At 59.9% G+C, this 110,653-nt stretch carries 118 protein-coding genes, 1 tRNA gene and 1 pseudogene (2 of these 120 cut by a window edge); 70 read left to right on the top strand and 50 right to left on the bottom strand.

Going from position 1 to position 110,653, the window contains the following annotated elements; all coding sequences use genetic code 11:
* The 5 genes in view from rsxG to rsxA are tightly spaced (at most 34 nt apart) and all read right to left on the bottom strand, a layout consistent with a single transcriptional unit that may run on beyond the window.
* Positions 1-135, bottom strand: partial view of an electron transport complex subunit RsxG gene (rsxG, locus tag ACPW75_RS10965; RefSeq protein ID WP_016351104.1) — the beginning only. It extends 498 nt beyond the left edge of the window; only the first 135 of its 633 coding nucleotides appear in the window; the start codon lies at positions 133-135; its stop codon lies beyond the left edge, outside the window.
* Positions 136-169: 34 nt separating this feature from the next.
* The gene (rsxD, locus tag ACPW75_RS10960; RefSeq protein WP_077096138.1) at positions 170-1,222 is read right to left on the bottom strand and encodes an electron transport complex subunit RsxD; all 1,053 of its coding nucleotides are present in this window, start codon (positions 1,220-1,222) and stop codon (positions 170-172) included.
* A 3-nt stretch (positions 1,223-1,225) separates the two neighbouring features.
* A complete protein-coding gene (gene rsxC / locus ACPW75_RS10955) occupies positions 1,226-3,781 on the bottom strand; it encodes an electron transport complex subunit RsxC (protein WP_323948267.1) in 2,556 nt (851 codons plus the stop codon).
* Positions 3,782-3,787: 6 nt separating this feature from the next.
* Positions 3,788-4,351, bottom strand: a complete 564-nt coding sequence (gene rsxB, locus ACPW75_RS10950) for an electron transport complex subunit RsxB (RefSeq protein ID WP_077096139.1) — start codon at positions 4,349-4,351, stop codon at positions 3,788-3,790.
* A 4-nt stretch (positions 4,352-4,355) separates the two neighbouring features.
* Complete coding sequence (gene rsxA / locus ACPW75_RS10945; RefSeq protein ID WP_005302262.1) at positions 4,356-4,937, bottom strand: electron transport complex subunit RsxA; 582 nt, start codon at positions 4,935-4,937, stop codon at positions 4,356-4,358.
* A gap of 112 nt (positions 4,938-5,049) precedes the next feature.
* On the opposite strand from rsxA, the gene ACPW75_RS10940 reads away from it, so the two are divergent.
* Positions 5,050-5,946: a DMT family transporter gene (locus tag ACPW75_RS10940; protein ID WP_179101400.1), complete on the top strand. Its 897-nt coding sequence runs from the start codon at positions 5,050-5,052 to the stop codon at positions 5,944-5,946.
* A 50-nt stretch (positions 5,947-5,996) separates the two neighbouring features.
* Positions 5,997-6,194, top strand: a complete 198-nt coding sequence (locus ACPW75_RS10935) for a hypothetical protein (RefSeq protein ID WP_029300284.1) — start codon at positions 5,997-5,999, stop codon at positions 6,192-6,194.
* Positions 6,195-6,254: 60 nt separating this feature from the next.
* Here ACPW75_RS10935 and ACPW75_RS10930 read toward each other — a convergent pair whose 3' ends face one another.
* Entirely contained in the window at positions 6,255-6,686 is a 432-nt protein-coding gene (locus tag ACPW75_RS10930; RefSeq protein ID WP_258955074.1) for a methyl-accepting chemotaxis protein, read from the bottom strand.
* Positions 6,687-6,794: 108 nt separating this feature from the next.
* Positions 6,795-7,553 (bottom strand): annotated as a pseudogene (locus tag ACPW75_RS10925) (PAS domain-containing protein); the annotation flags it as partial.
* 325 nt (positions 7,554-7,878) lie between these two features.
* On the opposite strand from ACPW75_RS10925, the gene fabV reads away from it, so the two are divergent.
* Positions 7,879-9,072, top strand: a complete 1,194-nt coding sequence (gene fabV / locus ACPW75_RS10920; RefSeq protein ID WP_029300362.1) for an enoyl-ACP reductase FabV — start codon at positions 7,879-7,881, stop codon at positions 9,070-9,072.
* Between the two features lie 163 nt (positions 9,073-9,235).
* Positions 9,236-10,711, top strand: coding sequence for a YfcC family protein (locus ACPW75_RS10915; protein ID WP_077096142.1), 1,476 nt, complete (start codon positions 9,236-9,238; stop codon positions 10,709-10,711).
* Positions 10,712-10,776: 65 nt separating this feature from the next.
* Here the strand turns inward: ACPW75_RS10915 and ACPW75_RS10910 are convergent, their stop codons facing one another.
* The gene (locus ACPW75_RS10910) at positions 10,777-11,991 is read right to left on the bottom strand and encodes a pyridoxal phosphate-dependent aminotransferase (RefSeq protein WP_011706443.1); all 1,215 of its coding nucleotides are present in this window, start codon (positions 11,989-11,991) and stop codon (positions 10,777-10,779) included.
* Positions 11,992-12,369: 378 nt separating this feature from the next.
* Here ACPW75_RS10910 and ACPW75_RS10905 point away from each other — a divergent pair, with 378 nt between their 5' ends.
* The gene (locus tag ACPW75_RS10905) at positions 12,370-12,582 is read left to right on the top strand and encodes a DUF1653 domain-containing protein (RefSeq protein ID WP_029302765.1); all 213 of its coding nucleotides are present in this window, start codon (positions 12,370-12,372) and stop codon (positions 12,580-12,582) included.
* Positions 12,583-12,638: 56 nt separating this feature from the next.
* On the opposite strand, the gene ACPW75_RS10900 is transcribed toward ACPW75_RS10905, so the two are convergent.
* The 11 genes from ACPW75_RS10900 to ACPW75_RS10850 all read right to left on the bottom strand — a co-directional run bounded on the left by ACPW75_RS10900 (position 12,639) and on the right by ACPW75_RS10850 (position 27,441).
* Entirely contained in the window at positions 12,639-12,902 is a 264-nt protein-coding gene (locus tag ACPW75_RS10900; protein ID WP_010633640.1) for a GrxA family glutaredoxin, read from the bottom strand.
* 143 nt (positions 12,903-13,045) lie between these two features.
* The gene (gene dacB / locus ACPW75_RS10895; RefSeq protein ID WP_077096143.1) at positions 13,046-14,482 is read right to left on the bottom strand and encodes a D-alanyl-D-alanine carboxypeptidase/D-alanyl-D-alanine endopeptidase; all 1,437 of its coding nucleotides are present in this window, start codon (positions 14,480-14,482) and stop codon (positions 13,046-13,048) included.
* Positions 14,483-14,613: 131 nt separating this feature from the next.
* Entirely contained in the window at positions 14,614-16,374 is a 1,761-nt protein-coding gene (locus tag ACPW75_RS10890) for a DEAD/DEAH box helicase (protein ID WP_077096144.1), read from the bottom strand.
* A 113-nt stretch (positions 16,375-16,487) separates the two neighbouring features.
* Complete coding sequence (locus ACPW75_RS10885) at positions 16,488-17,525, bottom strand: HlyD family secretion protein (RefSeq protein ID WP_017408082.1); 1,038 nt, start codon at positions 17,523-17,525, stop codon at positions 16,488-16,490.
* Positions 17,526-17,528: 3 nt separating this feature from the next.
* Complete coding sequence (locus ACPW75_RS10880; RefSeq protein WP_017408083.1) at positions 17,529-17,867, bottom strand: DUF3302 domain-containing protein; 339 nt, start codon at positions 17,865-17,867, stop codon at positions 17,529-17,531.
* A 289-nt stretch (positions 17,868-18,156) separates the two neighbouring features.
* Positions 18,157-19,578: a carbon starvation CstA family protein gene (locus tag ACPW75_RS10875; RefSeq protein ID WP_039214540.1), complete on the bottom strand. Its 1,422-nt coding sequence runs from the start codon at positions 19,576-19,578 to the stop codon at positions 18,157-18,159.
* Between the two features lie 140 nt (positions 19,579-19,718).
* Entirely contained in the window at positions 19,719-20,423 is a 705-nt protein-coding gene (gene btsR / locus ACPW75_RS10870; protein WP_077096145.1) for a two-component system response regulator BtsR, read from the bottom strand.
* Positions 20,424-20,480: 57 nt separating this feature from the next.
* Positions 20,481-22,151: a sensor histidine kinase gene (locus tag ACPW75_RS10865; RefSeq protein ID WP_077096146.1), complete on the bottom strand. Its 1,671-nt coding sequence runs from the start codon at positions 22,149-22,151 to the stop codon at positions 20,481-20,483.
* Between the two features lie 353 nt (positions 22,152-22,504).
* Positions 22,505-23,740 carry an HD-GYP domain-containing protein gene (locus ACPW75_RS10860; RefSeq protein WP_077096147.1) on the bottom strand — a complete coding sequence of 412 codons (1,236 nt, stop codon included), beginning with the start codon at positions 23,738-23,740 and terminating at the stop codon, positions 22,505-22,507.
* Positions 23,741-23,849: 109 nt separating this feature from the next.
* Positions 23,850-26,513, bottom strand: a complete 2,664-nt coding sequence (adhE, locus tag ACPW75_RS10855) for a bifunctional acetaldehyde-CoA/alcohol dehydrogenase (RefSeq protein WP_016351087.1) — start codon at positions 26,511-26,513, stop codon at positions 23,850-23,852.
* A gap of 295 nt (positions 26,514-26,808) precedes the next feature.
* The gene (locus tag ACPW75_RS10850) at positions 26,809-27,441 is read right to left on the bottom strand and encodes a 2OG-Fe dioxygenase family protein (RefSeq protein WP_179101401.1); all 633 of its coding nucleotides are present in this window, start codon (positions 27,439-27,441) and stop codon (positions 26,809-26,811) included.
* A 269-nt stretch (positions 27,442-27,710) separates the two neighbouring features.
* Here ACPW75_RS10850 and ACPW75_RS10845 point away from each other — a divergent pair, with 269 nt between their 5' ends.
* The 8 genes from ACPW75_RS10845 (at position 27,711) to ACPW75_RS10810 (ending at position 35,661) form a co-directional block, all read left to right on the top strand.
* Positions 27,711-28,346, top strand: a complete 636-nt coding sequence (locus tag ACPW75_RS10845; RefSeq protein ID WP_016351085.1) for a YchE family NAAT transporter — start codon at positions 27,711-27,713, stop codon at positions 28,344-28,346.
* Positions 28,347-28,625: 279 nt separating this feature from the next.
* Positions 28,626-30,245: an ABC transporter substrate-binding protein gene (locus ACPW75_RS10840; RefSeq protein WP_011706430.1), complete on the top strand. Its 1,620-nt coding sequence runs from the start codon at positions 28,626-28,628 to the stop codon at positions 30,243-30,245.
* A 97-nt stretch (positions 30,246-30,342) separates the two neighbouring features.
* Positions 30,343-31,263, top strand: coding sequence for an oligopeptide ABC transporter permease OppB (gene oppB, locus ACPW75_RS10835; RefSeq protein WP_011706429.1), 921 nt, complete (start codon positions 30,343-30,345; stop codon positions 31,261-31,263).
* A 14-nt stretch (positions 31,264-31,277) separates the two neighbouring features.
* Positions 31,278-32,189: an oligopeptide ABC transporter permease OppC gene (oppC, locus tag ACPW75_RS10830; protein WP_011706428.1), complete on the top strand. Its 912-nt coding sequence runs from the start codon at positions 31,278-31,280 to the stop codon at positions 32,187-32,189.
* 140 nt (positions 32,190-32,329) lie between these two features.
* Positions 32,330-33,316: an ABC transporter ATP-binding protein gene (locus ACPW75_RS10825; RefSeq protein ID WP_016351083.1), complete on the top strand. Its 987-nt coding sequence runs from the start codon at positions 32,330-32,332 to the stop codon at positions 33,314-33,316.
* Positions 33,313-33,426 (top strand): hypothetical protein, encoded by a 114-nt coding sequence (locus tag ACPW75_RS10820; protein ID WP_016351082.1) that lies wholly within the window; start codon positions 33,313-33,315, stop codon positions 33,424-33,426. Before ACPW75_RS10825 ends, ACPW75_RS10820 begins: the two co-directional genes overlap by 4 nt.
* Positions 33,427-34,422 (top strand): murein tripeptide/oligopeptide ABC transporter ATP binding protein OppF, encoded by a 996-nt coding sequence (oppF, locus tag ACPW75_RS10815; RefSeq protein WP_011706426.1) that lies wholly within the window; start codon positions 33,427-33,429, stop codon positions 34,420-34,422.
* 294 nt (positions 34,423-34,716) lie between these two features.
* Positions 34,717-35,661, top strand: coding sequence for a TerC family protein (locus ACPW75_RS10810; RefSeq protein ID WP_011706425.1), 945 nt, complete (start codon positions 34,717-34,719; stop codon positions 35,659-35,661).
* A 56-nt stretch (positions 35,662-35,717) separates the two neighbouring features.
* Here ACPW75_RS10810 and alr read toward each other — a convergent pair whose 3' ends face one another.
* The gene (gene alr / locus ACPW75_RS10805) at positions 35,718-36,944 is read right to left on the bottom strand and encodes an alanine racemase (protein WP_011706424.1); all 1,227 of its coding nucleotides are present in this window, start codon (positions 36,942-36,944) and stop codon (positions 35,718-35,720) included.
* 189 nt (positions 36,945-37,133) lie between these two features.
* Between alr and ACPW75_RS10800 the strand changes: the two genes are divergently transcribed.
* Complete coding sequence (locus ACPW75_RS10800; protein WP_073350678.1) at positions 37,134-37,589, top strand: methyltransferase family protein; 456 nt, start codon at positions 37,134-37,136, stop codon at positions 37,587-37,589.
* Positions 37,590-37,664: 75 nt separating this feature from the next.
* Here the strand turns inward: ACPW75_RS10800 and ACPW75_RS10795 are convergent, their stop codons facing one another.
* The 23 genes from ACPW75_RS10795 to ACPW75_RS10685 all read right to left on the bottom strand — a co-directional run bounded on the left by ACPW75_RS10795 (position 37,665) and on the right by ACPW75_RS10685 (position 54,430).
* Positions 37,665-38,924 (bottom strand): dicarboxylate/amino acid:cation symporter, encoded by a 1,260-nt coding sequence (locus ACPW75_RS10795; protein ID WP_024944897.1) that lies wholly within the window; start codon positions 38,922-38,924, stop codon positions 37,665-37,667.
* Positions 38,925-39,129: 205 nt separating this feature from the next.
* Positions 39,130-39,606, bottom strand: coding sequence for a CC0125/CC1285 family lipoprotein (locus tag ACPW75_RS10790; RefSeq protein WP_143238982.1), 477 nt, complete (start codon positions 39,604-39,606; stop codon positions 39,130-39,132).
* A 133-nt stretch (positions 39,607-39,739) separates the two neighbouring features.
* Positions 39,740-39,816 (bottom strand) — tRNA-Pro (locus ACPW75_RS10785).
* Positions 39,817-40,048: 232 nt separating this feature from the next.
* Positions 40,049-41,392 carry a dihydroorotase gene (locus ACPW75_RS10780; RefSeq protein ID WP_011706420.1) on the bottom strand — a complete coding sequence of 448 codons (1,344 nt, stop codon included), beginning with the start codon at positions 41,390-41,392 and terminating at the stop codon, positions 40,049-40,051.
* 64 nt (positions 41,393-41,456) lie between these two features.
* The gene (locus ACPW75_RS10775) at positions 41,457-42,737 is read right to left on the bottom strand and encodes a site-specific integrase (RefSeq protein ID WP_081398593.1); all 1,281 of its coding nucleotides are present in this window, start codon (positions 42,735-42,737) and stop codon (positions 41,457-41,459) included.
* A 142-nt stretch (positions 42,738-42,879) separates the two neighbouring features.
* Entirely contained in the window at positions 42,880-43,284 is a 405-nt protein-coding gene (locus ACPW75_RS10770) for a hypothetical protein (RefSeq protein ID WP_077096152.1), read from the bottom strand.
* Between the two features lie 56 nt (positions 43,285-43,340).
* Positions 43,341-43,865, bottom strand: a complete 525-nt coding sequence (locus tag ACPW75_RS10765) for a class I SAM-dependent methyltransferase (protein ID WP_077096153.1) — start codon at positions 43,863-43,865, stop codon at positions 43,341-43,343.
* The gene (locus ACPW75_RS10760; RefSeq protein WP_077096154.1) at positions 43,862-44,155 is read right to left on the bottom strand and encodes a DUF4406 domain-containing protein; all 294 of its coding nucleotides are present in this window, start codon (positions 44,153-44,155) and stop codon (positions 43,862-43,864) included. Before ACPW75_RS10760 ends, ACPW75_RS10765 begins: the two co-directional genes overlap by 4 nt.
* A 75-nt stretch (positions 44,156-44,230) precedes the next feature.
* Positions 44,231-44,458, bottom strand: coding sequence for a hypothetical protein (locus ACPW75_RS10755; RefSeq protein ID WP_047234837.1), 228 nt, complete (start codon positions 44,456-44,458; stop codon positions 44,231-44,233).
* 294 nt (positions 44,459-44,752) lie between these two features.
* On the bottom strand, positions 44,753-45,655 hold the full coding sequence (gene rdgC, locus ACPW75_RS10750; protein WP_077096156.1) for a recombination-associated protein RdgC: 903 nt from the start codon (positions 45,653-45,655) through the stop codon (positions 44,753-44,755).
* Positions 45,656-45,675: 20 nt separating this feature from the next.
* Complete coding sequence (locus ACPW75_RS10745) at positions 45,676-45,855, bottom strand: hypothetical protein (RefSeq protein ID WP_077096157.1); 180 nt, start codon at positions 45,853-45,855, stop codon at positions 45,676-45,678.
* Positions 45,856-45,913: 58 nt separating this feature from the next.
* Complete coding sequence (locus ACPW75_RS10740) at positions 45,914-46,492, bottom strand: phage N-6-adenine-methyltransferase (protein ID WP_077096158.1); 579 nt, start codon at positions 46,490-46,492, stop codon at positions 45,914-45,916.
* On the bottom strand, positions 46,485-47,192 hold the full coding sequence (locus ACPW75_RS10735) for a hypothetical protein (RefSeq protein WP_077096159.1): 708 nt from the start codon (positions 47,190-47,192) through the stop codon (positions 46,485-46,487). The genes ACPW75_RS10740 and ACPW75_RS10735 overlap by 8 nt, the downstream gene beginning before the upstream one ends.
* Positions 47,189-48,406 (bottom strand): hypothetical protein, encoded by a 1,218-nt coding sequence (locus tag ACPW75_RS10730; protein WP_077096160.1) that lies wholly within the window; start codon positions 48,404-48,406, stop codon positions 47,189-47,191. The genes ACPW75_RS10735 and ACPW75_RS10730 overlap by 4 nt, the downstream gene beginning before the upstream one ends.
* Before the next feature lie 49 nt (positions 48,407-48,455).
* A complete protein-coding gene (locus ACPW75_RS10725) occupies positions 48,456-49,508 on the bottom strand; it encodes a hypothetical protein (RefSeq protein WP_077096191.1) in 1,053 nt (350 codons plus the stop codon).
* A gap of 72 nt (positions 49,509-49,580) precedes the next feature.
* The gene (locus ACPW75_RS10720; RefSeq protein ID WP_370539140.1) at positions 49,581-50,549 is read right to left on the bottom strand and encodes a RecT family recombinase; all 969 of its coding nucleotides are present in this window, start codon (positions 50,547-50,549) and stop codon (positions 49,581-49,583) included.
* Positions 50,546-51,388, bottom strand: a complete 843-nt coding sequence (locus tag ACPW75_RS10715; protein ID WP_077096161.1) for a PD-(D/E)XK nuclease-like domain-containing protein — start codon at positions 51,386-51,388, stop codon at positions 50,546-50,548. The genes ACPW75_RS10720 and ACPW75_RS10715 overlap by 4 nt, the downstream gene beginning before the upstream one ends.
* Positions 51,385-51,576 carry a hypothetical protein gene (locus ACPW75_RS10710; protein WP_143238983.1) on the bottom strand — a complete coding sequence of 64 codons (192 nt, stop codon included), beginning with the start codon at positions 51,574-51,576 and terminating at the stop codon, positions 51,385-51,387. The genes ACPW75_RS10715 and ACPW75_RS10710 overlap by 4 nt, the downstream gene beginning before the upstream one ends.
* Complete coding sequence (locus tag ACPW75_RS10705) at positions 51,573-51,938, bottom strand: hypothetical protein (protein ID WP_077096162.1); 366 nt, start codon at positions 51,936-51,938, stop codon at positions 51,573-51,575. The genes ACPW75_RS10710 and ACPW75_RS10705 overlap by 4 nt, the downstream gene beginning before the upstream one ends.
* Before the next feature lie 2 nt (positions 51,939-51,940).
* A complete protein-coding gene (locus ACPW75_RS10700) occupies positions 51,941-52,132 on the bottom strand; it encodes a hypothetical protein (protein WP_077096163.1) in 192 nt (63 codons plus the stop codon).
* A 287-nt stretch (positions 52,133-52,419) separates the two neighbouring features.
* The gene (locus ACPW75_RS10695) at positions 52,420-52,665 is read right to left on the bottom strand and encodes a hypothetical protein (RefSeq protein ID WP_077096164.1); all 246 of its coding nucleotides are present in this window, start codon (positions 52,663-52,665) and stop codon (positions 52,420-52,422) included.
* Between the two features lie 231 nt (positions 52,666-52,896).
* Positions 52,897-53,361: an HNH endonuclease gene (locus ACPW75_RS10690; protein ID WP_077096165.1), complete on the bottom strand. Its 465-nt coding sequence runs from the start codon at positions 53,359-53,361 to the stop codon at positions 52,897-52,899.
* Positions 53,362-53,815: 454 nt separating this feature from the next.
* Positions 53,816-54,430, bottom strand: coding sequence for a helix-turn-helix domain-containing protein (locus ACPW75_RS10685; protein WP_077096166.1), 615 nt, complete (start codon positions 54,428-54,430; stop codon positions 53,816-53,818).
* A gap of 136 nt (positions 54,431-54,566) precedes the next feature.
* On the opposite strand from ACPW75_RS10685, the gene ACPW75_RS10680 reads away from it, so the two are divergent.
* From ACPW75_RS10680 to ACPW75_RS10610, 15 genes are all read left to right on the top strand, one after another.
* Positions 54,567-54,773: a Cro/CI family transcriptional regulator gene (locus ACPW75_RS10680; RefSeq protein ID WP_047234854.1), complete on the top strand. Its 207-nt coding sequence runs from the start codon at positions 54,567-54,569 to the stop codon at positions 54,771-54,773.
* A 38-nt stretch (positions 54,774-54,811) separates the two neighbouring features.
* Positions 54,812-55,201 (top strand): hypothetical protein, encoded by a 390-nt coding sequence (locus tag ACPW75_RS10675; protein WP_047234855.1) that lies wholly within the window; start codon positions 54,812-54,814, stop codon positions 55,199-55,201.
* Positions 55,202-55,204: 3 nt separating this feature from the next.
* On the top strand, positions 55,205-55,423 hold the full coding sequence (locus tag ACPW75_RS10670) for a hypothetical protein (protein WP_047234856.1): 219 nt from the start codon (positions 55,205-55,207) through the stop codon (positions 55,421-55,423).
* Between the two features lie 50 nt (positions 55,424-55,473).
* Positions 55,474-55,629: a hypothetical protein gene (locus tag ACPW75_RS10665; RefSeq protein ID WP_179101402.1), complete on the top strand. Its 156-nt coding sequence runs from the start codon at positions 55,474-55,476 to the stop codon at positions 55,627-55,629.
* Positions 55,622-57,349 (top strand): DNA cytosine methyltransferase, encoded by a 1,728-nt coding sequence (locus ACPW75_RS10660; RefSeq protein ID WP_077096167.1) that lies wholly within the window; start codon positions 55,622-55,624, stop codon positions 57,347-57,349. The genes ACPW75_RS10665 and ACPW75_RS10660 overlap by 8 nt, the downstream gene beginning before the upstream one ends.
* Entirely contained in the window at positions 57,346-58,329 is a 984-nt protein-coding gene (locus ACPW75_RS10655; protein WP_077096168.1) for a replication protein, read from the top strand. Before ACPW75_RS10660 ends, ACPW75_RS10655 begins: the two co-directional genes overlap by 4 nt.
* 5 nt (positions 58,330-58,334) lie before the next feature.
* Complete coding sequence (locus ACPW75_RS10650) at positions 58,335-59,000, top strand: replication protein P (RefSeq protein ID WP_179101403.1); 666 nt, start codon at positions 58,335-58,337, stop codon at positions 58,998-59,000.
* On the top strand, positions 58,987-59,289 hold the full coding sequence (locus ACPW75_RS10645; protein WP_077096170.1) for a hypothetical protein: 303 nt from the start codon (positions 58,987-58,989) through the stop codon (positions 59,287-59,289). Before ACPW75_RS10650 ends, ACPW75_RS10645 begins: the two co-directional genes overlap by 14 nt.
* Before the next feature lie 76 nt (positions 59,290-59,365).
* Complete coding sequence (locus ACPW75_RS10640) at positions 59,366-59,659, top strand: hypothetical protein (protein WP_077096171.1); 294 nt, start codon at positions 59,366-59,368, stop codon at positions 59,657-59,659.
* Positions 59,656-59,883, top strand: a complete 228-nt coding sequence (locus tag ACPW75_RS10635; RefSeq protein ID WP_077096172.1) for a hypothetical protein — start codon at positions 59,656-59,658, stop codon at positions 59,881-59,883. Before ACPW75_RS10640 ends, ACPW75_RS10635 begins: the two co-directional genes overlap by 4 nt.
* A gap of 2 nt (positions 59,884-59,885) precedes the next feature.
* Complete coding sequence (locus tag ACPW75_RS10630; protein WP_077096193.1) at positions 59,886-60,329, top strand: recombination protein NinB; 444 nt, start codon at positions 59,886-59,888, stop codon at positions 60,327-60,329.
* Positions 60,326-60,985: an adenylosuccinate synthase gene (locus ACPW75_RS10625; protein ID WP_077096173.1), complete on the top strand. Its 660-nt coding sequence runs from the start codon at positions 60,326-60,328 to the stop codon at positions 60,983-60,985. The genes ACPW75_RS10630 and ACPW75_RS10625 overlap by 4 nt, the downstream gene beginning before the upstream one ends.
* Complete coding sequence (locus tag ACPW75_RS10620; protein WP_077096174.1) at positions 60,982-61,299, top strand: Ref family recombination enhancement nuclease; 318 nt, start codon at positions 60,982-60,984, stop codon at positions 61,297-61,299. The genes ACPW75_RS10625 and ACPW75_RS10620 overlap by 4 nt, the downstream gene beginning before the upstream one ends.
* A complete protein-coding gene (locus ACPW75_RS10615) occupies positions 61,296-61,718 on the top strand; it encodes a hypothetical protein (RefSeq protein ID WP_077096175.1) in 423 nt (140 codons plus the stop codon). The genes ACPW75_RS10620 and ACPW75_RS10615 overlap by 4 nt, the downstream gene beginning before the upstream one ends.
* Positions 61,715-62,416, top strand: coding sequence for a TIGR02642 family protein (locus tag ACPW75_RS10610; protein ID WP_077096176.1), 702 nt, complete (start codon positions 61,715-61,717; stop codon positions 62,414-62,416). Before ACPW75_RS10615 ends, ACPW75_RS10610 begins: the two co-directional genes overlap by 4 nt.
* A gap of 377 nt (positions 62,417-62,793) precedes the next feature.
* Here ACPW75_RS10610 and umuC read toward each other — a convergent pair whose 3' ends face one another.
* Positions 62,794-64,074, bottom strand: coding sequence for a translesion error-prone DNA polymerase V subunit UmuC (gene umuC, locus ACPW75_RS10605; protein WP_077096178.1), 1,281 nt, complete (start codon positions 64,072-64,074; stop codon positions 62,794-62,796).
* On the bottom strand, positions 64,071-64,493 hold the full coding sequence (umuD, locus tag ACPW75_RS10600) for a translesion error-prone DNA polymerase V autoproteolytic subunit (protein ID WP_041215973.1): 423 nt from the start codon (positions 64,491-64,493) through the stop codon (positions 64,071-64,073). Before umuD ends, umuC begins: the two co-directional genes overlap by 4 nt.
* A gap of 123 nt (positions 64,494-64,616) precedes the next feature.
* Between umuD and ACPW75_RS10595 the strand changes: the two genes are divergently transcribed.
* From ACPW75_RS10595 to ACPW75_RS10510, 18 genes are all read left to right on the top strand, one after another.
* Positions 64,617-64,811, top strand: coding sequence for a DUF3283 family protein (locus ACPW75_RS10595; RefSeq protein WP_047234867.1), 195 nt, complete (start codon positions 64,617-64,619; stop codon positions 64,809-64,811).
* Between the two features lie 7 nt (positions 64,812-64,818).
* Positions 64,819-65,268 carry a hypothetical protein gene (locus ACPW75_RS10590; protein WP_143238985.1) on the top strand — a complete coding sequence of 150 codons (450 nt, stop codon included), beginning with the start codon at positions 64,819-64,821 and terminating at the stop codon, positions 65,266-65,268.
* A 137-nt stretch (positions 65,269-65,405) separates the two neighbouring features.
* Positions 65,406-65,720 carry a phage holin family protein gene (locus ACPW75_RS10585; RefSeq protein ID WP_042880552.1) on the top strand — a complete coding sequence of 105 codons (315 nt, stop codon included), beginning with the start codon at positions 65,406-65,408 and terminating at the stop codon, positions 65,718-65,720.
* A complete protein-coding gene (locus ACPW75_RS10580) occupies positions 65,720-66,202 on the top strand; it encodes a TIGR02594 family protein (RefSeq protein WP_077096180.1) in 483 nt (160 codons plus the stop codon). Before ACPW75_RS10585 ends, ACPW75_RS10580 begins: the two co-directional genes overlap by 1 nt.
* A 55-nt stretch (positions 66,203-66,257) precedes the next feature.
* Positions 66,258-66,482: a hypothetical protein gene (locus ACPW75_RS10575; RefSeq protein WP_042880547.1), complete on the top strand. Its 225-nt coding sequence runs from the start codon at positions 66,258-66,260 to the stop codon at positions 66,480-66,482.
* A 1-nt stretch (position 66,483) separates the two neighbouring features.
* Positions 66,484-66,714, top strand: a complete 231-nt coding sequence (locus tag ACPW75_RS10570; protein WP_077096181.1) for a hypothetical protein — start codon at positions 66,484-66,486, stop codon at positions 66,712-66,714.
* A gap of 71 nt (positions 66,715-66,785) precedes the next feature.
* Complete coding sequence (locus tag ACPW75_RS10565; RefSeq protein WP_240687609.1) at positions 66,786-66,947, top strand: hypothetical protein; 162 nt, start codon at positions 66,786-66,788, stop codon at positions 66,945-66,947.
* The gene (locus ACPW75_RS10560) at positions 66,948-67,826 is read left to right on the top strand and encodes a terminase (RefSeq protein ID WP_077096183.1); all 879 of its coding nucleotides are present in this window, start codon (positions 66,948-66,950) and stop codon (positions 67,824-67,826) included.
* Between the two features lie 40 nt (positions 67,827-67,866).
* A complete protein-coding gene (locus ACPW75_RS10555) occupies positions 67,867-68,364 on the top strand; it encodes a hypothetical protein (RefSeq protein ID WP_077096194.1) in 498 nt (165 codons plus the stop codon).
* A 79-nt stretch (positions 68,365-68,443) separates the two neighbouring features.
* Positions 68,444-70,141, top strand: coding sequence for a terminase (locus tag ACPW75_RS10550; RefSeq protein WP_143238986.1), 1,698 nt, complete (start codon positions 68,444-68,446; stop codon positions 70,139-70,141).
* Positions 70,141-72,267 (top strand): portal protein, encoded by a 2,127-nt coding sequence (locus ACPW75_RS10545; protein WP_077096184.1) that lies wholly within the window; start codon positions 70,141-70,143, stop codon positions 72,265-72,267. Before ACPW75_RS10550 ends, ACPW75_RS10545 begins: the two co-directional genes overlap by 1 nt.
* Positions 72,268-72,562: 295 nt before the next feature.
* The gene (locus ACPW75_RS10540; RefSeq protein ID WP_077096185.1) at positions 72,563-73,501 is read left to right on the top strand and encodes a hypothetical protein; all 939 of its coding nucleotides are present in this window, start codon (positions 72,563-72,565) and stop codon (positions 73,499-73,501) included.
* 71 nt (positions 73,502-73,572) lie between these two features.
* Complete coding sequence (locus ACPW75_RS10535) at positions 73,573-74,790, top strand: DUF4043 family protein (RefSeq protein ID WP_425904451.1); 1,218 nt, start codon at positions 73,573-73,575, stop codon at positions 74,788-74,790.
* Positions 74,791-74,853: 63 nt separating this feature from the next.
* A complete protein-coding gene (locus ACPW75_RS10530; RefSeq protein WP_077096186.1) occupies positions 74,854-75,243 on the top strand; it encodes a hypothetical protein in 390 nt (129 codons plus the stop codon).
* A gap of 61 nt (positions 75,244-75,304) precedes the next feature.
* Positions 75,305-75,745, top strand: a complete 441-nt coding sequence (locus tag ACPW75_RS10525; RefSeq protein ID WP_077096187.1) for a hypothetical protein — start codon at positions 75,305-75,307, stop codon at positions 75,743-75,745.
* A gap of 2 nt (positions 75,746-75,747) precedes the next feature.
* Complete coding sequence (locus tag ACPW75_RS10520; RefSeq protein WP_077096188.1) at positions 75,748-76,329, top strand: hypothetical protein; 582 nt, start codon at positions 75,748-75,750, stop codon at positions 76,327-76,329.
* A 9-nt stretch (positions 76,330-76,338) separates the two neighbouring features.
* Positions 76,339-77,016 (top strand): DUF6682 family protein, encoded by a 678-nt coding sequence (locus ACPW75_RS10515; RefSeq protein ID WP_077096189.1) that lies wholly within the window; start codon positions 76,339-76,341, stop codon positions 77,014-77,016.
* A gap of 12 nt (positions 77,017-77,028) precedes the next feature.
* Positions 77,029-78,636, top strand: a complete 1,608-nt coding sequence (locus tag ACPW75_RS10510) for a phage head spike fiber domain-containing protein (protein WP_143238987.1) — start codon at positions 77,029-77,031, stop codon at positions 78,634-78,636.
* A gap of 140 nt (positions 78,637-78,776) precedes the next feature.
* On the opposite strand, the gene ACPW75_RS10505 is transcribed toward ACPW75_RS10510, so the two are convergent.
* On the bottom strand, positions 78,777-79,694 hold the full coding sequence (locus ACPW75_RS10505) for an IS5 family transposase (protein WP_024946304.1): 918 nt from the start codon (positions 79,692-79,694) through the stop codon (positions 78,777-78,779).
* Positions 79,695-80,057: 363 nt separating this feature from the next.
* Between ACPW75_RS10505 and ACPW75_RS10500 the strand changes: the two genes are divergently transcribed.
* The 9 genes from ACPW75_RS10500 (at position 80,058) to ACPW75_RS10460 (ending at position 92,688) form a co-directional block, all read left to right on the top strand.
* Positions 80,058-81,716 (top strand): hypothetical protein, encoded by a 1,659-nt coding sequence (locus tag ACPW75_RS10500; protein WP_081398633.1) that lies wholly within the window; start codon positions 80,058-80,060, stop codon positions 81,714-81,716.
* A complete protein-coding gene (locus ACPW75_RS10495; protein ID WP_077098338.1) occupies positions 81,716-85,138 on the top strand; it encodes a phage tail tip fiber protein in 3,423 nt (1,140 codons plus the stop codon). Before ACPW75_RS10500 ends, ACPW75_RS10495 begins: the two co-directional genes overlap by 1 nt.
* A gap of 44 nt (positions 85,139-85,182) precedes the next feature.
* Positions 85,183-86,387 (top strand): IS3 family transposase gene (locus tag ACPW75_RS10490; protein WP_102948393.1). Its coding sequence is split into 2 segments (ribosomal slippage): positions 85,183-85,501 and positions 85,501-86,387, totalling 1,206 coding nucleotides; the frame shifts between segments, so codons are not numbered across the junction.
* 511 nt (positions 86,388-86,898) lie between these two features.
* Positions 86,899-87,261 carry a hypothetical protein gene (locus ACPW75_RS10485; RefSeq protein WP_077096457.1) on the top strand — a complete coding sequence of 121 codons (363 nt, stop codon included), beginning with the start codon at positions 86,899-86,901 and terminating at the stop codon, positions 87,259-87,261.
* 9 nt (positions 87,262-87,270) lie between these two features.
* Entirely contained in the window at positions 87,271-87,903 is a 633-nt protein-coding gene (locus tag ACPW75_RS10480; protein WP_077096456.1) for a hypothetical protein, read from the top strand.
* A gap of 10 nt (positions 87,904-87,913) precedes the next feature.
* Positions 87,914-88,294, top strand: a complete 381-nt coding sequence (locus ACPW75_RS10475; protein ID WP_077096455.1) for a hypothetical protein — start codon at positions 87,914-87,916, stop codon at positions 88,292-88,294.
* Complete coding sequence (locus ACPW75_RS10470; protein ID WP_041215994.1) at positions 88,294-88,554, top strand: bacteriocin; 261 nt, start codon at positions 88,294-88,296, stop codon at positions 88,552-88,554. Before ACPW75_RS10475 ends, ACPW75_RS10470 begins: the two co-directional genes overlap by 1 nt.
* A gap of 6 nt (positions 88,555-88,560) precedes the next feature.
* A complete protein-coding gene (locus tag ACPW75_RS10465) occupies positions 88,561-90,066 on the top strand; it encodes a hypothetical protein (RefSeq protein ID WP_425904450.1) in 1,506 nt (501 codons plus the stop codon).
* Positions 90,067-92,688 (top strand): hypothetical protein, encoded by a 2,622-nt coding sequence (locus ACPW75_RS10460; protein ID WP_425904449.1) that lies wholly within the window; start codon positions 90,067-90,069, stop codon positions 92,686-92,688.
* Here ACPW75_RS10460 and ACPW75_RS10455 read toward each other — a convergent pair.
* Positions 92,681-94,018 (bottom strand): IS4-like element ISAeme15 family transposase, encoded by a 1,338-nt coding sequence (locus ACPW75_RS10455; protein ID WP_024945976.1) that lies wholly within the window; start codon positions 94,016-94,018, stop codon positions 92,681-92,683. The genes ACPW75_RS10460 and ACPW75_RS10455 overlap by 8 nt on opposite strands.
* 178 nt (positions 94,019-94,196) lie before the next feature.
* On the opposite strand from ACPW75_RS10455, the gene ACPW75_RS10450 reads away from it, so the two are divergent.
* Both ACPW75_RS10450 and ACPW75_RS10445 read left to right on the top strand, forming a co-directional pair.
* A complete protein-coding gene (locus ACPW75_RS10450) occupies positions 94,197-98,954 on the top strand; it encodes an LPD38 domain-containing protein (protein ID WP_425904448.1) in 4,758 nt (1,585 codons plus the stop codon).
* Positions 98,955-99,028: 74 nt separating this feature from the next.
* Positions 99,029-99,232 carry a hypothetical protein gene (locus ACPW75_RS10445; protein ID WP_077096452.1) on the top strand — a complete coding sequence of 68 codons (204 nt, stop codon included), beginning with the start codon at positions 99,029-99,031 and terminating at the stop codon, positions 99,230-99,232.
* 8 nt (positions 99,233-99,240) lie between these two features.
* Here the strand turns inward: ACPW75_RS10445 and ACPW75_RS10440 are convergent, their stop codons facing one another.
* Complete coding sequence (locus tag ACPW75_RS10440; RefSeq protein ID WP_143238994.1) at positions 99,241-99,750, bottom strand: hypothetical protein; 510 nt, start codon at positions 99,748-99,750, stop codon at positions 99,241-99,243.
* 177 nt (positions 99,751-99,927) lie between these two features.
* On the bottom strand, positions 99,928-100,293 hold the full coding sequence (locus ACPW75_RS10435; protein WP_081398606.1) for an Arc family DNA-binding protein: 366 nt from the start codon (positions 100,291-100,293) through the stop codon (positions 99,928-99,930).
* 349 nt (positions 100,294-100,642) lie between these two features.
* On the opposite strand from ACPW75_RS10435, the gene ACPW75_RS10430 reads away from it, so the two are divergent.
* From ACPW75_RS10430 to ACPW75_RS10410, 5 genes are all read left to right on the top strand, one after another.
* Positions 100,643-101,503 (top strand): BRO-N domain-containing protein, encoded by an 861-nt coding sequence (locus tag ACPW75_RS10430; RefSeq protein WP_218668667.1) that lies wholly within the window; start codon positions 100,643-100,645, stop codon positions 101,501-101,503.
* Complete coding sequence (locus tag ACPW75_RS10425; RefSeq protein ID WP_077096449.1) at positions 101,500-101,775, top strand: hypothetical protein; 276 nt, start codon at positions 101,500-101,502, stop codon at positions 101,773-101,775. Before ACPW75_RS10430 ends, ACPW75_RS10425 begins: the two co-directional genes overlap by 4 nt.
* Positions 101,772-101,903, top strand: coding sequence for a hypothetical protein (locus ACPW75_RS10420; RefSeq protein WP_256821985.1), 132 nt, complete (start codon positions 101,772-101,774; stop codon positions 101,901-101,903). The genes ACPW75_RS10425 and ACPW75_RS10420 overlap by 4 nt, the downstream gene beginning before the upstream one ends.
* 127 nt (positions 101,904-102,030) lie before the next feature.
* Positions 102,031-102,153, top strand: coding sequence for a hypothetical protein (locus ACPW75_RS10415; RefSeq protein ID WP_256821984.1), 123 nt, complete (start codon positions 102,031-102,033; stop codon positions 102,151-102,153).
* A 281-nt stretch (positions 102,154-102,434) separates the two neighbouring features.
* Positions 102,435-103,319, top strand: coding sequence for a 6-carboxytetrahydropterin synthase (locus tag ACPW75_RS10410; protein WP_179101437.1), 885 nt, complete (start codon positions 102,435-102,437; stop codon positions 103,317-103,319).
* A gap of 76 nt (positions 103,320-103,395) precedes the next feature.
* Here ACPW75_RS10410 and ACPW75_RS10405 read toward each other — a convergent pair whose 3' ends face one another.
* On the bottom strand, positions 103,396-105,396 hold the full coding sequence (locus tag ACPW75_RS10405) for a methyl-accepting chemotaxis protein (RefSeq protein WP_256821982.1): 2,001 nt from the start codon (positions 105,394-105,396) through the stop codon (positions 103,396-103,398).
* 262 nt (positions 105,397-105,658) lie between these two features.
* Between ACPW75_RS10405 and hinT the strand changes: the two genes are divergently transcribed.
* From hinT to ACPW75_RS10370, 7 genes are all read left to right on the top strand, one after another.
* A complete protein-coding gene (gene hinT, locus ACPW75_RS10400; RefSeq protein ID WP_077096447.1) occupies positions 105,659-106,009 on the top strand; it encodes a purine nucleoside phosphoramidase in 351 nt (116 codons plus the stop codon).
* Positions 106,009-107,430, top strand: a complete 1,422-nt coding sequence (locus ACPW75_RS10395; protein WP_179101435.1) for a COG3014 family protein — start codon at positions 106,009-106,011, stop codon at positions 107,428-107,430. Before hinT ends, ACPW75_RS10395 begins: the two co-directional genes overlap by 1 nt.
* Before the next feature lie 68 nt (positions 107,431-107,498).
* A complete protein-coding gene (locus ACPW75_RS10390) occupies positions 107,499-107,897 on the top strand; it encodes a YcfL family protein (RefSeq protein ID WP_077096446.1) in 399 nt (132 codons plus the stop codon).
* Entirely contained in the window at positions 107,897-108,493 is a 597-nt protein-coding gene (gene lpoB / locus ACPW75_RS10385) for a penicillin-binding protein activator LpoB (protein WP_005302153.1), read from the top strand. The genes ACPW75_RS10390 and lpoB overlap by 1 nt, the downstream gene beginning before the upstream one ends.
* Positions 108,483-109,337 (top strand): choline kinase family protein, encoded by an 855-nt coding sequence (locus ACPW75_RS10380; protein WP_143238993.1) that lies wholly within the window; start codon positions 108,483-108,485, stop codon positions 109,335-109,337. Before lpoB ends, ACPW75_RS10380 begins: the two co-directional genes overlap by 11 nt.
* 61 nt (positions 109,338-109,398) lie before the next feature.
* Complete coding sequence (locus tag ACPW75_RS10375; RefSeq protein ID WP_045528542.1) at positions 109,399-110,256, top strand: DUF6279 family lipoprotein; 858 nt, start codon at positions 109,399-109,401, stop codon at positions 110,254-110,256.
* A gap of 66 nt (positions 110,257-110,322) precedes the next feature.
* A protein-coding gene (locus ACPW75_RS10370; RefSeq protein WP_077096445.1) for a hypothetical protein crosses the window boundary here: on the top strand, positions 110,323-110,653 show its 5' portion. 176 nt of this gene lie beyond the right edge of the window; the window shows 331 of its 507 coding nt (coding positions 1-331); the start codon lies at positions 110,323-110,325; the stop codon falls past the right edge of the window.

Below are 110,653 nucleotides of genomic sequence, written 5' to 3'. Positions count from 1 at the left end.
GGTGCGCAGCTTCTCCAGCTGCTGCTGATGGGCGATCCGCCCCTGGGTCAGCTCGTTGGTCAGCACCACCACGGCGGTGCAGGCGAGGGCAAACAGGGCGAGAGTGACGCCGTTTTTGCGCATGCTCTTTAACATGGGAAGCTTCCTGAAGATGAGGTGTGCGTCAGGTTCATTTGCGACGAGCCCCATAGACCTTGGGACGCGTCAGGCTGTCGATCAGCGGTACGCACAGGTTGGCCAGCAGCACGGCAAAGGCGAAGGCATCCGGGTAGCCACCAAAGCGGCGGATGACATAGACCAGCACGCCGATGAGCATGCCATAGACCAGGCGGCCGCGCGGGGTGGTGCTGGCACTCACCGGATCGGTGGCGATGAAGAAGGCCCCCAGCATGGTGGCGCCGCTGAACAGGTGGAACATGGGGGTGGCGGTGGCATCCGGGGTCATCAGATAACCCAGGGTGGCCGCCAGCAGCAAGGAGCCGAGGATGGCCCCCGGAATGCGCCAGTTGATCACCTTCTGCTGCAGCAGGAACAGGCCGCCCAGCAGGTAGCCGAGGTTGACCCAGCTCCAGCCGATGCCGCCCCAGCCTTCGAATACGGTGTGGGTCATCACCTCGCCGGCGGTAAGGCCCTGAGTCAGCCCGGTTTTCAGGGTGTCGAGCGGCGTGGCCATGGTCAGCCCATCCACCCCCTGTTTCAGCTGCGCCATGCTGTAACCGTCGAGGCTGAAGCCGGTGAAGATCACCGAGGCCGCATCGCCAAAGCCGATGTCATAGGCGGCGATGCTGGAGGGCGGCAGCCAGCTGGTCATCTGCACCGGGAAGGAGACCAGCAGTAGCACATAGGCCACCATGGCGGGGTTGAACAGGTTTTGACCGAGCCCGCCATAGAGGTGTTTGGCGATGATGATGGCAAACGCCGTGCCCAGCACCAGCATCCACCAGGGCAGCAACGGCGGCAGGGAGAGGCCGATCAGCACGGCGGTCAGGGCCGCGCTGCCATCCAGCAGGGCCGGTTTGACGGGGCGTCGGCGCAAGCGCAGCACCAGCGCCTCCGAGGCCAGCGCCGTGACCAGCGCCAGCAGGATCTGGATCAGGGTGCCCCAACCAAAGAACCAGCTCTGCGCCAGAAAACCGGGCAGGCAGGCCAGGATCACCAGCAACATCAGGGTTTGGGTCTGTTTGCGGTTGTGGGCAAACGGCGCACTCGCGATATTGAACATGGATCAGTGGCTCTTGTCGGTCGATGGAGAAGGAGAGGCCTGGGCTGCTGCCTCGGCCGCCAGTTTCCTGGCCTTGGCACGGGCCACGGCGGCGGCAATGGCCGCTTTCTTGGGATCCGCATCGGTGGCTGGCTGTGCTGCGTCGGTAACAGCCGGTGCCGCCACGGTGGTCACCTCGGGTTTGGTAGTGGCCTCCTCGTCTTGCGCCTCTGCGGGCTTGGCAGTGGCCTCCTCACCTTGCGCCTGAGCGGCCTTCTTGGCCTTGGCACGGGCGATGGCGGCAGCAATGGCGGCCTTCTTGGGATCTGCGTCGGCGGTGTCAGGCTGCGGCGCTGCGGCAGGGGCTGCCACGGCGGTCTCTTCACCTTCGGTCACGGCTGCATCCCCTTGCGCCTGAGCTGCCTTCTTGGCCTTGGCACGGGCGATGGCGGCAGCAATGGCTGCCTTCTTGGGATCTGCGTCGGCGGTATCAGGCTGCGGCGCTGTTGCAGGGACTGCCACGGCGGCCTCTTCACTTTCGGTCACGGCTATGTTCCCTTGCGCCTGAGCGGCCTTCTTGGCCTTGGCGCGGGCGATGGCCGCAGCGATGGCCGCCTTCTTGGGATCCGCGTCGGCAACGGGGTCAGACTGGGGCGCAGCAGCAGGGCTATCCGCAGCCGCTTCATCGCCTTGCGTGCTGGCGGCTTTTTTGGCTTTGGCGCGGGCAATGGCTGCCGCGATGGCCGCCTTCTTGGGATCTGCATCGGCAATGGGGTCAGACTGAGGCGTAGCAGCAGGGCTATCCATAGCCGTTGCTTTGCCTGGCTCCTGAGCCACTTTTTTGGCCTTGGCACGGGCCAGCGCCGCCGCAATGGCCGCTTTCTTGGCATCCTGCCCATCCGCTGCCGGTGCATTGGGTTGGGCCGAGCCGGGCTCGCCGGCAGCCGCCTTGGCGGCGCGGCGGGCGATGGCTTCCTGCTTGCGCGCCTCGCGGGCGGCAATCATGGCGCTGTTGTCCGGTGCGAGTTCGCTGGCTCCGACCGGCGCAGCGTCCTGTTTGGCCTTGATGCGGGCCAGTGCCGCGGCCACCGGATCTTCTCCGCCGGCCGCCGTCATGGCCTGGCGACGCTGGGCGGCAGCCTCGGCATGACGGGCTTCGCGGGCGGCTTTTTCCCGCTCGAAGCGGGCCTGTTTGGCCTCGAAGCGCTGCTTGGCTCGCTCGGCCTTCTCGGCCTCGGCGCGCGCCTCGCGGATGTCATCCTTGGCAATCTTGTAGTACTGCACCAGCGGGATCTCGCTCGGGCAGACCCAGGCACAGGCGCCGCACTCGATGCAGTCGAACAGGTTGAGCCCCTCGGCCTTGTCGTACTCCTTGGCCCGGCTGTACCAATAGAGCTCTTGCGGCAGCAGGTTGGCCGGGCAGGCGTCGGCACAGGCGCTGCAGCGAATGCAGGCCTGCTCCGGACCGGGCGGTGGCAGTTCGGCCCGGGTGGGGGAGAGCAGGCAGTTGGTGGCCTTGACCACCGGCACCATGGCATGGGGCAGGGTGAAGCCCATCATGGGGCCGCCCATGATCACCCGCTGATCCGCCTCGGGCTGCAGCTCGAAACGCTGCAGCAGCCAGCGCACCGGGGTGCCCAGCAGCACCCAGGCGTTGCCCGGTTTCTTGAAGGCGTCGCCGGTGAGGGTGACGATGCGGGAGATGAGCGGCTCGCCGTCGATGATGGCGCGCTTGATGGCAAACACCGTGGCCACGTTGAGCACCATGATGCCCATGTCCACGGCCCGGCCCCCCTTGGGAACCTGGCGGCCGGTGAGCAGCTCGATGGTCTGCTTGGCGCCGCCAGAGGGATACTTGGTGGGCACCGTCTTGACCAGTACGTCTTCGTCTGTGGCATGACGGGTCAGCTCACCGATGGCGGCCGGCTTGTTGTCTTCCACCCCGATCAGGGTCAGCTTGGGCTTGAGCAGGTGCTTGAGCACCCGGATGCCGTCCATGATCTCGTCGGCATACTCCTGCATCAGCCGGTCATCGGTGGTGATGTAGGGTTCGCACTCCAGCCCGTTGACGATCAGGATCTCGGTCAGCTGACCGCGGCCATCAAGCTTGCTGTGGGTCGGGAACACGGCGCCGCCGAGGCCCGCGATGCCGGCCTGCTGGATGCGCTCGAGCAGCTCGCCCCGCTCCAGATTCCAGTAGTCGCTGCGGCCCTGACGCTCGCCCCAGGCATCTTCGCCATCCGGGGTGAGGGTGATGCAGAGATCGTCGAGACCGGAGGGGTGGGCCACCGTGTGGTGACCGATGGCGGTGATGGTGCCAGAGGTGGAGGCGTGCACCGGCACGAAACGCCCCTTGTCATGGCGAGTGAGCGGCTGGCCTTTCTTGACCTGGTCGCCGACCCGCACCAGCAGGTCGCCGGCCGGGCCCGCGTGCTGGCGCACCGGGATGATGAGCTGGGGTGGCAGACCCGCGTCCACCACCGGGGTGAGACTGGATTGGTCTTTGTTCTCGGGAGGGTGAATGCCGCCGTGAAAATCCCACAGAGTGCCGGCTTTGATGCGTTCGAGTAAGGACTGCATGGTTACTTATTCCACTATCTTGACCGGAATGGCGACGTTGGCCAGATCCCACTTCCAGTTGTCGACCGTGGTCGGTACCGGGATCATTTCGATACAGTCGGTCGGGCAGGGATCGACACAGAGATCGCAGCCGGTGCACTCGTCGGCAATGACGGTGTGCATCGCCTTGGTGGCGCCGACGATGGCATCGACCGGACAGGCCTGGATGCACTTGGTGCAGCCGATGCATTGATCTTCATGAATGAAGGCGACTTTCTTGATGGGGGTGGCGGCTTCGGCGCCGCCCAGCGGCTGGGGTTCGACCCCCATCAGGTCGGCAATCTTGCGCATGGTGGCATCGCCACCTGGCACGCACTTGTTGATCTGGTCGCCATTGGCCAGCGCCTCGGCGTAGGGCTTGCAGCCCGGGTAGCCGCACTGGCCGCACTGGGTTTGCGGCAGCAGAGCGTCGAGCTGATCGACGATGGGATCGGCTTCCACATGAAATTTGACGGCGGCAAAGCCCAGGATGATGCCGAAGGCCAGAGCCAGCAGCGCCAACACCAGAACGGCAAAGAGTATGTGAGTCATAGCGCTATATCTTGATGAGGCCGGTAAAGCCCATAAAGGCCAGCGACATCAGGCCGGCGGTGATCATGGCGATGGAGACGCCGCGAAACGGAGTGGGCACGTCGGCGGCCACCAGACGCTCGCGCATGGCGGCAAACAGGATCAGCACCAACGAGAAACCGGTGGCGGCGCCGAAGCCGTAGATGATGCTCTGGATGAAGTTGTGGTGCTCGTTGATGCTGAGCAGGGCTACCCCCAGCACGGCGCAGTTGGTAGTGATGAGTGGCAGGAAGATGCCCAGCAGACGATAAAGGGTGGGGCTGCTTTTGCGGATAACCATCTCGGTAAACTGAACCACGACGGCGATCACAAGAATGAAGGCGAGCGTGCGCAGGTAGGCGATGTTCAGCGGGATCAGGATATAGTGTTCCATCAGATAGGAACAGGCGCTGGCCAGGGTCATCACGAAGGTGGTCGCCAGCCCCATGCCGATGGCGGTTTCCAGCTTGCCGGAGACGCCCATGAAGGGGCACAGGCCGAGGAATTTCACCAGCACGAAGTTGTTAATCAGCACAGTGCCGACCAATAAAAGCAGGTACTCAGTCATTGCAGGTTGGTTATCCGGTGTGAAGGCGGCGGTATTATCTGATTTTAGGTGCCTTTTAACAACCGCAAGGCCGCATGGTTATTATTCAAATGGCCAATTTCATGGAGGAAACGTGCGCCCTTTACCCATTTTTACCCTGACCCTGGCGATGCTGCTCTGGTCCAGCTCCTTCATCGCGCTCAAGCACGTGCTGGGGGTCTGGGGTTTCGGTCAGGTGCTGTTCATGCGCATGAGCGTGGCGGCGCTCTGCTGGCTGTGCTGCTACCGCTATCTCGGCAATTTCCGCTATCAGCAAGGGGACTGGCGCTGGCTGGCGTTGATGGGAGCGCTGGAGCCCTGTCTCTATTTCCTGCTGGAGGTCAACGCCCTGCGCTACACCAGTGCCGGTCAGGCCGGCATGGTCTGTGCCCTGTTGCCGCTCATCGTGGCGCTGGTGGCCTTCGTGCTGATCCGCGAGCGGGTGAGTCGTCGCCAGTTGCTCGGCTTTGCCATCGCCATCTTCGGTATCGCGCTGCTCGGCTTTGGCAGCGGGACGGATGAATTTGCCCCCAATGCCCTGCTTGGCAACAGCCTGGAGATGGCGGCCATGTTCTGCGCCGCCACCTACTCGGTGGTGTTCAAGAAGCTCTGCAGTCGCTACAGCGTGTTGACCCTGACTGCGTTGCAGGCGTTTGTCGGCACCCTCTTCTTCGCCCCCTTTGCCTTTGGCGAACCCTGGCCGACGGCCTGGGTCTGGCAGGACATGGCGGTCATCGTCTTTCTCGGCGCCTGCGTGACCCTGGGGGCCTACCTGCTCTACAACTGGTCGGTGACTCAGGTGAAGGTGACGCTGGCGGCGGCCTACGTCAATCTCATCCCGGTGTTCACCCTGCTGCTGGCCTATCTGCTGCTGGGAGAGACCCTCAACGCCTTGCAATGGGTGGCCTGTGGCGCCGTGCTGCTGGGGATCGCGGTGGGACAGCTGCCGGCCAGGCGCGTGCGAATGCCGGCGGCCACCACAGGCCTGTGATGGCCGCAAATTGACTACAGTCAGAGCAGGTAGCAGCGAGGAGCGGGATCATGAGTGACATGAGGTTACTGGCGCAGGCGCGACTGCTGCTTGGCCACCATCCCTTCACCCTGGCCGATGCACGGGCACTGGAGGCGCTGGAAGAGGAAGCGGTGGGCGAGGAGGGGCTCTGCATCGCCGAGCTGTGGGAGTGCGCCCTGCAGCAGGCCGACGAGGAGGCCAGGCACTATCTGTCGGGGCTGGATTGACCTTTGATCGGAAGATAAAACACACGGGGCCTGGCCCCGTGTGTTGTGATGGATAGGCCCCTAGATGGAGAGGCCCTTGACGGTATCCGACACCGAGTTGGCGTCCTCGATGATCTCCTGAATGACACCGGCGATGATGTCGGCCTGAGCCTGGCCCGCCATCGCCTTGTCCGATACTACCGAGACGGTCTGGGTGATCCTCGAGGTGATGTCGGAGTTGAGCCGGATGACGGAGACTATCTCGCCGGTGGAGGTAGAGGTTCTCGCCGCCAGCTGGCGCACTTCATCGGCCACCACCGCAAACCCGCGGCCCTGCTCGCCGGCGCGGGCCGCCTCGATGGCGGCGTTGAGCGCCAGCAGGTTGGTTTGATCCGCGATGCTGCTGATGGTGGAGATGATGGACTCTATGCTTCTGGATTGCTGGTTGAGGTTCTCTATCTGCCGGCTGACTTCACTGACTGAGCTGTTGATGTGGGCCGAGGTTTCCAGCACCTTGTCGATCACCTCCCGGCCCCTGGCGGCGCTCAGCACTGTCTCTCCGGCGATGGCGCAGGCCTTCTGGGCCGCTTCGCGCACCGAGATGGATTTCTCCACCCGCTCGCTGATGTTGCTCGCCAGCTTGATGATTTTGATCACCTTGCCCTCATGGTTGAAGATGGGGTTGTAGGTGGCCTCCAGCCAGATCTTCTCGCTGTGGCGGCCAAGGCGCATGAAGAGCCCGGACTGGATGGAGCCCGTTCCCAGATCCCGCCAAAAGTTGGGATTCTGCTGATAGAAGGCCTCGTCGCAGAACATGCGGTGAGACTGGCCCACCACCTCGTCCAGCCGGTAGCCGAAGCAGTGCAGGAAATTCTGGTTGGCGGTGATGACGGTGCCATCGGGCTGGAAGTCGATGACGGCCAGGGATTTGTCCAGTGCCGCCAGCAGGGCCTGGGTGCGCTCCAGGGTGGATTGCTGTTCGGTGACGTTGGAGGCCACCTTGGCCACCTTGATCACCTTGCCATCGAGGAGGATCGGGAAGTAGCTGGCTTCGAGCCAGACCGCCTTGCCCGATTTGGCCTGCCGGATGAAACGGCCGTTACGTGACTCCCCCCTGCGCAGATCCTGCCACAGCTGCTCATATTCACGGGTTTTCACGTCCTCGGGAAAGCAGAGGGCGCTGTGGTGCTTGCCAATCACCTCCTCCCGGGCGTAACCCACGATGGCGAGAAAGCGATCGTTGACGAAGGTGACCACCCCCTCCGGGGTGAACTCGATATAGGGAACCCGTGACTGGATGGCCTGCTCAAAGGCGCCAAGTTTTGCGATCTGTGCCGCTTGTTCACTCTGTTCACTTTTACCCGTGCGATTCCAAAACATGGCGGAGCTCCTTGTTAAGACCCTGGTGAGGCCTTTCATGACAATACCCGACCGGCTGAATACTAGTACAGGTTGTTTGGTCGTCGCCTCAGCCATCAGGGTTAGTTGTTTGTTTTGTCATTATCGATCTTGCCATGTGGGCAAGCCGTGCAGAGGGGCAAGGAGGCCGGTCCCGCTCCGGCAGGCTGACGGCAGCCTCCTGGGTGGCATTTGTCCCACGCTTTGCTCATTTTCCCTGCGATTCAACACATCAGAGCACCTTATCGCGGCAAGATGAGGTATCTTATGCCCCGATTTCATCCATTAAACGGATCCGAGACCCCATATGATCATCAAACCCAAGGTTCGCGGCTTTATCTGCACCACCACTCACCCGGTCGGTTGTGAAGCCAATGTTCGTCGCCAGATCGCTTATACAAAGGCCAAGGGCACCATCGAGAATGGTCCCAAGAAGGTGCTGGTGATCGGCGCTTCCACCGGTTATGGCCTGGCTTCCCGCATTGCCGCCGCCTTCGGCTCCGGCGCTGCCACCCTCGGCGTCTTCTTCGAAAAAGCCGGCAGCGAGACCAAGACTGCCACCGCCGGCTGGTACAACTCCGCTGCCTTCGACAAGGCCGCCAAAGAGGCGGGCCTCTACGCCAAGAGCATCAACGGCGATGCCTTCTCCAACGAGTGCCGCGCCAAGGTGATCGAGCTCATCAAGCAGGATCTGGGTCAGATTGATCTGGTGGTCTACTCCCTGGCCTCGCCGGTGCGCAAGCTGCCGGATACCGGCGAAGTGGTGCGCTCTGCCCTCAAACCCATCGGCGAGGTCTACACCACCACCGCCATCGATACCAACAAGGATCAGATCATCACCGCCACCGTCGAGCCGGCGAACGAGGAAGAGATCCAGAACACCATCACTGTGATGGGCGGTCAGGATTGGGAGCTGTGGATGGCAGCCCTGCGCGATGCAGGCGTGCTGGCCGACGGCGCCAAGTCCGTGGCTTACTCCTACATCGGCACCGACCTGACCTGGCCAATCTACTGGCACGGTACTCTGGGCCGTGCCAAGGAAGATCTGGATCGCGCCGCCGCCGCCATCCGTGGCGATCTGGCTGCCAAGGGCGGCACCGCCCACGTGGCCGTGCTGAAATCCGTGGTGACCCAGGCCTCCTCCGCCATTCCGGTGATGCCGCTCTACATCTCCATGGCGTTCAAGATCATGAAGGAGAAGGGCATTCACGAGGGCTGCATGGAGCAGGTGGACCGCATGATGCGTACCCGTCTCTACGCTGCCGACATGGCGCTGGACGATCAGGCCCGCATCCGCATGGATGACTGGGAACTGCGCGAAGACGTGCAGCAGACCTGCCGTGACCTGTGGCCGTCCATCACCAGCGAGAACCTCTCCGAACTGACCGACTACACCGGTTACAAGCAGGAGTTCCTGCGCCTGTTCGGTTTCGGGCTGGACGAGGTGGATTACGATGCGGATGTGAATCCGGACGTGAAATTCGATGTGGTCGAGCTCTGAGTCTGACCCAAGTGAAAACAGGGCCCCGCGGGGCCCTGTTTTTTTGGCAAAAATCCCGCTAAGTTGCGGAATTTTATTATCCGCGATCACCTTTTTCCCATATCAAACCCGCTAGTCTGGCGGTGATCGGATCACATGACGGCATTGCCGAGGTACGGAAGCTATGACCACTCCACATGAAGCGCCCAAAAAGCGCCAACTCCCCACTGTCTATACCCTGCTTTTCATCATCATAGCCCTGATGGCGGCCCTCACCTGGGTGCTGCCGGCGGGCAAATACAACTACGTGACGGCCAAGAGCCAGCAGCCGATTACGGCGGCGGCCGTGGCCGACTACAGCGGCGACGAGCGACTGTTGCCGGTGCCCGGCAGCTACACCGAGCTCCCCTCCCAACCGCAGGGGGTATTCGATGTGCTCAAGGCGCCCATTCAGGGCTTTCACAAGGCAGCCGACGTGGCGCTGTTCGTGCTTATCATCGGCGGTTTTCTGGCGGTGACCATGCAGAGCGGAGCACTGGATGCCGGTGTAGGCGCCATCGTGCGCGGCTTTGCCGGGCGCGAGCGGCTGCTTATTCCCGTGCTGATCGCCCTGTTTGCCTTGGGCGGCTCAACCTTCGGCATGGCGGAGGAGACGGTGGCCTTCTGGGCACTGATCGTGCCGGTGATGATGGCGGCGGGCTTCGATCGCATGGTGGCGGCGGGGATCATCCTGCTCGGCTCCGGAGTCGGGGTGCTCGCCTCCACCGTCAACCCGTTTGCTACCGGCATCGCCTCCGGTTTTGCCGGTATCCCCATCGGGGAGGGGATTGGCCTTAGGGTTGTGCAGTGGCTGCTGCTGGTGATCTTCGCCTCCTGGTTCGTGATGCGCTACGCCAAGCAGGTGCAGCAGGACAAGTCCCGCTCCGTGCTGGCCGACATCGCCTATGACGACGAGTTCTCCCAGATGAAGAGCGGCAACCTCGCCTTCAGCGGCAAGCAGAAGCTCACCATGCTGGTCTTCTTCGGCACTTTCCTGCTGATGATCTATGCGGTGGTGCCCTGGTCGGATCTGGGCATCGACCTGCTGCCCACCCTGGGCTGGTGGTTCGACGAGCTCTCCACCCTGTTCTTCAGCGCCTCCATCCTGATCGCGCTGATCAACCGGATGCCGGAGTCCAACTACGTGGCGACTTTCCTCAACGGGGCGCGGGACCTCATCGGGGTGGCGCTGGTGGTGGCGGTGGCACGCGGCATCTATGTGGTGATGGAGCATGGGGTCATCATCGACACCATACTGCACTGGGCCGAGGGACTGGTGAGCGGGCTGTCGTCGTCGGTGTTCATCCTGATGGCCTATCTGGTGCACATCATCCTTAGCTTCTTCATCCCCTCCACCTCGGGGCTGGCGACCGTCTCCATGCCGCTGATGGGGCCGCTGGCGGACTTCTCCGGCATCTCGCGGGATCTGGTGATCACTGCCTATCAGTCCGCCTCCGGCTGGATCAACCTGTTCGCCCCCACAGCCGCTCATCTGGTGGCGGGGCTGGCGCTGGCCAAGATCCCCTACGATCGCTTCGTGCGCTGGGTGCTGCCCTTCATCATCGGGGTGGCTCTCATCACCATGACGGTACTGGTGGCCGGTGCCCTGCTGCACGGCTGATGGCGCGGCTAGCAAACGACAGACAACAAAAAGGCTCCCGCGGGAGCCTTTTTCATGAGCCTTGCTTACTGCTTGTAGCCCTTGAGGAAGCGGGCGAGACGGCCGATGGCCTCTTCCAGCTCCTCTTCCCGGGGCAGGAACACCAGCCGGAAGTGATCCGGTGCCGGCCAGTTGAAGCCGGTGCCCTGCACCAGCAGCAATTTTTCCTGCTGCAGCAGATCGAACACCATCTTCTGGTCGTCGCGGATGTCGTACACCTTGGGATCGAGGCGCGGGAACATGTAGAGCGCCCCCTTGGGCTTGACGCAGGAGACCCCAGGGATGTCGTTGAGCAGCTCCCACGCCTTGTCGCGCTGGCGGCGCAGGCGGCCGCCCGGCAGGATCAGCTCGTTGATGCTCTGGTAGCCGCCGAGCGCAGTCTGGATGGCGTGCTGCATCGGCACGTTGGCACAGAGCCGCATGGAGGCCAGCATCTCCAGCCCCTCGATGTAGCCCTTGGCACGACCCTTGGGACCGGTGATGACCATCCAGCCCTGACGGAAGCCACAGGCGCGGTAGGCCTTGGAGAGGCCGTTGAAGGTCACCACCATCACATCGTCGCACAGGGTGCAGACGCTGGTGTGGGAGATGTCATCGTAGAGGATCTTGTCGTAGATCTCGTCGGCGAAGATGATGAGGTTGTGCTGACGGGCGATCTCGATCACTTCCAGCAGGAACTCGCTGCCGTAGACGGCGCCGGTCGGGTTGTTGGGGTTGATCAGCACCAGGCCGCGGGTGCGCGGGGTGATGCGGGCGCGGATGTCGTCGAGATCCGGATACCAGTCGGCCCCTTCGTCGCAGCGATAGTGCACCGCATGGCCGCCGGAGAGGGTCACTGCCGCCGTCCACAGCGGGTAGTCGGGGGAGGGCACCAGCATCTCGTCGCCGTTGTTGAGCAGCGCCTGCATCGCCATCACGATGAGCTCGCTGGCACCGTTGCCGATGTAGATGTCGTCGATGTCGACCTTACGCATCCCTTTCTGCTGGTAGTACTGCATCACCGCCTTGCGGGCCGAGAACAGCCCCTTGGAGTCGCAGTAGCCCTGGCTGAGCGGCATGTTGAGGATCACATCCTTGATGATCTCTTCCGGCGCATCGAAACCGAACGGGGCCGGGTTGCCGATGTTGAGCTTGATGATGCGGTGGCCTTCGTCTTCGAGACGGCGAGCTTCTTTATGCACCGGGCCGCGGATGTCATAGCAGACATCGTCGAGCTTGTGCGACTTGTCGATAGTGAACATGGTGACTGTGATTCCTTCCCCTGGGGGCGCGTTGGCGAAAAAGGCGTTTTTTAGTATCAAATTTCTTTTCCCCTATTCTTCACAGAATTGAATGCTAGAACAATCCTCTTTTTAGTAGAATTCCCTGATTTTTAGCCCTGAAACAGGGTTGCCAAAACGTTAAATTCAGCACGATCGTTTGTGGTAACCGAGTTTCACCAGTGAAAGATGAGGGGCTGATTAACAAAGCTACCCGACTGTGTTGAAATATTCACTCTCGCTGGCACGATTGGCTTGCGTGAAAAATGTCATTATTTTTGTCGGTGCCGGCCCAAAAGCAGAGCATGTGGTCTGCGCGCCATGCTGGCGCCGCCCGGCGTCGATATCGAAGGAGTTCCCATGCAAGCCCCCGCAGTTGGTCGCTACCGCCATTTCAAGGGTGGGTATTATCAGGTGTTGACCCTGGCCCTGCACACCGAAACCGGGGAGCAGCTGGTGATCTACCAGAGCGAGCAGGATGGCGCCGTCTATGCCCGCCCGGTGGCCATGTTCATGGAGTGGATCGAGCATCAGGGAGAAGTGGTGAGCCGTTTCACCCCGGTTGCCGGCTGAGGCTGACCATTGACCATGAAAAAGGCGCCTGATGGCGCCTTTTTCACAACGTGAGCTTACTGGTAGAGACCCAGGTTCTCTTTGGCATAGGCTTCGAAATCGGTGCAGCCACCGATGTGCTGCTCGTCCAGGAAGATTTGCGGCACGGTATTGACCGGCTTGCCGGCGCTCTTGGCCAGATCTTCCTTGGTGATGCCTTCGGCGTGGATGTCCACGTAGCGGAATTTGAAATCGTCACGCTGTTCAACCAGCTGTTCGGCGATCTGCTTGGCACGGACACAATAGGGGCAACCGGGACGACCAAAAATCACTGCAAACATGTTCTCTCTCCATTCATATGAGGCTGGGGACAGGATAGCCCCGCCTCGTGACTAGTCAAAGTGGAAATTGTCGATACGGCCGTTCGCCATCTTCGATAAGGCGGCGCTTCGCCGGCCGTCATCGTCAATCCCCTTGCGGCAGCTTAACCCTGATCGGCGATCTGGATCGGCTGCTGCTGGTAGATGCTCTCCAGCACCCCTTTCTCGAACAGGGTCCAGGGCCAGGCGGCCTTGCTGGCGCGGTAGCGCTCATGGGTCGCCGGATCCTGCGACAGGCCGCGCTGGAACATGACGAAGGCCTTGCGCTGGCCGCCGGCGGTGTCGATGAAGCCCACCAGGTTGGAGGTGCCGGTGATGGTGCCGGTCTTGGCATGTACCTTGTTCTTCATCATGGGGGCGGTGACGCTGCGCCGCCAGGCCAGGGTGCCGTCCACCTGGGAGCTTGGCAGCAGCTTGATGAGGCCAAGCTCCGCATCATTTTTCTGGATGAAGTTCAGCACCGACAGCATCTGGCGGGCGCTGATGAGGTTGTGGGCAGAGAGGCCCGAGCCGTCGGCCAGGGTGGCGTTGCCCAGATCGATGCCGTTCTTGGTCAGGATGGCGCGCACCGCCATGGTGCCGCTGCGATAGCTGCCCGGCTTGTTGTAGTAGTGGCGGCCCACGGTCTTGAGGAAGGTATCGGCATAGAGGTTGTCCGATTTCTTCAGCATCTTGGCCAGCATCACCGGCAATGAGACCGAGTAGTGGGTGCCCAGCGTCTCGGCATTGTCCGGCGACTTGTGAGTCACCCGCAGCAGGCCGTCATGCTTGATGCCGGCCCTGTCCATGGCCCAGCGAATGTTGTCCCAGCCCCAGGCTTCCACGTCGTGAATGGCAAAACGCAGACCCTGCGGCTCCTTGTTCGGGGTGATGCAGCCCTTGAGCTCGTAGAAGTTGCCTTTGGCCATGTCCACTTCCAGCGCGCAGAACTGGCGAGCCATGTCGCCATAGCTCATCACTTCCACGTTGTCGGCGCCGATGCCGATGGGGACGCCGGTGGCCACGTTGCCGGTGGCAGGTTTGCCAATCTGGGTGGCCGTGATGGTGCCGTAGGCGCAGTTCTTGTCGATGATGACGGAGGAGACGGGCGCGGCGAAGCAGAGAGTCTGATCCCCCCACGACCAGCCGTTGCCACGCTCATAGCCGTTGTAGGCACCGGTGTTGACGTAGACGTTGCCCTTGATCTGGTTGACGCCAAGCTGTTTGAACAGAGCCAGCAGATCCATCCGTGACAGAGTGGGGTCGCCGACGAAGTTGATCCAGATATCGCCATTGATGACGTTGCCCTGCTTGGCGCCGGGCTGGGCCTGGATGTCGGTGGCAAAGCGGAAGTCGGCACCCAGCTCAAGGCGGGCTGCCAGCGCGGTGAGCACCTTCATGGTGGAGGCGGGGGCGATCATCTGATCCGCATGGCGGGCAAATTCAACCCCGTTGTTGCCCTGCACTATGATGGCGTACTGGCCACCCTCAGGGGGCGTCAGCGGGGCGGCGTGGGCCGCCAGGGAAAAGAGAGCACAAAAACCAATCAACAGCCGCTGCATAACATCCTCTAAACGTGACGAAGGGCTCGGCAGTGGTGCCGGCCCTGACAATTCAACCTGGTTTCACCCGCCGATGCGGGATCGACCGTGGCAAAGCCATTCATACGATTCATGCCGGTCGCCACTGGCCATCACGCCATCGAGTTGGCGGTGCGATAGCGACCCTCATAATCAAAAATCTTCTCTTTTATCTGCCAGAACCGCCCCGCTTTGCGGGCGATGACGAAATCGGGGTGGCGAAACTGGCTTTGCGCCGCCAGCACGCTCGCCAGGGTGGCAAATTCGGGTTCCAGACCCGGAGCGGGCCAATGATGACGCACAAAGACCTGTTGAAACAAGCGCCGTGCGCCCTGGGAGTGAAATCCGAAGTACTCATTGAGGGTGAGACCATCCTCATCGTGATAAACCACCTCCAGCCGCTCCCCCTGTTTGCCACGCCCGGCACTCAGCGTCAGCCCGGCGCAGCGAATGACCATGCAATCCTTGAGATTGAGCGCCTCTTTGAGCTTGTCGTCAGGATCCACCAGCAGCTGATCGCAGCTCTGGCAGCGGCGGGCGGCGATGTCGTTTTCGCTGCCGCAAGCGGGGCAGATCTTGGCGCGAAAGCGGTAGTCGCACTCCTCGCGATGGCCCTCGTCATCTTCAAACAGCCCCTGACAGCGGCGACCGTAGTGCTCGATCACCTTGCCATCCTCGTCGGTCTTGCCCCAAAAAGTGTTGGCAAAGCCGCAGGCGGGGCAGGGCACCTGCACCGGCTCGGTGCCAGCGTGGGGGCGAGGCTCCCCCACCTCGGGGGCGAACAGGTTGAAGTTGTTGCCGGCGTAGTCGAGCACCAGACAGTCCGTCTTGCCGGGCGAGAGGCGCAGGCCGCGACCCACGATCTGCTGGTAGAGCGACACCGATTCGGTGGGTCTGAGCATCACGATGAGATCCACGTGGGGGGCGTCGAAGCCGGTGGTGAGCACCGCCACGTTGACCAGAAACTTGAGCTCGCGCGCCTTGAAGGCGTTGATGAGGGCATCGCGCTCCGGCCCCGGCGTCTCGCCGGTGATGAGGGCGGCCTGCTGACCTCTGGCACCCAGCAGGCCGTGAATTTCGCGGGCATGCTCGACGGTGGCGGCGAAGATCATCACCCCCTGCCGATCGGCCGCATACTCCAGCACCTGGCTCAGGATATGGGGGGTAACCCGCTGCTGACGCTTGAGTTCGCCGTTGAGATCCGCCTCGCTGAACAGGCCGTTCTCCCGCGCCACCAGCTTGCTGAAGTCGTAGTGGACGATGGGGGCATCCACCAGCCTGGGCGGGGTCAGATAGCCGTTTTTGACCATGAAGCGCAGTGGCAGCTCGAACACGCAGTCGCCGAACAGCCGTTCGCCGTGGCTTTTGACCATGCCGTGGTAGTGGCGCCGATAGATCCAGCCCAGCCCCAGCCGATAGGGGGTGGCGGTGAGGCCGAGGATCTTGAGGGCTGGATTGGCGGCCTTGAGATGCTCGATCACCTGATGGTACTGGCTGTCGTCATCGAGCGAGACCCGGTGGCACTCGTCGATGATGAGCAGCGAAAACGCCCCGTCGAAGGCAGCCAGATTACGCGCCACTGACTGCACCGAACCGAACACCACCTGGGCGCTCGCCTCCTTGCGATCCAGCCCTGCGGCGAAGATGTCGGCCTTGAGCCCCCATGCTTCGTACTTGGCGTGGTTCTGCTCCACCAGCTCCTTGACGTGGGCCAGCACCAGCACCCGGCCGCGCGCCTTGCGGGCCAGTTCGGCGATCACCAGACTCTTGCCGGCCCCGGTGGGCAGCACCACCACGGCGGGATCCGGGTGCTGACGAAAGTGGCTGATCACGGCGTTGACGGCGTCGGTCTGATAGGGTCTGAGAACGAACATGCAGGCTTGGGGGATCGATGTGGGGTGATGCAGGATGGCGCCATTATAGGGATCCTGGCGCCAAAAAACAGCGGGCCGGCATGGTGCCGGCCCGCTGGCGATAATGTCTTCGCTTAGTGGAAGGGGAAGACGTAGTTCATCCAGCTGGCCATGCGCAGCAGCACCTTGCGCATCACCGAGACATGGTGGAAGTGCTTGGTGTAGATGGCGGCCTGGCCGCTGGCCCCGGCGATCACCTGATACTTGGCCCACTCGGGGTCTGTGATGGAGATGAGCACCGGCAGGCGGCCCGGCCGCACGGCACTGGTCTGATCCAGCAGGCCGGCGTTGGCCTGCACGTTGCCTGCGGCGATGGCCGGGATCACGGCGGTCACCTTGCCCTGGAAGATCTTGCCGGGGATGCCGTCGATCACCACCTCGGCCTCATCGCCTACCGCCAGGCGCTGCATGCTGTTCTGCCAGAACCAGCCTACATAGGCGTTCTCATCCTCGTGAATGAAGGTCATCACCGGGCGATACATGTAGGGGGTGGCTATCATGCCGGGGCGCAAGGCCAGCTGCACCACGTGACCGTTGCTCGGGGCATAGACCACGGTCTGCGCGACCTGATATTTGGCCTCGTCAAGCTGGGCCTGCAGATCTTCCAGCGTTGCCTGTTGCTGCTCGAGCTGGGCCACGATGTCGTCCACGTTGGCCTGGGTGACGTCGAGGTCGCGCTGCTTGCCGACGCCGCGACGCATCAGATCGCTGGCGCGATCCCGGTCGAGCTTGGCGGAGCGCAACCTGGCCTCGATGGACTTGAGGTGGTTGCGGTTGGATTCAACCCGCGCCGTCAGGCTGTCTGCTTTGAGCTGGAAGGGGGCGGCATCCAGACGAAACAGCACGTCGCCCTTCTTCACCGGCTGGTTGGCCTGTACCGGCACCTCGATGACCCGGCCCTTGACCAGCGGCACGATCGGGGTGGAGACGTAGTAGTTGCGCGCCATCTCCGAGTAGGGATGGTTGTAGTTCATCAGCATGATCAGGGTGCCGATGATCAGCACGCCGCCCAGTACGGCGGTGGGCACGGTCCACTTGTTGAGCGGGATACGGAAGATTTTGAAGATGGCCACGCAGATGGCCGTGTAGGTCAGGATCAGTAGCAGGTCCATGATTTATCCCTGTTGCTCGGTCTGTTCGATGGTGTTGAGACGGGTTTTGAGGTCGGCCAGCTCCTGTTTGAGCTGCTGGATATCCTCTTCATCCTGCTGCAGCCGCTGATTGAAGCCCCAGCCCCGCTCGGGACGATAGAGGGTGGCCCAGATCCAGAGGAAGGGCCACAGCACGTGCAAGGTAAACAGACTGACCCAGCCGGCCACGTGAATGGCGTCCTGATGGGGGTGCTGACGATGCTTGGCTATTTCATAGGGAATGTCGTGAATGACGATGACCCCATAAAAAATGACCAAACCCACAAAAAAAAGCAGACCAAGAGCAAAATAATCGAGTGCCATTTATGCCTCCGCTGGCTTGACGCACCGCATTGTCATTGGGAACAGGGCTCTGCAAGGCAGTCAGCCACCTGATTTCCCTCCTGTCGGGCCCGAAATCTTAAGTTGTTTTGTTGTACTGAAGCTTAAGTAGTTTCCAAGTCGTCAAAACAGACGCTGATATTGTTGGGGGCAAGTCCGTAAAGTCGTATCCATGACAAGAACTTACGGGACGAGTATGGCATTAGTGCGATGAGATGAGCAGCAAAAAAAGGAGCCTTTATGGCTCCTTTTTTGACATGGTTGGCGTGGATCAACTTTCGCTGGGCTTGTTGATCAGCGCGGGCCTGAATTTCACCAGGAAGGCCACCGTGACGATCAGGGTGCTGGCTAGCCCAATCATGGTGGAGACGCCCATCTCCAGCCCGAACCCGATGGGGGCGTTGGCCAGGTAGGTGAATACCACGGCGGTCATGAACATGGCGGGAATGGTGCAGACCCAGTGCAGCTTGCCCTCTTTGGCGAGGTAGGCCGCCGCCGCCCACAGCATCATCACCGCGGTGGTCTGGTTGGCCCAGCCGAAGTAGCGCCAGATCACCCCGAATTCGGCCTTGGAGATGATGAAGCCGAGGATGAACATGGGGATGGCGATGAGCAGTCGCTTGGCCATGGGCTTCTGGGTCAGTTTCAGGAAGTCCGCGACGATGAGGCGGGCACTGCGAAACGCGGTATCGCCGGAGGTGATGGGCAGGATCACCACGCCGAGGATGGCGAGGATGCCACCGACGGTGCCGAGCAGGCTGGTGGAGACCTCGTGCACCACGGCAGAGGGGCCGCCGCTGGCCAGGGTGGCGTTGAGCGCCTCGGTGCTGTCGTAGAAGGAGAGACCCAGGGTGCACCAGATGAGGGCGATGATCCCTTCACCAATCATGGCGCCGTAGAAGATGAAGCGGCCGGAGCTCTCGTTTTGCATGCAGCGCGCCATCAGCGGTGACTGGGTGGCGTGGAAGCCCGACACGGCGCCGCAGGCGATGGTGATGAAGAGCAGCGGCCAGAGCGGCAGCTCGGTCGGGTGCAGGTTGGAGAAATCCATCCCGGTGTTGTAGAAGCCTTTGCCGGAGACGATGAGGCCGATGATGAGGCCGACCGACATGAACACCAGCAGGGCGCCGAAGATGGGGTAGAAACGGCCGATGATCTTGTCGATGGGGACTATGGTCGCCAGGATGTAGTAGGCGAAGATGGCCGCAATCCAGTAGACCAGATCGGTGGAGGTGAGGTTGGCCAGAAGGCCTGCCGGGCTCAGCACGAACACCACGCCCACCAGCATCAACAGCACCACGGCGAATAGGTTCATGAAGTGCTTGGCGGTGGTGCCGAGGTGTTCGCCGACCACGGTCGGCACCGAGGCGCCCTTGGCGCGCACCGACAGCATGCCGGAGAAGTAGTCGTGCACCGCACCGGCGAAGATGCAGCCGAACACGATCCAGAGCATGGCGACCGGACCGTAGAGGGCGCCCAGGATGGGGCCGAAGATGGGGCCGACGCCGGCGATGTTGAGCAGCTGAACCAGATAGACCTTCTTGTCCGACATGGGGACATAGTCCACCCCGTCTGCCATGGTGATGGCGGGGGTTTTCAGCTCCGGCTTGGGGCCAAATATCCGTTCGATGAATTTGCCGTATACGAAATAGCCGGCTATCAGCAAGCCGACACAGAGGAAGAACCAGATCATTGCTACGCTCCTGCTTTGTTATTGTTGGGTGTGCGCGGCCAGTGTAGGGACTTGCTCTGTTAACGGCAGGTAAAACGGCATGAGCGGTCAAATGGCGGGCCGAGCGGTCGGCGCTCGTGATCCGGCTCACACAGTGGGGCTTACTCCAGCCCCAGCATCTCCCTCAACTCCTTCAGGTAACGGCGGCTGACCGGCACCCGGGCGCCGCTCGGCGTCACTATCTCCGCCAGCTGGTTCTCCAGCAGCCGGATCTCGAAGATGGCGGCCGGGGCCACCAGGTACTGGCGGTGGCAGCGTAGCAGCGGGGTCTTCTCCTCCAGCGATTTGAGGGTGAGCTGGGTATGGAACCGCTCGCCCTGGCTCGCCACGTGCACCCCGCCGAGATCGGAGAAGGCGTACTCCACCTGTTCGATGGGCAGCAGCCGTACCCGGTTGTGCAGGTAGCTAGGGATGTGGCGAATGGCGGGGGCGAGCGCCGTCAGGGGCTGGGGGGTTAGATCTTGCCTCAGCCGCGCCAGCGTCTTGGCCAGACGCACCGGCTCCACCGGTTTGAGCAGGTAGTCGAAGGCGTTCTCCTCGAACGCCTGGATGGCGTACTCGTCAAAGGCGGTGACGAAGACGATGCGGGGCAGGGGATCGAGCATGGCCACCAGCTCCATGCCGCTGAGCTTGGGCATCTGGATGTCGAGAAACACCACGTCGGGTTTGAGCCGCTGAATAAGCACCAGCGCTTCGATGGCGTTGGCGGCCGCCCCCAGCAATTCGATATCGGGCTCGGCGGCCAGGTGCTGCATCAGCTCCTCGCGGGCGTAAAGCTCGTCATCGACGATGAGGGTGCGGATCATGGGGTTCTCCTGCGTGGCTGGGGTGGTGGGTGAAGATGAAGTGGGACGGCGGCTGGATCATGGCAGCTCCCTTGGCAGGGTGACGGAGACCCGGGTCCAGCAGTCGGGCTCGCAACTGACGCTCAGGCCATAGCGGTTGCCGAAGGCGCTCTTGAGGCGCCGGTCCACCAGGGTCATGCCGAGCCCGTCGCCGGCCGGTTTCTCCTGCCAGGTGCCGGCATTGTCCTCCACGTGGATGGTGACCCGCTCTGCCGTCTGCTCGGTGTAGAGGCGAATGTGCCCCTGCTCCAGCAGGGTGGAGATGCCGTGCTTGATGGCGTTCTCGATGAGGGGCTGCAGGGTGAAACTCGGCAGCTTGAGGTCGGTGAGGGCCGGCGGGATCTCGTTTTGCACCGTCAGCCGGTCGCCAAAGCGGGCCAGCTCGATCTCCAGATAGGATTGGCAGTGCTCCTGCTCCTCTTGCAGGGTGGCCAAGCCGCTCTGGCGCTTGAGGTTTTTGCGAAAGAACAGGGAGAGGTGCAGCAGCAGCTGGCGCGCCCGCTCCGGTTCGCGCCGGGTGATGGCGCTGATGGTGTTGAGGGTGTTGAACAGAAAGTGGGGATTGATCTGGGCTTGCACCAGCTTGAGCTCGGATTGCACCAGCAGCCGTTGCTGCTGCTCCAGTCGGCCGGTCAGCAACTGCTGGGAGAGCAGGTTGGCAATCCCTTCCCCCAGGGTGTGGTTGATCTTGAGAAACAGCCGCTTCTTGGGCTCATAGAGCTTGATGGTGCCGATCACCCCCTCGTCGCCGTGCAGCGGGATTACCAGCACCGAGCCGAGCTGGCACTGGGGCGAGATGCTGCAGCGGTAGGGCTGGCTGTTGCCGTCGGCAAACAGCACCTTGTTGCGGGCGATGGCCTGCATGGTGATGGCCGAGGTGATGGGGGTACCTGGCTGGTGGTGATCCTCGCCGATGCCGATGAAGGCGAGGATCTTGTCGGTATCCGTGATGGCGACGGCGCCCACCCCGGTCTCCTCCTGGATGATGCGGGCAATCTTGTGGCTGGCCTCTGGGGTGAAGCCCTGGCTCATGATGCCGACGGTGCGGTTGGCGATATTGAGCGCCTTGGCGGAGAAGACCCGGGAGAACTTCTCGTACATCTGCTGCTGATCGCGGATCATGCTGATGAAGAGCGCGGCGCCACAGGAGTTGGCCAGGATCATGGGGGTGGCGATGGTACGCACCAGCAGTAGGGATTTATCGAATGGCGTGGCCACCAGCAGGATGATCACCATCTGCATGATCTCGGCGTAGAGGGTGGTGAAGAAGGCGATGCGCGGCTCGAACAGGGCGTCCATCTTGCCCGCCCTCATCAGCCGCCAGTGCACCAGCCCGCCCAGCAGTCCCTCGCAGGTGGTGGAGATGGCACAGGCCAGATCGGTGAAGCCGCCCAGGGTATAGCGGTGCAGGCCGCCGGTCAGCCCCACCAGAAAGCCCACCAACGGGCCCCCTAGCAGCCCGCCCAGCACGGCGCCGACGGCGCGGGTATTGGCGATGGCGTCGTCGATATCCAGCCCCACGTAGGTGCCGAGAATGCAGAAGCAGGAGAAGGTAATGTAGATGAGCACCTTGTGAGGCAGCCTGACCGAGTAGTTGGCCAGCGGACGCAGCAGCGGACTCTTGGAAAAGAGGTAGGCGATGACCAGGCTGACGCTCATCTGTTGAAGCAGGGAGAGGACCAACTGCATAAAAAACGTTCCTCAGAGTCCGTGCCGAAAAAAGCGGCAACCTTGAATAAATGTGATCAGGATCTTGTTCTGCGGGGCGCCAGGGCGGGATTGCGGCCGCAGTGTGCCAGAAACGTGAAATAAAACCATATTAAATCAGTATGTTAAATTGATATTTGTGTAATCGCCCAAGGGTTGATATTGCTGGATGGAGCATGAATGTATCCGCTGGATACGCCACACGGAGGTGGCATGCTCCGCCCGGCCCCTTGGCTGGGCGTTTTTTATCCATGGTGGATGGCGAACAATTTTGCGGGCAATCGAGTGATTATTCAGGTTTGTCCAATGAGTTATCCCCAGCTTCTGGGGATAACTCAGAAGGCAAAATAGTAACAGAAGCGTCGGGTCAGGTTGAAAAACAGCCGTTGCCCCTCATCCAGCTCTTCCTGCTTGATAAATGATTTGATGGTGCGCTCATCTTCCCGCAGGTCGATCATCACTACCCCTTCCGGCCGCTGTGCCTTGATGTAGGGCAGCACCTTGGGCTTGAGCGGCATGGTGGGCTCGGTGGAGAGCACCAGCGCCACCGAGTCGTCGGAGAGCATCACCAGCGAGCCGGGTGGATAGACCCCCAGCACCTTGATCAGCAGCTTGACCAGATCCTGGTCGAATTTCTTCTGCGACAGCTTGTAGAGCTGGCTGATGGCCTGGCTCGGCGCCGCCGGTGTGGCGCTGTTGCGTGGGTGCAGCAGCTCGTCATAGTAATCCACCAGCCCGATGATCCGCGCCAGCGGCGGGATCTCGCCCCCCTTGATGCCAAGGGGAAAGCCGCTGCCGTCGAGGCGCTCGTGATGCAGATGGGCCACCTGGCGGATCTTGGGCTCGAAGGCCTGCAACTGGGTCAGCATCTCCAGCCCGTACTGGGGGTGCATGTTGAGGAAGTTTTGCTCCGACTTGTTGAGCTCCCCCCGTTTCTGGGTGATCTGGGTCGGGATCTTCAGCTCGCCGATGTCGTGCACCAGGCCGGCCAGCCCGGTCTCTTCGATTTCAATGGGGTTCATGCCGAGCTCACGGGCCATCAACATGGCGATGAAGGCCACGTTCAGGCTGTGCTGCAGCAGGATGTCGGTGTGCGGGCTGCGAATGAGGTGCAGGCCGAGCGGCCCTTCGTGGGCACTGATGCGGGCGGCGGCGTTGCGCACTATCTGCGCCGTGTTGGCGAGCCCTTCGTCAGGCTTGAGGTTGAGTGCCCCCAGCGCATCGCGCAGCTCGGACATGGATTGGCCGAAGGCCTTGTCGGCGGCGCGCAGGGAGCGGCGAAAGGCTTTCTCATCAAACGGGGCAGGGCCACTCTCCACCAGCTCTTCGATGATCGACAGGTCAGGCCCGGCGGAAGGGATGTCACCGCGCAAGATGGGTTCGATAGGCAGGTCGCTCTTGTCGGGATCCACCATCAGCAGGCTGAGATCGAGATGGCGAATGATGTCGAGTTGCTGCTGATCCTTGATCTTGAATGCATTGAACATAAAAGGGTGGTTGGTCCATCCCGTGGGGAGATGGATGTAGTGACCTACCCGCAACTGCTCGATGGAGGCTTGTATCAGCGCCATACGCTAGCTCGCATTTCATGAATGCCTATGAACAAGCTAGCAAAATTAAGCAGATAGACAAACAAAAAAGCCCGCGCATGTGCGCGGGCTCTCGAGTCGGTTCAGCTTATCAGGCTTTGGACTTCTTCTTGCCTTCAACCTTGGCTTCAACCTTGGCCGCTACCTGAGCGTCTTCGGTGAAGGGACGGCCGTAGTAGGTGTCCAGCAGGATGGCTTTCAGCTCGCTGATCAGCGGGTAGCGCGGGTTGGCGCCGGTGCACTGGTCATCGAAGGCTTCCACGGCCAGTTGGTCAACCTTGGCCAGGAAGTCAGCTTCAGACACGCCGGCTTCACGGATGGAGGCCGGGATACCCAGAGTGGCTTTCAGCTCGTCCAGCCATACCAGCAGCTTCTCGATCTTGGCGGCGGTACGGTCACCGGCGGCAGTCAGACCCAGGTGGTCGGCCACTTCGGCGTAGCGACGGCGAGCCTGCGGACGGTCGTACTGGGAGAACGCAGTCTGCTTGGTCGGGTTGTCGTTGGCGTTGTAGCGGATCACGTTGCTGATCAGCAGGGCGTTGGCCAGGCCGTGCGGAATGTGGAACTCAGCACCCAGTTTGTGAGCCATGGAGTGGCACACACCCAGGAAGGCGTTGGCGAACGCGATACCGGCGATGGTGGCAGCGTTGTGTACTTTCTCGCGAGCAACCGGGTCGTTGGCGCCGTTCTGGTAGCTGGACGGCAGGTACTCTTTGAGCAGTTTCAGGGCTTGCAGCGCCTGACCGTCGGAGTACTCGTTGGCCAGTACGGAAACGTAGGCTTCCATGGCGTGAGTCACGGCATCGATACCGCCGAAGGCACACAGGGATTTGGGCATGCCCATGACCAGGTTGGCGTCAACGATGGCCATGTTCGGGGTCAGCTCGTAGTCGGCCAGCGGGTATTTCATGCCGGTGGCGTCGTCGGTCACGACCGCGAACGGGGTCACTTCAGAACCGGTACCGGAAGTGGTGGTGATACAGACCAGTTCGGCCTTCACGCCCATTTTCGGGAACTTGTAGATACGCTTGCGGATGTCCATGAAGCGCATGGCCAGATCTTCGAACGCGGTTTCCGGGTGCTCGTACATCACCCACATGATCTTGGCCGCATCCATCGGTGAACCACCGCCCAGCGCGACGATCACGTCCGGCTTGAAGGAGTGGGCCATCTCGGCGCCTTTGCGTACCACAGACAGGGTCGGGTCGGCTTCTACTTCGTAGAACACTTCCACTTCCATCTTCAGGCCCTTGAGCAGACGAACCACTTCGTCGGCGTAGCCGTTGTTGAACAGGAAGCGGTCGGTCACGACCAGTGCGCGCTTTTTACCTTCCAGGTCGCCCAGGGCGATCGGCAGGGAACCACGACGGAAGTAGATGGATTTCGGAAGTTTGTGCCACAGCATATTTTCTGCCCGTTTTGCGACTGTCTTCTTGTTGATCAGGTGCTTGGGACCCACGTTTTCGGAGATGGAGTTACCACCCCAGGAACCGCAACCCAGCGTCAAGGACGGTGCGATGGCAAAGTTGTACAGGTCACCGATACCACCCTGGGTGGTCGGGGTGTTGATCAGGATACGGGCGGTCTTCATCTTGTCGCCGAAGTACTTGATGCGGTCGGCGTTGCGATCCTGGTCGGTGTACAGACCGGAGGTGTGGCCGATACCACCGAGGTTGACCATGGTGCAGGCCATTTCGACGGCTTCTTCGAAGTTCTTGGCACGGAACATACCCAGGGTCGGGGAGAGCTTCTCGTGAGCGAACTCTTCCTCTTCACACACTTCCAGACCTTCACCGATGAGGATCTTGGTGGTGGGGGGCACGGTCACGCCGGACATTTCGGCGATCTTGGTGGCGGGCTGGCCCACGATGTTGGCGTTCATGGCACCGTTGATCAGGATGACCTTGCGGACCTTGTCAGCTTCTTCTTTGGTCAGCACATAACCGTTGTGAGTCGCGAAACGCTCTTTCACCTGGTCATAGATGGAGTCAACCACGATGACGGCTTGCTCGGAGGCACAGACCACGCCGTTGTCGAAGGTTTTGGACATCAGGATGGAGGCGACAGCGCGCTTCACATCGGCAGTTTCGTCGATGACAACGGGTACGTTACCGGCACCCACACCGATGGCAGGTTTGCCAGAGGAGTAAGCGGCTTTCACCATGCCCGGGCCACCGGTGGCCAGGATCAGGTTGATGTCGTTGTGCTTCATCAGGGCGTTGGAGAGTTCAACGGTCGGTTGATCGATCCAGCCGATGATGTCTTTCGGTGCACCGGCGGCAATGGCTGCATCCAGTACCAGCTTGGCAGCGGTATTGGTGGAGTTCTTGGCACGGGGGTGCGGGGAGAAGATGATGGCGTTGCGGGTCTTCAGGGAGATCAGTGATTTGAAGATCGCAGTGGAGGTCGGGTTGGTGGTCGGTACGATACCGCAGATGATACCTACCGGCTCGGCGATGGTGATGGTACCCATCTCGTCATCTTCACTGAGGATGCCGCAGGTCTTCTCTTCTTTGTACTTGTTGTAGATGTATTCGGAGGCGAAGTGGTTCTTGATAACCTTGTCTTCGATGATACCCATACCGGATTCTTCCACGGCCATCTGGGCCAGGGGGATACGGGCATTGCTGGCGGCCAGGGCGGCGGCACGGAAGATCTTGTCTACCTGCTCTTGCGAGAAGCTGGCGAATTCACGCTGTGCTTCTTTGACGCGGGCGACCAGTGCATCCAGTTCAGCCATATTGGTTACTGCCATGTTTATCTCCTGATGATTTGAAAACTGTTTAGTAAGACGTTGGCAATGCCCGGCAATTATAGATGCCCTGTCAAGAACAGAATCACCACAACGGGGTATTTACATGCCTTACTAAATCGCTTTCTGAGTCGATTATAGAGCGGGGCTGACTCAGAAAAACTTGATCTGGATCATGTGTAGCAAAAGAACAAAAGAAATTTTGTTTCACAATACATGTTTGCCAGATGTTGCGCAGTTGTTGAGTGGGCCAGGAGCGGGATGAATGGGGCGTGAACAGGGGCTCACGCACCATTTTTCAAGCAGTTAGCACGATTACGTCCCAGTGTCCCCGGTGCGGACCCTGGGGCAGTATGGGGGCTGCATTGTGATAGAAACGGCGATCATCCAGGATCAGATACTCGCCAGCGTTTAATTGTTGTTGAAAAAATGGTTGTTCTTTTAATCCATGATAGAGCTGCAAGGCGCCGCCACTGACCCCGTCACTGCCACAAAAGAACACCCCGATGAAATCAAAGCCATCCTGATGCACGCCTTCCGGGGCGGGCGGCACGCTTTCACCTTCGCCGGTGACGATGCGCATCTGGTGAATGCCGATGGCCTGGCCATCCGCCAGCCGGGTATGGCGGGCAAAGCGGGCCAACATCAGCTGAAAGGTGGGGTGGGCGACGAAGGCGGGATCCAGCTCGGCATAGGTTCTGGGCACGTCCCCCAAAAACTTGTTGATGGCGGCCGCCTGGAAGAATACGCCGTTGTCGAGGGGATAAAAGCGGCTGCCCTCTTTTTCAACCCGGCCGTAACGGCGTTCGCGAAAGCGGCCCTGGATGTAGGGATCAACCGGCAGCCGGTCGAAGAAGCCCTGCAGGGGATCGACACTGCCAGTGGGCAGTGAATCCAGATGCCATTGCAACTTGATGTCCGTATCAATCATTACAAAATCCTTTTTTACGAAGATGAAATGTTGCGCCAAAACTCCGTGGCCGCATAAAACTCGAATTGATTTTATCAGAGTGTTAAATGGCGACAATCTTTATTAACAACTCGATATGTTGAATTTCGTCGTGACATTAGAGGAACTAACTGAAAAGCCACGGAAAGGGTGAGATTATTTGATTGGTGAAGGTTTCGGCCATGGTGTAAATTTACGCACGGTTTATCGGGGTGGCCCGCAGGGCCTCGTTCTACTTCTGGATGGCGCCTATGGCAGCAATTGACGTCTCTTTATATCTGAAGTTTTTCATCGGTTTGTTCGCGATCATCAACCCGCTCGGCCTGTTGCCGGTGTTTGTCAGCCTGACCAGCCACCAAACGCCGGAAGAGCGGATGAAGACCAACACCACCGCCAACATTGCGGTGATGATCATCCTGCTGGTCTCCATGTACATGGGGCAGCTGATCCTCGATGGTTTCGGCATCTCGCTGGCGTCGTTTCGCATTGCCGGCGGCTCGCTCATCACCCTGATCGCCTGGTCCATGCTGCAGGGCAAGCTGGGGGAGGTGAAGCACAACAAGCAGGAGAAAGGGGAGCTCGCCGCGCGGGAATCTGTCGCTGTGGTGCCGCTGGCGCTGCCGCTGATGGCCGGCCCCGGCGCCATCTCCTCCTCTATTGTCTATGCCAGCCAGAGCACCTGGTCCCAGATGCTGGGGATGTCGGTGGTGGTGATGGTGTTTGCCTTCTGCTCCTGGCTCATCTTCCGCGCCGCCCCTCTGCTATTCAAGGTGATGGGCAACACCGGCATCAACGTGGTGACCCGGATCATGGGTCTCATCATGATGTCGCTCGGCATCGAGATCATGGTGGCGGGGATCAAGGGGGTCTTCCCCGGATTGATGTGATTCAGGTCTGTTTTGTTGGAGCCGGTCCTCGTGACCGGCTTTTTATTGTTTCTTTTTTGTTGGTCATTTCCTAGAATCGAGCGGGTTTGTATAAAAAACGTCCATCACGCGATATTTAAATTCTGAATAATTGGTTAAAAGCTGCTTTTTTGACCATGAAGCCCAGTCCTGCCTGACAATATCTATTGCATTATCAGAAATGTCAGGGAATTATGCTGGCAGCGGGGTACTTATCCCGTTGATGGAAAATTGCATGGAATGTTCTTGTGGAGTATGGAAATGACTCATAAAAAAACAATGATTAATACCCTCTTGGTGGCAGCACTGTTCGGCGGTGTCAACGCGGCACAAGCCGCCGATGTTCCCGCAGGTACCAAACTGGCTGACGTTCAGCAGCTGGTAAAAGGCAATGGCTCCGAGCCTGCCACTCTCGACCCGCACAAAACCGAAGGAACGGTTGAATCCAATATTCTGCGTGACCTGTTCGAAGGTCTCGTTGCCTCCGGCCCCAAAGGGGAAGTGCTTCCCGCCATGGCCGAGTCCTGGGAAACCAAGGACAACAAACACTTCGTGTTCCACCTGCGCAAAGATGCCAAGTGGTCCAACGGGGATCCCGTGACAGCCCACGATTTCGAGTTCGCCTTCAAGCGGGCCGTGGATCCCAAGACGGCGTCTCCCTACTCCTGGTATCTGGAGATCCCGACCATCGTCAATGCCAGCGAGATCATCGCCGGCAAGAAAGCGGCCGACACCCTGGGCGTGAAGGCAGTGGACGACTACACCTTCGAGGTACAGCTGGAGAAGGCGGTGCCTTACTTCGTCAGCATGCTCTCCCACACCACCACCTACCCGGTGCCGAAGAAGGTGATCGAGAAGTTTGGTGACAAGTGGACCCAGCCCGGCAACATGGTATCCAACGGTGCCTATGTGCTGAAGGATTGGGTGGTCAACGAGCGCGTCGACGTCGAGCGCAACCCGAACTACTGGAACAACGCCAAGACCGTCATCAACAAGGTGACCTATCTGCCGATCCAGTCCACCAACGCCGAGCTGAACCGCTATCTGGCTGGCGAAGTGGATCTCACCTACAACATGCCCATCGAGCGCTTCAAGCAGATGAAGAAAGAGCTGCCGAACGAGGTCAAGGTGAGCGGCTATGTCGGTACCTACTACTACCAGTACAACTTCAAGCACAAGCCGTTTGACGACGTGCGGGTACGTACCGCCCTCTCTTATGCCATCGACCGCAATGTGATCGCCGACAAGGTGATGGGCAAGGGCGAGACTCCGGGCTACACCCTGGTGCCTGATTTCGTGGACGGCTTCAAGCCGGTGGCGCCGGCCTGGTCCAAGCTGACCCAGGCAGAGCGTGATGCCAAGGCGAAAGAGCTGCTGACCGAAGCCGGTTTCGGCCCAGGCAAACCGCTCAAGTTCGAGCTGCTCTACAACACCGACGACAACCACAAGAAAGTGGCGGTTGCCGTGGCTTCCATGTGGAAGAAGCTGGGCGTGCAGGTGAGCCTGGTCAACCAGGAATGGAAAACCTACCTGGAAACCAAGAAGCAGGGTCAGTTTGATGTGGGTCGTGCCGGCTGGATCGCCGACTACAACGAAGCCTCTTCCATGCTGGATCTGATGCAGACCACCCACGGCAACAACGACGGCAAATACTCCAACCCGGCGTTTGACAAGCTGATGAACGAGTCGCGCAATCAGGTGGACGCCGATGCCCGCAACAAGCTCTATGTGCAGGCTGAAGAGATCCTGGCCAAGGACATGCCGATCGCTCCCATCTATCAGTACGTGACCTCCCGCATGGTCAAGTCCTACGTGGGCGGCTACCCGGCCAACCCGCTGGACAACCTCTACAGCAAAGACATGTACATCATTGCTCACTGAGTAAAGTAACACGTCGCATAACAAAGCAGGCCCGCCGGATGGCGGGCCTTTATTACAACCGCGACCCTTTGGAAGCAGTACAGGACAGGAATTGTCTATGTTGAAATTCATTTTTAAACGTCTACTGGAAGCGATCCCGACTCTGCTGGTCTTGATCACCGTCTCCTTCTTCATGATGCGTTTCGCGCCGGGCAACCCCTTCACCAGCGAACGCTCCCTGCCGCCGGAAGTACTGGCCAACATCGAAGCCAAATATGGCCTCGACAAGCCCATCGGCGTGCAATACCTCACCTATCTGGGCAACCTTGTGCAGGGCGACCTCGGTCCTTCCTTCAAATACAAGGACTTCACCGTCAACGATCTGGTGAGCCAGGCGCTGCCGGTATCGGCCAAGATTGGCTCCTTCGCCTTTCTGTTCGCGGTGACACTGGGGGTCACCTTCGGCACCATTGCCGCCTTGAAACAGAATACCGTCATCGACTACCTGTTGATGTCGTCGGCCATGGCCGGGGTGGTGATCCCGGGCTTTGTGCTGGCTCCCTTGCTGGTGTTGCTGTTCAGTATTCATCTCGGCTGGTTCCCGGCCGGTGGCTGGCAGGGCGGCGGGGTGCAATTCATGGTGCTGCCGGTGTTCGGCATGATGATGTACTACATCTCCGCCATCTCGCGGATCATGCGGGGCAGCATGATCGAGACCATGAACTCCAACTTCATCCGTACCGCCCGCGCCAAGGGCTTGCCGCTGCGCCACATCATCCTCAAACACGCGCTGCGTCCGGCCATGCTGCCGGTGGTCTCCTATCTGGGGCCGGCGTTCGTGGGCATCATCACGGGTTCCGTGGTGATCGAGACCATCTTCGGCCTGCCGGGGATTGGCCAGCTGTTCGTCAACGGTGCCCTCAACCGTGATTACTCCATGGTGCTCGGTCTGACCATTCTGGTCGGCGCCCTCACCATCACCTTTAACGCCGTGGTCGATATTCTCTATGCCTTTATCGATCCCAAGATCCGTTACTAAGTCGGGAGTTCATCATGGTTGTCACAACTGAAAAACGCGAAGCCGTCGAGGCGTTCGCCCAGCAAGTGGAAGTGGTGGAAGGACGCTCCCTGTGGAAGGATGCCCGTCGTCGTTTCCTGCGCAACAAGGCCGCGCTCACCAGCCTCATCATCCTGACCATCATCGGTCTGGCGGTGATCGTGGGGCCGCATTTGTCCCAATACACCTTCGACGATCCTGACTGGGGCGCCATGCAGGCAGCTCCGGACATGGAAACCGGCCACTGGTTCGGCACCGACAGCCTGGGGCGCGATCTGTTCGTGCGCACCCTGCTGGGCGGGCGCATCTCGCTGATGGTCGGCATCATGGGGGCCATGGTGGCCGTCATCATCGGCACTCTCTACGGCGCGGCCTCCGGCTTCATCGGCGGTCGGGTCGACAGCCTGATGATGCGGGTACTGGAGATCCTCAACGCCTTCCCCTTCATGTTCTTCGTGATCATGCTGGTGACCTTCTTCGGCCGCAACCTGGCGCTCATCTTCATCGCCATCGGTGCGGTGAGCTGGCTCGACATGGCGCGGATCGTGCGAGGCCAGACCTTGAGCCTCAAGAGCAAGGAGTTCATCGAGGCGGCTCACGTCTGCGGCGTCTCCAAGTGGAAGATCATCACCCGTCACATCGTGCCGAACGTGCTGGGTATCGTGGCGGTCTACGCCACCCTGCTGGTGCCGGGCATGATCATGTTCGAATCCTTCCTGAGCTTCCTGGGGCTGGGCGTACAAGAGCCCATGACCAGCTGGGGCGCTCTGCTGGATGAAGGCTCCAAGTCGATGGAAGTGGCCATCTGGCAACTCCTGTTCCCCGCCGGTTTCATGGTGGTGACCCTGTTTTGCTTCAACTTCCTCGGGGATGGTCTGCGTGACGCCCTCGATCCGAAGGATCGCTGAGAAAGCGGCGAAAGATCGCTGACAGAACGGCGAAGAAGCGCTGAAACAACGCGCCGAGGGGCCGCAGAGTGCGGCTCAATCGGGCGGATAGCGCATCGGATCGACAGGAAAACGTCACGAAAGATCGATAAGGAGTTTTTATGAAATTACTGGATGTAAAAGATCTGCGGGTCGAGTTCAAGACCCCGGACGGCAATGTGGTGGCGGTCAACGACCTCAACTTCTCCCTAGCTGCGGGCGAGACCCTGGGGATCGTTGGTGAGTCCGGTTCGGGCAAATCCCAGACCGCGTTCGCCATCATGGGGCTGCTGGCCAAGAACGGCGTCATCACCGGTTCGGCCAAATTTCAGGGCGACGAGATCCTGAACCTGCCCGAGCACAAGCTCAACAAGATCCGTTCCGAGAAGATCGCCATGATCTTCCAGGACCCCATGACCTCGCTCAACCCCTACATGAAGGTGAAGGATCAGCTGATGGAAGTGCTGATGCTGCACAAGGGCGTCAGCAAGGCCGAAGCGTTCGAAGAGTCGGTGCGCATGCTGGATGCGGTCAAGATCCCGGAAGCGCGCAAGCGGATGGGGATGTATCCTCACGAATTTTCCGGTGGCATGCGCCAGCGGGTGATGATCGCCATGGCGCTGTTGTGCCGACCGCAGCTGCTCATTGCAGACGAGCCGACCACCGCGCTGGACGTGACCGTGCAGGCCCAGATCATGACCCTGATGAACGAGCTCAAGCGCGAGTTCAATACCGCCATCATCATGATCACCCACGACTTGGGCGTGGTGGCGGGCATCTGCGACAAGGTGCTGGTGATGTATGCCGGCCGTACCATGGAGTACGGCAAGGTCAACGATATCTTCTATCGCCCGAGCCACCCCTATACCGAGGGCTTGTTGCGTGCCATTCCCCGCCTCGACACCGAAGGGGAAGAGCTGCCCACCATCCCGGGCAATCCGCCCAACCTGCTGCGTCTGCCCACCGGCTGCCCCTTCCAGGAGCGCTGCCACCGAGTGAGCGAGATTTGCGGCAAGCAGTCGCCAATTCTGACGCCGTTCAACGACGGTCGGGAGCGGGCCTGCCATTGGGTGTCTGATGCCATCAATGCCAAGGAGGTGAGCGTATGAATGCTGTTATATGCGGCCAGCAATCCTCCAAGCTCCTGACGCCGTTCAACGACGGTCGGGAGCGGGCCTGCCACTGGGTATCGGATGCCATGATCAAGGGAGTGAACTAAATGGGGACTGACAAGAAACTGCTGCTGGAAGTGTCCGACCTCAAGGTCCACTTCAGCATCAAGAGTGACAAGGCCTGGCCCTGGGCCAAACCCTCCGCCCTGAAGGCGGTGGACGGGGTGACCCTGCGCCTGTACGAAGGGGAGACCCTCGGCGTGGTGGGGGAGTCGGGTTGCGGCAAATCCACCTTTGCCCGGGCACTGATCGGCCTGGTGCCGGCCACCGACGGCAAGGTGGTGTGGCTTGGCAACGATCTGACTAAGCTCGACCAGAAGGCGCTGCGCGAGAAGCGCAAAGAGATCCAGATGATCTTCCAGGATCCGCTGGCCTCCCTCAACCCGCGCATGACCATCGGCGACATCATCGCCGAGCCGCTCATCACCTTCTATCCCGACCTTTCCCGAGATCAGGTGAAGGAGAAGGTGCGGGCCATGATGAGCAAGGTGGGGCTCTTGCCCAACCTGGTCAACCGCTATCCCCATGAGTTCTCCGGCGGTCAGTGCCAGCGGATTGGCATCGCCCGGGCGCTGATCCTCGAGCCCAAGATGATCATCTGTGACGAGCCGGTGTCGGCTCTGGACGTCTCCATCCAGGCTCAGGTGGTCAACCTGCTGAAGGCTATCCAGAAGGAGATGGGGCTGTCGCTCATCTTCATCGCCCACGACCTGTCGGTGGTCAAGCACATTTCGGATCGGGTACTGGTGATGTATCTGGGCAATGCGGTGGAGCTGGGGACCCGCAAGGAGATCTTTGCCAACCCCTTGCACCCCTATACCAAGGCGCTGATGTCGGCCGTGCCCATTCCGGATCCGGATCTGGAGCGCAGCAAGACCATCCAAATCCTGGAGGGGGATTTGCCATCGCCGATGAACCCGCCGTCAGGCTGCGTGTTCCGTACTCGCTGCCCGGTGGCTGGTCCTGAGTGTGCCAAGACCCGGCCCCAGCTCGAGGGCAACTTCGACCATGCGGTCTCCTGCCTCAAGGCAGATCCACTCTGAGGATGAGCAGGCAAAACAGGGCGCCCGGGTGGCGCCCTGTTTTTTTGCAGCCGGCATGAAGATGCCTCTTGGCGTTATCTTTTTCCGCTGTTACTATCCGCGCAACAAGGGGAGTAACTTCTCGCCGGTTTGTCGTCATTACGGTGCACCCATATCCTGCAGTGCACCCGGCAGCCGGGCAGTTGACGCAAGTCGGCTGTAAGTGAGACCTTGCCGAGAGGCAAGGTGTATCTGCTCCAAACGCAAACCCACGCCTCTCGGTCGTGGGTTTTGTCGTTTTTGGGAGAAGTGAACATGGGTGAATGGTGGATGTGGGCCGGTTTCTTCAGCATAGTGCTGGTCCTGTTATGGATTGATATCCGCTTTGTCGGCGGCGGCAAGGCGCACAAGGTGTCGCTCAAAGAGGCAGGGATCTGGTCCCTCATCTGGATCAGCGTGGCGCTCTTGTTCAACCTGGCCATCTGGTTCTGGCTGGATCACAGCGCAGGCCGTGAAATTGCCAACCAGAAGGGGCTGGAATTCCTCACCGGCTACCTCATCGAGAAGGCGCTGGCGGTGGACAACGTCTTCGTCTGGCTGATGCTTTTCGGCTACTTTGCCATTCCGGCCGAGCTGCAGCGCCGGGTCCTGCTGTACGGGGTACTGGGTGCCATCGTGATGCGGGCCGGCATGGTGTTCGCGGGCAGCTGGCTCATCGAGCAGTTCCACTGGATCCTCTACCTGTTCGGTGCCTTCCTGCTGCTGACCGGGGTCAAGATGCTGTGGGCGGCCGACAAGGAGCCGGATCTCGCCAACAACCCGCTGCTGGGCTGGATGCGCCGCCGCTTCAAGGTGACGGAGACGCTGGAGGGGGAGAACTTCTTCGTCTGGCGTGACGGTGTGCGCTATGCCACCCCGTTGCTGCTGATCCTGGTGCTGGTGGAGGTGAGCGATCTCATCTTCGCGGTGGACAGCATCCCGGCCATCTTCGCGGTGACCACGGATCCCTTCATCGTGCTGACCTCCAACATCTTCGCCATCATGGGTCTGCGTGCCATGTACTTCCTGCTGGCCGGCGTGGCCGAGCGCTTCGCCCTGCTCAAATACGGCCTGGCGCTGATCCTGATGTTCATCGGGGTCAAGATGCTGCTGCTGGATATCTTCAAGATCCCCACCGGCATTGCACTCGGGGTGGTCGCGCTGATCCTGCTGGCCTCCATGGGGCTGAGCCTCTGGGTGACCCGCAAGAAAACGGCATAATTGGCGAACAAGCAAAAGGGCTCCAGCGGGAGCCCTTTTTTATGGCAAAGACTGGCTTAGCGCTTGATCTTCTTGGGGTTGGTGTAGCCCCAGATGGTGTACATGTCCGCCAGCAAGGCGCCGTTGTACTCCTCGAGATCCGCCTGTTTCACCTCGGCTTCACCCTGGCGGCCGAACAGCACCACCTCGTCACCGGGTTTGACCCCTTTCAGGTCGGTCACGTCCACCATGATGGTGTTCATGGAGGTCTTGCCCACCACCGGTACCTTCTGACCCTGGATCAGCACATAGGCCTTGTTGCTGAGCGCCCGGCGATAGCCATCGGAGTAGCCCAGCGGCAGGTTGGCGAGCCAGGAGTCGCGCTTGAGGGTAAAGGTGCGGTCATAACCGACGGTGTTGCCGGCCGGGTAGTGGTTGACGGAGGCAACCTGGGTCTTGAACGCCATCACCCGCTTGTATTCGGTGTAGGAGGGGATGGAGTCACCGTACAGCAGGCCACCCGGGCGCACCATGTCGAAGTAGGCATCAGGCACTTCCAGGGTGGCGAAGGAGTTGGCGGCGTGGATGGTGATCTTGCTGCGATCCAGCTTGCCCGCTTCCAGCAGCCACTGGGAGTCCAGCTTGAACTGGGCCAGCCCCATCTTGACGTCCTCTTTCTCCTCCACCGGGAAGTGGGTCATGATGCCGACCGGGGTGATCCCCTTGAGCTTGAGCATGGCCAGCGCGTCTTCCTTGGAGTCAGCCAGGCGCAGATCGATGCCGTTGCGGCTCATGCCGGCGGAGTTGAGCGCGATGTGTACCGGGATATTGGTGTGGTGGCGCTGGGCGATGTCGGCGATGCCCTGGGCACTCACCAGGCTGCCGATGAGTTCTTCCATCTTGTAGGGCAGGGCCTGTTCCACTTCGGCCGGGGTGGCGGCACGCACCCGCATCAGGCGGCCGGTGAAGCCCTTCTCGCGGGCCACGCGGGCCTCTTCGTTGCTGGCGATGCCGATGCAGGGGATGCCGGCCTTGACCACAGAGGGGACCAGCAGGTCGATGCCGTGGCCGTAGGCGTCGGCCTTCATGATGGCGCAGATCTTCGGCCCTTTGTCACCGAGGCGATCCTTGAGGGTCTGGATGTTGTGCTCGAAGGCGCCGAGATCGACTTCCAGCCAGGCATTGCTGGCGGTCTGCACTTCGCCGTTGCGATGATCGCTGGCCAGCGGCAGGTAAGGGGCCGCGACGGCCTGACCGGCCAGCAGGCCCAGGATCAGCGTGGCCAGCAGTGTCTTCTTGTGCATGGGGTGGTTCCTTTTTTATTGTTTGGGTTGAGGTGCATGACGGTCGCTAGGGGCCGTTTTCACGCAGATGGGATAAAGTGTAGCCAAGGCATTGTTATTGTTATGAACTTTGACAATTTTCCAGGGCGCTATTCCCGTCGGGAAGTGTAACGCAAGGTGCCGATCGTGGCACCCTCCAGGAGTCAATAGATGATGAGTCTTGAGTGTCGGGTGCCACCGCTGCTGCTGTTTGGCCTGATCGTGGCGGCCATGCTGGGGTGGGGGGGCGTAGCAGAGAGCAATTCTGGCGCCGGTTGGCGGCTGGCCGCTCTGTTGTTGGCGGTGCTGGGCACTGTGTTTGGCTTGGGGGGCGTGCTGCGCTTTCGCCGCCAGGGCACCACGGTGACGCCGCTGCACCCCGAGCAGGCCAGTGCACTGGTAACGGGCGGGCTCTATCGCCTCAGCCGCAATCCCATGTACCTGGGGCTGCTCTGCTGGACGATGGCGCTGGCCTGTTATCTGGGTGGGCTGTGGGTGTGGCTCGGTCCGCTGCTGCTGTGGGGCTGGCTCAGTCGCTGGCAGATAGTGCCGGAGGAGCGGGCGCTGCAGGCCCGCTTTGGCGATGGCTATGCCGACTATTGCCGGCGGGTGAGGCGTTGGTGCTGAGCCTTGCCGTGTCGTCATGAGACATAAGAAAACGGCCCGCATCTGCGGGCCGTTTTGATGGAGGTGATGCTGGGATCACGCCTTGGCGGTGTCCACCTCACCCAGAGGTTCGGTTTCACCCAGGCTGTCTTCGCTCTTGGCGACCACGCTGGCGGCGATGGCGTTGCCCAGCACGTTGGTGGCGGAGCGACCCATGTCGAGGAAGTGGTCGATGCCGAGCAGCAGCAGGATGCCCGCTTCCGGAATGTGGAACTGGTTGAGGGTGGCGGCAATCACCACCAGGGAGGCGCGCGGTACGCCGGCCATCCCCTTGGAGGTGACCATCAGCAGCAGCAGCATGGTGATCTGCTGGGCCATGGAGAGCTCGATGCCATAGGCCTGGGCGATGAACATCACCGCAAAGGTGCAGTACATCATGGAGCCATCCAGGTTGAAGGAGTAGCCCATCGGCAGCACGAAGCTGGCGATGCGTTTGTCACAACCAAACTTCTCCAGACGATCCAGGGTCTTCGGGTAGGCAGCTTCGGAGCTGGCGGTGGAGAAGGCCAGCAGGATCGGCTCGCGGATCATCGCCAGCAGGGTCACGATGCGGCGGCGGATAAACAGGCTGCCCATGGCGATCAGCAGCAGCCAGAGGCAACCCAGCGCCAGGTAGAACTGCGCCATGAAGGTGCCGTAGGTGGCGAGGATGCCGAGCCCTTCCTTGGCGACCATGGCGGCAATGGCGCCAAACACCGCGAACGGGGCGAAGTTCATCACGTAGCCGGTCACTTTGAGCATGATCTCGGCGGCGCTGGCCATCAGCATCACCACCGGTTTGGCGGCATCACCCAGTGCGGCGGCAGCCAGCCCGAAGAACAGGGAGAACACCACGATCTGCAGGATCTCGTTGGTGGCCATCGCCTCGATCACGCTTTTGGGAATGGCGTGGGTGACGAAATCCTTGAGGGAGATGGCGCTGGCAACCACACCGGAGCTGGCGGTGTCGTCAGGCAGGGAGAGGGAGAGCCCCACACCCGGCTGCATCAGGGTGACCATCACCAGACCCAGGGTCAGCGACAGCAGGGAGGCCAGCATGAACCAGCCCAGGGTCTTGGCGCCGATACGGCCCACGGTGCGGGTATCGCCCATCTTGGCGATGCCGACCACCAGGGTGGTGAACACCAGGGGGGCGATGATCATCTTGATCAGACGCAGGAAGATATCGGTCAACAGGGTGATGTCGCTGGCAAAGCCGGCGGCCTGGTCAGGGGCAAACATGCGATAGCCCTGGCCAGTCAGGATACCAACCAGCATCGCGATGAGGATGGCAACCGTCAATTTGTTCATTTTCATGGGGTGGGTCCCAGTTTTGATAAGTGCAGAGCGTTTCAAGCGGCAAGGGTGCCACTTCAGTCCGTTTTTGTGATCCGAGCCGTAGATTCCTGACAGCCGGTGTGCTGGCAGCATGCCTAATCCGGGGGGGTAAATCCAGCGCCTTGTGGCAGAATTTTATCTTGTCATTAGTTGTATGTGATATAGATCTTGCAATTTGGCTATATTAATCGCTGTTTATTTTAATGTTTGCAAGATAATCGGCTTTCATGGTTTGGTCGTTTTTCGCGCTGCGAGTGAGGGTGAAGATGAGCAACGCCGAGATGCGGTGCTCCACGGTGCGCTGATCCAGAAAGGGGTCAGGCTCGTCGTCATCAAACCCGAACAGAGGGCGACTCGGCGTCACCCTGACCGCGTCCCGTTGCAGGGTCAATTCATTGACCTCAAGCCACTGATAACCTTCGGCTTGTGCCACTTCGCCCGCCCGTTTCAGCACATACTTGCGAGCGGTTTCCCGGCTCACCAGATCGTTGCCGACAAATTCCAGCTGCCACTTGTCAGGCCCGAGCCGGGTCTGGGAGAAACCGGTCCGGCCGTTCCAGAATGACGGCTGGCTGTGATAAGGGGTGGCGCAGCCGAGCAGCAGGAGAGCACAGAGGCCGAGCCACAGCAGACGCTGGCAAAAGGGGCGGGGAGAGGGCATCTCGAACACCGGTTGGCAACACAGGGCATCACTACAGCACAAACCGATCGGTGACACAATGCAGGCCGCGTGGTGCCATGTCGCACTAAAAAGAAAAGGCCTTGTCATCTGACAAGGCCTTTCTCGGGGAATTTGGTCGGTGTGAGAGGATTCGAACCTCCGACCCTCTACACCCCATGCAGATGCGCTACCTGGCTGCGCTACACACCGACGGAGTCAGCTCGGCTGACGGGGGCTGAGTTTATGGAGATGGACCCTGCCTGTCAACAGTGGACATTCCACTCCGGGATCGTTCGCCTGCTTTGCGAGCAATCTGCGCTTAAAGTGCCGCCAATCGCCGAAAAACCGCTCATTGCGGGGCTGTGAGCGGCTGCAAAAAATCAGGCCGCCCGAGTGGGCGGCCTGTGATGGTGCTGTGGTGACAGCGCATATACAAGAGGGATCAGCGGGTGAAGGTGAGCCGCTTGCCCAGCACCTCGTTGGTGACCTGGCCGTTTTGCCAGGCGATCTGGCCGTTGACCAGGGTCATCTCCACCGTGCTGTGGAAACGGTAGCCGTTGAAGGGCGACCAGCCGCACAGATAGAGCAGGTTGCTGTCGTTGACCACGTAGGGCTTGCCCAGATCCAGTAGCACCAGGTCGGCGAAGTAACCCTCGCGGATGTAGCCGCGATCCTGCACCTGGAAGCGCTCGGCCACCGCGTGGGAGGTCTTCTTGACGATGGTCTCCAGCGAGAATACCCCGTTGTGGTAGAGCTCCAGCAGGGCCAGCAGGGAGTGCTGCACCAGCGGCACGCCGGACGGCGCCTTGAAGTAGCTGTTCTGCTTCTCTTCCCAGGTGTGGGGAGCGTGGTCGGTGGCGATGATGTCGAGCACGTCATTGCGCACCGCATCCAGCAGGGCGTGCTGGTCGGCGGCGCTCTTCACCGCCGGGTTGCACTTGATCTGGCTGCCCAGGGTGTCGTAGTCCGCCTCGTTGAAGAACAGATGGTGAACGCACACCTCGGCGGTGATGTTTTTGTCCTTGAGATCCTTCAGATCCGGGGTGGCGGTGAAGAGCGACAGCTCCTTGGCGGTGGTCAGGTGCAGCACGTGCAGCTTGGCGCCGTACTGCTTGGCCAGGGAGACCGCCAGGCTGGAGGATTTGTAGCAGGCGTCGGCGCTGCGGATGCGGCCGTGCTCGCGCATCGGCACATCTTCGCCCCACTTGGCGCGGGCTTCGTCTTCCAGCACCTTGATGGTGGGGGTGTCTTCGCAGTGGGTGACGATCATCACCGGGCTCTCGCGGAAGATGGCGGCCAGGGTCTCCTGATTGTCCACCAGCATGTTGCCGGTGGAGGCACCCATGAAGATCTTGATGCCGCAGGACTGTTTCGGATCGAGCTTCTTGATCTCTTCCAGGTTGTCGTTGGTGGCGCCGAGGTAGAAGCTGTAGTTGGCGGCGGAGGAGTTGGCGGCTATCTGGTATTTGGCTTCGAGGGCATCGAGGGTGGTGGTCTGGGGATTGACGTTGGGCATTTCCATGAAGCTGGTGGTGCCACCGGCCACGGCGGCCCGGGATTCACTGGCGATGGTCCCCTTGTGGGTCAGCCCTGGCTCCCGGAAGTGGACCTGATCATCGATCATTCCGGGGATGAGGTGACGGCCCGCGGCATCGATCACCACTGCATCGGGGGCTTGGATATCCGGGGCGATGCGGGCGATCCGTTCCCCCTCGATCAGCACGTCGGAGGCATAGATGCGGCCTTCGTTGACCAGGGTGGCATTCTTGATAAGCAATTTGTTCATGGGGGGTTCCAGTTCCTTTGCCGGGAATTGTGGGGGTTGACTATTTATCTAATAAATCAATCGCTTACAGTTGGATCTTTTTTTCTTGGGGCGTCATTGGGGCAAAAAGGCCTTTTGATTGCATCTGCTCCCAGATCCTGACCGCCTCAGATTTGCTCGCCGAGGCGATCCACTTTCCGTAGACGGATTGTAACATTTCAAGGTCAGCGTGACCCATTTGCGCTGCAATATACGCGAGATTTCCATGCGACGTCAGGTTCCAACTAGCAAACGTATGCCTAAGTTGATAGAAGCGCCGGTATCTTACTCCGGCTCTCCTCATGATGTTGCTCCAGGCATGAGACACCCCGGCGGCGGTGAAGAACTCTTTGGCGTGTGGAACATGGGGGCCCGTCACCTTAGGCGTGAATACCGGCCTGATGCTCTGGCGCTCGATACGACCGTTCATGTCCACATCTACCGACACCACAGCACGCATGAACGACAATGCCATCTGTGACTTGAGAGCTGCGATCACGGGCGGTTGCAGATCAACCTCCCGGGGCTCGTTGGTCTTGGGCAGTTTGAAATAGTCCGATTCGTTACTGATGTTCCTGCTGATGACCATGACCCCTTTTTCGAGGTCGATGTCCTCCCAAGCAAGAGCCCTCAACTCGCCTGTTCTAAGGCCAGTATAGATGGCAAGGGTGATCATGTTTCGTTGCTGCTCGTGGGAGCATGCTTCCAGCAGCCGGGTGTATTCATCAAATTCGAAAGGGTCTGCCGGTGAGGTTTTTCTGGTGGTGACGGGCCTCACTCCTCCCGTGAGTCTTGCTGCATCCGCAAGTAAGTTGTTCTTCTCACACCAGCGAAGCAACTGCCTGAATCGCCCAAGGTAGGTGACGATGGAGTTGGGTTTGAGTGAGATGTGCAGCTCATTGCGGATCAGCTCTATGTCCTTGGGCATCAGCGTTGAGACCTGTCTGTCCTTACCCAGGACATTGATGCACGCCTCAATGGCGAACGGGTAGCCATGACGAGAGGTAGGCTTCAGCATAGGTTTGTGAAGCCGCCAGAAATCCTGATAGGCCTCCCAGATGGTGACGTTTCGCCGGCTTCCTCCAAATCGAGTCAGTGCTGAGCTGTCAGGGAAATGATGTGCGTAGCTGAAGGTACCGATCGCAATCTCATGCTTGATGGTGGCGAGCTTGTTGGTGGCAAACTTCACGTTCGCTTTGGTGATGGGGAGGTCGAGGACCTCCCGGCAGCGCGCCCGTTTATAGGTGAAGGTAATGCGCAGCTTTTTGCCATGAACCTCCAATCCAGTGACTCCAGCCACTAGATCATCATGTTTGACTCGACCCACTTGTCATACTCCGCAACGTTGTAACGAATCTGGTTATCCGGGGCTCGGCACCATACCCGCCCTTCCGGCCACTCTCCTTTTAAGCGCCGTCCCTCGGCGGCTTTTTCTGTCATGCCTGTCAGTTCGGCGAATAATTTCGGCCTCACCCACCTGGCACATGGGTAGACGAATTGCTGCATCTGTTGGTCCTCATTAGTCTGGTTATTTCATCCCGGCCTGCTCGGTTGTAGAGGAAGCATTCAACCTGCTTCCTGCTGCTGACCGCCTGGTCAAGGCGGTACTCCCCGAACGCCGGGCGTTTGAGTTGGTGCTGGTTGGCCAGCCGTCCAATGGCCTGGGCACTGACCCCCAGCTCCTTGCCCAGGTCGGTGGCGCTCCAGAGCTGGCCAGCAACTCGGGGCGCTTCGATGGGCAGATCGAAGTGCGCCAGGATGCGGCCGATCTCGGCGAGCTTGGCCGATCGGGAAAGGGTGGGGGAGCGCACGGCGCTGACCAGCTCATTGAGAAGCTGGCTGTCCTGGTCGATGGTCAGTTGAAGTTGTTGCATGGCGTGGCCCTCCTGTCCCAGAGGATGGGGCGCCGATTGAGTTGAAGGAAGGGCCGCTATTCAGTGCTGCAGACTGGTTTCATGAAAACGAGCCAGTGCGTGAGGCCGTTGCGGCCACTGGGGTGCCCAAATAATGGCTTGATGTCAGTGAGTGCCAATACCTCCCCAACTTTGACCTGGGTTTCGTTCCACTTGAAGATAAGCACGCCGTCAGGCGCCAGAACTCGGAAGCACTCGGCGAAGCCTCGGCGTAGGTCATCGCGCCAATCTGGGCCGAGTTTCCCGTATTTCGCGGCAAGCCAGCTCTTGGGCCCTGCTCGTGTGAGGTGCGGCGGGTCGAACGCGACCAGCTTGAATGTGTAATCTGGATATGGGAGTGCCCTGAAGTCCAGTTGTACATCGGGCTCAATACGGAGCGTGCGCGTGCCATCCAGGTTTCCGTGTGAGCGGTCTGTGACGGTCAGCACCTCATTGCGCTGGTCGCCGAAAACTACGTCAGGATGCTCGCGGTCGAACCACATCATCCGCCCGCCGCAACACGGATCCAGTACGCGCTTCCCTTCTGCCTGCTGCTTTGTCATGCCGCCTCCTCGTGTGGGATTGAAGTGAGGATCACCGGCTTGCCGAGTTTGATGGCCAGAGCGTGCTCTGCAGTGGCTTGCGGGCATCTTTCCCACCCAGGCAGCATGACAACCTGATCAACGGAAAATATGATTGCCTCTCGCTTATGCGGTTCAACAAAAGCAGGTAAAAAAGCCGATGCTAGCGTCGCGTGTCCGGCGCTTTGCAGGCGCTTGGCCTCATGTCTGAAGGCGTCTCGGTTGAAGTTGGGCAGGCCGGCCATCGGCCCGGCAATGTAGATTTTCGCCATGGTTGGTCCTTAAATAGAAAGCCCCGGACTGGCCGGGGCTTGAAATGTGAAACGCCGCATTGCTGCGGCGCTTGGCTATTGGTCATCGAAGTCGGGCTCATCGAAAGCCCACGGAGGTGCTGTAATCTTCTGGCCAGGCTTCCACCCCATCTCTTCGAGCAGCTCTGGATCTGCATCTTCCGGGATGTAGGCGTAGTATTCGTACACCATTTCTCCGCTACTCCCTGTATCTTCTAACCATTCCAGATTCAGACTTTCATAGGACTCTTCGGTCATTTCTAGGTAGTCACTGATGGCGCTCATATGTACCTCCGTTTGAATGAGTTGCCAGTATACCCCCTTAGAATTGACGTGTCGGTCAAAGTGCATACACCTCAACATCGCCAGCCGCGGTACCCGATAAAGCCCGGCGCCAGCACCTGCCTGAGGGGCAGGACGGGGAGGTGGGCTATCAGGGTCTTGAGCTGGGGGTTATCGGGTTGGCTATCGATGGTGACCCGGGCACCGGGGTTGATGAGTAGATATCGCTCCCTCACGTTCACCGCCTCTTCTAGGGTTAACCCTGTTTGGATAATTGGTTCTCTGAAGCGCACCCATTCATTCCTCGCCGCCCAGAGCGGCAAGCAGGGCCGGGATGAACTGGGAGAGCTCGCCGGTCACCAGGGCGAAGTCCGCGTCCAGGCGGGCGGCCGGATCTTCACTGGTAATGTCGTCGTTCTGCTCGCGCATGTCCTCGCTGAATTTGAGGCGCTTGATGGAGAGGTCGTCGCCCAGCACAAAGCTGAGGCGCTCACCCCAGTTCAGGGCCAACTTGGTGACCAGCTTGTCGTTGGCGAGGTGGTTTTTTACCTCGTCGGTCATCAGATCCTGCTGCTTGAAGCGGGCGATCCCGCCGTGCTCCATGGCGCTGCGCAGCTCGGATTCATCCTCCAGGGTGAAAGCTGCTGGCAGATTTCCCTCTTGCAGCCATGCGGTCATGGTGATCTCAGGTGGGTTCTTGAGCGCCACCGGCACCACCGGCAGGCTGCCAATGGACTTGCGCAGCAGGGCGAGCACGTCGTCCGCCTTCTTGGCGGAGGAGGCATCGACCATCAGCAGGCCGTCTGCCGGGTTGATCCAGGCGAAGGTCTGGCTGGTGCGGCTGAATGCCCGGGGCAGCAGGGTGTGCAGCAGCTCCTCCTTGAGCGCTTCCTTCTCTTTCTTCTTGAGGGCGCGGCCCTGCTCGTACTCGATGGCCTCCACCTTCTCTGCCAGCGCCTCCTTGATGACGGCGGTCGGCAGGATCTTGTCCTCGCGGCGTGCGCACAGCAGGATCTGGCCGTTGGCGGCATGGGTCAGGGTTCGGCCGAACTTGCCGAGAGGGCGGGTCCAGCCGAAACGGGAGAGGTCCTGGCTGCCGCAGGGGGTGAAGGCGCACGCCTCCAGTTGGGTTTCCAGATGGTCGGCGGTCAACTCGAACTGGCGGGTGAAACGGTAAACTTGAAGGTTTTTAAACCACATGGTCTGGGTCCTTTGGTCGGTTAGTTGCGGGCTTTCTTGGCCTGCAGGTCGTGAATCTTCTTGGCTGCGGCCTCGGCGGTTTGCCTGTCGCAGGTGATGCCGCCTGGCAGAACGAACTTGCCTGGCTGCTTGGGATCGGGCATGACGACGCCCAACCCGATGACTACTGCACCGCAGTAGGGGTTTTCCGTGGCTTTCATGAGGGTCCTCGACTTATCCACCGTTTCTGTGTGGCCAGCGGTGGATGGGTTGGGGGTATCAGGCGGCAGCGCTGATGGGCTCTGCTCCGGCAAGCAGCAGGGTGAGCTTGCTGACATCGCGGATCCGGCATTCACCGCGCCAGTTTGGGGCGAAGATGAGGAGCATGGAGCCCTTGGGGTTGCCCTTCATCTCCTCGCCGGTGGCCTTGTTGATGAAGCTCACCCGGCCGTTGCGCCATTTGCCATTGGCATCGTGGTAACCGGTGATGTGGCGCACCTCGCTGGCGCGCTCACCGGGGTACCATTCCGTGCTGGTGTCCTGGGGTACCAGCATGACGGTGCCAATGCCGCGCCCCTGCTGCTCGATGGCCTTCTCAACCCACGGCCCGATATCGGAGTAGGGCGGATTGAGCCAGGCCCATGGGGCCCGCGCCGACGGGCTGATAAAGTCGCCCCAGTCCACGCTCAGGGCGTCGATATCCGGTGTCAGGTACTTCTCGCAGAGCGCCGTTTCCGGCAGTGCGGCGGCATCAAGGGCGAAGTTGAATTCCAGATCCATCGCCCGGAACAGCCAGAGCGGTGTCTGGGTCATGTCGCGAGTTGCTTCTGGAGTGGTGGAGCCGCGATAGTCAGACATTGGCGGCCTCCTTTCTGGCTTTGCTGTATCTGGCAGCGTCCTCGCAGTCGTCAATGTGGCTGGCGCCATACTTCTCTCTGGCCGCCTCTGCGCAGGTGTACGCCTCGTATGGGTTGAATCCCCAGGTAACCTTGCCGCAATGCAGGCAGTTGCCTCGGGTACGGCCAGTGGTCTGCCGCCGCCGAGGACGTTTTGGCTTGCGGATCCCGGCGGCGGTGATCATGCGGCGCTCGTTGACGTTACGCGCCTGGAATGTGCGGCGGCTGATGGAGACGGCATACAGAAACGGGTAGATGACAGCATCATCCAGAAACCGCATGGCCTGCTCAGCTTCATCCTTGGTCAGCACCATGGCGTCTGAAAGGTTCACCGTGCAACCGCGCTCGGCCTTCCAGTAAACGTCGTTGCCATCGTAGTCGCCGCGGTTGACGTGAATGACGTATTCACCGCCGTCCGCACCCAAGCCTCCCTGGCTCTCATCAAGATACTGGTGGTCCACCCGCACGGTGACGAGCTCATCGACCAGCGCTTTGCTGAGCGGCAGATCGGTATGGCGGTCGTTGATGTGGCGCTGCGCTTCTTCCAGCGTGTAGACGTGCGCCCTGTCGAGATTGGTGGTGTAGCCGTTGCCGTTCTCAGCCCAGAACATGCAGGAGCTACCTGTGTTGCCGCGGCTGTCGCGCAGGTAGAAGCTGGTCATGCCGCCTCCTTGTGCTGTGCCGGTTGCCGACTGACTGCGAACTGTTCCTCCCACAGCTTCACCTTGAGCTCGCAGGCGTAGACGATCTGGCCGACCAGCTTCTCGCCGATACCCTTCACCTTGTCCAGCTTGTTCCCCTGGTGGCTCATCACCTTGTAGAGGGTGTCGATCCCGGCCTCCTCCAGTGGCTTGATGGTGCGCGGCGGCAGGCCGCATTCATGGATGCTGACCGTCTTGGCCCATTCGGTGCGCGGCTGCAGGTGGGGGTGGCTCTGCTCCAGGGCCTCCTGCATGAAGGCGAAGATGTCCCGGGTCATTTCGTCCGGGGCCCCGGCACCATAGGGCGTCGGGTAGATGGGGTTCATCCACTGGCTCAGCATGACCGAGCAGCCGGAGCCATCGGATTTCATGGCGTGCAGCTTCCAGTTGAGATCGTTGATGAGGTAAGGGAGGTTGGATTTCAGGCCATGATCCACCAGGTAGACGTTCCAGAGCGTGCCATCCTCACCCTTGTAGGTGTTACCGAGGTGTTTGTGCCAGACCAGCTTGGCAGCGCGGGCGCTCTCCAGCTCCATGATGACAGTGTGGCGGCGTTCCAGCTCGCGATCCTGCTCGTTGATGGCGCTCAGCAGCTCACTGATACGGCGCTCCAGCTTTAACACTTCCGCACGGTAGGCGGCCTCGTTGCTCTTGTGCTTGGCGATCGCAGTGCGCTGCTCCTCCAGCAGCTCGTTCTTCTCCTTGATGCGACGTTTCATGCCGGCAGGATCCATGGCGTTGAGGTCGCTCAACTGGCGTTCGAGCTGGCGGGAGGTGTACTGCAGGGCGCTGTACTTGGTCTGGACATCGTTCAGGGCGCGCTGGGCCTTGTAGAGCTCGTCGGCCATGGCCTCCAGCTCGGCGGCGCCTTCTTGCCGTGCTGCTGCGATGCGCTGCTCGGCTTCGGCCATCTGATTACGAAGGTCGCTGACTAGGGCTGCCTGGGTGAGCAACTCGCCATCCAGGACTTCCAGTTGGTCGATGAGCCAATTGAACTCGTCGATGTGGGCGTTGGCGGCCTCGCTGATCATGGTCAGGTTGGCGGTGAGCAGGGTTTCAAAGCTGCCGATGGCGGCCTTGGCCGGGCCGTCCGGCATCAGCAGGATGTTGCGGATCTGGCTGGTGAGGGTGTTCAGGGCGAGACGGGTCGCCTCGCTGGGGTTCAGCGTGGTCATGGCTGGTCCTCTGGTGGTGCGAAAGCCCTGTTGGCGGCGGGGCTGGTGATCAGTAGTTGATGGTCAGGTGGTCGATCTTGTTGCCGGCGATGTGCTTGATGAGGTTGATGGCTTTTTCCTCATCAATACCCAGGCCCATCAGATCCAGCAGGATGGCGCTGTTGATGCGGCCGCGGTGGGCGCGATTTGCAGCGCGGCGGGCATCTTCTTCGGCTTTCAGGCGCTGTTCGCGCTCGATGCGCTGGCGCTCTTGCTCGGCGGCGCGGGTGGCTGCCTCCGCTGCCTGGCGAGCGGCGTTGTCTTCGGCCTGCTGGCGGGCCAGCTCGGCGGCTTCGGCATCGCGGATGGCTTGCTGCTCGCGCTCTCGGGCTTCGCGCTCGCGGCGCTCGGCATCGAGGCGGGCTTGTTCTTGGCGTTGGGCTTCCGCTGCAGCAGCCTGCTCTGCGATGCGGCGTTCACGATCTTCCTGTTCGCGGGCTGCCTGTGCTTGGCGCAGACACTCCAGCTCGGCAGCTTGCGCCTCCCGCTCTTTGGCCTTTTCAATGGTGGTGCGCAGGTGCAGCACGGCGGCGTCCTTGGCCACACCGGCTTGGGCGGTCATTTCTTCCCAGCTGTCGTCGATGGCGATCGCTTCAATCTGCTGCAGGTAGTTCTCCAGCTCGGTGCTCGGCAGCTCAGCGCTAACCTGCTTGGCATCGGCGAAGGTGGTCATGCGCTCCTTCAGGGCTGCCACCCGGGCTTCTTCTGCTGCTTCGTACTGGGTGAGCGGGGCGCGCACCTCGTCTTTCAGGGCGTCCAGGGTGTCGCGCAGTACCTTGCGGTTCGCATCGATGCGCTTGGGGATTTCCTTGTACTGGTCGGTCAGCTCTTTGCCGAGCCCGTCCAGGTAGGTTTTGGTCTTGGCGACGGCATAGGCGACGCTGGCGATCTCTTTTCGCCCTTTGGCGGTAGCCACATCCGGCACCAGGCTGGAGGCCTTCTGGCGAATATCGGCCAGCAGCTCAGTCACGCCCTGGCCCTCTGTGAACAGGGCGACGGCGGTAGTGGGTTCGATGACAACCAGCTGGGTCTGGGCGGTGTCGGTCTTGGCTTGATCGGTCATGTCGGAGTCCTTGTGGCGCTCGGCCATAAAAAAGCCCGCTGGTTGGCGGGCTGAATGGGTTGAGGTGGTTGGTTACGCTTGCGGCTGGTCGAGTTGGCGCTTGCGCTCTCCGGCGAGCTGCTTGATGCCGGCGATGATGTTGGCATCTCCGGTTCCATTGGCCCACTCCCAAGCATCGGTGTAGGCCTTCTGCCACTCGGTGATATCGCTGGCCACATGGATGGCGGCGCTGTGGTCGGCGTAGGCGCTGGCGTGGTCAACTTGCTCGCCAGCATCCACTTCTTGTTGCTGCACTGGCTGATGCTGAGGGTCAGCCTCAATCACCGGCCGCCGCCCGCGCATTGCATCAAGGGTGCGGTTGCCAGATGATGGCGGCGTTACATCCCGCTCGACCCGCTCACCTTCGAACTCGTCCGGCGTGTAGACGCCCATGATAACGTCCGGGCAGTAGAGGCGCGCCCAGCGCTTGGTGGCCAGATAGGCCAGCTGCTGGCGCGGGTCATCAGCCCAGAGCGTGGAGTTGCGGGTACGAGCCTGAGCCAAGTACAGCTCCAGCATCCGCGGCTCATCCTCACCCTTGATGGTGGCCCAGACTTTGATGCCAAGGCCCTCTTCATCTTTCAGTGTCCAGCCGGGGGCGCGATATTCACCTTTATCCCCCTTTCTGATATCGAACTTGCCAATCACCTTGCTCCAGTCACCGAACCATTCGAAGTGGAGCCGGTCGCGGGTGGGGGCGAGGGCGGTGATCACGGCGTTGACCAACTGCGCCTCATAGCCAATCTTGCCGGATACGAAGTGGGTCTTTTGCGCCACAGCGAACGGGTTCATCCCCCACTGTACCGCCTGCATCACTACTGCCAGGCAGTCGCCCGGGCTGTTGCGGTATTCCTGAGGAATGGTTACCTTGCCGGTGGCCATGATATTGGCGAGGCTCACCATTGAGTTCATGCTGGCCACGTCGAGGGTGAGATTTTGCCCCATGCCCTGAGGGGCGGCTGCAATTTGCTGGCTGCCGAGCTCGGCAATCTGGTTGTTCACGCTGCTCTCCTTGCCCATGCCGGGCGGGTAAGTGGTATCAGGTCGTGCCAGTCGTTATTGACGCGGCACTCGTGGAATTTGCGCAGGTCGCGGCGGTAGAGGTCTTTGCCAGCCTCTTTCCACTCCTGCTCGAGCGGGCGAACCCGCACCGGGTAGCGGCCGCACTCAATGGCTGAGCTAACCGCGATAAAGATGAAGTCCGGAATCTCGTCGTAAATTTCGCGAAAGCCATCCGAGTACATGGCGTCCTGGACGTGGTAGCGGAACTCTTCGACGTGGCGCTCGAAGCGGCCCATGTCGTCCACCTTCTTCACGTCTGCTATGATGGGGAAGTTGTTGAGCTTCTTGTCTGGCCGGCAGCGGCAGAGCTCTTCTGTCTCTCGGTCAGTCCAGTAGAGCGACCCTTCGCATAGCCCGTCCTGTTCCAGCAGCCAGCGGGCGTCCGGGTGGGCGAACACGCTTTCGCGCATCAGCTGTAACTTGTGGTCATCCTCGAACGAGATGATGGTCTTGCCCAGCTCGGTGCAGTTGGCCATAAATTCCTTTTCCTGTTCCTTGCCGGCGTTGGTGCGGCGGTTAAATTCAGGGGCGATGATGAAGCGGTCCTTGAACTCTTCCGGCTCCAGCAGCAGGCAGTGCAGGGCGGTACCCATGTCCAGCGCTTTGAGCTTCTCCTCATCGACCGGCGCGCTCTTGCGCCAGATGTAAGTGGCCGGGCTCTCGGCGATGTCGTCGAGCTGGGATTTGCTGATCCCGGGGCCGGAGTGGTACTCCTCGTTGGTGAGTCCCAGCACCAACCCCTGTGGCAGGGCCAGGCTGGTATCGACGGCGGCGTTCATGCCGAACCTCCATTTCTTTTCGGTCGCAGCCATTCAAATCGCCAACGTCCAATAACAAGCGCATTGCGGTTGCCATTTCGTTGGCTAAACAGCAGCGGGTGCAGTTCGATGTTTTTGAAGTGGATTCCATAGCCAAGAATGCGGAAGTACCACATGCCAGGCTCGCTATACATGAATGTGTCTCTCATGCTGCGCTCCTGTGCTGGTACTGTTCCCACTGCTCTTCGCTCATGGCGTCGTGCAGCTGGGCAACGTGGTCATTCCATGCCTGTTGGGCGAGGGTTCTCAGCCCGGCGTCCAGCACCTGCTGGATCTGCAGGGTGAGAGGCACCTTGTCGCCGGACACCATCAGCAGGTAGATGGCCTGGTTGAGCTGGGTGGCTCGCTCGGCGTCCACCTCGGCGAGCAGGGTGGCTGCGTCGGTATCGAGCAGGCCGGCCAGCAGCCGCGGGAGGTTGATCTCGACCCACTGTGCAACCCACTCAGCTTCGGCGTTGGCCTCGGCCTCGCGGCTTTCCAGCAGGGCGAGCAGGGTGGTTTCGTTGGTCATGGCTACATCTCCATTTCAAGCCGCAGGGCGCGCGCTTCGTGATACTCCTCGATGGCGCGGCGGGCAGCGGTGCGTTGGTGGGCAAGCCGGCGCTCTGCTGCGCTGGGTTCGACGGTCACGCTGTAGCGGTGTTGGGTGCGGGGCGGCATAGAGCCGCGAAAGCCCATCACCTGGGCTTCGGTCAGTTGCTTCATGGTCTGGGTCCTGTGGTGGTTTATCCAAAGGCGGCCACAACCTTTCTGGAGCCGCCTTTGGATACCGGCTCGAAAGCCGGCACCGTGTCACCTTCCAGCCCCGCATTCCGGTTTGAACGGGTCAGCGGGGATCTGCCGGGCCAGCAGATTGCGTGTGGTGACTGCCCTATCCGAATTGTTAAAGAGCGAGCTCAGCCTAATTTGGCGTGAGCGAAGCCAAAGCATCCTTACGGTGCTTGAGAAAGAGGCTTTGGCTACGGCGCTATGAGGGAAGCGCCAGACCCGGGTCAGACGGTGTTGCGGTGGAACTCGGCGCGCCAGTGGAGGAGGGCGCTGTGCTTGGTGAAGCCGGTAGTGCGGCGCTGGGCGGCGCGAGCGGCGACGATGTGATGCTGCTCGGTGGCAAGCATGGCGATATGCAGGCGCTGCTTGATGGCCCGGCGGCGGGCGGCGTTGCCATTCAGGCGGTCGGCGATAGCGGCTACGATCTGGTCAGCTCGTTTCGCGGCTCTGGAAAAAATGCGCTTGGTCATGGTACATTCACTCCTGTTGGCGAGTTGGTCCTCGCTAATACCCACTTGATTCGTCATGCTGGGTCCTGTTTGCCGGGGTTGGTCCCCTGGCGACTTCCGATTGGGGGTGGTACCCCAGTCCTTCAAAGCCCGCCCTGTGCGGGCTTTGTCGTTCTTACGCGCTGGTCAGGCGCTTCTCACTGCTGCCCTGGTGAGGGGCCGGGTCCTGTTGCCGGGTGTCTTAATTTGGTATCAATTTCCATTTTTCAGGTACTTTGCTCGGCGGTGAATGCTTCTAGCTTTCTTGCAGTCATCACACCTACACCCTTGCTCGTACCTGCTATTTGTTCCGCATGCCTTTACCTGTCTTTTGGAGTTGTTAAGTCCACTATCCCAGGCATGCTTAGAGTTTTGCGATGCGCTTACCCACTCAAGGTTTGCGACATTGTTGTTTTGCTTATTTCCATCCTTATGATTCACCTGTGGCAGCTGGTCAGGGTTTGCTATGAATGCCTGCGCAACAGCCCTGTGAACCTTGAAGTAGATTGATTTACCACCCCTGCCGCCTACTCTTGATGTGATGAACGCATATCTCCCTGACGTGTTCACCTTCACCAATTTCCCTGTTCTCTTAGAGAGAACAAGACCCGTATCCGATACAGAAAAAAACTCTTCAAAACCAACAACATCTCTATATTCCACCTGGAGCAGCTCCATAACTGAAAGCTCTAGATATACCACTACGAAAAGAGCACTACCGCGTTTTGGTCGCTCCATCCTGGCTTTTGGTACTGCCGCGACTGCGAGATATTTTTTGCATGCCAGCGCTCTTTTTGTAGTGCGCTCACCTTCCAGCAAGCTCGGTTCGGATAAACACGCTGCGCGTGTTGCTACGAACTAGGCGGGATCGATGGCAGTTGCCGCCTCATTGTTCACTGCCACCACCCCAAGACCTTCACCACGATTGGCCGCCTTCCACGCTGCCCCTTGCTGTTATCGGTCTTGGTCTGTTCGATTGCTTTACCGAACAAGGCAAAGGTTAATATTGCCGAACACTTGCGTCAATAGAAAATGTTCGGTTTTGCGAACTATTTTTTGGCGAGGGGTTGTTCCGCCAAATTGCGGACACAAAAAAGCCCGCGCGATGCAGGCTTAATTGAGGTGCATGCTTTTACTCTTTTGTGTTCCGGCGCAGTTCCACCATGCGGCCGAAGACAATCGCGTCCTTGATGGGCACCACACCCAGGCGCTGGTCGTCAGTCACCAGGGTTATGCCAGACAGGCCATCAAGCGCCTTGAGCAGTCTATCTTGTTGGCTGCTGACTATCCTTGCCAGCACCACGTCGTTGTGGCGGGGAGTGCGATCTGCCAGGTCGATAACACAGATGTCGCCGCTCTTGATGCCGGAGCCCGCGAGGTTGTCATCGTTAGCAATGATACCGATTAGCTGCCCATCGTAATCGCTGTATATGGTGTCGCGCCCATCAAGGGTGTGCAGGGCATCGGTTGGGTGCTCGGTGAGATCTGACATTTCCCACACGGACACCTTGCCAAGGTGCGTATCCGCTACATAGGTACCGCTCTCTTTACCGGTATAGAGCCATAGCGGGTCGCAGCCGATAGCTTTGGCGATAGAGAGCAGGCTGCTGACGCGCAGATCTTTGTGCGGGTCTGACAGCAGAACGGATATCACCGCCTTGCTCACGCCTGACTTGCGCACCAGGTCGGCTTGGTTCCAGCCGCGCTCATTGAGCATGTATTTCAGTCGATCTCTGAAAGAGGTCATGTCGCTCTCGTTCGAATAAAAAAACACTTCCCTATTCTGTCCTATTTCTTGTGCGCGATGCCGATGGTTGACTTGTTCGGAAAAGCGAACCAAAATGGGTTCTGTATTGTCAGTACCCACAACAGGACCCAGACCAATGAAGAAACATCAAGCCATCCAGTTTTTTGGCGGAAGTAACGCAATGGCTCGCGCCTTGGGCGTTACCAAAAGCACCGTATCTGAGTGGCCGGAGGTAATCCCGGCCAAGTATGCCACGCGCATTCATTTCGCTTCCGGTGGTCGTCTTGACTTCTGTCTTGAGGATTACCGCCCCGATCAACCTGAAACCCAGCAGGCCGCCTGACCACCGGCCTGTTTCAGCACCAACAGAGGACCACCCCAATGGGAAGAATTGCCCAGCCAGACCATGAAAATCTGAGCACCATTTCTCCACTTCGCGTTCGCGGAAACCCCGCGCAGCGCCAGGTATGGAAGGAAGTCGGCGCCGAAATGAACATGACCGAAACTGCATTCGCCCGCACCTCGCTGCTCATCTTGCTCAAGGCAATATCTCAGCACGAGCCGCAGATCCTGGCGAGAGCCGTAAAACGAGCCAACCGGAGCCTGGTTGAACAAGGGTTCCCGCCCGTGACCGTCGAAGAAATCCTTGAGGGATCCGGCCTGCCCGAGCGGGGCCTGCTGCAGTTCACCCAGGAGGATGAGGCCGCATACAACGAAGAGCGCCCACTCCGCCCACTGCAAAAACTCATCAATTTCGTTCTCGGGAGGTAACCAATGAACACCCTAGCCAGACCGCCACGACCGGCATCCCAGTACGTCAGCGATCGCGACAACATCGTTTTGAAGGCCGTCATGCATGAGCTGGCCCTGGCCCTCGATGAGCCGCTGATTTCGACCGCACATGCCGCTGGCACCGATCGCCAAGCCGTTCGCCTTGCTCGCGAACTCGAGGCCCGCACTGTTGAGCGTGCCGAGGCGCAGCCTAGCGCCTAATTTCCCCAGGCCCGCCTTACCACCGGGCTTTTTTAAACAGGACCCAAGAAATGACCAATTCAACCATGGCCCATGGGGGCCACCCCTTGCCGCACGATCTCAACCACTGCCCGCTGTGCGGCAGTGAGCTGCGTTCCGGTACCGACGATCACGCCTTTGAGTGCCCGGCTTGCCCCTACACCGAACAGGAGGTGATCCATGCGTAAATCACCGGTCGCCTCAATCTGCCGCAATACCTTGAACCTGTTCGACGAGATCGTGGTGGACAACTTCGCCGGCGGCGGTGGGGCCAGCACGGGGATCGAGATGGCGCTGGGTCGCAGCCCGGAGATCGCCATCAACCACGACCCCGACGCTATCTCCATGCACACCGTCAACCACCCAACAACAGAGCACTATTGCGAATCGGTGTGGGATATCGTGCCGCGTGACGTGGTGGCCGGCCGCCCAGTGGGGCTGGTCTGGCTGTCTCCCGACTGCAAGCACTTCTCCAAGGCCAAGGGCTCGACCCCGGTCAGCAAGAAGATAAGGGGCTTGGCGTGGGTCACACTGCGCTGGGCTGCGACTGTTCGCCCCCGGGTGATCATGCTGGAGAACGTCGAGGAGTTTCAGACCTGGGGCCCGCTGCTGATCGACGCTGAGGGTAACGCTCGCCCGGACCCGGCCAAGAAGGGCCGCACCTTTAACAGTTTCATCAACGCCCTGGCGGCGCAGGGCTACAAGGTGGAGTGGCGGGAGCTGCGCGCCTGTGACTACGGCACCCCGACCATCCGCAAGCGTCTGTTCCTGATCGCCCGCCGGGATGGCGCCCCCATCGTGTGGCCCAAGCCGACCCATGGCGATCCCGCCAGTGCAGAGGTGAAAACCGGGAAACTGCTGCCGTGGCCGACTGCTGCCGATGTGATCGACTGGTCGATCCCGTGTCCCTCAATCTTCCTCACCCAGGAAGAGGCCAAAGCCCAGGGGCTCAACGTTAAGCGACCACTGGCCGAGGCCACGATGCGCCGGATTGCCAAGGGGGTGGAGCGGTTCGTCATCAACGCCACCGAGCCATTTATCGTGAACACCAGGAATGGTGAGCGCGAGGGGCAGCAACCCCGTGTCCGTGGAATCGACCATCCACTTTGGACTGTTACGGCGCAGGGGTCGCAAGGGGCTATTTGCATCCCGACACTTGCCCCGTTCATCACAGAGCATGCCAACGCCAGCCATCAGCGCAACATGGCGGCGGATGAGCCGCTGCGCACCATCTGCGCCCAGGTAAAGGGCGGGCACTTCGCTCTGGTGGCGCCGGTCATCGCCCGCCAGTTCGGCAACTCAGTTGGCCAATCGGTCGAGGAACCGCTGGGCACTGTGATGGCCAAGGCCGACAAGAGCCAGCTTGTGCTTGCATCCCTTGCCAAGCACTACACCGGGGTGGTGGGCGCAGAGCTGACCAAGCCGCTGCCAACTGTGACCACCGTTGACCACAATTCGCTGGTTACCAGCCACTTGGTAAAACTGCGCGGCACCTGCCAGCACGGCCAGCCGGTAACTGAGCCTATGCCAACCGTCACAGCCGGCGGCCTGCATATCGGCGAAGTGCGGGCCTTCCTGCTCAAGTATTACGGCACCGACTCAACCATCCCCTGTTCTGAGCCACTGCATACCGTGACCACTAGGGACCGCTTCGGTCTGGTCACCGTGCGCGGCGAGGATTACCAAATCGTCGATATCGGCATGCGGATGCTCGAGCCCCATGAGCTGTTCGCCGCACAGGGGTTCCCGGCCGATTACGTGATCGACCACGACGCCACCGGCAAGAAGTTCACCAAAACCGCGCAGGTGGCCCGCTGCGGCAATGCAGTGTGCCCGCCACTGGCTGCGGCTCTGGTACGAGCCAACCTGCCAGAGATGTGCGCAGATGCGCAGGTGGAGGCTGCATGAACACCGTTATCAAATTCCCGGGGCCCAGTGCCCCACATACCCCCCCTCAGAAGGAGGCCCGCGTGGTCGCAGATCTTGATGATGGGTTTACCCGTGTTGCCAATGAGCTGCTGGATGCGCTGATGCGCACCAAAATGAGCGGCACACAGAGCCAGGTGGTAATGGCGGTGATCCGTCAAACCTATGGCTACCGCAAGGCGAAGGATCGCGTTCATACCGGCTATCTGGCAGAGCTGACAGGTCTTCATAGTAATCGCATCAAGGATGCGGTAGTGGAGCTAGAGAAGCGCAACATCCTGAAGATAGAGAGGGGGAGCGGCATCTTCTTCATGGTGGCGGTAAACAAGGTCATTTCTGAATGGATTTCGGACAAAATTGAGTCCAGAGATTCCGCGCGGAAATCCGTGAAAGCATCACGGAAATCCGTGAGTGAAATCACGGAAATCCGAGATTCGAATCACGGAAATCCGTCCACAACAAAAGAAAACTATCAAAGAAAGGAAAAGATAAAGATCTCTTCGTCGAAGAACGCTGACGCGCTCCCCGACGCCGGAGTCGATGAGTCGGTATCTGCTCCCGTCGAGAAGATCCGGCCTGATGCTGCCATCCAGACCCCGAGTGGGAAATTCTGGGGCACTCAGGACGACCTGACCGCTGCCGAGTTCATCCACGGCAAGGTGCTTGTGGTGAACCCGACGGCCAAGGCCCCCAACTGGGCGCAGTGGGCGAACGATATCCGCCTGATGCGAACCCAACTGGGGTACACCCATCACGAAATCTGCTCGCTGTTCAAGTGGGCCAACCTCGACCCGTTCTGGTCAGCCAACGTGCTGTGCCCCAAGACCCTGCGCAAGCAGTGGGACAAGCTCACCGCCAAGCGTGCCGGGGTGGTGCGCCAGCCAGCTCGCGGGGACGAGTGGGATCTGACCAAAACCATGACTGCCGACAAGCTCAACCAGTTGATTCAGGAGGGGTACTGATGGCCATGAAACCGTTGAGTGAGGTGCTGACCAGCATGCCGAGCGAGTTGCCCGTTACGCCGGTGCGCCAGGTGGCCGCAGTGGTTACCGATCGGGATACCCAGGTGGTGAGCAAGTTGCTCGAGCAGCTCAAGGTGATCTTTCCTGCCTGGCTGCGTTCGTTCCCCACCCCGCAGGTGCAGGAGCGAGCGCTTCGGGAATGGACGGTTGCGCTGGTTGAGGCCAATTGCACCAGTCGTGATCAGCTGGCGCAGGGTATGCGGGTTGCCCGATCTCAGGGGATCCCGTTTTTTCCAAGCCCTGGGATGTTCATCAAGTGGTGCGAGATAACGCCGGAGTCGCTGGGCCTGCCAACAGTGGACGCCGCCCTGGTCGAGGTGCGCACCCGCCGGTTTACCCATCCTGCAGTGGAGCTGGCCGCCAAGGCTACGAGCTGGGAGCGCCAGACCCTGGGCTTGGAAGCCTACCGGCCAGTGTTCGAGCAGGCATACGCCCAGCTGCTGCGCCGGGTTGTCGCCGGGGAGGACTTGGGGGCCGAAGTTCGCAAGGGGTTGCCTTCGCGGGAACAAATCCAGCACAGCCCAGAGTATTACCAGCAGACCGGCCAGCGCGGCGTGGAAAGCCTCAAGGCCCTGTTCAAGCGAGGAGGGATGGCCAATGTTCAATCCTGACGTAATCGCCGCGGTCAAGGCCGCGAAATTCTGCCGGGTGGTGATTTATCCGGCCGTTCGGGGATGGTGCGGGGAGCGGTTGCTGCTGGAGGTGGCAGACGAGATCGCCGCGCTGGGGCATACGGACTGCCAGCGTGGGGCAGGGCACTGGCTGGTGCTCGACACGACGCCTGAGCAAGTGGCGGAGGAGGTCGAACGGCTGAGAGGCGCGCCAGTACTGGCGTTGCGGCGTGGTGTTGCGTTTGGAGCTGTGGATAACTTCGAAGGGGAGGGCCTTGCCAACCAGTGACACGGGGTGTAGCGCGCCGTACCATTGCCAGTGCCGGACTTAGACCACCCGGTAGTTTGACCAAAGGACCCAGACCATGACCAAACCACATACCCGAGATCTATCCGTAGCGACCCAGCTGGGCCGCGTAATTGCGATCATGAGCGACGGCAAATCCCGCACCCTGCGCGAGATCGAGCGCGAGTGCTGGAGCCGCTACGGCCACGCTGACACCCAGGCCGCCATCAGCGCCAGACTGCGCGAAGTCTGCTGCCACGGCTGGGTGAAGCACTCCAACTGCAAAAACATCGACGGCAAGCAGGTGTGGCATTACCACCTGACCCCGTTCCCCACTGCGGAAGCCGTCGCGGCTAAGGCGGTGGCGGCATGAGCTTGTTCTCCTCCACGTTCAGCATGGCTCGCCAGCTCGGTACCACACTGCGCTTGCAGGTTCGCCTTGCCATGCTGGCCGGCATGCGTGCCTGGGTTGGCCCTTCTCGCTCGCCAATCGCACTGAAAAACCGCAGCTGGCCAGCATCGAACCCGCGCAATGACCGGGTCGCGGCAACCAAACGCGCCGCCCGCCGTCGCCGCAACCAAGCCAAGCGGGGGTGAAGGTGAGCGAATATCCAAAGCACTTCCTGCGCAGCCCGGAAATCCGAGCCCGCGCCTGCCAACTGGTAGCAAGCCTGCCGGTTGACCAGGACAAGCCGCTGGTTATCGAAATCAAGGAGATGACCCGCAGCCTGGCCCAAAACGCCCTGTTTTGGGCGGTAATGACCGACATCGCCGAGCAGGTCAACTGGCACGGCCGCAAGCTCTCCAAGGAGGACTGGAAGCACGTTCTCTCCGCCGCCCTGTACCAGCAAGACGTGGTGCCGAATATCGACGGCAATGGCTTCGTAGTGCTGGGTAAGTCCACCTCCAAGATGACCGTGCGCGAGATGCGCGATCTCATTGAGCTGGCCCAATCCTTCGGCGCCCAGCAGGGCGTGAAGTTCGGGGATGAATCCCGCCGCGGCTTTGACTGGGTGGCGGCATACGGGAGGGCGGCAGCATGAGCGACCAACTCACCCATACTCGCCTGTCTGAGATTGCCTGCTCATGGCTCAAACGCCCAATGAGCAACAAGGGGCCAGCCTGCCAGATCGCCATGATCGAGGTCGGCGGGCTCTATGGTGGAGAACGGGCTGACGCCTGGGGCTACCGCTGGGGCTGTAACGGCGGCTCCGTTCTTGTGGAGGTGAAGGTCTCTCGATCTGACTTCCTCGTCGATGCCAAGAAGCCGCACCGCAATGGCAAGGTTCTGGGGATGGGGACCTATCGGTACTACATGTGCCCAGAGGGCATCATCACTCTGGACGACCTGCCTCATGGCTGGGGATTGCTCTGGGTGAACAGCCGCGGCCATGTGAAGTTGCTTGCCGGGCATGTGTGCATGCTGCTCGGCCACAATGGACGCGGAGCCGAAACTGTCTGGGCGCACCAGAAGAATGACCAGCTTGAGCTGGAGATGATGGCCCTCGTACTGAGCCGGATCGGGGATCCTGAGGTTATGAATCGCCGACTGCGTGATGCAGAGCAAAAAGCACAGCGTTTGGCGCGTTATCACGATGACTTCCATCGTCAGGAGCGTGAGATGCAGGCTCTGCGTTGGAAGGTGAAGGGCATGAGCGAGTTGCTTGATGCTCATGGCGGGGAGGTGGCCGCTGCATGAGCAAAACCAAGGCTGATAAGCAGCACCTCTCCGACGTTGCCTCCCTGGGTTGCATTGCCTGCCGCAATGCCGGGCATGGCGCCACGCCAGCGGAAATCCATCATGTGCGCTCTGGCGCCGGGATGGCGCAGCGTGCGGCTCACACTCGGGTTATGCCCCTTTGTCCTCGCCATCATAGGGCCTGCTACCCCACCGGTTTCCACGCTGCATCGCGCACCTGGCAACAGGAGCACGGCAGCGAGGAGGCCCTGCTCGAACAGGTAGCCCGGGAAGTGGCCGAGCTGCGCAAGAACACCATCGGGAGAGCGGCATGATCCGCCTCTCTGCTCTCGACGCGGCCCGCCTGCTGGACAAACACCCGAAAGCCAAGACCGTAGTGAACAAGGTCAAGAAGGCGCAGCAGGTGGATGCCCTGCACGGCAAGGTGCTGGCCCAGCTGGTTGGCTTCCCTGACCCCACAACCGAGCTGGTATTCCACCCCAAGCGCCGCTGGCGCCTCGACTTCGCCTGGCCCACCCGCATGATCGCCGTCGAGATCCACGGCGGGATCCACTCCGGCGGCCGGCACACCCGCGGCAAGGGGTTCGTGGAGGACCGCGCCAAGATGAACGAGGCAGCCCTGCTGGGGTGGACCGTCATCGAAGCCACGCCAGAGCACATCCAATCCGGCCAGCTGCGCGCCTGGCTGCTTGCCGCTTTCGACCAGACCAAAGACCAGAGGACCAACCCATGACCAACTCTATCGAAATGGCTCTGCGCCTATTCTCGCCGAAGGGGGCGCTCCATGAGCCCGCCGCCGGCAGGCAGTTCAATGCTCTGGGCCGGGACGAGTTCATCGGCGCCCTGCAGGTTGCTGCAAAGAACAACCCCCAGGGGCTCCAGTTCCTGATGGCTGATCACCTAAGTGATGAGGGGGCTATTCAGGGGCTGCTGGCCCACTTCTGCACCACTCTTGGCAGCAGTGATGCCGGCGGCATGGCCATGGCTATCCTGCTGCGCCGCCCTTTGCCTGAGCAGTTGGAGCGCCTGGTGCTGTCCCACCCGCATTATGACAAGGAGCGCCGCCGGGCGGCCGTGGTGATGGAAAAGGCCAAGCGGGCGCACCGCGCGGGGAATGATCACGAATACCAGCGCCTTCTGGATGAGCGAAACGGGATCCTGTCCCTGGCCAATGACCACTGCGTGGCCGAGATGATGCAGTCAGGGCGCTGCCCGCACTGCAGGGGAACCGGATTACGGCCACGCCGGGGGGACGAGTGCCCGAAGTGCCACGGTACCGGGCGAGTAGTGCCCGATGCTGAGTTGGTGTCGCGCCGGTTCGGCCAGGAGATGCGCCAGAGTGTCGAGCGGTTGGTTGATGAGGTGATCCACCAGGCGTCAGATCTGGCCAAAGTCATGGACCGGCAAGTACGGGAGATGAGAGCCGCTTGAGTAAAGCATGGTTCAGGTGCTATCTGTTTACCTTGTTCCAATCGTTTGTTGGGTGGGGTAAATGGATAGCAAGCTGAAACCTACTGCTCTTCAAGTGGCTGGATGGGGGCTTCTCCATGGCGATTTCTTTGACTTTCACGAGGTGGTAGAGCAGCTGGGCATTTCTGCTGAGGTGGCTCGCGATGCAGTCGTTTATCTCCGATCCCTTCGCTATGTGGACACGCTGGCAGAGACACGCAGTTGCAAGCGTGAGGCAGGGAAGAGAAGCCCTCAGCGAGTGTTTATCAAGGTGCTGGCTATTCATCCAGAGCCGATTCCAGATGTACAGTCTTTCAGGCTAAATGTGTTGCGGTCGAAGTTGGTCCGCCTTTCTAAGGCTATGCCTTCACCTCGGGGAGCTCGCTGAGGCATGTGGTGTAACGGGGGCTGAGCTGCTCCCGCTTCATCATCCATTCCTGGGTATCCCGGCCGCGGGCTGCGAAGTAGACCTTGCCCAGTCGCCCATGATTGATCTTGTCGATGACCTGCATCAGCGCCTCGCTGCGCGGTGACTGCTGCTCCGCAGCGAACAGGTCGCCCTGCTGCGTGTGGGCCGGGGTGAAGTCGGCCAGCATGATACCCCCCTTCTGATAACGTTGCTCATCGCGCCAGATCCTGGGAAGTAGTTGGGGGATCAGGGCCAGCAGCGCCCGGGTGTCATTGGTGGGCATGGCCAGCTTGGTGCTCACCTGGTTGCCGTAGTAGGGGGCCTTGTCGCTAAACGGGCTCGTGCGGATGAACAGGGTGACGTGGCGGCAGCACATCCCTTCCCCCCGGAGCTTCTCAGCTGCCCGCTCCATGTAGCCAGCCAGCGCCTGGTGCATAGGGCCGATCTGGGTGATGCGCTCCCCAAAGCTGCGTGAGCAGATGATCTGCTGCTTGGTCTGGGCCTCTTGCTCCAGCTCGGCACAGGGGATCCCCCGCAGCTCCTGCACCGTGCGTTCGACCACCACGCCATACCGGCGGCGCAGCACCTTGGGGTCAGCAGCAACCAGGTCCGCCACCGTCTTGATGCCCTGAGCCTCCAACTTGGCCGACAACCGCCGGCCAATGCCCCACACCTCCTCGATCGGGGTGATGGCCATCAGCCTGGCGCGCCGCCCTTCATCCCGCAGATCCACCACGCCCCCGGTCGCCGGCCACTTCTTGGCGGCGTAGTTCGCCAGCTTGGCCAGGGTCTTTGTTGGGGCAATACCCACCCCGACGGTGAGACCCGTCCACTGCAGCACCCGCTCGCGGACTTGGCGGCCATACTCCGCCAGATCGCCCGCCCATCTATCGCTCAGCTCGATGAACGCTTCATCGATGCTGTATACCTCCACCGCCGGGGCCATCCCCTCCAGAATGCTCATCACCCGCTGGCTCATGTCACCGTAGAGCGCGTAGTTGCTAGAGAACCAGACCCCGCCCATGGCCTCAAAGAACTGGCGGATCTGGAAGTAGGGGACCCCCATCTTGATGCCGAGCGCCTTGGCCTCCGCTGAGCGGGCCACCACACAGCCATCGTTGTTGGAGAGCACCACTATGGGGCGCCCCTTCAAGTCAGGCCTGAACAGCCGCTCGCATGAGGCGTAGAAGTTGTTCACATCGACCAGGGCAACAGCGCAGTGTTTGTTCATGGGGTTGGCATCAGGTGCACGACACCGGTCACCACTCCGAAGATTTCCAGCTCCTGCCCCTCACTGAAATGGATGGGCCGATATGCCCGGTTGCCAGGCAGTAGCGCTATCGAGGGCTCAAGCTGCAGCTCCTTCACCGTGAATTCGCCATCGACCGCGGCGACCACCACACTGCCATGGCGCGCCTTGCGGCTGCGGTCCACTATCAGCAGGTCACCATCACGGATCCCGTGATCCACCATGCTGTCGCCGGCCGCTCGAACGAAGTAGGTTGCGGCCGGGTGCGCGATGCAGAGCTGGTTCAGGTCGATGGTTTGCTCCACGTAGTCCTGGGCGGGGGACGGGAAGCCACAGGCGGCCGGGGAGAGGAACAGGGGGATTTCCAACGCCGGGGCGTCAAGGTCGGGAACTGCGTACATGTTTGGAGCTCTATTGTGCTGTATATAAATACAGTATAGCTGCGCCAACGATGAAGATCATCATGGAGCGATTGACTCCGGATTGAGGTAAAATATCGGCAATTTCAGAGCGTGGAGTCGCCAATGTCGTTCAACCTGTGTTCCCTGCCGAAAGAAGAGCAGGAGAGAGTGGAAATCGAAAAAGCCGCCGCCTACGCGGTGTGGAAGGAGCGGAACCCAGAGATCAAGATCCCAGCCGAGAGCGAGGCAGGGAACTACAAGGGGGAGATGCAGGCCTACTTCCTGCAACAGGTAGAGCGGTACCGGAAGGTGAAGTAAGGTGCATATGACCCAGGAAACTGAAGGGCTAAATGCGTTGGTGAAAAGGGCAAGTGATAGGCATCACAAGCCATATTATGACTGGATAAGGAATGTCATCACCCTGTCAGTTGCAGCTTTAACCAGTCTCGTCGCGCTTCAGCAAAGCTACATCCCCAAAGAGCCAAAATTCATCTGGATGTTGGCGCTGTGCTGGATCGCCTTGTTGTGCACGATCCTCGCAGGGATATATGCGCTTCGGTCAGAATTCATGTCTTACTTGGACTCTATAGATGCCCTGAATATGATGAGAAGAGAGAAAGGGGACGCAGCGGTAGCGCTGGAGATTCAGAGGTCGGGTTTAACCGCAAAGCCTAATCGTTGGCATCGTCTGGCAGTAAAGATCATGCAGTGGTCATTCGTGATGGCGCTATGCGCACTTAGCATGTTTGCGGTATTGAACCTCCCCATGCCGTAATGTCCGACAGTCGCGCGCTGGTTGAATCCACGCCGCCCCAGCGTTAGTATTGCTCAAAGATGGCCAGAGTCCCCGTGACCCTGGCCTTTTTCATTTCTGGCCCGCCTCGTGCGGGCTTTGTCGTTTCTGGAGGGGCGATGACGCCTGACAAGGATCCACAGAACTACAGCGTGCTCGCCTATCTGGCATTCGGCGGGTTGAGCGTGTGGGGCGGATTGGTGACCTACATACAGACGGTGAAACGCGAGGGAAGACAGTTCCGGTGGGCCGAGGCGCTGCTGCAGGTGGTGGTGTCAGGGTTCGCCGGCATGCTGACCATGCTGCTGAGCTGGTACATCGCGGCCCCATTGCCCCTGTGTGGCTTCATGGCCGGCTTGGCTGGCTTGATGGGGTCTAAGGCCCTGGAGTTGTATGAGCGCCGGGCAACCGGCTGGATGGGAGGAAAGGAGTGATGGCGCAAATGCGTTGGGTGGCAGAGGCCCGCCGGCATATCGGGCTGACGGAGATCAAGGGGCCGCAGCACAACCCCGAGATCGTGGCGATGTGGAAAGCAATCAAGCGGGGCGGTATCCGTGATGATGAAACCCCGTGGTGTGCCGCCTTTGTCGGGGCATGCCTGGAGCGGGTCGGCATTCAGTCTACCCGGTTTGAGGGGGCGCGTTCCTATGCCTCCTGGGGGGAGAAGCTGGAAGCGCCGGTTGCAGGCTGTGTGGTTGTGTTCTCCCGGGATGGTGGCGGGCACGTCGGGTTCGTAGTGGGGCAGGACAAAGCCGGCAATCTGCTGGTGCTGGGCGGTAACCAAGCGGATGCCGTGAACGTGAAGGCTTTTCCGCGCTCCCGGGTGACAGCATACCGCTGGCCAGCCGGTGAACCAGTACCGACGGGTGAGCTGCCGGTGATGGCCGCGGCCGAGTTCTCGAAGTCAGAGGTATAGGCGAAAGCCTTGCCAATATCGCCGGGCGACCGGTAACAGCAGAGAGGAGAGCGCGATGGAGCACATCGTTGAGGTGGTCATCAACTGGATTGTCATCCTGATGGCTGTAGTGGGCGGCGCGTCCATGGTGGTACAGGGGCTGGCCAAGATCGCAGCCGTCACCCCGTCCACTCGGGACGACGAGGTTATCGGAAAGGTGCAAGCCTTTCTGGTCGGCCTGACCAAGGTGCTGGACAAGCTGGCAATGAACCTGCCGGCTGAGAAGGCGAGGAAGCAATAGCATGAACGGCCTGCTCGAACTGCTCGATATTCTAACGGCCCTTCTGGGCCGTTGGCTTAAGCAGGAGAGGGCAAGGAAGGTGCAGGAAAGCCATGACAAGAATCATGCTGATCCACAAGGGCGCTTTGCTGAGCGCTTCGGTGCTGTTTCTGGCCAGTTGCCAGTCGTCCCCGAGTCAACCAGCAAACTGCCCGCCACCAAGCCCCAGGCTGACATGGAGCCCCGCCAATAACGGCGGGGTTTGTCTTTCTGGGGAATCCACAGCTGACCTACTGGACTATCTCGATGCATTGGAGCGATGCAGTGGTTAATGGCATTACCGTGACCGGGGTGATCACCAACGTGGTGAAGTATGACGGTTGTCATGCCCTGGTCGTCCTGAACACCGGCGTCTCCGTCGTGGTACCGGCAACCCATGAGCCAGTACCTGGTGATGCCATCGTTGAAGGCGAGCTATCCATCTAAATGGCAAAGACCGACTGGGCACAGCTCAATGCAGAGTTCCTGCAAGAGCATGAAGCGACAGGCATCAGTGCGAAAGACTGGTGTGACAGCCGCGGCCTGAACTACAACTCGGCGCGTCGCTATTTGAAATCCCGGGGGCAATCCCCTGCGCAACCTGATAAATCTCGCGTAGCTGCGCAAACTGCGCATTCCGAAGTGCGCAAAACTGCGCAATCTGCGCAAAGTGCGCAAGCCAAAGGGAATGAGGCCAAGGCGAAAGGGGGAGAGGGAAGAGGGGAGAAGTCATCCTCATCCACACAATCTCAGCCCGAGCCGGACCAGACCTCGAAAAACAAAGGGCGGGATGGTGCTGGCCGCTTCGTCCGAGGCGAGTATGAAGGCAACCCGAACCCGCCCGCCAACATCAAGCCCGGCATGCAGATAGCCAAGACCCACGGTGGTTACGCCAAGTTCCTCGATGCAGAGGAGCTGTTCGACCAGGCCCGCGAGCTGCAGCTACGTGATGAGCTGGAGTTCACTCGGGCGCGCGTTATCTCCGTCACCAAGCTGCTCAAGGGGCTGCAGCAGGACCTGGTCACCGCCACCGAGATGACCGACCGGATAGCGCTCTATGACAAGATCCTGAAAGCCGAGCAAGCCCTCGACCGGAACATCCAGCGGATTGAGTCCATCGAGCGGACCCTGAGCGCCCTGATGGTTGATGCCGTAAACGTACCAAAGATCGAGGAGGATACCCGTCGCATCCGGGCTGCAACTCGTAAGCTGACCGCCGAGGCAGACCGGCTCGAGAAGGATGGTGGCAGCGAGGCAACGCCCGTCAGTGAGATGGTGACTGAGCTGCAGGGGATGGGGACTGGGGGGCTGATGAATCCGAAATAAATTTGTTATGATTGCGCTTCTATCAGCTGGGAAAATATTCATGAAAACAGAGTATATGAATATCGCTATTTTGATTCTTACCACCTGCACTTGTTTGGTTGCATTTTCACAGATGAGAATTGCAAGCGCCAAAACAAGGCTGGACCTTTATAATAAACGCTTTTCGATATATTTGACTGCGCTCGATTACTATCAGGCATTATGGCTAGAGCATTCCGAGGAAAGCGTTAAGAGCATAAAAGAAAAGGCAATGTCTTTTACGAAAGCATATAGAGAATCACAGTTCCTCTTTGATGCCGAGAGTGGTGTATATGAAATTCTTGGTGAGATGCAACAGCATGGAAGCACAATGTCCTATTACATAAAAAGACGCGTGGAGTGCGACGCGCTGAATTTAGAGGACCGTAGTGACCTGCTAGCTCTGTTGGCTGCATATAATGAATCATTCCCTCTTTTTGAAATGAAGCTTAAGTCCTTGGAGTTGAAGATGAAGAGGTATCTTGATTTTTCAAAAATTGATGGGTGGCGTTTGGTTTGACGGTTATCCATAAAAATTAACTTTTATAGATATAATTCCAACCCGCTTCGGCGGGTTTTTTATTGCCTGAGATTCACCAATGACAGAACTCGATACCTCCGCCATGACTGAGCAGGAGCAGATGGCCTACATCCGCTCGAAGCTCAGCGATAAGTGGTGGCGGATGAACAACCTCTACATGATCGAGAACGAACAGGGCAAGCTGGTGCGCTTCCGGTTGCGCCCGGCACAGGAGCTGCTGTTTCGGACCATGTGGTACCTGAACATCATCCTCAAGGCACGCCAGCTCGGGTTCTCCACCGCCATCGATATCTACCTGCTGGACGAGGCGCTGTTCAACAAGAACATCAAGTGCGGGATCATCGCCCAGGACCTGACGGCCGCCGGCGAGATCTACCGCACCAAGATTGAAGTCCCGTTCGATAACCTGCCGGGCTGGCTCAAGGCCCAATTCAAGGTGGTGACCCGGCGGGGCGGGGCGAATGGCGGGCACATCCTGTTCCGTCATGGCTCCAGCATTCAGGTGGCCACCTCCTTCCGCTCCGGTACCGTCCAGCGCTTGCATGTCTCCGAGCACGGGAAGATTTGCGCCAAGTACCCCGAGAAGGCCAAGGAAGTGCGCACCGGTACCCTGCAGGCAATCCACCCGGGCGCCGTGGCCTTCATCGAATCAACGGCAGAGGGCGTGGGCGGCGACTTCCACGCCATGAGCATGAAGTCCCTCGAGCTGGCCCGGGCCTCCGGTGAGCTCAGCCAGCTCGACTGGAAGTTCCACTTCTTCGCCTGGTGGCAGGACCCCAAGTATCGTGCCGACGTGCCGGCATCCGGCGTTGTGATGAGCAAGACCCAGGCAGAGTATTTCGCCGCGGTCGAGAAGGCGATGGATTGCACCATTACCGACGAGCAGCGGCAGTGGTACGTGCTGAAAGAGTCCACTCTGGGTGCCGAGATGAAGCAGGAGTTCCCCAGCACGCCGCTGGAGGCCTTCCTGACCTCTGGGCGCCGGGTGTTCGACCCCATCCATACCATGGATGCAGAGGGCGATTGCATGGCCCCGCTCATCGTCTACGACATCGACCCGGGGACCGGCAAGCGGGAGAAGGCGCGCAAGCCAGAGAAGCTGGACGAGCAGGGGCAGCGCTCCCTCGAGAACATGCTGCTGGTCTGGGAGCTGCCAGACCCTGACGAGGATTACGCCATCGGCGCCGACGTGGCGGAAGGGCTGGAGCACGGCGACCGTTCAAGCCTCGACGTGACCGCCAAGAGCGACGGCCGGCAGGTGGCCCACTGGTTCGGGCACCTCGATCCTGGGTTGTTTGCCCAGTTGCTGGCCCACGTCGGCCGCTTCTACGGTACCGCAGAGCATGGCCCGGCCTACATCGGCCCGGAGCGCAACAACCACGGTCACGCCGTGCTGCTCAAGCTCCGTGAGATCTACCCGACCCGGCGCATCTACACCCAGGAGCACCTCGACCGGGACCGCGACGACGAGACGCCGCGCCTCGGCTGGCTCACTACCAGGCAGTCCAAGCCGATCCTGGTTGATGGCCTCAAGGCCCTGCTGCGTGCCGGGCAGTCCGGGATCCGCTGGATAGGCACCGTTCACGAGGCAACCACCTACGTCTACGACAAGAGCGGCAGCATGAACGCCCAGGACGGCTGCTACGACGACCAGCTGATGAGCTACATGATTGCCCAAGAGATGCGCGCCCGGATGCCGGCCCGCATCGTCAAACCCGAAACCTCCCGCAAACCCAAGCACTGGATGGCCAACTGATGATCAACGCCCAACCCAAGGCCCCTGAGAAAGGTGGCCTCGATACCCCGCGACTGCTCAAATTGATGAGCGATATCAACGGCCAGCCTGACTGGCGCTCAATGGCGAACCGGGCTTGCGCCTACTACGACGGGGACCAACTGCCCCCTGAGGTGGTCAAGGTGCTCAAGGAGCGGGGCCAGCCCATCACTATCCACAACCTCATCGCCCCGACTATTGATGGCGTGCTGGGGATGGAGGCCAAGAGCCGCACCGATCTGATGGTGATCGCCGACGACCACGACGATGAGCTCGAGCAGCTGGCCGAGGCCGTCAATGCCGAATACGCCGACATGTGCCGCCTGGGCGGACTGGATCGCGCCCGAGGCGAGGCCTACGGCGGCCAGATAAAGACCGGCATGGGCTGGGTGGAGGTCTGCCGGCGCGATGACCCGTTCGGTCCGCGCTACAAGTTCAGTAACGTCCATCGTGATGAGGTCTATTGGGACTGGCACAGCCGAGAGCCGGACCTGAGCGACTGCCGCTGGCTGATGCGCCGCCGCTGGGTCGATCTGGATGAGGCCAAGACCATGTTCCCGAGCAAGGCTCAAGCGTTGGAGTGGGGCGTGAATGACTGGGCGGGGGTTGTCAGCTTGAGCGCCGTAGAGGGGCTCGACCCCAACCTGGTCAGCGCTTACGACGAATGGAGCCAGTTCAGTGGTAAGGAGGTGGAGTGGTGCAGCCGTGAGCGGGATCGGGTGTTGCTGCAGGTGGTCTACTACCGCACCTATACCATGCGGCAGGTGCTGATGCTCGATTCTGGCCGGGCGCTGGAGTACGACAAGACCAATCAGTTGCACCTGGCCGCGCTCGCCATGGGCCGGGCCAGGCTGGAACGCTGCCCGGTGGCCGTGATCCGGGAGTCCTGGTTTGTCGGCCCCCATCATCTGGTTGACCGTCCCTGTACTGCGCCCCACAACATGTATCCGCTGGTGCCGTTCTGGGGATACCGGAAAGACCGCACCGGTGAGCCATACGGCCTGATTGCTCGGGCCATGCCGGCGCAAGACGAGGTTAACCTGCGGCGAATCAAGCTGACGTTCTTGCTGCAGGCCAAGCGCGTCATCATGGACAAGGATGCCACGAACATGAGCCGGGATCAAGTGCTTGAGCAGGTTGAGCGCCCGGATGGCTATATCGAGCTCAACCCGGACCGCGCCAACAAGACCAGCGTGAGCGACGCCTTCAAGGTTGAGCAGGACTTCAACGTGGCGGCCCAGCAGTTCCAGGTGATGCAAGACTCGGTGAAACTGATCCAGGACACCATGGGGGTTTATGCGGCCTTCTTGGGGCAGGGCTCAACCGGCCAGTCAGGGGTGGCCATCAGCAACCTGGTAGAGCAGGGCGCTACGACACTCTCCGAGATCAACGACAACTACCGAATGGGCTGCCAGCAGGTGGGGCAGCTGGCTCTGGCATACCTGCTGGAGGATATGGCCAACAAGCGCAACTACAAGGTGACGGTGAACCGTGACGATCCGCGCCGGCGCAAAGCGGTGGTCCTCAACGTGGAGCAAGAGGATGGCAAGCTGACCAACGACGTGACCAGGCTGCGAGCTCATATCGCCCTGGCGCCGATCCAGCAAACCGCCGCTTACAAGCAGCAGCTGGCCGAACGGATGACCCAGGCTATGGCCCAGTTGCCGCCAGAGGCCGCAGCAGCATGCTTTGACCTGCTGGTCGAGCTGATGGATGTACCGCGCAAGGCCGAGTTTGTGGAGCGGATCCGCAATGCCCTGAACATCCAGAAAGACCCGGAGGAAATGAACGATGAGGAGCGTGCCGCAGCAGAGCTGCAGGCTCAGCAGGCCCAGATGCAGCAGGAGCTGGCAATGCGCGAGATGCAGGCCAAGCTGGCAGAGTTGGAAGGCAAGGCCGCCAAGTGGCAGGCAGAGGCCCAGCGCATCGCCAAGCTTACCGACTCCATCCGCTTCGAGGACGCCCTCAAGCAGGCCCAGACCGGCAAGACGCTGCAGGAGATGGAGCAGCTGGCAGCCCAGCAGGAGGCGATGCAGACCGAGCAGGCAGCCATGCAGGCTCAGCTGTTGGACACCATTCAGCAGCAGATAGACGCGATCGCGCTCTGATAGTTGCTTTCCTGATCGCCCAGCGTTACGATTTCTCCAACATGGCCCAGTCTCTCGAGATTGGGCCTTTTTCGTTGGTAGAAATGACAGTAGAGCCTGCCTTCCATCTTCGGTACTGTCTCATTTGAGTGTAGCAACTCCCGTGCTTATGCCATTGCCCGCCTTCCGCGGGCTTTTTTATAACCAGCCTCGAGCTGGTTTTTTTGTGCCCAGCCCCAGCCGGGGAGCGCTCTTTCAGAGAACCTTCCCCCGCTTGGGCAGCGATACCACCCACTGAAAACCCACGAGGACAACCATGGATACGAACATCGACAACCTGACCGGGACTGAAAGCCTGGACGAACTGGAAGCCATGCTGGAGGCGATCGAGCGCGAGCCCGATGCCGAGCTGGATAATGGCACTGGCACCAAGCAAACGGACGTAGAGCAACCCGCGCCGTCGGCGGGCGAGGTGGCAGCCGGTCACGAACAAGCCAGCACCGAGCAGGGCGGTGAAGGGGCCACGGAGCCTGAGAAGGTGATCCTGGCCAAGAATGGTCAACACACCATCCCGTATGAAGTGCTGGAGCAGGCGCGCAATGAAGCCAAGCAACTGCGTGAGCAGTTGGCATTATCGCAGCAGGCCCAGGCTGAACGGGACAAACTGCAGGCGCTGATGGAGAAGCACGGGATCAACCCCGATGTGGACCCCGACGACATCAGTCAGGAGGAGCTCGAGCAGTTGGCGCAGGACTACCCCGATCTCGGCAAGTCCATCGCAGCCATTGCTCGTAAGCTCCAAAAGCTGGAGCCACAAGCAGCCCCGCAGCAGGTTCAACCCACACTCACCCCGGTGCAGGCCGCACTGCAGGCGGTACCTGATCTGGTGAGCTGGCGGGAAAAGGACCAGGACCGTTTCGACTTCGCCATCATCGTCGATGAAAAGCTCCAGGCTGACCCAGCGTGGCAAGCCAAGTCGCTGGATGAGCGATTCGCAGAGGCTGCTCGCCGTACCAAACTGGCCTTTGGCGATGCCGTGGACACCGCGCCACCTCCCGCTAAGGCACCCAGCAAGGAAGCGGAAAAGCCTACTGACCACATCCCGTCCAGTCCATCAGCCTTGGGCCAAACCCATCACGCGCCGGCTACCGGTGTTGAGCGTTATAGCGCCATGTCCCAGACCGAGCTGGTCGGGGAGTTCGGCAACATGACCGACGCCCAGATTGACGCCCTGCTGGAACAGTCCGGGCTTTAACCCACAACCCATCTAAACAAGCCAACCCCGACCACTGTGTCGGGGTTTTTATTTTCATGTAGGAGAGGATCATGACCCAAGTCACCTCGGCTCAAGCCAACAAGATTATGCAGGCCGCCCTGTTTACGACGGCCAACCGTTCCCACTCGCTGGTGAACATGCTGACCGAAGAGGCCCCCAAGGGCGCCAAAGTCAACGGCGGCAAGCAGACCAGCGCCGGTGCTCCGGTGGTCCGCATCACTGATCTCAGCAAGGGGGCGGGCGAAGAAGTAGACATGCAGCTGTTCCACCAACTGTCTGGCCGCCCGACCATGGGTGACAAGAAGCTGGCTGGACGTCTGGAGAGCATGTCCTTCGCCGACTTCTCGCTCAAGATCAACCAGACCCGCCATGGTGTGGATGCCGGCGGCAAGATGAGCCAGAAGCGCACCAAGCACGACTTGATCAAGACGGCTCGCGTGCTGTTGGGTGATGGCTACTACGGCCGCCTGGTTGACCAGCGCGGTTTTGCCCAGCTGGCCGGAGCTCGCGGCGATTACTCGGCAACCGACATCATCCTGCCGCTGGCTGATGATCCCGAGTTTTCGGAGATCATGATCAACCCGCTGACCGCGCCGACCTACGAGCGCCACTTCTTCGGCGGGGATGCTACCACCTTCGAAGCCATCGACGCCGCGGACCGGTTCAATCTCGGCTGCGTGGACAACATGGCGCTCTATCTGTCCGAGATGGCCAACCCCATTCAACCGATCCGCATGGTGGCAGACCCCTCCGGCGGCGAGCCGCTCTATGTGCTCTACGTCACCCCGCGCCAATGGCACGACTTCTACACCTCCAGCTCCGGTAAAGACTGGAATGCCATGCTGGCCGCGGTGGCAGAGCGCGCCAATGGCTGGAAGCACCCCATCTTCCGTGGTGAAGGTGCGATGTGGCGGGGCATCTTGGTCAAGCAGTACAAGGGCATGCCGATCCGCTTCAACCAAGGCAGCGCCGTCAAGGTGTGCGCGACCAACTCCGCGACCGGGGTTGAAGTGGACAAGGTTGCCGGTACCACCATCGACCGCGCGGTGCTGCTGGGTGGCCAGGCGCTGGCCAATGCCTTCGGCTCTGGCGAGCAGGGTGGCTCCTTCGGTATGCACGAAGAGAAAACCGACCACGGCAACGCGACCGAGCTCTCCATCAACTGGGTGTCCGGTTTGCAGAAAATCCGCTTCAAGCAGCGCAACGGCAACATCCAAGACCATGGCTGCATGGTGCTGGATACCGCAGTGAGCCCCATCGGCCGCTAAGCCCTAAACCAGAGGGGGTAAGCGCCCCCTCCCTGTTTATCAGACCCAATAAGGAGCCATGTCATGGCCAAAACTACCCTGGTCGCCAAAGCGTACCGCTGGTTTGTCGGTGCGTTCGGCAACCTTTCCATCTCTCCTACCCTGATGGCCAAGTTGGCGGCGGTACCGGCCGGCGACGTCGTCGCGTTTGGCGACAAAGTGGAGCCCAACCTGAAAGTGGTGGGAGTCACGATGTTCAGCACTGCGCTGGGCGCGAGTACCACTATTACGGCCAAGATCGGCGACACCGTCATCATCAACGCCGAAGGCACGGTGACGGCGGTGGCCAAGTACATTCCAGTTGACGACCTGCTGACGGCACCTGACCAGGAGATCACCCTCACCATCGGCGGTGGTGCGGCAACGGGAACCGTCAAGCTCAAGCTGCACTATGAGGTGATCGGCAACCTGTAAGGCTGCCCGTCACGCCCGGCCCTGCGCCGGGCTTTTTCATTTCTGGATTGGAGATATTGCTGTGAGTGACAAAATTGCCGTGGTTTATATCGGCGACAAGCCGAGCAAGAAAGACACCGTCACCGGATCCCGCCTGGTGTTCCCGCGCCACACCGCCGTTGATGTGGAGAGCCACATCGCCATGCAGTTGCTGGAGTTCCCCACCGTCTGGATCCGCCATGACGCGCTGGCCGATGAGCTGGAGCGGCAGGGGGCCATTGCCAAGGCTGAGGCCGATGAGCAGGAACTCCTTGCTGCTGAAGCTGCCCGACTGGCCGAAGAGCAAAGCTTTGTGGTCGGCGACCGCGACCTCACCAAGATGACCAGCGCCCAGCTGGCGACCCTGGTGGAGGGGGAGGACTTGCAGGTTGAGCCGCAAGCCCCTCAAGAGAAGGTGGGTGACTACCGGCTGCGTGTACGTGACGCCCTGAAAGACAAGCTGGCGGCTGGCCAGGAGGGGTAATCATGCAGATGGTGCCCCGCGAGCAGTTCCTGCCTACCGTCAGGCTGCATATCACCGGCCCGCTCGAGATGCTGCTGGAGGAGGCTGTGACCGAAACGGCGATCACCTTCTGCCGTGAGTCAGAGCTGATCACCCTCGATCGCCTCCTTCCTAGAGCGTCAGCCGGTAGCCTGGAAGCAGTGTGCAATGTGGACGGGGTTACCTCCTGCAATGTGCTGCACCTCACCGGTGCTGATGGCGTGCCACTGGACTCCGGGCGTGACTACTTCGCCTTATCCGCAAATGAGTTGAGCATCCTGACCGACCTCAATGATGTGCGGATCTGGTACGTAGCCGCCCCGGTAAAAGGCGCCAAGGAACTACCAGCACAGCTCTACACCGACCACTCAGAGGCCATTGCCCACGGCGTGGCCTCACTGCTTTACGCCCAGCCTGACCGCCCCTGGTCTGATCCAAAGCGTGCCAACTACCATCGCGCCGAGTTTGTTGAAGGGTGGCGACGTGCCGGCCGGTTCAGGAAACAGCACAGCGCACCGACTCAAGTTGAGTTCTACAACCCACCCCGCAAACACAGCTTTTTCTAAGGAGTCGCCATGGCTACCGTGTCCATTGCAACCATCATCAAGCGGGTCAACACCCTGCTAGTCGATCCCACTTTTACCCGCTGGCCCAAACAGGAGCTGCTGGACTACTACAACGACGCCACCAAGGCGATCGTGCTGGTTCGCCCTGACGCTCACACCAAGAACGTCGAGTTTATCTGCGCGGCCGGCACCAAGCAGGCGCTGCCAGCTGACGCCCTGCGCCTGATTGAAGTCTTGCGCAATGCCAACGGCAAGGTGGTTCGCTTCGTGCCGCGCAAGGCGTTGGATGACAGCTACCCAGATTGGCACTCCGGCAAGACAGCGACATCAGTTGATAACTACTGCTATGAAGATCGCGATCCCAAGACCTTCTATCTGCATCCCGGCCCGGCCGAAGCGGTCAAGGTGGATGTGATCTATTCGGTCGCCCCGCAATCCAAGCAACTGGCCGATGTGGAGAGCGCCAACACGCCGGCGCTGGCCGACCTGGATGATATCTACATCAACCCGATCATCGACTTCATGCTCTACCGCTGTTTCTCCAAGGATGCTGAGTACGCTGCCAACAGCAACCGTGCTGCCGGCCATTACAACGCATTCTTGCAGCAGCTGGGCGAGAAAACCCAGGCTGACGCCAATATGGAAGCCCGCCAGCAGGCCGGCTTTAACCGGGTGACAGGTCAGTAAGGGGGCGCATAGATGGCAGGATTGTGGAAGCGTGACGGCACTGTAGCTGTCACCAGCGGCAGCAAGAAGGTGACCGGTACCGGAACCACCTTTGCAGATGCCAAGAACGGGGTGGCCAAGGGCCACCTTTTTTGTATGACCACCGGGGCAACGGTTGACCTTTACGAGGTTGATTATGTGGTTTCCAACACCGAGCTGTTCTTGGTGCAGGCGTTTCGTGGGGTTACCGGTACCGGCAAAGCCTACGAGGTGATCACCACCTTCTCTGACTCTATCCCGGAGTTTGCCCGCAAGCTAAATGCCTCGCTGTCCTACTACCAGGGCCAATCCGACATGGTGCAGCAGCTGTTTACCAGCGATGCGGCCGAAATCACTGTGACAGCCCCCGACGGCACCACCCACAAGTTGATCCCATGGAAGAGGGTGACCAGCGATGGCGAGGGTCAGGCGGCCCGCGCCAAGGTCGAGGCAGACCGCTCCAAGACCGAAGCAGATCGCTCCGGCACCGAGGCCGACCGGGCGGCGGGGATTGTGGCTGCTGCAGCTCTGCCACTGCCGGATGTGTGGGCGCCGCTCTCTGACAGCCTGCGCCTGATCACAGGATATGGGCGGGATGTGCTGGTCGGGTCGGATGTGGTGGCCAGGATGGTGAATTTCAGCCGCAGCACCACAGCGACCTACATTGGCAAGGATGGTCAGCTGAAAACCGCTGCCGCGAATGAGCCGCGATTTGAGAAAGAAGGGCTGCTGATTGAGGGGCAAAGCTCAAACATAGTTACAAACTCCAATGTGTTTACCCCGTTCGGGGCTGGGGCGACAAAGGTAGATAATCAGACAGGCCCGTTTGGGGCAAACGACGCGACCAGAATCGACACGGTTAATGCATATACGGGAACAAACCCACCTCTATCATCCCCTCTAGTTGACGGCGCTGTTTACACCACCTCGGTGTGGTTGCGCGGAGCCGTTGGCGGGGAGGTTGTTCGCATTGGCATTCACAACGCAACCATTGGATTGGGGGTAACATTAACTACAGAGTGGAAACGCTATTCGATAACTCAAACCCGCGCAGCTGGAACTAACTCAGCGTTTGTTATTCAAGCTGCGTCTGCGCCAATATCGTTTTTTGTCTACGGCGTCCAGTTGGAGGCCTTGCCGTTTGCCAGTTCCTATATCCCCACCGCAGGAGCTGCTGTTACCCGAGCGAAGGACATCTTGTATTTGGCCCCATCAGGAAATGTCCCGTCCGACATAAACATGGCCTTTGCAGCCCAAGTCAAATTAATGGGTAAGGGGTTAGATTCATGGCCCAGGGTATTGGAGATTTCTGACCCAGCCAACAAGGGAGCATTCATTGATATGAATGCAGGCACATGGGGTGGGGTAAATATTGTTGGCGTTAAAAAAACGCTGGCTGTGCGATTTAGTGATAGATCGCGATGGCTAGAGGGAATAAACGTCGCATCGCAATGGCAGGGGTACCCCGCCAAAGTCTATAACGATCCAGTTTATATTTGTGGTGCACCAGCGCCTGGTAATCGGGATTTTTATGGGCACGTTCGTAATTTGAGAGCGTGGTTCTTCTCTCCAACCGATGATCAGATGAGGGCAATCCGATGACCGACTTTATCGACCTCAACTTAAAGGCGGCCACTCAAGCCGCCATGACCAAAGCCCTGCTGGCCGCCGGCTTTATCAAAGACCGGCGTTGTTGATCAAATCCGTCGCTGGATGGCCGTTCCCCAACCCGTTGATACCACTCAATTCACTGGCTGGCGAACAGGCATACCAAGCCCTATCAGCTTGTTCATCACCTTCACGCCAGCCAGGATTTCGCCCACCTGGGCGTTGTAGTTCCGCAGGCTCAGCGTTGGCCCGATGAGTTGCTTGAACCGGTACATGGCGGTCTCGGCTATCGAGCGCTGGTGATAGCCGGAGTCTTTCTTCCATTGCTTCAGTTCACCGGCCTTGAGCGCCGTCACCGCCTCGTTGCGGGGATGGTCTTCCTCCCACGGTGCCGCATTTTTTCTCGGCGGTATGGTGGCTTTCGCCCCCTTCTTCTTCAGTAGCGCATGACAGGCCTTGGTGTCATACGCACCATCGGCGCTGACCTGTTTTATCTTGCGTCGTAAGGGGTTGAGCAACGTCGGTAACACCTCGTTATCCGCCACCGTCTCCAGGCTGACTTCGGCAGCGATGACCGCATGGGTTGTGGCATCCACCGCCAAGTGGAGCTTGCGCCACACTCGTCGCTTCTCCTTGCCGTGTTTGCGAATTTTCCATTCGCCTTCGCCATAGACCTTGAGGCCGGTGGCATCAATGACCAAGTGAGCCACCGGGCCTTGGCTGGGGAGGCGGTACTTGATGTCGACGGTCTTGGCGCGCTTGCTGATACAGCTATAGTCCGGCGACTGCAAAGGCACCGCCATCAGTTGGAACAACGAGTTAATGAAGCCTTCTAGCGCCCGCAGCGGCAACTTGAACAAGCCTTTTAGCATCAGGGCCGTCTCAATGGCGGTGTCACTGTAGTGGAAACCTCTCCCTCGGCGGCCATGGTGGACCAGGCAATGCCACTGCTTAATGGCTTGTTCGTCCATCCAGATGGTCAACGAACCGCGTTGCACCAAGGCTTGGTTGTACTGCTGCCAGTTGCTGATCTTGTGCTTGGACTTGCCCATCTGATGCTCTCGGAGACTGCGCTACAGGATCAGATCACCGAGATGACAGATAGTTCCCCGATTTGAGCAACAAGGCCTCAAAGACCCTGAAACCAGCGCCCTCTATCACCCCGCCGCATCGTTGCAGTTATTGCCGCCAGGCATGGTTACCCGCCCCACCGGTGTGCTGGATACAGAGGGCCTACCGGTGCGCGAGCCTGTACCGGGCTATCACGCCAACGTGCGCACCCAAGACCCCGCAATGGCCGCCGCGCTGGCGCCGGTGACCGTTGTTGTCGAAACCCCGCAATATGTCTGGGCCTCAGATCCGGCTGGTATGTGAGTCTTGCCTCCAGGCGCTGTCAGCGTTAGGATTTACCCATCATGGCCCGCTCTATTCTGAGTGGGCCTTTTTGTTTCCTGCCCGCCGAGAATTCCATGTCAGCCATCGATATCGTCACCATGCGAGGTGTAACGCCGCGCGTGGAGCCTCACCTGTTGCCTGATGAAGTGGCCGTGGTGGCCCGCGATTGCCATTTCGATCACGGCGTAATATCCCCCCTCGAGGAGGATGTGAGCGTCGGAGTGGTGTTGCCAATCACACCAAAGACCCTGTTTCGCTATGGAGATCACTGGTTCGCATGGAACAAGGTGGTTGAGGCCATCCATTCTCCAATCGCCCTGGATGGGTATCAGCGCGTCTACTACACCGATGGGGAATATCCCAAGGTGACCCATGCTCAGATCGCCACTGGCGGCAGCAACAAGCCGACAGCCTGGTATCGGCTTGGGGTGCCTGCACCAGGCGTTCCGGTAGGGATTGGCGCTATCACGCCGCCAGAAGGCGGCAAGGATGACGACATTACCGATGACGAGACCCGCTACTACGTAGATACCTTCGTGACCGCCATGGGCGAGGAGGGGCCACCAGGACCTGCTAGCGGCAAGGTGGCGATCCCCATCCCAGGGTCAACGGTGACGCTGGCGTTATCCCCCCCGCAGTCGCAGGACAACAACATCACCAAGCGCCGGATCTACCGGTCTGTCTCCGGTGGCGGCCTAGCTGACTACTTGCTGGTCGCAGAGCTGCCTATTGCGCAAGCTTCATTTGTAGATAGCCGCGCTGATGGTGAACTTGGTCCTGTCTTGGAGACTTACGATTACGCTCCACCTCCAGCGGCTCTGCGTGGCCTCTGCCAGATGGCCAACGGCATGTGTGCCGGGTTCGCTGGCAACTCTCTCTACCTATGCGAGCCATACCTTCCCTATGCCTGGCCGGAGAAGTACCGGCTGACCACAGAGCACGACATCGTGGCGATCGCCGCAATCGATACAGCGCTGGTGATCGGCACCAAGGGTTATCCCTACCTGGCGCAGGGGGTGAGCTCTTCTTCGGTGACAAACCAGAAGCTCAGCCAGTTGCCACAGGCATGCATCAGCGCCAGCTCCATGGTGTCTATGGATGGGGTGGTGCTGTATGCCTCGCCGGATGGACTGGTTGGCATTGGTGCCAGCGGTGGGCAAGTGGTGACCGAGCAGGTGATCACTCGCAAGCAGTGGCGGGCCATGAAGCCGGAAACCCTGCGTGCCTGGCATCACGATGGCAAGTACGTCGGCCTGACAGACACCCACGCCTTTATCTTTGATCCAAAGTCGGGAGACCTGCGCGAGTTGACCAATCGCTGGGATGCCGCCGTCTCTGACATGGAGAGCGATAGCCTGTTTGTAGCCAAGGGGCGTGATCTGCATATCTGGCGTGGCGGCGAGGCTGGAAATGGCCAGCTTGTCTGGCGTTCAAAGGTCTTCATGGTTGTCGGTGGCGCGTCCTATGGGTGCTGCAGGATCCTGGCCTCGGATCTTAGCAAGGTCGGGGTGCGGTTGTTTGTAGACAATCAGCAGGTGATGGAGCTGTCGCCTGGCAACCTGACGGCCAGTGCCTTCAGGCTTCCGCCTGTGCGTGGTCGGTGGTGGCAAATCGAGGTGTTTGGCACCTCCACTGTGCGGCGTATCACGTTGGCGGGATCGATGGCGGAGTTGATGTAATGGCAAAACCTGCTTACAGGGCCGGGCGGGACCCGGCAGCGACCGCTGAAAACGTGGAGCTGCTTACAGGGCAGCGAGGCAACAAGCTGGACAAGGCGGTAACGCTGAGAGAACTGACAGAGCTTGGCTTGGCCACTCTGCGCCCTGGGGCCGGTGGTGCCTACAACCCAGGCAAGAACCCGGACCTCTTCCCAACCGGCATTTATGACAAGCCCCATGCACCGGTCAATGTGCAGGCAAATGGGGCGTTTCATACCGTGGTGGTTGATTGGGATAGCCCCAACTACCGTGGCCACGCTCATACCGAGATATGGCGAGCCGAGACTGATAGCCTACCGGCAGCCACGCTGGTCGGTACCACCTCGGCGAATGTGTTCTCTGACGCCATTGGCAAGGGGGCGCAGTTCTACTACTGGGTGCGTTTCGTAAATGGCAAGGATGATGCCGGCCCCTTTAACGCCAACGGAGTCATGGCGGAGACTAGCCGCGATGTGCAGGACATTCTCGATGAGCTGCAGGGGAAGATTGAGGATAGCCACTTAGCCAAGGAGCTGCTTGCCCCTATCAAACAGGTCCCGCAGTTAACTCTTGATGTTGAGGCGATCCGCCCCAGGCTGGAAGAAATCGATGTGTCTATCGGCACCATCCAGAACAAGATCCCCAGCATCGAGGGAGACCTGGCATCACTCAGCCAGAAGCAACTGGAAAGTGAAGATCTTCTCAAGGATGCCCAGGCGCAGCTTGGCAATGCCAGCATCGACATTGGCCTGGTTCAGGACCGACTGAACAACAAAATAGACAAGTACAAGGGCGACTTTGACAGTTTCCGCGATGCGGTATTCAAGGTTGACCCTGAGAATGGCAGCATCACCATGGACGCGGTGAATGCTGTCCGTGAGGAGATGCGGACCTCTATCACAGAGGTTCACCAGGGCCTGGACGCTGTGTCTGGCCAGATAGCCAGCAAGGCCGACAACGTCACTGTGGACGGCCAGGGGCAACGCATTACCGAGGCTGAGCAACGCATCAATGGGCTCGATGCCAGCCTGAGCCAGACAGTGACCAAGGGGGAGTTTACCGACGAGCAGAAGAAGGTCACCCAGATCGGTCAGGAGTTGAATGCCACCAAGGGCGAGTTGGCACAGAAGGCAACTCAACAGCAGGTGGACGAACAGGGCGAACGGCTGGCCAATGCTGAGAGAAAGCTGACGGTTCATACCGATGAGCTATCGAGCCAGGCTCAGCGCATTGATGGGCTGCAGGCCACCGTCAACAGCGGCGATGAGGTGCTTGATGCCAGGATCACTGAACTGGCGCGCGTGACGGCTGATGCTGACGGCGTGGCGGCCCAGCGTGTCAGTGGGCTAGAGGTGAGGGCTGGTGAAGCGGAAGGCAAGATCAGCGCGCTTGAGGAGGTTATCGAGTCGAACGGTGGGATAACGGCTGGGCGATTCGATGAAATTAAAGCTGAAGTCGAACTGGCCAAAGACAAGGCCGATGGGGCTGGTGACGCTGGTCAGGCTGCCATTGATGCCGCACTGGCAGGGGATGAGCGAGACAGGGACAATCGCACAGCTTTTGGCACCATTCGTACCCAACAGCAGGTGATCGTGAATGAGCAGGCCGCCCAAGCCAAACGCATCACCGACATGGACGTCAAGTTTGAGGGGAAGGATGCAGATACCCAGGCTCGCATTACTGGCGTAGAGGAGGTGTTTGCCGACGCGGGAAGTGCACTGGCCCAGCGCATTGATGATATGAGTGCTTCGACGAGCGTGGCGCTTGGTGAAACAGCGGCAGCCATCAAGGCGCTGGAGCAGGTATCGACCGACGCTGACAGCGCACTGGCGCTGCGCCAAGACCAGATGCATGCTGAGCTGACCGATGCAGACAATGCCCTGAGCGCCGGGATTGCCAGCGAATCCGAGGCAAGAACGACGGCTATTGATGCCATGTCGCGCAGAGTGGACGAGTTGACCGCCAGCGTGGATGGCGAACTTGGCGACCTGAAAGCTCGCGCAGCTCAAGAGGAGCAGGCGCGGGCAGATGGTGACGGCACACTGGCCCAGCGAATGACTACGCTTGACGCCAGCGTAAAGGAGGGGGATGCCACCAACGCGGCCAGTATCTCCAGCCTGGAAAAGGTGGTTGTTGATACCGCCCAGGCGCTGGCACAGCGTCAGGACAACATGGAGTCATCCATCGACCTTGGCGGCAAAACGGATGTCGAGGGGGCGCTGGCAAGCGATGAGCGCGACCGGGAGAACCGAAAGGCGCTCGGCAAGGTCATCACTCAGCAGCAAACTCTGGCCAATACCCATGAGGCGTTGGCAAGAGATGTGACGCAGCTCACCGCAGATTACAAGGCGGATAGTGCCGACCTGCACAGTCAGGTCACCGAGGAGCGGCTGGTGCGCAGCACGGCAGTTGATGCGCTGGCACAAAAGACATCGGTGCTTGAGGCGCAGATGGAGGGGGTTGACCAGTCGCTGTCTGCCTCTATTGCCGAGGTGGCCAAGGCCAACGCTGACGCAAACTCAGCCATGACCGAGAAATTGAGCCAGCAGCAGTCCGCCATGGAGACGGCTGATGCTGCGCTATCCGGGCGCATCAACGAGGAGGCGACAACCCGGGCTGATGCCGTAGAGTCGCTGGCAAACCAGATCCAGCAGGTTACGGCTAATTATCAGGATGGTGATAATCGGCTGGAAGGCCAGATCACTGCGGAGTCAGAGGCCCGCGCCAACGCTGTGCAGTCTCTTGCTAGTCAGATCAACACGGTTTCCGCTGTAGCCGGCAGCAAGAACAAGACATTCTTCCAAGCCACTGCACCAGGCACTGGCATGGGTACGGGTGACCTGTGGTTTGACACTGCCAATAACAACCGGCCATACCGTTACAGCGGGACTGCGTGGGTGGCTACCGATGACCCACGTATTGCAGCAAACGCAGCGGCTGTCCAACTGCAGAGCAAGGCGATTGCAGACCTGCAGAACGGCGCCCAGGCGATGTGGACGGCAAAAGCCACTGCCGGGCAAATCACTGCCGGGATTGGTCTGATTGCCAAATCGGACGGCACCAGCCAGGTGGCCATATCAGCCAGTCAGGTTTTTGTGTTCGACCCCAACAGCTCTACCCCCATGGCGCCACTATTCGCCATCGACAACGGCCAGGCGGTCATTGCAGAGGCCATCATCCGCAAGGCAACCATCCAGATACTGAACTCTGAGAAGATCACTGCTGATTATGTGAAAGCAGGGGTGAGCATCACCACCCCGCTGATCAACGGCGGTCAGATCGACATGGGCAATGCCTTCATGGCTGGCGGTGCGGCAGGGTTTGGCAAGGGTGGGCCATATGCATGCTGGGGATGGGTAGATTGGCCCCTTGAAGATCCAGACACTTCGCCCCTCTTAACTTAAGAGGTAGTCTTGGAGCTATGTTCAGTACTAGTCACAACGAGAAGATGGTCGAAGTGTTAACAGGGGCCGAGCGCCGTCGACGCCGGACTCCACAAGAAAAGATCGCCATCGTGCAGCAGACCTTTGAGCCCGGGATGACCGTCTCTCATGTTGCTCGCTTGCACGACGTCAACGCAAACCAGCTTTTCAAATGGCGTAAGCAATTCCAAGAAGGGTCTCTCACGGCGATCACCGCCGGTGAGGATGTTGTTCCTGCTTCCGAGTTGGCTGCTGCCATCAAGCAGATCCGAGAGCTTCAGCGTCTGCTCGGGAAGAAGACCATGGAGAACGAGATCCTCAAAGAAGCCGTGGAGTATGGTCGAGCAAAAAAATGGATTGCGCATGCGCCCTTGTTGCCGGGGGACGACGATTAAGTGCTGTGAGCCAGGCTCTTAATGTATCGCGTGCGCAGCTATCCGTTCGTGTTCATCGAAAACCGGGTTGGCAAGATGGTCGTCATCATCGCCAGCGTGATGATGCAGCCTTACTTGGCCGTATCATGGAGGCGATGGCAGAGCTTCCCTCCTATGGCTATCGCCGGGTCTGGGCGCTGTTACGGCGTCAGTCTGAGGCAACAGAACAACCTGTGGTAAACGCTAAGCGGGTATATCGCGTCATGCGCGAACATGGCTTGCTGCTGGAAAGAAAACCAGCTGCACCATTGGCCCAGCAGGCACATAAGGGGCGTGTTGCCGTCAAGGAGAGCAATCGACGGTGGTGCTCAGATGGCTTCGAGTTTCGCTGCGATAACGGTGAAAAACTACGTGTCACGTTCGCCATGGATTGCTGCGATAGGGAAGCGTTGGACTGGGCGGCCAGTACTGGGGGTTACGATAGTGACACTGTGCAAGATGTCATGCTGAGGTCTGTCGAACATCGCTTTGGGGATTCGTTGCCGGCATCACCGGTGGAGTGGCTGACTGATAATGGCTCGGCGTATCGAGCCCATGAGACCCGCGCGTTTGCACGAGAAATCGGGTTGGAGCCCAGAACGACAGCAGTGAGAAGCCCACAGAGTAACGGTATAGCGGAGAGCTTCGTGAAGACGATGAAGCGAGACTATATCGAGATGATGCCAAAACCGGATAGCCGAACAGCGGTAGGCAATTTGGCTATCGCGTTTGAGCATTATAACGAGCACCACCCGCACAGCGCCTTGGGATACCGTTCACCACGGGAATTTCTGCGCAGTCGGGTATCACAACCCTAAGCGGGAAAAGTGTCTGGACCTATGGGGTCAAATCCAATGGGGTTGGAACACGATTATCTATGCTGACGGAAACATCTACACCAACCGACTCCATGCGGAAGGTGGTTATGTTCGAAACATGTCACTTGGCAACTGCACCATTGAGCAGGACTGTATAGTCAAGGGGACCATCTACGCCGAGAGGATTGTGGGTGACATCGTAAGAACATACGCACTGAACCTGGCTTCGCCAGTCTGGTTGCCAGCCATGCCGTTCACTAGAAAATGCACTTTCATGCTAACGGTGTCTAGTGGCTCCTCAACTACAACTGCCACTGTATATGTCAATGGCGTGGCGATAGGCTCACTAACCGCACGTGACTATGGGATGGGGCAGGGTTCAACCATGAATCACAATTTCGAGTTCTTACTTGCTGCAAACCAGGCTCACGCAATCAGTTATGACAGGGATAACAAGGGCTATCCGTATGCATCAAGTTCGTGTCTCTCAATCGTATGTTTGGCGTGAGTTATGAAAATACCGCCTCTTTGCCGTATCGCCGGAGATACCGGAAACCCCAGGCTATCCGCTGAACTTCAAGACGCCATCCGCAATCGGGTGGCGTTTTTGTTTGTGCGTGGCGCGGATGGTTTTGTGCTGAAGCCGGTGGTGGAGCAGGGCATTACTGGGGTCCTGGTGTGGGTTGGATGGGGGGGTGACGGAGCGCCCGAGCGACACCTGCCGGAAGTGAAGCGGCTGGCTCGCATGATTGGTGGCCGCTGGCTTCGCTTCCATTCGACGCGCAAGGGGTGGCTCAAGGTTGCACCAAGAATGGGGTGGGAGCGTCAGCCAGATGATGCTGACGGCCTGTTTGTATTTCAGATCAACTTGTGAGGTGAGGGGATGGGAAAGGGCGGTTCAAACGAAATCAAGGAGACCGAAGCCCAGAAGGCCGCGGCTGATGTGGCCACAGAGCAGTGGAATATCTACAAGAGTGACCTGCAGCAGTATGAAGACGTCTTCATGGACAAGGTGGATGACCTCAACAGCGAACGCGAATACGACAAGCTTGCCGGCACCGCAGCGCTGGGTATCGCTCAATCCTTTGGTGAGGCGCGCTCAGGGTTGGCTGACTCCCTGGCTGCCGGAGGCGTGGACCCAACCAGCGGCAAGTACCAATCGGCCATGTCCAATTTGGAGACGGATCAAGCTCTGAGCCAGACCGATACGACCAACCGAGCACAGTCCAGCCAGCAAGACCGTTATGTGGCAGGGCTCAAGGATGTGGTCAGCATTGGCGCCGGCCAGAAAGCGGAGGCACTTGCTGGGATGGGGGATGTGGCCAACACCAGCCTGCGTAAGGCTGCCAGTGATGCTCAGACATCGTTTCAGAGCAAGCAGGCGACTGCGGGGTTGGTTGGGGCTGTGGCCGGAGCTGGTACGGCATATGGCCTTGGCCAGTTGAAAGCGCCGGCGGCAGTGGAAAGCAGAAAGATCAGCCCTACGGCATCAGTGTTGCAAAACAAAGGTTATTAAGGGGTTAGCCATGGGATATGCCGCAGACAAATTTGCCCAAATCACGCGCGATAGCTACCAGGACTGGAAGACTCGTTTCTACCCCAAGCAGAAGGAGCTGATGGAGTTGGCCACCAATGGCCAATTACTGCGGGATCAGCTTGGCCGGGTAGACCAGAACAACCAGAACTCGCTGGCAGCCGCCAAGCAAGCAACTGACAACCGGATGGCCAGGATGGGGGTTGGCCAAAGCCAGGGCACCAATGACAACAGCCAGAGCCTGCGCATGGCCTTGATGACTGCCGGCACTGAGAACGGCCTTCGTGAGCAAGAGCAATTCCGCCAGATGGGGATCCTGACAGGGGCAGATGCTGGACTGCGTGAAGCAATCAAGACAGGGGGTAAGGTCTGATGGGTTACGGAATTCTGGATATTGGCGCTCAAACGCGCCAACAGGGCATGGCCGGGCTACGTGATGCAGCCAACCGTGAGAACGAAATTGAGATGGGGAACAAGCAACTCAAGACGCAGGAGAAGCAGGCCAAGATGTCTGCCGCTGGTGCCGGCGCCGCCACTGGCGCCATGATCGGCGCATCCTATGGTTCGGTTGGCGGTCCCGTCGGCGCGCTCATTGGGGCGGGCGTTGGTTTTCTGGCAAGCAGCTTATTTTAAGGGGGCATGATGAGCGTATCGGGATTGGCAGAAGGGTTTCTGGCCGGCTTCAACACCATGGACCGCTATCAGCGTGGCCAGAAAGAAGATGAGCGTATGGACAAGGCCATGAGCCTGCGGGATGCCATGTGGCAGAACGAGCAGGAGCGGCAGAAAAAGGATGACGCTCGGTATGAGGACGAAACCAAATATAACCGAGGTCGCCATAAGGTTGACGACGACAGATGGAACTTAGAATACGCAGGACGGCAAAAACAACTGGAGTTGGATAATAAGCGCGCCAACGCGATGCTGAGCCTTAACGTGGAGCAAAATAAAAGGGCCCAAGAGTCTCACGCACTGGCCGTGGCAAAGAACAATCGGGACCAGTGGTGGCTCGACAATGAGGTGCCGTTCAATATGGCGACAGCAGCGCTGGGGCGAGGAGAGCAAATTACACCAGAGCAAGATGCTTTGTTGAACCATGAATATGCCGCCGGGCGAAATCCATACCGCGTGTTTGGTGACCCGCAATGGCACCGGAGTTCTGACACTGTTTATCAAGGGATGAAAGCAATCATTAACAACCCGGACGCCAGGGTCTGGGATATGGGGAAAATGCGTGAGGCAATTAATACTCCCGAGATGACGCAAGCTCTGACCTATATGGTCAAGGGCAATCTCGAAAAAGGTATTGGGACCGTCACCCCCACAGGAGTAATTAAGTCATATGGAGAGGTGGAGGTTGTTCCAACAGGCCGCGGGACATTCTTCCTTCAGGCCCCTGTGACCTACATCAACCCAAAGACTGGTGAAGAAACTGTCAAAGATGCCCCTATAACCGAGGGCCGAACTGGTGACCCGAGCGACCCCGTCAAGGAGCTCACCCCCCAGAGGTTGATTCAATACTTCGGCAAGGCGCGCCAGGTCAGCCAGCAGATCCAGCAAAACCCAGAACAATGGGAGAACTTTCTTGTACAGACCGGTGTTAATCCACCGGCTGACTATAAAGGGCTGAAGGCTGCCCTGGCTGATCTCCACAAGCAAGAAGCCAAGGCGCTGGCCGATGGCGGGGATCCGGCCACGGTCAAAGCGGCATTTGATGAGGCCAGAGAAAGCTTGCCGTCTGTCTACGGGGTGAATACTGGCGGGACACCTGGTGCGGCACCCTCTGGTGTCAATCCTGAGCAGTGGAGCCAGAGCAACCCTGAACGCCAGCAGTTTATGAGGGAGGCTGAGCAGGGGGGGTGGCTTGGCAGCTATCTTGAAAGCCCGGAAAAAATGGACGGTGCCTTTGAGTTATGGCGCCAAGCTGTTGCGAAAGAGGAGGCAGCCAAGCAAGCGGCGGTGTCTGCTGAGAAGGTGCGCAATATGGAAGGGGGTAAAAATAAACCGCACAACTACCGCGCAGCAGAAGAGGCGGCCGTGAATACGGTTATTGCACCATTTACTAATGGACAGCCGACGCTCAACAAGGCACCAGATGGTGCGGCGGCCTATCAGGCGATGAGCCTGGCCCAGGCTCGCCGATAGTTGCCTTTCACCTACCCCAGCGTTAGCATCTCTCCATCGTCGGTCAGTCTGCATGCTGATCGCCCCATCTCAAAAGCCCCGAACGGTTCGCCGCTCGGGGCTTTTCTTTTGCATAAAGCCGAGGCCACTCGAATGGACAAGCACAGTCTCCGTGACGCATCCCTGCCACAACCGCTGCAATCTGACTCTCGAGGAAAGCAGTTCTGGGATGGCATCAACAGTCAGCTTTCATCACCGCCCGCAGCTGCGGCCCCAAAGCGAGACCTCGAAACAGAATGGAGTGATTATCCTAAGGCGGTGGGCGCTGGCGCACTGGATCTCGTGGGCGGCATTGGTGAGCTGGCACGGCAGGCAAGCAACTTCGGCAAAGAGAATGCCGGGAAGCAGGGGGGCGACTACCTGGAACAGGCTCGTGCCAATATGGCCAATAAGCTGAGCCCGTTGCTGGATGTGGTCGCAGGTGCAGGCGATCTGGCCGCATCTGGGGCAGAGTCTCTGAATGATGGGATGAGTGCTGACGCCAAGGAGGCACTGGGACGCCGACTGGTCGATGAAACGCCAGAAGGCCGGTTGACCCTGGGGGATGGCGCAGGGGATATCGATGTCTGGGCGATGAAAATGGCGCAGGGCGTTGGCTCTTTGCTACCGACACTCGCCGCTGGCGGGGTGACTGGGGTGGCCGCCAAAGCCTCTATCGGCCGCGCTGTCACTGCATCCATGGTCAAGCGTGGCGCTACCCAGGAGGTAGCCGAAGCGGTCGCCGCCAAGGCAGTATCCAAAATTGCCACCGGCGCCGCTGTGACCACCGGGGCGACCGGATCGGTGGGCAGTGCCGGGGTGAACACCCGCGACACTGTACTGGGAATGAGCTTTGACGAGCTGGCGGGCAGCGATACCTTCCGCCAGTCGTTTACTCGCATCGACCAGGATCAACAGACCGCCCATCTCTCTGATGAGGAAAAGCTGGGGCTGGCCCGGGAGGAAACGGCCAACTTGGCCAGCCGCGCCACCATGAGTGATGCCAAGGTGTGGGGAGCTGCCGCCATGGGCTCCATGATGGGCGACGCCATGCTGTTCAAGATGCTGGCTGGCAAGGCTGCAGCAGGTGGTGTGCTGAAAGGGGCAGGCAAGGGGGCGGTAGGTGAGGGGGTTGGTGAGACCCTGGAAGAGGGTGTCCAACAGTACGCCATCAACGAATCGTTGAATGAAGTGGCCGCCGCTGATGTCGACCCGATGAAGGGGGTCATGTCGAGCGCGATCGAGGGCGGCTTGATAGGGATGGGGACAGGTGGTGCGGTAGGTGCTGTCGGTGGGGCGCGAGGCGGTAAGCATGCCAGCCAGGAAGATGGCGTTGGGACCGATCTGGTTGCAGAGCCTTCCGCGCCGGTGACGGAGGACGCTGCTGACCTAGCAGTGGATCCGGTCTCTGCATTCGGTCCACAGGAGGGTGGCGAGCAGGCGCCCTCCGCCACACAGGCTGAGGGAGATCTGAACCCGCTCGGTCCCAGCGGCAGCCAGTTTGACGAGCTGCGTGATGTTCCCGCCTATCTGCGTCAAGACGATACCGCCGATCGTTTCAAGGGGATGGCGCAGGATAGCGACGTTCAGCGAGCCTTGGCCGGTGAGTACGGGCGGTCGGTGCAGGATCTGGTTACGGCCCAGATGCAGGCTGGCGACCAGGGCAAGAGCCTTTATGAACTCGCCCAGGCTGGGGATCTCGGGGTTGACCCGTTCGCAGGAAACAAGAGCGCCCAGCTGGTAGCCATGGAGAACCAGCGCCCAGCCCTGCCGCTCAAGGATGTGATCTTCGCCGGCGATGCGAATGCCAAACCCGTGGGGGAGGCTGTGGCAGCCCCAGGGGATCATGATGACCAACAGGCAGGCCCTGGCCCGCAGTTTCGAGGTGGTGAGCGCACCCGTTGGCAGAATGGGCAGGAGGGGGATCTGCTTCCGCCTGAGGCTGCTACCGCCCACACTACCGGCGAGCTGCCGGGAGCCGTGATCGATGGCGAGTCCCGCGAGGTGGGCACAGAGCTCCCGCACCGCGATGTGATATACGGCGCCGATAACCGCCAGCCGGATGCAACCCATATCAAGGATGGTGCGCCCGCCAGTGCTGAGCCCGACTCCATTTTGGGCCCGCTCAAGACCCTTCGCATTACCCGCAAAGGCAAGCCGTTCGTCAGCGAGAAAGAGGCTGCCATGGCAAGCCGCAAGGGCAAGGAAACCCCGGTTCCCCTCAAGGGTGGTGGTTTCGGCGTGGCAGAGATTGCCGAGATAGAGCAGGTGAGGGCCGAACAGCCCACCCCCAGCCAGCCCCAACAACTCGCACCGGCCGTCGATACCGGCTACAGGGATGTTATCCCTTCCAGCGAACAATCCGAGGTGACCCATGACCAATCTGCCCCGATACCTGCAATCAGCAGTGAGCGACCAGGTGATCAGCCTGGCGCAGGCGATCCGGTTGCAACAGGTGTTGGACAAACCCCTGCCGAACTCGCGGAGCGAGCTGGACCCGGAGATCCGGCAGATGGTGCTTCTCTTGCACCTGTACCTGTCACCCAACCAGGAGAGGAAAATGCACTGACAACCCCGGCACCTGCCGCAATGCTGTTCACTTAAGCGGAGCCGCATTGCGATTTACCGGAAAACGGGTCTTTGATATCTTCACCGCCCTGGGTCTCGATGGCCTGGGGCGTTTTTCTATGAACATGACGCCTATGCAGCCCCGCAACTCCGCCAACCTCCGTGGCGTATGGGCTGGCGATAACGCGCCCGCCATCACTGCCATCTGGTTCGCGATGAAATGACAGGCAAACTTAAAGCTCACCTCATTGGGCGCTCGCTGATGGGCTACGGCGGCCTGGCTGGCCTCCCGCCTGACCAGATTGTATCCAAGCAGCAATCCCCACAGCTCCTGATAGACCAAGTCCACTTTCTTGCTTCTCAGCGTGATGGCGTTGTGCTGCATCGCGCTTTTGATATCCCGGTATCCCAGCTCGATTTCCCAGCGCTCGTGGTACAGGGTCGCCACCTGAGCTGCGCTGAATCGCGCCACGGGCAGGGAGGTAAAGACCGTTTTCTCCTTGCCTGCCACCTCATAGGTCACTGCGCGAACTTGCCAGTGTGTCGGCAACGCCGGGTTTTTCTTGCGAGCCTGAGGCGAGACCGTCATTTGCAACAGACGGTCACCGTCGCCATAGCGCTCAAGTTCCGTGTATACCAGCCCCTTGCGTTCCGGGATGAGCCAGTGACGGTCGGTGTCTTCGGCCTGAATACGCAGCAACAGGTCGGCACCGAAGAAGCCTTTATCCAGCAGGGTCACTGACTTGTCCGGCAATGAGTGAATGAACTCGCTGGCCAGGGGGATTTCCCCTTTGCGGTACGGGCTGATGGCCGCGTTGGCAATGACATGCGAGCGGACATTCATGAGCGTGACCAACCGCAGCATCGGGTAGGGTGTCTGCCGGTTGGTTGAGGTGTTACCCGAGCCGAAATGTGCTCTGAGTTCAGGCATATCCTGGGTTCGGAACAGGGCCCCATCGATGGCAAAGACCTGTAAACCGTGCCAATGGTCTTCAGGATAACGTTCCCGCCCCCACACATCGGCGCACTGTTTGAACAGCCACTCGAGCGGCTGTTTGCCGAGTCGCTGACGGGCCTGAGACAGGGCACTGTCCGCGAGCAAGGCATCATTGGCCAACCCTTCTGCACAGATGTTGAGGCGCCGAGCGACCTCGGAGATAGGCTCATTGCGGAAAAAGGCCATCCCCACGACGAGCCACAAGACCATATCAGAAGGTAAGCGGCGTCGGCGGATAGTGGCCTTTTCAGACAAGGCGGCAGCGGCAGTAATCCATTCGTCGGGAATATGGTCGGCAAAAATGGCCAGCCGAGCCAGCATGTCGCCAGATGCCTCAACAACATCGTTCAGATCGTTTGCAATAGACATAAAAAAATCCGGAACCAGTGATTGGTTCCGGATTGTCCTACAGCAGAAGGATCGGTCAATGGATCCTTAACTGATCAGCATTGCGGCACCTGCCGGGGTTGCTGTATCTGAAGGAGGGCAACCTGAGCAAGCTCGCACGACTGCCGGGCCAGCGGCGGCGCCGACACCCTGGTCGGAGATGATTGATAACCCTGATGGCACCATCACCCTGAAAGGCGAAGTGCCGATCATCAAGCAGTGGGCCAAGGATAACGGCGTGAAGGCGATCCCGGGCAAGGGTGGCCTGGTAGTGTCCACGACTTCGGTAGCGAAGGTGCGACAGCTCACCACGCCTGCCACCAGTGAACCGGTGCGGCAGATTGAAGCGGCCCGCGCCGAGATAGCGCCGGAGCCCACCGAAGCACAGAAGGAAGCGGGGAACTACAAGAAGGGGCACATCAAGCTGCAGGGGCTGGATATTGCGCTCGAGAACCCCAAAGGCTCCACCAGATCCGGTACCGCTCAGGATGGCAAGGCGTGGCAGTCAACCATGACCCATGACTACGGCTACATTAAACGCACCCTGGGGGCGGACGGAGATCATGTCGATGTGTTCATCGGTGACAAGCCGGATAGCGAGACGGTCTATGTGGTGGACCAGGTGGACCCCATAACCGGCAAGTTTGACGAACACAAGGTGATGATGGGCTTTTCCGATGAGCAGGCCGCCCGGGAAGGCAACCTTGGCAACTACGAGGCGGGCTGGAAAGGACTGGGTGCCATCAAGCCGATGCCGGTGGAATCGTTCAAGCGCTGGGTGAAGGAGGGGGATACCACCAAGCCAGTCGCCAAGAAAGTCCGCATGTCTCAGCAGCGGGAGGGACTGTCCGCTGACGATGTGGCTCAGATTGTTTCTGACTTTAGACGTGAGTATAAAGGGGCTCAGTCACTCGACTTTATTGTTGGTCAAACTCAAGAGGACCTTTATGGACCAGAAGGCAGCCCCGAGCAAATTGGATGGCGGGATGGGGGATACCTCCCCGGCAAGCAGCAAGTCCACCTCATCGCAGACAGCATCACCCGCAGAGCCGGGCGTCAGGGTGTTCACGAAGGCGCAGGGGGAGAAAGAGGGGTATCTGGAGATCCCCGTCTTTTACAGCAGAACAGACCTGCGCCACGAAATGAACGGGGTATGGGAGGAGTTGAAAGAGCAAAAGCGGAAGTCGTCTCTACGTTACGTCATGAGGTCCTGGGTCACTATGGCCTGGACACGTTTACGCCTGAAAATAAGCGAGCTCTCCTCCAAAAGCTGAGTGATGCCAAAAGTGAGAAATGGCTTGCTCCTGCCTGGTCAGAAATCTCCCGCCCGGAGATGTATGGCGATAAAAGTGAGCAGCACCAGGCGGAAGAGGTGTTTGCCCACCTTACTGAAAACGAGTTGCCGTCGCGCACCATCCAGGCATGGAACGGTATCAAGACCGAGTTCTCCCGCATGTTACGCAAGGCCGGTTTGGCAAAGGGCCCCATCAAGGAGCACGAGCTCGATAGCCTGATCCGGGCTGTTGGTGAAGGCATTCGCAGCGGAAAGCGCACCCGCCAGAACATCCGCACGGGCGAAGAGGTGATCGGCAAGCAAGCCGATGAGCCAGCCAAGGACGACAAGCCTGAACGCATAATCCGCTTCTCAAAGCAGGCAATGGCACAAGGGAACAAGCCGGCCAAGCACCTGACCCGTAAAGAGGCTGAGCTGGTTTCCCATGGTTGGTTCAAGCAGTACCGGGGGGCGAGCAGCATCAAGGTACAGATCCACGCCACCCAAGCAGAGCTTGAAGGGGCCCTGGGGCTGGATGCCAAGGACGGATTGATCCGTCGCGCGGCGTTTGACGACGATGCAGGCACTCTCCATGTGGCTGCCGACACCATCTCCGACCCCAAGCGGATGCGCGAGATCCTGCGCCATGAGGTGCTGGCCCACTACGGCCTGGCCAACGTCCTGGGTGATGGGGAATACACCAAGCTGATGAGCCGTCTCATCCAGTCGCAGAAGGACCCCAGCATGAAGCCGGTGTGGGACTGGGTAAACACCCATTACGCCGACGAGGACATCGGCACCAAGGCCGAAGAGGTGGTGGCTCACCTCGCCGAACTGGAACAGGGGGCTTGGGGCCGTGGCTGGGATCGGGTTGTTGCTTGGGTTACCCGGGCGCTGCGAGCGGTCGGTTTTGTGCCTGATGGCATTACCGCCGCGGAGACGCGTTCCCTGATCGAGGGGCTGGGCAAGAAGTTGCAGCGTAGCGGCCCAGACGACAGCGGGCCGGATGGCGGCAAGAAGTTCAGCCAGGAAGCCGAGCGCCCAGCCCAGAAAGGCGGTATCAAGATGAGCCAGGCCAGTACCGCAGCTGATGCGGCCATGGAGAAGCTCAACCTGGGACCCAAGCCAGACATCATCGACAAGACCAAAACCAACCTGAACAAGCTCCGTCAAGTTGACCGTGGCGTGGTCAGCTCATGGGTTGATCGCGTCATCAAGAAAGCCAATACCGAGGTGCTCGACGCGCTGGCCCCCATCAAGTACGCCGAGGAGGCTGCCGGCATTACCAATGCTGCTGACTCCGGTTATGTGGCGGCACGGATGGCGACGGGGGCCGCCTCCACCATGCAGGCGACCATGCTTTACGGTTTGCCGGAGTGGAAGGATGGGGTGATCCAGCGCAAGGCGGGTACTGGCGAGAAGGATGCGCTGCTCGGCATCTTTGCTGATCTGGGGGCTGACCTGCATAACTGGCTGGGTTGGATGGCTGGCCACCGGGCCGAGCTGTTGCTGGCCCAGGGGCGTGAGAACCTTCTCGACGCCCAGGACATCGCTGCCCTCAAGGCTCAAGGTAAAGGCAAAGAGGCCAAGTTTCTTGACGCCAAAGCGCGCTGGAATCGGCTCAATGCCGCCACCCTGGACCTGGCACAAGAAGCTGGGCTCTTCACCAAAGAGGCCCGGGCGGAGTTCGAAAGCGAGTGGTACATCCCCTTCTTCCGTGAATCCGACGATGGCGATGTGATCGCTCCCTTCAAGCCGAGGGGCATTGCCAACCAGAACGCCGGTATCAAGAAGCTCAAGGGGGGCGATGCCAACACCAACGACCTGCTCGAGAACATCTTCACCTCCACCTCCAAGCTGATCGACGCGTCCATGAAGAACATGGCGGCCCAGAAGACGGTTTGGAACCTGGCGGATACCGGTATCATCGAGGTCATCCCGAAGCCAAACAAGATGGATTACCAGGCCCTTGCCAATGGCAAAGACAGGATCATGGTCAAGCTGGAGGGGGAGGACTACATGATCCGGGTTGAGGATCCGGACCTCTATCGCGCTATGACCTTCTTCGACCGCAAGCCGTTCGGCGCCATGGTCAATGTGGCGGCCAAGGCCAAGCGCATCTTAACGGCTGGCATCACCGCCTCCCCCGAATTCATGCTGCGCAACTTCCTGCGCGACTCCCTATCCAGCTGGGCCATCAGCAAGGATGGCTTCAAGCCGATGATTGATTCCATCAAGGGGGTGAAAAAGACCCTGACCATGGACGGCAGCACCATTGACGTGATGTTCAGCGGAGCCTCCTTCCTGGGCGGCTACGTAAATGGCAATGACCCTGAGGCCATGGCCGATACCGTGCGTAAGTCGCTGCGACGCAAGGGGATGACCCCGGAGCAAATCGCCCGATACGAGAAGAGCATCATCCGCAATGCGGCGCATGCCAAGGGCGTGGTGGCAGACGCATGGGAGAAATACAGCAGGGTGGGTGAGGCGGTTGAAAACGGAAACCGTGAAGCCGTTTATGACGCTGCCATCAAGGCCGGGAAGAGCCACGCCCAGGCGGCGTTCGAGTCGAAGGACCTGATGGATTTCTCGATGCTGGGCGCCTCACGCACCATGCAGGTCATGACCCAACTTCTGCCGTTCTTCAATGCCCGGGTGCAGGGCCTTGGCAAGCTGACCCGCGAACTGCGAGACAACCCGAGAGCCATCGCCAAACGTGCAGGCATGATCACGGCTGCGAGCCTAGCTCTGCTGGTCCACAACTGGGACGATGAGCGTTATGAGGGGTTGCCGGACTGGGATAAAGACGCCAACTGGCACTTCTGGCTTGGTGATCACCATTGGCGGATCCCCAAGCCGTTCGAGATTGGCGTGTTGTTCGGCACCATCCCCGAGCGCATGGTCCGAGCCCTGGGTGACAAGGACACCGGGGCCCAGTTCGGTAAGGCGGTGGCCAGGGCGATAGGTGATACCTTCGCCCTCAACCCGACCCCCCAGCTCGTCAAGCCGATGGTAGAGGCTGCCTTTAACTATGACAGCTTTCGAGGTGGCCCCATCGACGGTCCGCAAGACCTGAACGTCCAGGCAGAGGCACGCTACAACGAGCAGACCAGCCTGCTGATGCGCGAGCTGGGGGAGCTCACGGGCTTCTCGCCCAAGCAGCTTGAGCACCTGGTTATCGGTTACACCGGCACCATGGGCAGCTATGTGATGGCTGCCGCGGACGGTCTGATACGGGCCGCCAGGCCAGGAGAGTCAGCAAGCTGGCGCGCCGACGAGATCCCGCTTGTGAAAGCGGTGTATCGCGGCACTGGCCCTGCAAAGTCCACTCAGCACATGGAAGAGTTCTACCGGATGCTGAACGAGGTGAACCAGCTCAAGCGCACCGTTGACCAGTACCGCAGTGAGGGGCTCACAGATAAGGCCCGCGAGCTGCTGGAAGAGCAGGGTGGGATCTTGAAGTCGCGCCGCAGCCTGAGCCGCACCCAGCAGCAGGTTAGGGTGGTGCGCAACAAGATCGAGCTGATCCAGCGTGACCGCACACTGACCGCAGAAGAGAAGCGCCGGCGCATCGATGAGATGCTGGCCCGCCGTAATGACCTAGTGTATCAGGCAGTCAACAAGAACAAGTCGAACTGGGAGTAAGGGGGGAATAGCGGCCCTGGCTGAGCCTCTGTGATAGGGGTAATCTGGGGCCTTAACCTATAGGGACTCCGGCCATGTGGATACTGTTCGCGTTAGTGATGATGGTGGTGGCGCTGAAAGCGTTCAGTGTCAGCTTCACCCTGGCACTGATACCCTTTGCGGCCGGTTGTTGGTGTTTCAGCAAATCCAGCCGGAGCGATCTGGATGACTTTATGGCATTCAGTTTCTTTTTTGCACTTGTTGGATTCGCTGTTGTATTTATCAGCTCGATATGGTGATGGCTAATTTATTTCGCTGTTAAATATCCATCAGCACCACTGATTTCCCATGTGTAGTCTCCCTCGGGCTTCTCAACATCAATGTGAGCCTTTGATATTGAAAGTGGGGCAATTTCTATTTTTTTATAATAGCGCTTAATGGCTTTGTTTCCTGATTTGTCTGTGTGGTTAATATTTACATAAATACCGCTTATGGTTATATCGTCATTGCCATTGTAAGCTGTGATGTTAAAGGTGTAAGGATAAATATCTCCAAGGTAAGCCTTGCCATCTAAGAGGTTAACTTTATCTATAGACAGTTTTTTTGATGGAACCTTAATCTCTCCACCGAACATATCAAAACATGCTTGCCTTATAAAAGAAGCAGCCCTGTCGCTTGATACGTTGCCCATACTGCCAACTATACATTCACTAGATGATGAATAACTTCTTAGTGATGCGTAAGTATAAGATACAGAGGCAATCATAACCGAAAAAGTTACAGCCAAGAGAAGATGTTCCTTCTTAACTTCAATCATTTTTTGCGTCCTTCATTCTCGTTTCATTTCTTATTAAATCTAACGCATTGCGTATATACCAGACAGGTAAGGCTTCAACTTTTCCCGAGTGTTGGGTCTATTGGCGCTAAATAATACATAACTTGAGGCAGCAAAAAGGAGAGGTGCGCCACACCGCAAGAGTAAGAAAAAGGCTTGCTACTCATCTTTGGTGTCATTGTATTTGGCCCAAGCCTCTTGCAAGCGATCCACTAACTCTTTGAGAACTTCATCTGGTATATCGGTTTTAAGTGAAGTTTTTTGTTTTCGCGTGTATACGCGCTTGGCGCTCTGCGCAGTGGTATTGTTTTGCCCTACAGTGGGAGAATCAATGTGCTGGGCACCTATGGACTTGCGCGCCCCTATAAGTTCATCGTTGATGTAGCCAGCTGCCTCCATGGCATTGCGCAAATGATGAACTATCTCTGCGTTGATGGACCTCTGATTGTCCTTGGCTGATGCCTCAATCATCTCTTTCAGCTCTTGAGGCATACGAACATTGAACTGCGGATCTTTTCTTGCCATCTGCAAAACCACCATCAAAAAACATATTGACGACTATAGTCGCACGGTACTACGCTATCAATGGTAGTACGGTACTATCGCTTGCTTAAGGAGCGCAGAGTGAACAATCAAATTCCACCCACGTCGATACGCCTACCGGAGGATCTAAAGCGGTGGCTAGGGCACAGAGCAGTTGATAACGGCGTAAGCCTGACCAAGGAGGTTATCTCCATCCTTTACACCGAGATGAGAAAGGGTGGTGAGAGTGACGAGCGAAAGGTGGCCTGAGGCCAAAAATAATTCGGCCAAAGCGGCTGCAACCGCCAAGGCCGAGGGATGTAAACCTAACCAGCAAAGTAAGGACTACGGTATGACTATACAACAACAGTATCCGCAAACCAAAGTTTTGGCAGGGCCGCAGAATGATGGCGGCAGTCTGATCATGAAGTCTTTCGAGAACTTCCAGATCCGCATCATCACCGATGAACAGGGTGATCCTTGGTTTGTGGCGAAGGATGTATGCGAGGCGCTTGGGTACACCAACAACCGCAAAGCCCTGTCTGACCATGTTGATGAAGAGGACGTAACGAAACGTGACACCCTTACCAAAGGTGGTATTCAGGCGGTAAGTTGCATCAACGAGTCCGGCCTGTACTCGCTGATCCTTGGCTCTAAGCTGGAGAGCGCCAAGCGGATGAAGCGCTGGGTCACATCCGAAGTGCTGCCGAGCATTCGCAAGACCGGCAGTTATGGCGCACCGGCCGCCAACTTGCCTGATTTCAGCAACCCTGCCGCAGCGGCTCGCGCTTGGGCTGAAGAGTATGAGCGTGGGCAAGTGTTGGCCATCGAGAACAAGCAGCAACAAGAGCAGATCCACTCGCTCGAAAGCCTGTTCCGGCAGGGTATGACCATCCCGCAGTTCTGCAAGATGCTCAACGGCGTAAACTCCCAGCAGGTGTGCTCGTTCTTTGAGGATCACGGCTGGCTGTACAACGAAAGTCGCTCTGGTAAGCGTTGGCGAGTTGCGTCATACGCTCGTGACAAATACCTCACCGAAGAGCAAAGCGAATTTAGCCAACACGGCTATGACTCTTTTATCAAGTTCACGCCGGTACTGCTCCAGAAGGGCGCGGTGCGCATCTACCAGCTCTACCTGAAAGGTGAATTGCCGATGAAGGTCAACTGGGATGGTCTGTTCACCCAAGACAAAGTGATCAAGGGGGCCGCATGAGCGATAACAAGGTAGTGCCGTTCCCTGTCTTGCAGGAACCAGCCGGTGAAGATGTTGAGTGGACCGATCTGCAATGGGCTGCTTGGTATCTTGCTGAGGTAGAGGTGATTATCGGCGGCATCAAGGTCGGCGACGACAACAGCAATAGCCTGAAAGACATTGCGATGGAGCGGGTAAATCTGGCCTATGAGCACGTTTGCGACATGCTGGCTGCAACCAAGCAGGAGCACCCACTTGTCAACTCGCACCCAGCCCCGGGAGGCCTGCAATGAGTGCCGCCCAACTGCAAGTTGAGTTGAATGCACTGCTGGGGGAGTTGGAGGCTATCGACCTCTGCCCTCAGGAGCGCAGGGCACTGGTTGACAGGATCCAGCGCATGATGCCAGACAAGGCTGACTGATACTGATGGGGCTGCGGCCCCATTTTTAATACCCAAATCAGTCCGAAAATGATAAATTCAAGAAATACACTGTATAGGTATACAGTGTTTCACAGTCGAGAGACTGGGAGAGCAAGGGGGAGATCGGATGGAATCACTACTAAGCGAACTGGAAGAGTTTGTTGAGACGCTGGACCTGGCGCCTGAGGAGGAGAACAAGATCGCGCGCATTCTGGAAAAACTTCGCGATGAAGCCACCGTGTCAGCGTGATGCGGAAGGATTCGGATTGGCCCGCCACTGCGCGGGCTTTTCTATGCCTGCGTGATACGAGATTCTTTGGTAATTTCTTGGGGCATTTTTGGGGCAAAAAGAGGGGTAAAATACGGGGAAATGCGGTGTTTGATGGGATACATCCGAGGCAATAAAACTGGCCTCAAGCCTTATGCCAAGCGGCTTGGCAATGGATCCTGATAGAAATCAATCATTCCTTTGCCGATAATCGCGGGTCATAATAGCGCAAACCGCCCTTTCTCTGTAGCAAGGCCTGACTGATGAAGTTATTTGTAAAAGATTTGACCGTGATCGACTCCAGCTACCTGTGCGAACGCCGCGGTATGGTGGGGGAGAGCTGGCTGGTGGACATCGAAATGAGCGGTGAGCTCAACGAGATGAGCATGTTGCTGGACTTCGGCCGGGTCAAGAAACTGATCAAGTCGATCATCGACGACGAGGTGGATCACAAGCTGCTGGTGCCGACCGAGTGCCCCCTGGTGCAGGTGGCCCAGCTGGACGGTGACGAGAGCACCGTCGATCTGCTGCGGCCGGGTCGCTCCATTCACCTGCGCTGCCCGAGCCAGGGCTTTGCCTTCATTCCGGCCCCTCAGGTGGACAAGGAGTCCGTCACCCGTTATCTGCTGGCGGTGCTGGCCAAACGGCTGCCGGGCAACATCAAGGATCTGTCGCTGACCCTGCGCCAGGAGGCCATCGACGGCGCCTTCTACCACTACAGCCACGGCCTCAAGAAGCACGATGGCAACTGCCAGCGCATCGCCCACGGCCACCGCTCTCCCATCGAGATCCACGTGGACGGCGAGCGCGATCAGGAGCTTGAGCTCAACTGGGCCGAGCGCTGGGCCGACATCTATCTGGGGACCGACGAGGATCGGGTGGCCCTCGGCGAGCTCGCGTTGAGCGAGCAGGCCAAGGCCGTCCTGCAAGAGGCCGGTGAGCACTACGTCGGCTTCAAGTATGTGGCGCCGCAAGGGCTGTTCCAGCTGGCCATGCCGGCGGCGGAGGTGGAGATGATCGACACCGACACCACCATAGAGCTGCTGGCCCACTACATCGCCCGCGAGGTGAAGAAGAGCGTGGGCGACAAGTTCATCAAGATTGTCGCCTATGAAGGGGTGGGCAAGGGCGCCATCGCCTACGCCTGATCCCGCGCCGCTTGCCAGTAAAAAAACAAGGCCCCGCATCTGCGGGGCCTTGTCGTTGCCGGGGCTGGCGTGGGCGTCAGGCGCTGAGCCTAAAGCGCTTGACCAGGCTCTCCTGCTGCTCGGCCAGCGAGTCGAGCTGCTGGCTGGTCTCGGCCACCCGCTCTATGCCCTGATAGTTGAGATCCGAGATGTCGGAGATGCGGTTGAGGTTGGTGGCGATGTCGGCGCTGGTGGCCTGCTGCTGCTCGGCGGCAGAGGCGATCTGGCTCGACATGTCGCTGATGAGCACCACTATGCCCTGTACCTCCTCCATGGCGTTGTTGGCGTGGGAGCTCTGATCCATGCAGCTGTCCATCTCGCGCGAGCACTCCTGCATCACGGTCACCGCCTTGGCGACCCCCTGCTGCAGATTCTCGATCATGGTCTGGATTTCGCTGGTGGACTGGGCGGTGCGCCCGGCCAGGCTGCGCACCTCGTCGGCCACCACCGCAAAGCCGCGTCCCTGCTCGCCGGCCCGCGCCGCTTCGATGGCCGCATTGAGGGCCAGCAGGTTGGTCTGCTCGGCGATGCCGCGAATGACGTCGAGGATGTTGCCGATCTGGCCGCTCATGGCACTCACGTCGCCAATCACCTTGCCGGTCTGCTGCAGCTTGCCCGCCAGCTGGTGGGTGGTGGTGATGTTGCCGGCCATTACCTTGCGGCCGGTCTCGGAGGCTTTCTCCACGTCCATCACCCGCTCCAGGGTCTGGTTGGCGGCCTGGGCCACCTCGCGCACCGAGGCCTCCATCTGGGTCATGGCGGCGGCGACCGAGGCGGTCTCCTGGCGCTGTTTCTCCAGATCCGCCCGCACCGATTCGGTGGTGTGGCGGTTGTCATGGGCGGCGTTGTTGAGCTGGGCCGACGCCTGGGAGAGCTGGCTCAGCACCTCGCCCATCTGCTCGATCAGCAGGTTGACCTGGCTGCCGAGCCGGCCGAACTCGTTGTTGCTGCGAAAACCGATGCGCTGGGTCATGTCGCCCTGGGTCACCTCGGTCAGCACCCGCAGCAGCTCCTTGAGCGGACGACGAATGGCCTTGCCGAGGGTGTAGGCCACCAGGATGGCAATGGTGATGGCGATGACCAGTGCCACCCCCTGGGTGAGGGTGCTCTGGGTCTGCACCTTGCCGGAGGCGCGGATGCTGTTGTTCATCAGCTGCTGGCTCTGGGCGGTGATCTGCTCGAGCTTGCTCTGGATGTTGACGATGAGCTTGCTGGCCAGCTTGCTCTGCTCGCGCATCCGCTCCTGTTGCTGCATCAGCGCCAGGTACTGGGCCAGCACGCCGTCGCTGGCGGTGGTGTCGCGCACGAAGCCGTGCACGTAGTGGCCCATGTTGTTGTCAAAATCCTTGAGCTCCCCCTGCAGATCCTTGATGGTGCTGTTGAAGCCCTCGATCTGTATCTTGTTGCGCTTGAGTGCCGCCTCGATGGGGGCTGGGATGCTCTGGTTGAGGGCATCCATGGTGGAGAGTTCAATGGCGGAGAGCTTGGTGGTCAGGGTCTCGGAGAGCATCTTGATGAAGCTGTCGTCGATGGTGATCATCATGTCCCCCAGGTTCTTCTTGAACTGGGGCAGGCTGACCTGGAACTGACCCTTGGCCTGGTTCACCTTGTAGAGCCGGGTGAGCAGGGCCTGGTGTTCGGTGGGCAGGGTGTCGGTCAGCTGCAGGTAGTCCTTGACCAGCTGGTTGAGCGCGCCGAGCTCCCCCTGCAGCTCCGGGTGTTCCGCCGCCTGCCGGGCGAGGGTGGCGAGAGTCTGGTCGACCAGCGCCTTGGCCTGCTGCAGTTCGGCGACTTCGGCCGGGATCTGCTTGAGATCCTGTTCGGTCAGCACGTCGGTGAGCCACTTGTTGGCGCTGAGCAGGCTGATCTGGGTCTGGCTGCTGGCGATCACCAGCGGCATGGTCTGCCGGGTGACCTGATCCAGCGCCTGATTGAGCTCGCTCTGGCTGCGGAAGGTGAGTACCGAGGTGGCCGCCATCACGGCCACCAGGATGGCAAAGCCAAGATAGACCCTCTGCAAGATGGAGAGGTCTGACATTGTTTGTTTCATTATTGTCCCGCTGTATATGCAAAAGTCCCTTGCCTGAATACCCCGTCCATTTGATACCCTGCTACCACTGTGGGCGAGCAACGTCGGCAGACGTCTTCCGGCTATCGGTATTTTTAACAATAACTGAAGAGAATGGGACAACGGCTGTGTCAAATGTCGGCTTGTGTCACACTTGCCGGGCCTTGATGACGGGCGTTGGAACCGCTTGAGACAGGCATTGAATTTTCTTTTTCATATAAAGGAGTTATCCATGGCGCAAGAAACCATTTTCAGCAAAATCATCCGCAAAGAGATCCCCGCCGACATCCTTTATCAAGACGACCTGGTGACCGCCTTTCGCGACATCCAGCCCAAGGCCAAGACCCATATCCTGATCATCCCCAACGTGCTGATCCCCACCGTCAACGACGTGGAGCCGGATCACGAGCTGGCGCTGGGCCGGATGTTCACCGTGGCCCGCAAGCTGGCCAACGAGGCAGGCATTGCCGAGGATGGCTATCGCCTCATCATGAACTGCAACCGCCACGGCGGGCAGGAGGTCTACCACATCCACCTGCATCTGGTCGGCGGCCAGCCGCTGGGACCCCTGCTCAGCCTGTGATGCCGCGCCTTCCTCTGGCCGGCCTGCTGCTGGCCGGTTCCCTGCTGGGGGGCTGTGCCTCCCACTGGCAAGACATGTTCGTCTCCTATTCCGATCAGATGGTGCCGCTGCGCAACCAGCTGTTGCTGGGTCATGCCGCCGAGGCGCAGCCCGAGGTGCGCGACTCCACGCCGGGGGACGATACCTATGTGCTGGACCGGCTCGAGCAGGGGCGTATCGCCTGGCTGGCGAGTCAGGATGCCGCCAGCAAGCAGGCCTTTGCCGCCGCCGACAGCCGGTTGGCGTGGGAAGACAATCAGGCCGAGTACCGGGTCAGCCAGGGGCTGGCCCAGGCGGGCAGCCTGCTCACCAATGACCAGACCATGGCCTACCGGGCGCCCGATTACGAGCGCACCATGCTGCACCACTATCTGGCTCTCAACTACCTGCAGCGTGGGGATGCCGAGGGTGCCCTGGTGGAGGTGCGCCGCGCCAACCAGGTGCAGGAGCAGGCCCTCAAACGGCGCGCCGACGAGGTGCGTAAGGCAAAAGATGAGAGGGAAGAGGCCGAGGCAGAAGGGGAGATGCGCCAGCTGATGTCGCGCGGCGCCCCCGAGCTCGACCGGCTGATCGGGCGGGTCAAGAACGGTTTTCAGAACGCCTATACCTTCTATTTCTCCGGCGTGCTCTATGAGGCGGCCGGCGATCTCAACGATGCCTGGGTCGACTATCAGCGCGGCTACCAGATAGCGCCGGACAACCGCAGCCTGCAGGATGCCTTGCTGCGCCTGGCTGTGCTGCGTGGCGCCGCGGACGAGATCCGCGAGACCGAGAAAAAGGTGGGCCGCAAGGCAGCGCCCTTGGCCAAGGATCAGGGCCAGCTGGTGGTGCTGTTTGAAGATGGGCTGATCCCGGCACGGCGCGAGCTGTTCCTGCCGCTGCCCATTGCCACCTCCGGCGGCGATTTTCGCACCTTTACCGTCGCCATCCCCTATTACGATAATCGGGCCAGCGACACCGGGCCGCTCACGGTATCGGTGGGCAAGCGGGTCGAACAGACCAGCGAGCTGGTCAGGCTGGAGGCGCTGGCGGCCAAAGATCTGCAGGAGCGGCTGCCCGGCATGCTGACCCGCCAGGTGCTGCGGCTGGTGGCCAAGGAGCAGGTGCGGCGCACCGCGGCCAAGGAGGGGGGCGATGTGGGCAACATTCTGGTCGGCATCTTCAATACCCTCTCGGAGCGGGCTGACACCCGCAGCTGGCTGACGTTGCCGGCGCAGGCTGCGAGCTGGCAGGGGATGCTGCCTGCGGGCGACGTGGCCCTCACCCTGGGCGCGGGGGCAGCACAGCGGCAATTGCCGCTCACCATCCACCAGGGACGCACCACCCTGGTGTGGGTGCAGCGGCTCGGCGCCGGGTTGACGACCCGGGTGATGCCGCTGTGACGGCGAACGATGGCAATACACATGAGTGACCGGTCGGGCCCCTCGGGGTCGCCGGCAAGGAGAGCAAGATGAAAGCACACGGGTTGGCTATGGGCCTGGTTCTGCTGCTGGCAGGCTGCGCCACCAATACCTCCGGCGTGGCGCTCTATGGGGCGGCGGGTGCCGCGCCAGTGGCGGAGCAGCATCAAAACGTCAATGTCACCCTGACCGAGCTCAGCCGGCGCGAACAGAATGGCCTGCTGCAGGTCAATGTGGCCGCCGCCAGCACCCAGCGTGGCGACAACAAGCTGCAATATATGTTCTATTGGTATGATGAGGCCGGTCAGGAGGTCGCCAGCGATGGCCGCGGCTGGACGCCGCTCAAGCTGCACGGCTATCAGACCCGCACCCTCTCTGCCCTGGCGCCGAGCCCGGCCGCCCGGGGCTACCGGATTTACGTACGCGAAGTGATTGAGGAATCTTACTGATGAAAATGAATCATGCCCTGCTGATCCTGACCGGCGCCCTGCTGCTGGGCGGCTGCTCCAGCACCACCGTCAGCTATGGCGACCCGACCGAAACCGAGACGGTGACCGTCGATTACGGTTCCAGCGATCTGCAGGCCATCGCCGACAAGATGGCGGATTCCATGCTGGCATCGCCGGCCACCAGCGAGATCACCGCCGGCGGCCGTCCGGTGATGTTCATGGACTCCATCCGCAACAAGACCTCCGAACACATCGACACCGAGGCCATCACCGACACCATCCGCACCAAGCTGCTGCGCGCTGGCAAGTTCCGCTTCGTCGACATGAGCAAGGTGGCGGCGGTCAAGCAGCAGCTCGAATACCAGCAGAGCAGCGGCATGGTGGATCCTGCCTCCATGGTGCGCCTGGGCAAGCAAACCGGCGCCCGCTACATGGTCTATGGCAACCTCGCCAGCATCGTCAAGGACAACGGCAAGGTGAAGGATGTCTACTACCAGATGACCATGAACCTGATGGATCTGCAAAACGGCGAGCTGCTGTGGGCCGATCAGAAAGAGATCCGCAAGCAGGCCAAGAAGTCCACCTTTGGCTGGTAAGTCGAGCGAGGCCTCTCTGGCTGCTGCCGAGCGCGCCCTGCTGGCCCGCCTGCCGCCACCCTGGCGCTCGGGCCGGCTGGCGCCATTGGCCAGCGGCCTGACCAACTGCAACTATCGACTGCGCCTCCCCTCGGGGCGCAGTCACTTTTTGCGCCAGGGCCACCCAGATCCGGTACGCCTTGGCATCGATCGGGCCACCGAATGGCAGCTCTATCAGGGGGCCGTGGGGCAGGGGCTGGCTTTGCCCTGCCATCACAGCGATCCCGCCACTGGCCTGATGCTGCTGGACTGGTGCGACGAGCCGAACTGGCTGGCGGCGCCGCCCCCGGCTGCGTTGCAGCCAGTGCTGCTGGCCGGGGTGCTGACGCGGCTGCACCGGCTGCCGGTGCCGAGCGTGGTGATGGCGGTGCGGGCCCACAGTGCCGGCTATCGTGCCCGGCTGGCCCGGGTGCCGGCCTGGCTGCCTGCGCTGGAGCGGGGGCTGCTGGCCAGCCGCGAGCCCGCCGATTGCTGGCTCCCTTGCCATCATGATCTCAATCCGGCTAATTTGTTGGGGAGCCGGCCCTGGGTCATCGACTGGGAGTATGGCGCCGCCGGGCATCCCGGCTTCGAGGTGGCCAGCATCCAGCGCACCCACGGCTGGCAGGATGCCCAGCGCGAGGCGCTGGAGCAGACCTACTGCGAGCGGGCAGGGGGGCCGGTCGGCCCGCGCGGCTTTCAGAGCCGGGCCTTTTTGCCCTGGGTCGATTACATCGGGTTGCTGTGGGCGCTGCTGATGGCCGAGCAGCAGCCGGGGCCCGACTACCAGGCGCTAATCGATCTCAACCGGCAGCGACTGGAGTAGGCATCAGGCATTATGAATCATCCGTTGCGTCAACCCTGTTTCATCAACATTGGAGCCCTGCATGGTGACCACCTTTTCCTGGCGCAAGCCCAGTAGCTGGAGTCTGCTGCTGCTCTGTCTGCTGCTGGCCGGCTGCTCCACCCGGGTCGTCTATTACTGGCTCGACGTGGCCATCGTCTGGCAGCTGGACGACTACTTCTCGCTGGATCGCGGCCAGAAGCGGCTGCTGGACAACGAAGTGAAGGGGCTGATGGCCTGGCACCGCCAGCGCGAGGTGCCCCGTTATGCCGACGATCTCGATGCGCTGGCCAAGGCGGTGGCGAGCCCCATGAGCCCGGCCCAGGTCTCCCGCCATCTGGATGCGGCCCAGCAGAGCCTGACCCGTACCCTGGAGAACACGGTGCCGCGGGCGGTGCGGCTGGCGCGTACCCTGACCGAGGCGCAGGTGGCCATGTTCATGAAGGACCGGCTCACCCGCCAGGCCGAACGGGAAAAGGAGTTTGCCGACAAGCCGAGGGAGGAGATGCTCAAGGAGTTTCGCGACAAGATGAACGAGCGGCTGGTGTTCTGGATTGGCGAGGTGAAACCGGCCCAGGCTCCGCTGGTGGCCCAGTGGGCCCAGTGGCAGTACGAGCTGCAGGCCCCCTGGCTTGAGTTCCAGACCGCCTGGACCAAGGAGCTGGACCGGCTGATGAAGCAGCGCCAGAGCCAGGACTTCGGCGCCCAGCTCACCGCCCTGCTGCAACAGGGGGACGGTCTGATGGATGGCCGCTTCACCGGCTACACCGACCAGTCGCGTCAGCGCACCGTCAACTGGCTGAGCGATCTCAGCCAGTCGCTGGACATCTCCCAGCGGGCCCACCTCTACAGCCTGCTCAAGGGCTATGCCCGCGATTTCAGGCAGATGTCGGAGGGATAATGGCGCCAAGGGGGCCGCAGGGCAGGGGCCGGCCGGCCCCCATGCCCTTGTTCTGGCGGGGCCCCTGTGGTAGTTTGCCCTTTCTATTATGCGGGAATTAACTTTTTGAACCTGACCGACAAAGTGAAACTGGCGCTGATGACCCTGCTCATCACCCTCGCTCTGTTGTTCTCTACCCTCTCGGTGGAGGGGTTCAAGCTGCCCGCAGCCCAGCAGTCGACCCAGCAGGTACAGCTGATGGGGGAGAGTGCGGCGCCGACCGATGGCGGTCAGGTGATCCACAGTGCCAGCGACAGCGACGACGGCATCGTCAAGTTCGTCAGCTCCCACCAGAATCACCTGTTGCGGCTCGAACACTCCCTGCGCAGCGATCATCAGCCCGGCAACGTGGTGTACC

This window comes from Aeromonas sp. FL131, from assembly GCF_049860615.1.
GTDB classification, from domain to species: Bacteria; Pseudomonadota; Gammaproteobacteria; order Enterobacterales; family Aeromonadaceae; genus Aeromonas; species Aeromonas hydrophila.
Note: the sequence above shows the minus strand (reverse complement) of the source record. Positions and strands in the feature narration are given on the sequence as shown.

What these genes read in the sequence shown, in the direction of transcription:
- ACPW75_RS10710 (WP_143238983.1), bottom strand. Translation starts at nt 51,576, where the DNA reads ATGAGAGACACATTCATGTATAGCGAGCCTGGCATGTGGTACTTCCGC.
- ACPW75_RS10910 (WP_011706443.1), bottom strand. Translation starts at nt 11,991, where the DNA reads ATGTTCACTATCGACAAGTCGCACAAGCTCGACGATGTCTGCTATGAC.
- ACPW75_RS10465 (WP_425904450.1), top strand. Translation starts at nt 88,561, where the DNA reads ATGATGAGCGTATCGGGATTGGCAGAAGGGTTTCTGGCCGGCTTCAAC.
- ACPW75_RS10735 (WP_077096159.1), bottom strand. Translation starts at nt 47,192, where the DNA reads ATGACCAGCTTCTACCTGCGCGACAGCCGCGGCAACACAGGTAGCTCC.
- ACPW75_RS10915 (WP_077096142.1), top strand. Translation starts at nt 9,236, where the DNA reads ATGACCACTCCACATGAAGCGCCCAAAAAGCGCCAACTCCCCACTGTC.
- rsxA (WP_005302262.1), bottom strand. Translation starts at nt 4,937, where the DNA reads ATGACTGAGTACCTGCTTTTATTGGTCGGCACTGTGCTGATTAACAAC.
- umuD (WP_041215973.1), bottom strand. Translation starts at nt 64,493, where the DNA reads ATGTACGCAGTTCCCGACCTTGACGCCCCGGCGTTGGAAATCCCCCTG.
- ACPW75_RS10445 (WP_077096452.1), top strand. Translation starts at nt 99,029, where the DNA reads ATGTGGATACTGTTCGCGTTAGTGATGATGGTGGTGGCGCTGAAAGCG.
- ACPW75_RS10755 (WP_047234837.1), bottom strand. Translation starts at nt 44,458, where the DNA reads ATGAGCGCCATCAGTGACTACCTAGAAATGACCGAAGAGTCCTATGAA.
- ACPW75_RS10825 (WP_016351083.1), top strand. Translation starts at nt 32,330, where the DNA reads ATGAAATTACTGGATGTAAAAGATCTGCGGGTCGAGTTCAAGACCCCG.
- ACPW75_RS10770 (WP_077096152.1), bottom strand. Translation starts at nt 43,284, where the DNA reads ATGCAACAACTTCAACTGACCATCGACCAGGACAGCCAGCTTCTCAAT.
- ACPW75_RS10470 (WP_041215994.1), top strand. Translation starts at nt 88,294, where the DNA reads ATGGGTTACGGAATTCTGGATATTGGCGCTCAAACGCGCCAACAGGGC.
- ACPW75_RS10455 (WP_024945976.1), bottom strand. Translation starts at nt 94,018, where the DNA reads ATGTCTATTGCAAACGATCTGAACGATGTTGTTGAGGCATCTGGCGAC.
- ACPW75_RS10800 (WP_073350678.1), top strand. Translation starts at nt 37,134, where the DNA reads ATGATGAGTCTTGAGTGTCGGGTGCCACCGCTGCTGCTGTTTGGCCTG.
- ACPW75_RS10555 (WP_077096194.1), top strand. Translation starts at nt 67,867, where the DNA reads ATGAAAACAGAGTATATGAATATCGCTATTTTGATTCTTACCACCTGC.
- ACPW75_RS10685 (WP_077096166.1), bottom strand. Translation starts at nt 54,430, where the DNA reads ATGACCTCTTTCAGAGATCGACTGAAATACATGCTCAATGAGCGCGGC.
- ACPW75_RS10485 (WP_077096457.1), top strand. Translation starts at nt 86,899, where the DNA reads ATGAAAATACCGCCTCTTTGCCGTATCGCCGGAGATACCGGAAACCCC.
- ACPW75_RS10635 (WP_077096172.1), top strand. Translation starts at nt 59,656, where the DNA reads ATGAGCTTGTTCTCCTCCACGTTCAGCATGGCTCGCCAGCTCGGTACC.
- ACPW75_RS10875 (WP_039214540.1), bottom strand. Translation starts at nt 19,578, where the DNA reads ATGATCTGGTTCTTCCTCTGTGTCGGCTTGCTGATAGCCGGCTATTTC.
- ACPW75_RS10850 (WP_179101401.1), bottom strand. Translation starts at nt 27,441, where the DNA reads ATGATTGATACGGACATCAAGTTGCAATGGCATCTGGATTCACTGCCC.
- ACPW75_RS10415 (WP_256821984.1), top strand. Translation starts at nt 102,031, where the DNA reads ATGGAATCACTACTAAGCGAACTGGAAGAGTTTGTTGAGACGCTGGAC.
- ACPW75_RS10530 (WP_077096186.1), top strand. Translation starts at nt 74,854, where the DNA reads ATGGCCAAAACTACCCTGGTCGCCAAAGCGTACCGCTGGTTTGTCGGT.
- ACPW75_RS10535 (WP_425904451.1), top strand. Translation starts at nt 73,573, where the DNA reads ATGACCCAAGTCACCTCGGCTCAAGCCAACAAGATTATGCAGGCCGCC.
- ACPW75_RS10480 (WP_077096456.1), top strand. Translation starts at nt 87,271, where the DNA reads ATGGGAAAGGGCGGTTCAAACGAAATCAAGGAGACCGAAGCCCAGAAG.
- ACPW75_RS10610 (WP_077096176.1), top strand. Translation starts at nt 61,715, where the DNA reads ATGACCAACTCTATCGAAATGGCTCTGCGCCTATTCTCGCCGAAGGGG.
- ACPW75_RS10665 (WP_179101402.1), top strand. Translation starts at nt 55,474, where the DNA reads ATGACCAATTCAACCATGGCCCATGGGGGCCACCCCTTGCCGCACGAT.
- oppC (WP_011706428.1), top strand. Translation starts at nt 31,278, where the DNA reads ATGGTTGTCACAACTGAAAAACGCGAAGCCGTCGAGGCGTTCGCCCAG.
- ACPW75_RS10700 (WP_077096163.1), bottom strand. Translation starts at nt 52,132, where the DNA reads ATGAAGCAACTGACCGAAGCCCAGGTGATGGGCTTTCGCGGCTCTATG.
- ACPW75_RS10620 (WP_077096174.1), top strand. Translation starts at nt 60,982, where the DNA reads ATGAGCAAAACCAAGGCTGATAAGCAGCACCTCTCCGACGTTGCCTCC.
- ACPW75_RS10935 (WP_029300284.1), top strand. Translation starts at nt 5,997, where the DNA reads ATGAGTGACATGAGGTTACTGGCGCAGGCGCGACTGCTGCTTGGCCAC.
- ACPW75_RS10590 (WP_143238985.1), top strand. Translation starts at nt 64,819, where the DNA reads ATGACCCAGGAAACTGAAGGGCTAAATGCGTTGGTGAAAAGGGCAAGT.
- ACPW75_RS10900 (WP_010633640.1), bottom strand. Translation starts at nt 12,902, where the DNA reads ATGTTTGCAGTGATTTTTGGTCGTCCCGGTTGCCCCTATTGTGTCCGT.
- ACPW75_RS10880 (WP_017408083.1), bottom strand. Translation starts at nt 17,867, where the DNA reads ATGGCACTCGATTATTTTGCTCTTGGTCTGCTTTTTTTTGTGGGTTTG.
- ACPW75_RS10575 (WP_042880547.1), top strand. Translation starts at nt 66,258, where the DNA reads ATGGAGCACATCGTTGAGGTGGTCATCAACTGGATTGTCATCCTGATG.
- ACPW75_RS10730 (WP_077096160.1), bottom strand. Translation starts at nt 48,406, where the DNA reads ATGACCACGCTGAACCCCAGCGAGGCGACCCGTCTCGCCCTGAACACC.
- ACPW75_RS10580 (WP_077096180.1), top strand. Translation starts at nt 65,720, where the DNA reads ATGGCGCAAATGCGTTGGGTGGCAGAGGCCCGCCGGCATATCGGGCTG.
- rdgC (WP_077096156.1), bottom strand. Translation starts at nt 45,655, where the DNA reads ATGTGGTTTAAAAACCTTCAAGTTTACCGTTTCACCCGCCAGTTCGAG.
- fabV (WP_029300362.1), top strand. Translation starts at nt 7,879, where the DNA reads ATGATCATCAAACCCAAGGTTCGCGGCTTTATCTGCACCACCACTCAC.
- oppB (WP_011706429.1), top strand. Translation starts at nt 30,343, where the DNA reads ATGTTGAAATTCATTTTTAAACGTCTACTGGAAGCGATCCCGACTCTG.
- adhE (WP_016351087.1), bottom strand. Translation starts at nt 26,513, where the DNA reads ATGGCAGTAACCAATATGGCTGAACTGGATGCACTGGTCGCCCGCGTC.
- ACPW75_RS10760 (WP_077096154.1), bottom strand. Translation starts at nt 44,155, where the DNA reads ATGGCGAAAATCTACATTGCCGGGCCGATGGCCGGCCTGCCCAACTTC.
- ACPW75_RS10740 (WP_077096158.1), bottom strand. Translation starts at nt 46,492, where the DNA reads ATGTCTGACTATCGCGGCTCCACCACTCCAGAAGCAACTCGCGACATG.
- ACPW75_RS10510 (WP_143238987.1), top strand. Translation starts at nt 77,029, where the DNA reads ATGGCAGGATTGTGGAAGCGTGACGGCACTGTAGCTGTCACCAGCGGC.
- ACPW75_RS10500 (WP_081398633.1), top strand. Translation starts at nt 80,058, where the DNA reads ATGGCCCGCTCTATTCTGAGTGGGCCTTTTTGTTTCCTGCCCGCCGAG.
- ACPW75_RS10810 (WP_011706425.1), top strand. Translation starts at nt 34,717, where the DNA reads ATGGGTGAATGGTGGATGTGGGCCGGTTTCTTCAGCATAGTGCTGGTC.
- ACPW75_RS10430 (WP_218668667.1), top strand. Translation starts at nt 100,643, where the DNA reads ATGACTATACAACAACAGTATCCGCAAACCAAAGTTTTGGCAGGGCCG.
- ACPW75_RS10405 (WP_256821982.1), bottom strand. Translation starts at nt 105,396, where the DNA reads ATGTCAGACCTCTCCATCTTGCAGAGGGTCTATCTTGGCTTTGCCATC.
- ACPW75_RS10560 (WP_077096183.1), top strand. Translation starts at nt 66,948, where the DNA reads ATGGCAAAGACCGACTGGGCACAGCTCAATGCAGAGTTCCTGCAAGAG.
- ACPW75_RS10845 (WP_016351085.1), top strand. Translation starts at nt 27,711, where the DNA reads ATGGCAGCAATTGACGTCTCTTTATATCTGAAGTTTTTCATCGGTTTG.
- ACPW75_RS10790 (WP_143238982.1), bottom strand. Translation starts at nt 39,606, where the DNA reads ATGCCCTCTCCCCGCCCCTTTTGCCAGCGTCTGCTGTGGCTCGGCCTC.
- ACPW75_RS10675 (WP_047234855.1), top strand. Translation starts at nt 54,812, where the DNA reads ATGGGAAGAATTGCCCAGCCAGACCATGAAAATCTGAGCACCATTTCT.
- ACPW75_RS10420 (WP_256821985.1), top strand. Translation starts at nt 101,772, where the DNA reads ATGAGTGCCGCCCAACTGCAAGTTGAGTTGAATGCACTGCTGGGGGAG.
- hinT (WP_077096447.1), top strand. Translation starts at nt 105,659, where the DNA reads ATGGCGCAAGAAACCATTTTCAGCAAAATCATCCGCAAAGAGATCCCC.
- ACPW75_RS10595 (WP_047234867.1), top strand. Translation starts at nt 64,617, where the DNA reads ATGTCGTTCAACCTGTGTTCCCTGCCGAAAGAAGAGCAGGAGAGAGTG.
- ACPW75_RS10890 (WP_077096144.1), bottom strand. Translation starts at nt 16,374, where the DNA reads ATGTTCGTTCTCAGACCCTATCAGACCGACGCCGTCAACGCCGTGATC.
- ACPW75_RS10670 (WP_047234856.1), top strand. Translation starts at nt 55,205, where the DNA reads ATGAACACCCTAGCCAGACCGCCACGACCGGCATCCCAGTACGTCAGC.
- ACPW75_RS10435 (WP_081398606.1), bottom strand. Translation starts at nt 100,293, where the DNA reads ATGGCAAGAAAAGATCCGCAGTTCAATGTTCGTATGCCTCAAGAGCTG.
- ACPW75_RS10570 (WP_077096181.1), top strand. Translation starts at nt 66,484, where the DNA reads ATGAACGGCCTGCTCGAACTGCTCGATATTCTAACGGCCCTTCTGGGC.
- btsR (WP_077096145.1), bottom strand. Translation starts at nt 20,423, where the DNA reads ATGATCCGCACCCTCATCGTCGATGACGAGCTTTACGCCCGCGAGGAG.
- ACPW75_RS10425 (WP_077096449.1), top strand. Translation starts at nt 101,500, where the DNA reads ATGAGCGATAACAAGGTAGTGCCGTTCCCTGTCTTGCAGGAACCAGCC.
- ACPW75_RS10690 (WP_077096165.1), bottom strand. Translation starts at nt 53,361, where the DNA reads ATGGAGCTGCTCCAGGTGGAATATAGAGATGTTGTTGGTTTTGAAGAG.
- ACPW75_RS10640 (WP_077096171.1), top strand. Translation starts at nt 59,366, where the DNA reads ATGACCAAACCACATACCCGAGATCTATCCGTAGCGACCCAGCTGGGC.
- dacB (WP_077096143.1), bottom strand. Translation starts at nt 14,482, where the DNA reads ATGCAGCGGCTGTTGATTGGTTTTTGTGCTCTCTTTTCCCTGGCGGCC.
- ACPW75_RS10475 (WP_077096455.1), top strand. Translation starts at nt 87,914, where the DNA reads ATGGGATATGCCGCAGACAAATTTGCCCAAATCACGCGCGATAGCTAC.
- ACPW75_RS10410 (WP_179101437.1), top strand. Translation starts at nt 102,435, where the DNA reads ATGAAGTTATTTGTAAAAGATTTGACCGTGATCGACTCCAGCTACCTG.
- ACPW75_RS10705 (WP_077096162.1), bottom strand. Translation starts at nt 51,938, where the DNA reads ATGACCAACGAAACCACCCTGCTCGCCCTGCTGGAAAGCCGCGAGGCC.
- ACPW75_RS10375 (WP_045528542.1), top strand. Translation starts at nt 109,399, where the DNA reads ATGGTGACCACCTTTTCCTGGCGCAAGCCCAGTAGCTGGAGTCTGCTG.
- ACPW75_RS10765 (WP_077096153.1), bottom strand. Translation starts at nt 43,865, where the DNA reads ATGACAAAGCAGCAGGCAGAAGGGAAGCGCGTACTGGATCCGTGTTGC.
- ACPW75_RS10865 (WP_077096146.1), bottom strand. Translation starts at nt 22,151, where the DNA reads ATGCAGTTGGTCCTCTCCCTGCTTCAACAGATGAGCGTCAGCCTGGTC.
- ACPW75_RS10655 (WP_077096168.1), top strand. Translation starts at nt 57,346, where the DNA reads ATGAACACCGTTATCAAATTCCCGGGGCCCAGTGCCCCACATACCCCC.
- ACPW75_RS10680 (WP_047234854.1), top strand. Translation starts at nt 54,567, where the DNA reads ATGAAGAAACATCAAGCCATCCAGTTTTTTGGCGGAAGTAACGCAATG.
- ACPW75_RS10540 (WP_077096185.1), top strand. Translation starts at nt 72,563, where the DNA reads ATGGATACGAACATCGACAACCTGACCGGGACTGAAAGCCTGGACGAA.
- ACPW75_RS10840 (WP_011706430.1), top strand. Translation starts at nt 28,626, where the DNA reads ATGACTCATAAAAAAACAATGATTAATACCCTCTTGGTGGCAGCACTG.
- ACPW75_RS10545 (WP_077096184.1), top strand. Translation starts at nt 70,141, where the DNA reads ATGATCAACGCCCAACCCAAGGCCCCTGAGAAAGGTGGCCTCGATACC.
- lpoB (WP_005302153.1), top strand. Translation starts at nt 107,897, where the DNA reads ATGAAAATGAATCATGCCCTGCTGATCCTGACCGGCGCCCTGCTGCTG.
- ACPW75_RS10650 (WP_179101403.1), top strand. Translation starts at nt 58,335, where the DNA reads ATGAAACCGTTGAGTGAGGTGCTGACCAGCATGCCGAGCGAGTTGCCC.
- ACPW75_RS10505 (WP_024946304.1), bottom strand. Translation starts at nt 79,694, where the DNA reads ATGGGCAAGTCCAAGCACAAGATCAGCAACTGGCAGCAGTACAACCAA.
- ACPW75_RS10820 (WP_016351082.1), top strand. Translation starts at nt 33,313, where the DNA reads ATGAATGCTGTTATATGCGGCCAGCAATCCTCCAAGCTCCTGACGCCG.
- ACPW75_RS10660 (WP_077096167.1), top strand. Translation starts at nt 55,622, where the DNA reads ATGCGTAAATCACCGGTCGCCTCAATCTGCCGCAATACCTTGAACCTG.
- ACPW75_RS10615 (WP_077096175.1), top strand. Translation starts at nt 61,296, where the DNA reads ATGATCCGCCTCTCTGCTCTCGACGCGGCCCGCCTGCTGGACAAACAC.
- ACPW75_RS10395 (WP_179101435.1), top strand. Translation starts at nt 106,009, where the DNA reads ATGCCGCGCCTTCCTCTGGCCGGCCTGCTGCTGGCCGGTTCCCTGCTG.
- ACPW75_RS10440 (WP_143238994.1), bottom strand. Translation starts at nt 99,750, where the DNA reads ATGATTGAAGTTAAGAAGGAACATCTTCTCTTGGCTGTAACTTTTTCG.
- oppF (WP_011706426.1), top strand. Translation starts at nt 33,427, where the DNA reads ATGGGGACTGACAAGAAACTGCTGCTGGAAGTGTCCGACCTCAAGGTC.
- ACPW75_RS10645 (WP_077096170.1), top strand. Translation starts at nt 58,987, where the DNA reads ATGTTCAATCCTGACGTAATCGCCGCGGTCAAGGCCGCGAAATTCTGC.
- umuC (WP_077096178.1), bottom strand. Translation starts at nt 64,074, where the DNA reads ATGAACAAACACTGCGCTGTTGCCCTGGTCGATGTGAACAACTTCTAC.
- ACPW75_RS10715 (WP_077096161.1), bottom strand. Translation starts at nt 51,388, where the DNA reads ATGAACGCCGCCGTCGATACCAGCCTGGCCCTGCCACAGGGGTTGGTG.
- ACPW75_RS10795 (WP_024944897.1), bottom strand. Translation starts at nt 38,924, where the DNA reads ATGAAAATGAACAAATTGACGGTTGCCATCCTCATCGCGATGCTGGTT.
- rsxD (WP_077096138.1), bottom strand. Translation starts at nt 1,222, where the DNA reads ATGTTCAATATCGCGAGTGCGCCGTTTGCCCACAACCGCAAACAGACC.
- ACPW75_RS10745 (WP_077096157.1), bottom strand. Translation starts at nt 45,855, where the DNA reads ATGAAAGCCACGGAAAACCCCTACTGCGGTGCAGTAGTCATCGGGTTG.
- ACPW75_RS10780 (WP_011706420.1), bottom strand. Translation starts at nt 41,392, where the DNA reads ATGAACAAATTGCTTATCAAGAATGCCACCCTGGTCAACGAAGGCCGC.
- ACPW75_RS10585 (WP_042880552.1), top strand. Translation starts at nt 65,406, where the DNA reads ATGACGCCTGACAAGGATCCACAGAACTACAGCGTGCTCGCCTATCTG.
- ACPW75_RS10625 (WP_077096173.1), top strand. Translation starts at nt 60,326, where the DNA reads ATGAGCGACCAACTCACCCATACTCGCCTGTCTGAGATTGCCTGCTCA.
- ACPW75_RS10860 (WP_077096147.1), bottom strand. Translation starts at nt 23,740, where the DNA reads ATGGCGCTGATACAAGCCTCCATCGAGCAGTTGCGGGTAGGTCACTAC.
- ACPW75_RS10450 (WP_425904448.1), top strand. Translation starts at nt 94,197, where the DNA reads ATGATTGATAACCCTGATGGCACCATCACCCTGAAAGGCGAAGTGCCG.
- ACPW75_RS10885 (WP_017408082.1), bottom strand. Translation starts at nt 17,525, where the DNA reads ATGGACCTGCTACTGATCCTGACCTACACGGCCATCTGCGTGGCCATC.
- rsxC (WP_323948267.1), bottom strand. Translation starts at nt 3,781, where the DNA reads ATGCAGTCCTTACTCGAACGCATCAAAGCCGGCACTCTGTGGGATTTT.
- ACPW75_RS10515 (WP_077096189.1), top strand. Translation starts at nt 76,339, where the DNA reads ATGGCTACCGTGTCCATTGCAACCATCATCAAGCGGGTCAACACCCTG.
- ACPW75_RS10905 (WP_029302765.1), top strand. Translation starts at nt 12,370, where the DNA reads ATGCAAGCCCCCGCAGTTGGTCGCTACCGCCATTTCAAGGGTGGGTAT.
- ACPW75_RS10695 (WP_077096164.1), bottom strand. Translation starts at nt 52,665, where the DNA reads ATGACCAAGCGCATTTTTTCCAGAGCCGCGAAACGAGCTGACCAGATC.
- ACPW75_RS10520 (WP_077096188.1), top strand. Translation starts at nt 75,748, where the DNA reads ATGCAGATGGTGCCCCGCGAGCAGTTCCTGCCTACCGTCAGGCTGCAT.
- ACPW75_RS10495 (WP_077098338.1), top strand. Translation starts at nt 81,716, where the DNA reads ATGGCAAAACCTGCTTACAGGGCCGGGCGGGACCCGGCAGCGACCGCT.
- rsxB (WP_077096139.1), bottom strand. Translation starts at nt 4,351, where the DNA reads ATGACTCACATACTCTTTGCCGTTCTGGTGTTGGCGCTGCTGGCTCTG.
- ACPW75_RS10725 (WP_077096191.1), bottom strand. Translation starts at nt 49,508, where the DNA reads ATGACCGATCAAGCCAAGACCGACACCGCCCAGACCCAGCTGGTTGTC.
- ACPW75_RS10390 (WP_077096446.1), top strand. Translation starts at nt 107,499, where the DNA reads ATGAAAGCACACGGGTTGGCTATGGGCCTGGTTCTGCTGCTGGCAGGC.
- ACPW75_RS10550 (WP_143238986.1), top strand. Translation starts at nt 68,444, where the DNA reads ATGACAGAACTCGATACCTCCGCCATGACTGAGCAGGAGCAGATGGCC.
- alr (WP_011706424.1), bottom strand. Translation starts at nt 36,944, where the DNA reads ATGCACAAGAAGACACTGCTGGCCACGCTGATCCTGGGCCTGCTGGCC.